The organism is Nocardia brasiliensis ATCC 700358, from assembly GCF_000250675.2.
Taxonomy (GTDB): domain Bacteria; phylum Actinomycetota; class Actinomycetes; order Mycobacteriales; family Mycobacteriaceae; genus Nocardia; species Nocardia brasiliensis_B.
Genome location: NC_018681.1, coordinates 3,671,931 through 3,787,273, shown reverse-complemented (window position 1 = coordinate 3,787,273; position 115,343 = coordinate 3,671,931). Strand labels below are relative to the sequence as shown.

Genomic DNA, 115,343 nt, shown 5'->3' with positions numbered 1-115,343 from the left:
CGACGTAGAACAGGCCGATACGGAACGGCAGCGTGTTGATCGCCTTGCGCAGCGTTTTGCGGGGGTCGCGGGCCTCGCCGGCCGTCACGCCGACCAGCTCGACACCGACGTAGGCGAACAGCACGATCTGCAGCACCAGCAGCGACTGCCCGAACCCGTTCGGGAACACCCCGCCGTCGGCCCAGAGGTTGGTCACGGTCGGGTTCGCGGCGTGACCGAAGCCGATGGTCAGCACGCCGATGCCGAGCAGGATCATGCCGATGATCGCGGTGACCTTGATGGCGGAGAACCAGAATTCGCCCTCACCGAACAGCCGCACCGAGATCAAGTTCGCCGCGAACATCACGGCGAGCACCACCAGCGCGGTGATCCACGGCTCGATATCGAACCAGTACTGCACGTACTTGCCCGCGACCGTGATCTCGGCCATGCAGGTGGCCACCCACACCGCCCAGTAGGACCAGCCGGTCACGAAACCCGCGAAGCGGCCAAGGAATTCGTGCGCGTACTCGGCGAAGCTGCCGGACACCGGCCGGTAGGTGAGCAACTCCCCCAGCGCGCGCATGATGACGAAGATCGCCACACCCGCCGCCAGGTAGGCCAGGATCAGCGCGGGGCCCGCCTGCTCGATCGCGCCGCCGGCCCCGTAGAACAGGCCGGTGCCGATCGCGCCGCCGATGGCGATCATCTGAATCGTGCGCGGGCTCAGGCCGCGCGCATAGCCCTCCGATTCGCCGGCGCCGGTCTGGTCGAGGGGTCCGGCGTCCGATACTTCACGGTCGGCGGCTGTCATAGTGCGGTCCTTCTCTCTTGCGGCAACGACGCGACGGCCGGGGTCGTCGGTCGGTGACCCCGGACACATGACATGGGATCATCGCATGTTCTCGCATCGGCCGACACGTCGCGCTACCGGTAGCAGCCGTCCGCCGGGCACCGAGCGGCACCCGGCGAACCCGACTTCGCAGGTGAACGGCCCCCAACAGGTCGAGTCGGTAAATCGGTCCGGTCCGCTGAGCGGATTGCTTCAGCAAGAACCATGATTCGTCAACGAGATTCGCAGCCGACGACGGCGTTCAGGCTCCGCGCCGCGTCCAACGGGCGGGCTCGCGCGGAACCGAACGCCGCGCCGCGCCGTTCACGATCAACGGGGAGTAGTGTCAGTAAGGTAACCCTAATTCTAATCGTGGGAGGATTACCTATGGCTCGACCTCGCACCACCCTCACCGTGCAGCGCACCGAGTGGCTCAGCCCGCATCTGATCCGAGTCCACCTCGGCGGACCGGGCTTCGCCGCGTTCAAGGACAACGAATTCACCGATTCGTACGTCAAATTCATCTTCGAACGCGACGGCATCGAGGTGCTACGCACCTACACGGTTCGCTCGATCGATCAGGAAGCGGGCGAACTCGCCGCGGATTTCGTGTATCACGGCGCCGAGGGCATCGCGGGACCGTGGGCGGCCGAGACCAAGCCCGGCGACACCATCGACCTGTACGGTCCCGGCGGCGCGTACGCACCCCGGTCCGATGCGGACTGGCATCTGCTGGCCGGTGACGAGGCGGCGCTGCCCGCCATCGCCGCGGCACTGGAGGCGATGGACGCGGACGCGGTCGGTTACGCGTTCGTCGAGGTGGCCGGACCGGACGACGAACTGCCGGTGCGCAAGCCCGACGGCATCGAGTTCACCTGGTTGCACCGCGGCGGCCGCGGACCGGGCGAGGTGCTCGCCGAAAGCGTGCGCAGCGCACCGTGGAAAGACGGGCAGGTCCAGGTCTTCATCCACGGCGAAGCCCAGACCGTCATGCACGACCTGCGGCGCTACGTGCGCCGCGAGCACAATGTGCCCGCCGAATGGGCCGCCTCGATCTCGGGCTACTGGCGGCGCGGTCGCACCGAAGAGGGCTTCCGGGAATGGAAGGCCGAGCTGAAGGCCAAAGACGCGGCCGAGCCCGCTGCTTCCCAGGGCTGAGCAGAGTTCTACCGGAGCCGACGGCCCGAGGCCGCGTGCCGATCGGTCATGACGGCGTCGAAGTCCCGGAGTCCTTCAGCACCCGTTCGATCGCCGTAAGAGTCGCCGCCACATACTTTTCCGGCTCGGCCAGGAAGACGTCATGGGCGGCGTCCAGCTCGATCACCTCGGCGCCGAGCAGTGCGGCCAGTTCTCGTTGGTCGGTGGGTGGCACCGCCCCGTCGCGGGCGGTGACCACCACCGCCGTGGGCAGCCCCGCGAGTTCGGCCGCGTGCGGCCGGAAGTCGAAGGCGTACTCGGCCAAGATCACATCGACGATCACCCGCGGATGACATTGTCCCAGTTCGGCACTCAGCCACGGCCATAGTCGGGCCACCTCCGGCACGCGCGCTCGCGCCCTGCGGAAGTAGGCCAGCGGCAGCGTCCGGCCGATCCCCGCGCTGACCTGCGCGAGCGGGCGCAGCCCGCGGAAGAGCACCCGGCCGATCCGGTCGGTGCGGCTGTCGAATGCCATCGCGGTCGCCTCGAACACCAGCCCGCGCACCCGATCCCGGTGGCGCCGAGCGAATTCCAGGCCGACCGGGCCGCCCAGCGAATACCCGCACACCACCACCTGAGCGATGCCCAGCGCGTCCAGCACCGAGGCGGCGTCGTCGGCGCACTGAGCGATATCGAATCGTTCGTCGGCGACCAGCGGCAGGCCGCGGCCGTGCCCGCGCAGGTCCAGTGCGACGAGGCCGTGCTCGGCCGCCACCGACGGCATCAGGTGACAGAAATTGACGTCCGCCGTCAGCGCCCAACCATGCAGCAGCAGAACCGGATCGGGACCGGGCACGAATCGGACCGCGATCGTCGACCCGTCGGGTAGCACGATCGTCCGGCGTGGCGGCAGCCCGGCCGGACCCTCGACCACGTCCCCACCACCGTGCTCAGCACCCCCCGAAAGGCTCGCCATCACCCGAACGACGGTAGCCGATGATCGCGTTCAGGAAAGGGGTAACGCCTGCGCCGCCCGCCGGATCTCGGGCAGCCGCGCAGGGTCGGCGAGCAATCCGGTCAGGGCGAATTCGACGATCTCCGCCGGGCTCACCGCGATCTCCGGCAGTGCGAGGGCATCGAAGAGGGCCTGGACGAGGCGCGCCCCGGAAACCGGATCCATCGCCCGCACGTCACCTTCCCGCTGACCAGCCGTCACCAGGTCAATGACGAGGCGATCCAACCGGGTGACCAGCCCCAGCTCCGCGGTGAAGCGTTCCCGGGTCAGCTCCTGGGTGGTGAGGATGGACGCGAGTACATACGGCGACGCTTGCAGATGGTCCAGCGCTTCTGCCAGCCACCGATGCAGCTTCACCACCGCGGGCGCGTCGAGCGCGTCGAGTTCGTCTGCCAGCGCCAGCGGGCGCTCCAGACCGAGGTGGACCAGCGCGGCGAGGATGTCGTCTTTCGCGGCGAAATGTTTGTAGATGGCGGGTTGGCGCACCCCGACGGCGGCGGCGATGTCGCGCGTCGAGGTGGCCGCGAATCCACGCACGGCGATGAGCTCGGCGGCGGTCCGCAGGATACGTTCGGCCGCCGGGCTCGATCGGGTCGTTTCCGCCGTCATGCGATCCAGGCTAACGGCCGTACGGTTCGTCCCCGAGCAAGGCGGTGGCCAGATTCCGATAGAAGGCCAGGATGCCGGGCTGTTCCTTGGGGCTGAGGTGACCGCGCGCGGTGAACTGCGCGGCGACGCCGCGCTGCACGGCTTCCAGACCGTCACGGTCCTCGTCGTTGATCATCATGGTGACCGCCTGCTGAGTGCGGCGCAGCGCTTCGGAATCGGTGGCCAGTTCCGGCAGGGTGAGCACGCCACCGATCACCTGGACCCGGTCGATCGCGGTCGGGGTGAAACTGAACCAGACCACCTGGTCGCCGATCGCGATGAACGCGCTCACCGGGAAACCCAGCAGCAGCATGCCGTTGTTGCGCTGGATCTCGTTCAGCCGCACCGCTTCCGGCTCCACCGGCAGGGCGAGCGGGATTCTGGCGTGCAGTACCCACGGCGAATAGTGCTCGACGTGGATATCGCTGCCGCCCGGCATGAACGGTTCGAGCGTCTCCCGGTGCAGACCGATGACGTGATAGTTCTCGTGCCCGTTCTCCATCACCAGTTTCCAGTTCACCTGCCATTCCAGCGACCACGAGTCCACCTGCACCATCTCGCCGAGGCGGTATCCGTCGAACTGGGCCGCGGCCCGATCGAGATGCTCGCCGATCGGTTCGGCGGCCGCGTCGAGGTTGATCCAGACCAGGCCGTTCCACTCGGCCAACGCGAATTGCGGCAGCCGGCACAGCTTGGGCGCGAAGTCCTGGTTGCCGCCCATGTACGGCGCGCCGCGCAGCTTGCCGTCGAGACCGTACTTCCACAGGTGGTAGCGGCAGGTGAACGAATCGGTATGGCCGGCACCGGGTTCGACGAGCGGCATCAGCCGGTGCCGGCAGATCGAGGACATCGCGCGCAGTTCGCCGTCCTGCGCCCGGCTGACGACCACCGGCTCCCCCGCGATCGACAGCGCCACATAGTCGCCGGGGCGCGCGAGCTGATCGACGTGCGCGGCCAGGATCCAGCTGCGCCGGAAGATCAACTCGCGCTCCAGTTCCCACAGCTCGGGCGAGGAGTAGGCGCTGGGCGGCAGGGTGAGCGCCGGGGGTTCCGGCTCGAGGTAGCGGTGCAGTTCCGCGAGGATCTCGCGGATGCCCGAGGTGGTGATCGCGGTCATGGGGGCCTCCCGAACGTGAGGTTATCGTTCGATAACTTCGTCCAGGCTATCAAGCGATAACCACTCGTCAAGGCATTATTTCCGGTGCCGGCACGACGGCGGGCCACCCCGGAAGTCCCGGGATGGCCCGCCGTACATCGAGCGCGCTACTGCTTCGGCGCGCGCAACGCCTCCTCCACGAACCGGGTGGTGTAGGTCTTCGACAGATCGATGCGATCCCGGACCGGGCGCACGTTCTTCGAATACTGGCCCAGGATGTTCAGAACATTCTGGGCGCCTTCGGGTTTCATCACACCGTCGCCGTTGAACATGCCGATCGAGTCGCGGATGGACTGGACGTAGAGGTCCTTGCCCGCGCTCGCGTACTGCGAGGGCATCTGCGCGGCGATCTCCTCCGGGGTGTGCGCCTTGATCCACTGCAGGGTCTGCACGAACGCCGCCGCGAGCTTGCGCACGATCTCCGGGTGCGCGTCGATGGTCGCGCAGCTCATGTACAGCGAGGTGGCCGGATACAAGCCGCCCAGGGCGGCCCGGGTGCCCGCCTCGGTGCGCATGTCGACCAGAATCCGCGCCTCCCCGGAATTGACCATCTGCGCGACTGTCGGGTCGGTGGTCATGCCCGCGTCGATGCCGTTGTGGTTCATCCCGGCGATGAACGTCTGTCCCGCACCGACTTTCACCCTGGTGTAGTCCGCGGTGGACATCCCCTGCTGCCCGGTGAGCGCCTGGGTGAGGAAATCGGTCGACGAGCCGAGCGAGGTGACGCCCAAATTCTTGCCGCGCAGGTCGGCCGTCGACTTGATCTCGTCCGCGTCCGCCGTGGACACCAGCTCCACTTCGCCCGGCACGTCCGAGAACTGCACCACCGAACTGATGCACTGATCCTTGGCCTGCAGATCGATGGTGTGGTCGTAGAAGCCGACCACCGCCTGGACATCGCCGGTGAGCAGCGCGGTCTCGGCGTTCGCGCCGGACTGTTCGCCGAGCAGCTTCACATCGATGTCGTTGCTCTCGAAGTAGCCGAGTTGCTTGGTGAGCATCGCGGGCAGGTAGATCACCTTCTCCAGCCCGCCGACCATGATGGTGATCTCCGGGCGCCCGTTCACCATCGGAATATGGCGCGAATCCCGGCAGCCCGTGGCCAGCAGCAGCGCCGCCACGGCCAGCACGACGATCGTCACATGCTTGCGATATCTCATGCTCAGATCCCGTGACTCGTGTTCGCCTGCGACGGACGCCATTTCAGCAGGCGGCTCTCCGCGTAGCCGATCGCCCATTCGGCGAGCAGCGCGATGACGGTGATGATGATCATGCCCGCGTAGATGCCCGCCGAATCGAAGGTGCCCTGCGCGTTGCTGATCAGCAGGCCCAAACCTTTACTGGCCCCGGCGTATTCACCGACCACCGCACCGATGAGCGCGAAGCCGAAGGCGGTGTGCAAACTGGACAGGATCCAGGTGGTCGCGCTGGGCAGCACGATCGCGGTGAGCACCTGCCGCTTGCCCGCGCCGAGGATGCGCGCGTTGTTGATCACGTTGCCGTCCACCTCCCGGGCGCCGGTGAACGCGTTGAAGAACACCGCGAAGAACACCAGCACGACCACCGTCGCGACCTTCGAGCTCAAGCCGAGGCCGAACCAGATGATGAACAGCGAGGCGAGCACGATACGCGGAACTGCGTTGAGCCCCTTGATGAACGGCGCGAGCACATCGGCCCAGTAGCGGCTGCGTCCGAGCAGCACGCCGAGCACGACACCGGCCACGGTGCCGATCACGAAGCCGAGCACCGCCTCCTGCACGGTGGTGTAGATCTGCAACCAGATCGAGCCGAATTGGGTTCCGTCGGTGAACCATTCGACCAGCCGACCCCAGATCAGCGACGGCTTCGAGTAGAAGAACGGGTCGATCCAGAGCGAGGCGGTCAGCTCCCAGGACCCCAGCCACAGGGCCACCAGCGCCGCGCGCAGTCCCCAGGTGCGGATGCCCGCGCGCCGGGCGTTGGTGCGCACCCGTGCGAGGATCTGCGCCTCGGACTCGTTCTCCGGGACCGGCGCTGCGGCAGAACTCTTTTCGAGAATGTCATGCGACACGGGTCGCCCCTTCCTCGACCGCTCCGCGGGCCGCGGGCCCTCCGGCGCCCCGCGCCGCCTCGACCTGATCGCGCAGCGTTTCCCAGATTTCTTTGTAGATATCGCGGAATTCGGTGGTGAGCCGCACCTCTTCGACGTTGCGCGGGCGCTCCAGCGCGACGGTGAAGTTGCCGCACACCGTCGCCGGACTCGCCGTCATCACGATCACCCGGTCGGCGAGCACGATGGCCTCTTCCAGGTCGTGGGTGACGAAGATGACCGCTGCCCCGGTGCCCGCCCACACGCGCAGCAGTTCGTCCTGCATGAGCTGGCGGGTCTGCACGTCGAGCGCGCTGAACGGCTCGTCCATCAGCAGGATTTCCGGATCGTTGACCAGCGTCTGCGCCAGCGCGACCCGCTTGCGCATACCGCCCGAGAGCTGATGCGGATAGTAGGTTTCGAATCCGGCCAGACCCACCTTGCGTACCCAGCCCGAAGCCTGCTCCCGCGCTTCGGCTTTCGACTTGCCACGCAGCCGCGGGCCCAGGGCGACGTTGTCCAGCACGCTCTTCCACGGCAGCACCGCGTCCTGCTGGAACATGTAGCCGATGCCGTCGGGGATGCCCCGGACGTCCTTGCCGCGCACCAGGGTCCGGCCCGCCGAGGCCGGTTCCAGACCGGACACCAGGGACAGGGTGGTGGACTTGCCGCAGCCGGTCGGGCCGACCACGGCGACGAATTCGCCGGGCCCGACCTCGAGGTCGAGGTCCTTGACGGCGGTGTGGATGCCGCCACCGGTGCCGGGGAAACGCTTGGTCGCGCTCCGCAGCTCGATGAGTGGGTTGGTCATGATTGCTAGCTCCTGCGAGTCGAGATAGAGCGAACGTACGTGGCCCCGGTCACAGGCCGGAGCTTGTGCGCACAAGCCGTGCAAAGTGCCGATTCGGAGGTTCTGCGCATTCTGCTCACCCCGGGCGGGTGGTCTATGCTGCGGCAATGGCCACTGAGGGCGCGCCGGCCGTGCGATTGAGGACGCAGGTTCTGCTGCTGCAGATCATGGTGGTCACCCTTACCCTCGGCGTCGCCTTCGCGGTTTTCGGCTATCTCAGCGATCAGCGGCTGCGCGACGGTTACGGCCAGCGCGCCCTCGCGATCGCACGCACGGTCGCCGCCGATCCCGCGGTGCGCCGCGAGGTGGCCCGGTACGCACCGGGCGCCATCGACGCCGATCCGGCGCTGCGCCGCGAACTCGCCGACGGGCCGCTGGAGCACATCGCGGTCGACACCACCCAGCGCACCGGCGCGCTGTTCGTGGTGATCACCGACGACGCCGGCATCCGGCTCGCCCATCCCGACGCCACCCGGCTCACCGAGCACGTCAGCACCGATCCGTCCGGCGCACTGGCCGGGCGCGAGGTGATCGCCGAGGAACGCGGCACGCTCGGCGCTTCGGTGCGCGCGAAAGTTCCCGTGCTCCAACCTGATTCGGAGCAGATCGTGGGCGCGGTGAGCGTCGGCATCGCCACCGACGCGGTACGCGATCAACTGCTCGACGACCTGCGCACCGCGGGACTGCTCGTCGGCGCCGCACTGCTGGTGGGGATCGCCGGATCCATGCTGCTGGCCCGGCGCTGGCGCGGGCTGACGCTCGGGCTCGAACCCGCCGAACTCGCCGAACTCGTGCGCGGGCAGGCCGCGGTGCTGCACGGCATCGGCCGGGGCGTGCTCGCCGTCGACGCGCGGTGGCGGACCACGTTCGTCAACGACGAGGCGCGCCGGCTGCTCGGCATCGGCGCGCAGGCCGGCCGCCCGGTGGACGAGATCGGGTTGACGCCACGGGTGCTCGAGGTGTTCCGCGGGCTCGACGAACAACCCGCGTCGGCCACGGTCGGCTCGCACATCGTGGTGGTCGCGGCCCGGCCGGTGCAGCGCGACGGCCGCGACCTCGGTGCGGTGCTCACCGTGCGCGACCGCACCGACGTCGAAGCGCTGACCCGGCAACTCGACGCCGTCCAGTCCATGAGCACCGTGCTGCGCGCCCAACGCCACGAGTTCTCCAACAAGATGCACCTGATCAGCGGCCTGCTGCACAGCGGGCACACCGAGGAGGCGTCGCGCTCGCTGGACGAGATGATCGGCGCCGGGCCGCTCGGCGCCGCCGCGCCCGGCATCGACGCCATCCACGACGCCTACCTGCAGGCCTTCCTCGCCGCGAAGGCCGCACACGCCCGCGAAGGCGGCGTCGACCTGGTGCTCGGGCCCAACACCTGGGTGGACGGCACCCTCGCCGACCCGGTCGATGTCACCACCGTGCTCGGCAACCTGCTCGACAACGCGATCGAGGCCGTGCACGCCTCGGACAACACCGTGCGGCAGGTGGAAGTAGAACTGGTTCAGGAGGATTCGACGTTGCACATCGTCGTGGCGGACAGCGGTGACGGTGTCGCACCGGAGCTGATCGACGTGCTGTTCACCGAGGGCGCCTCGACCCGCGACGGCCGCGACGTACCCGGCGGACGCGGGGTCGGGCTCGCGCTGATCCGGCAGATCGCCCGCACCCACGGCGGTGACGTACATCTGGCCAGTCCGCGCGGCGGCGCGCCACCGCTGACCGGCGCCGAATTCATCGCTCGCGTTCCCGGCGTGCTCGTAGACAGCAAGGTGTCATGGCCCCAACAGATTTGACCGTTCTCGTCGTCGACGACGACTTCCGCGTCGCCAACCTGCATGCCGCGATCGTGGACTCCATCGCCGGATTCGCCGTCGCGGGCACCGCGAACACGCTGGCCGCGGCCCGGGTGATCCTGGACGCGGGGCAGGTCGATCTCGCACTCGTCGACGTGTACCTCCCGGACGGCTCCGGCGTCGACTTCGTCCGCGAATTACGCTGTGACGCCATGGTTCTGACCGCGTCCACGGACAGCGACACCGTCCGCGCGGCGCTCGCCGCGGGCGCGCTCGCCTACCTCGTCAAGCCGTTCCAGCACACCGAACTCGCGGCCCGGTTGGCCGCGTACGCGCGTTACCGGCGGATCCTCTCGGCGCCACAAGTGGACAACGCCCGGGTCGACGCGGCCTTGCAGGCCTTGCGCCCGGCCCCCGCGGCCGCCGCCTCGGCCACCGTCGCCTCCCCCACCAAAGACCTGGTCCTCCAGTCGATTCTGGCCGCAGGCGCTCCCCTGTCCGCGGGCGAAGTGGCCACCGCGATCGGCATCTCCCGCGCCACCGCCCAGCGCTACCTGGCCACCCTCGTCGGCACCGGCACCCTGCGCATGAGCCTGCGCTACGGCAGCACCGGCCGCCCCGAACAGGAATACTCCGCGACGAGCCGCACCTGAGTTTCAGTTCGGAAAGCGGCGTGCCCAGGATTCGTGCGGAACCTGTGCAGCGTTGATCACCGCGCTCAACAGTCGATACCAGCCGGCGATGGTGACGAGTTCGAGCACCTGGTCGTCTCGGTAGCGCGCGTGCAGTTCGGTCCACAGGTCATCGGAAAGGCTTGCGGTCTCGTGCATTTCGTCGGCCAGGCGCACCAATGCACGGTCGTCGCCGGACCACGCCGGATCGGTGGGCGCGCCCACCGCCGTCGCGTCGATCTGCGCCGGGGTGAGGCCGACTTCCGGAGCCTGGAGCACCGCATGCACGCCCCATTCGTACTCGGCGCCCGCCCGTGCGCAGGTCCGCAGGATGACGATCTCGCGGGCACGCGGCGGCACGCGGCCATGGCCGAGGATGCCCGCGCCGAGCGGGCGCATCCGGCTGAAGAGTTCGTCGTGCACCGCGAGTGTGCGGAACAGTGCGAGCGGCTCGATCGCCGTCCCCGGCGGCATCCACTTGGTGAGTTGCGCTGCGATATCAGGAGCGTAGGGCGGTTGCAGCGGCGCGATGCGCGGCCGGGATTCGATGGTACTCATGGCTGATCCTCACGAATGCCAGACGGACGGAGTATTCTTGCTTCGGAAAACAGAGCAAGGACGGTGACGATGGTAGCTTCGGATTCCGAAGCAGACAAGGGTCCGGCGGTCGGACGTCCGGTACGCGGTTCGCGGTCCGGGCGCCCGATCATGGTGCTGCTGGATCTGCTCGGCCGGCGCTGGGCGCTGCGGGTGCTGTGGGAACTACGCGACGGCCGAGCTGTGACGTTTCGCGAAGTGCAGGCCCGCTGCGGCGGCATCTCCGCCAGCGTGCTCAACGATCGGTTGCGGGAACTACGCGAGGCCCGGGTCGTCACCGCCGAGCCGGACGGTTATCAGCTGAGTCCGGACGGGACGGACCTGCTGGCCGCCCTCGCGCCGTTGCAGGTGTGGGTGCAGCGTTGGGCGGACTAGATGGTTGCTACTTCGGCGGTGCGCCGATCATGGTGACTTTGCCGCCGTCCCAGCGGAATTGGACGTGGGTCACGGTGCCGTCGTCGCACGCGTTGCAGCTGCCGGGTGTGCGGTAGAGCAGGCCGACCGTGTCATCGGTGGTCCGATCGACGTCGAGCGAGGTGAAACCGTACGCGCGCGGCGTCGCGGTGCCGAGGTACGCGCCCTTGTGGAACAGCAGCGCGTGATTGGGCGAACTGCCGGTGGCGCCCTCGACCGTGACGATCACCGTCGACAGGGTGGCACACGGGTCGAAGTTCCCTTGGAAACCGCGCGCGTCCGCGGACCACGGCGCCTGCGTGACCGGCTCGACCGGCAGCGTGGCCAACGCGGACTGGATCACCTGCGCCGACAGGTCGATGCCGCAGCGGACCGGCGTGGTCGAGGTGGTGGGCACGGCCGAATGTTCGTGCGGCCCGGCGGCCTCCGGCTGCCGATCCCCCGCACACCCGGCGCAGCCGAGCAGGAGCACAGCACAGGCGACGAGCACAGGTCGAGCAATCCGCACCACGGAAATCCTTCTCGGGTCCACCGACGGGTTCGAACGAGCAGTGCACAGTCTCACCCATCCGGCCGGCGATGTCGATCACCGCGGACGGGCCGCCCCCGACGGCCGGCCCGTTACGCGGCGCGAACCCGCGCTAGGCGGTCTTGGCGGTGGTCGCGGCGTTCACCGCCGCGATGTACTCGATGACCCGATTCAGGTCCGGGTAGAGCCGGTGCGCGATGCGCCGCGACTCCTCCGTCGGCTGCACCAGGTCCGGGACCAGGATGCAACGCAGGCCGGCCGCGACGGCCGCGCGGATACCATTGGTCGAATCTTCCAGCGCCAGTGTGGTTTCCACGTCGCCGTCGAGTGCGGCCATGGCCTTCAGGTAGGGCTCGGGATCGGGCTTGCCCTTGGTCACGTCCTGCCGGGTCACCACCGCGTCGAAGCGGTCGGCGATGCCCGCGAGTTGCAGGTGATGGTCGGCCCGGTCCCGGGACGAGGAGGTGGCGATCGCCTTCGGAATACCCTGTGCCTCCAGCGCGTCGAGCAGCGCGAGGGCGCCGGGCTTGGTGGCCAGCCGTCCGCTGTCGACCAGCTGACGCAGGTGCACTTCGTGCAGATCGAAGTACTCCTCCAGCGGAAAGCCCCGCCCGTAGGCGGCCGCGGCGAGGGTGCGGCAGCGATCGGCGGGCACGCCGATCATGCTGCGGCAGAACTCGACCGGCATCTCGTAGCCGAGTTCCGCGCCCGCGCTCACCAGCGACTCCATCGCCAGGCTCTCCGAATCGATCAGCAGACCGTCCATATCGAAGACGACTGCGCGCACCGGATTCTCGGCGTTCACCTGTTGCTCCCTTCCCATTCCGGCGCGAGCCTGCGCCGTACCGCTGCGTCTACACCGTCGCGCGTCAGGTCGGCCAGGGCGTCGCCGACCTGACGCTGCACCCGCTGCGCTTCCGGCAGCGTGCCGAAAATATCGGTGCGCTGCAAGAACGCCTGCGCACAGCGATGCGGATCGGCGTCGACCAGTTCGGTGAGCGAGTCCTCCCGGGGATCGATCAGCTCCATCACGGCATCCGGGTGGTGACTCGCGGTGAACCACCGGATCCAGGCGGCGATCAGCAGGGTCGCGCCGGGAGTCGGCCGGCCCGCGGCGATGTTGTCCCGCAGGGCGTCGACGACCCGCGGGATCATCTTGTCCGAGCCGTTGCGGCCGATCCGGGTCATGTCCTGGGCGATGGCCGGATTGCGGAAGCGGCGCATCAGGTCGTCCACGGTCCGGCGCAGCTCGGGACCGGGCAGGGCCAGTGTCGGCCCCTGCTCGTCCAGCATGAACTGCCTGGCCAGCGCGGCGAGCGCGGGATCGGCCGTCGCCTCGGCGATGGTGCGGTGGCCCGCGACGCCGCCCAGGTAGGCGAGCAGCATGTGCGTGCCGTTGAGCAGGCGCAGCTTGGCCAGCTCGTAATCCTTGACGTTGGCGACGAATTGGGCGCCGCCGAGTTCCCATTGCGGGCGTTCGCCCTCGAAATCCTCGATCGTCCAGGTCATGAACGGCTCGGCGGACACGGGGGCGTGATCGTCGATGCCGCCGAGCCAGTTGCGCGCGATCGCGGCATCGGTGGGCGCGGTCGGTTGCACGATGCGATCCACCACGCTGTTCGGGAACTGGACGTGCCGGGCGATCCACTCGGCCAGGTGATCGTCGCGCAGCAGCGCGAAGTCGATCACGGCGCGGCGCAGCGTGCTGCCGTTCGCGCACAGGTTGTCGCAGCTGATCACCACCGGCGGCGTGCTGCCGCGGCGACGCACCAGTTCCAGGCCCTGGGTGAGCATGCCGATCGGGGTGATCGGCCGGGTCGGGTGCCGGACGTCGTGGCGCACACCTGGACAGTCGGCCTCCAACCGGCCGGTGACCGGCGATACGCAGTAGCCGCTGGCGGTGACGGTCAGGGTGACGATCTTGACCCGCGGGTCGGCGATCCGGTTGGGCACGCCGATCAGGTCGGAGGGCGCGTGCACGGTCTCGGTGAGCGCGCCGACCACCTCCACCTTGGCCTGCCCGTCCTCGTGCAGCAGGGTCGTGTACAGGTTGTCCTGAGCGCGCAGGGCGTCGACGATCGTCGGCCGGTTGATCGCGACGGCGGCGATGCCCCAGCGCGAGTCGCCGGTCTCGTTCATCGCGTGCTGGGTTGCCAGCGCCTGGTGTGCCCGGTGGAACGAGCCGCAGCCCAGATGCAGGATGCCGGTGGTCAGGCTGCGCGGCGCGAAGCCGGGACGGGCCACCGTATCGGGCAACCGATTGAGCAGGTCCGCCGACAGCCGGGGTACCACATGACCGGGTACCCGGGTGTTCATTTCGGTTCGAGTTTTCTTCGCCGTAATCAGCGGCACACGCATGTGCGGCCTCCGTTGGGTTATACGAGGGGCAAGCGGCATAACGCCTAATCACCATTGACTCAGCGATATTTCAAACGCTAGTTCAGGGTTGCCAGTATTTCGACAGCTAATCCGTGATTCAGCTAACTGAAGGCATGGCGCAGCAGGTCACCGTCCATATTGCAAAAATTCCGTAAAGTGCCACTTCAGCACGGGCGAATCCGCGCACGAATTCGGACATACCCGATTCGCCGACGGTAGCAAGTGAAATACGTCACCGACCGGCAATGGCGATTTGCCGGATACGACAGCCTTTAAGTATGCTCTCAGATTTGCCAAATAATTGCCGATTTTTTGGCGGAGAATACAACGCCACGGTCGAATGCACACCGCCCCACGCCGGCGAAAGGCGATCCGACAGAGTTACTTCCAGATGGAAGCGACTACCTGACCGGACGGCACACGAGATGCCTGCCACACCGTGGTGGTGAGCGAAAACAAGTTTGCTTCGGCGTTGCCACTGACACCACGAGGTGCCGCCGGTCAGACCACCGACGACCCCGCAGGCTGCACCGCTCGTCGCGCGCGCACCGTGGCCCACACCACGAGCAGACAGCCGAGGACGGCGCGAACACGAGCACCGCACCCAGTGCGAAGAGCAGTCCGATGACGCCGAGCCCGCAACGCCCTACCCACACGACGTTTCGCCGGGCCCCGGCGAGCGCCTCCACCAGCGCGATCGGCACACAGATACTCCAGATCGTGTGCAGCGACAGCACCTGCTGGACCAGTGCGACGCTCATGCCGATCGAGGGCAGATAGGTCGGCCCGTGCAGCAGGTCCTGCCCCGCGTACGAGTCGTTCCACAGCAGCTGATCGACCGGCCCCTCCTCGAACAGCGCGTAGGCCGCGGCGAGCAACACCATCGTCGGCCAGCCGCCGGTACGCCTGCCCACCTCGCGGACCAGCAACGCGCCGAACCCGTACATCGGCGCGAGCAACACGCCGATCGGCAGCTCCGCGACGGTCAGGTTGCCCAGCAGGAATTCCCCGACGAAGGGCGCCACCAGCAGCAGACCGAAGATCGGTCCCCACTGCGTCTGCCGTGCCCGCATAGCAGGCACCGTAGTCCGCTGTGCGCCGCCGGGCATGACCCGAGTTCTGCGGCCGATCCACTAGCGTTCGGACTATGAGCGAGAGCATGCTGCGGGTCGCGGTGATCGGTTACGGACTGGCCGGGTCGGTCTTCCACGCGCCGTTGATCGCCGCCGAACCACGGATGCGCGTCGCCGCGGTGGTCACCTCGTCCGCGGAGCGCGCCGCGCAGGCCGAGCGGGAACATCCGGGTGTCCGGGTGATCGCGACCGCCGACGAACTGTTCGCCGACCCGGGCGAGTTCGATCTGGTGGTCGTCGCCACGCCCAATCGAACGCATGCGTCCCTGGCGACCCAGGCCGTCGACGCGGGACTGCCGGTGGTGGTCGACAAACCCTTCGCGGTCTCGGCCGCCGAAGCCGAGGCACTGGTCGAGCACGCGGCGCGGGCGGGGGTGCCGCTCACGGTGTTCCAGAACCGGCGCTGGGACGGTGATTTCCTGACCGTGCGCGCGCTCGTCGAGGCGGGCACGCTCGGCGCGGTGCGCCGGTTCGAGTCGCGGTTCGAGCGCTGGCGGCCGACCCCGAAGGGCGGCTGGCGCGAGATGGGCGGCCCCGCGGACGGCGCGGGACTGCTGTTCGACCTCGGCAGCCATCTCGTCGATCAAGCGCTCACCTTGTTCGGGCCCGCGAAATCGGTGTACTGCGAACTGGATCGGCGCCGTGCGGACATCCAGACCGACGACGACGCCTTTCTCGCACTGACCCATGCCGGCGGTGTTCGCTCGCACCTGTGGATGAGTGCCGTTGCGCCGCAACTGGGCCCGCGATTCCGGGTACTCGGCGCGCGCGCCGGGTACGTCACCTACGGGCTCGATCCGCAAGAGGCCGCGCTCCGCGATGGTCGCCGCCCAGACGACGGCACCCGGTGGGGCACAGTCGAACCCGATCAATGGGGTCTGCTCGGCGCCGAGCCCGATACCGCACCCACGCCCACCCACGCGGGCGACTATCCCGCCTTCTATACCGCGCTCGCCCGGGCACTGCTCGACGGCGGCGATCTGCCCGTCGACCCGCGTGACGCGGTCGCGGTGCTGCGCGTGCTGGAACATGCCCGCCGCTCGGCCGACACGGGCGAGGTCGTCGCGGGCTGAGAATCCGGTTGGCCTGACGCCTAGTCGATCGTTAACGTCGACACCCGTGCCGGTCGCGTTCGGACCGGTCGTTCGGTGGAGAGGAGATCCGTATGGGGTCAACGATTTTCGCGGTGTTCCTGCCGCTCGCCCTGGCCCTGGTGATGTTCGGGCTCGGATTGACCTTGACCGTGGACGATTTCGCCAGGGTGCTGCGCTACCCGAAGGCGGCGGTGATCGCGCTGGTCTGCCAGATGGTGCTGCTGCCCGCGGTGTGTTTCGGGCTGATCTATCTGTTCCGGCTCGAAGGGGCGCTCGCGGTCGGCATGCTGCTGCTCGCGGCCTCGCCCGGCGGGCCGTCGGCCAATCTGTTCAGCCATATCGCCGGCGGCAACGTGGCGTTGAACATCACGCTCACCGCGATCAACTCGGTGCTGGCGGTGTTCACCATGCCGCTGCTCGTCGCGCTGGCGTTCCATCAGTTCATGGACGGTGACGGGTCGTTCGGGCTGCGACCGGACAAGTTCGCGCAGGTGTTCGGGATCGTGCTGATCCCCGTCGCGATCGGCATGCTGGTGCACCATCGGTTCACCGCGTGGTCGGAGCGGATGCGCGGCAACGTCAAGGTCCTCTCGATCGTGGTGCTCGCGCTGGTGGTGCTCGCCGCGGTGGCGAAGAATTTCGAGACGCTCACCGAGAACATCGGCAAGCTCGCCTCGCTGAGCCTGCTGTTCGCGGTGCTCAGCCTCGCCGTCGGCTATTTCGTGCCGCGACTGTTCCAGGTGGACGCGGATCAGGCGATCGCCTCCGCGATGGAGATCGGCATCCACAACGGGGCGATCGCCATCGCCGTGGCAGGGTCGGTGCTGCACAACGACGCGATGGCCGTCCCCGGCGCGGTGTACGGCGTGCTGATGAACATTCCCGCCGCGATCGCCGCGTACTTGCTCGCCAAATACGTGCGCAAGGCCGAACCGGCTCCGGTGCCGAGCACCACTGGATAACGAACCGCGCGACTGAACCGGACACCCGGCCCGCGGGTGGGTAGCCTTTCGCTGTTCGACTCTCGAAGGGAACAGCATCGCGATGCGACCGCTCGACGCGGACGATCCTGCGCGGATCGGTGAGTACCGGCTGCTCGGCGTGCTCGGTGCGGGCGGGATGGGCCGGGTGTATCTGGGCCGCAACGCCGGCGGTCGTACCGTCGCGGTCAAGGTGATCCGGCCGGACCTGGTCGGCGACAACGAGTTCCGGGTGCGGTTCGGTCGCGAGGTCGCCGCGGCGCGGCGGGTCGGCGGCAAGTTCACCGCGCCGGTGCTCGACGCCGACGTGCACGCGAACCCGCCGTGGCTGGCCACAGGCTACGTGGCCGGATTCTCGCTGACCGAGGCGGTCGAGACGTACGGTCCGTTCACCGAGAACTCGCTGCTGGTGCTCGCGCACGGGCTGGCCGAGGCGTTGCTCGCGGTGCACGGGGCCGGTCTGGTGCACCGCGACCTCAAACCGTCCAACGTGCTGCTCGCGCTCGACGGACCCAAGGTGATCGATTTCGGTATCGCGCGCGCGATCGAGGACAGCAGGCTCACCACCACGGGCAAGGTCATCGGCTCCCCCGGCTTCATGTGCCCCGAGCAGGTGACGGGCGCGACGTTCGGCCCCGCGGGCGACGTGTTCGCGCTCGGCGGCGTGCTGGTGTTCGCGGCGACCGGCCAAGGGCCGTTCGGGGTCGGCGAAATGGTGCAGCTGCTGTGGCGCGTGGTGTACGAAGAGCCGCACCTCGAGGGGGTACCGGAGCGGCTGCGCCCGCTCGTCGCGGCCTGCCTCACCAAGGATCCCGCCGCCCGCCCGACGCCCGAGCGACTGCTCGCGGAACTGACCGACATCGGCTTGCCCGCGCGCGGCGGCTGGCTGCCCGGCCCCGCGCTGGAGGAGGTGAGCCGACGAGCCGTCGAACTGCTCGATCTCGATTCGGGCCCCTTTGACGTGCCCCACTCGCTCGCCGCGCCGGCGACGGAGACCGCGCGGACCGCCGACACGCTCGTGCGTCCGGGCACGGGACCGAACGCGCGGACCGTCACCAGTGCTCCGGGCACCGAGCCCCGGAACGTCACGCCACGCTCCTGGTGGCAGGGCGCGCCGGACCCCGGCCCGCAGGCTGGTTTCCCGCCCGCGTACGGCCATGGGCCGCAGGATGACTCAGGCCGCCCGCACGACGCTCACCAGCCGGCCGTCGCCGCACCGGCACCGTCGCGTCGGCCCACCCGTCGCCGCACGGCGCTCATCGCCGCCGCCGTCGTGGTCTGCCTCGCGGTGGCACTCGGCGCGTTCGCGATCACGACCTACGTCAACCGAACCCCGGCCGAGCCGAACGCCACCGCCACCGACGCGCCGAGCGAGCCGGGCGCCGAACTGCCGGGCGCCTACGTCGGCGAATGGCAGGGCGTCGCGAAAGACACCCTCGGCACCTACGACATCGTCCTGACATTGCAGGCGGGCGTGATCGGCGATCAGGTCGGCAGTTCGTCCAACACCGGCCGGGTCGCCGGACTCACCTGTGGCCGCACCGAAACCCTCACCGCGGTGGAATCGGACAAGATCACCCTCACCGCGCAGCTCGCCGCGGACAGCGGTCTCTGCAACGACGAGGGCGCCACCTCGGAATTGACGGTGCAGCCGGACGGGTCGCTGTCCTATCGCACCCGCGGCGTTCTCGGCGATATGGTGGGCAGCCTCACCAGAACGCCCTGACCGCGTTCGCGACTGTGAACCGCTGCGCCCGAGCCGGTCTCGACCAGCAGATATCGGCCGGATCCCGAGGGTATGAGACGTCATGTACTTCCCGGGTGGCAGACTGCGGTGCATGGAGGATGCTTCTGGCAGCACTATGTCGACACCCACCATCACGTGTGCGGGACGCGTGCGAACACAGCCTGACGCGCACCAGCGCGCGGGGCGGCTCGCGGCAGCGCTCGTCGACGCGGGGGTGACGCCGGGGAGCCGAGTGGCGTTGATGCTGCGCAACGACATCGAGTTCCTCGAGGTGTCGCAGGCGGTCTCGGCGTGCGGGGCGAACGCGGTACCGATCAACACCCGATGGCAGGTGCCCGAGGTCGCCCATGTGCTCGGCGACAGCGGCGCACGGCTGGTCCTCGCGCACACCGAGTTCCTCGATATCGTGGAGCAGGCTGCGCCGCACGAGGATACGACCTTCGTCGAGGTCGCCATGCCCGTCGAGTTGCTCGCCGCGCTCGGCCGCGACGCCGCCCTGGCGACGCCGACGGGCCGGCATCCCACCCTCGAGCAGTGGATCGACGCGCAGGCCGAGCCGCTGGGCCGGATCGAAGGCGCCCGCGACGACGCCACCGGCCTGATCTACACCTCCGGCACCACCGGACGCCCCAAAGGCGTACTGCGCGAACGGATGACACCGCACCAGTGGCTGTCCATCGCGGGCAGCGCGGCGAAGCGGATGGGCCTCACGCCGCGCGGGCAGGCCGTGATCCCCGGCCCGCTCTATCACGCCAGCCCGAACGGGATCGCGATGCTCGCGATGCGCATGGGCACCAACATCACGATCATGCCGCGCTGGGACGCCGAAAGTTTCCTGCGCCACGTGCACGAGCACCGCATCACGCAGGCAAAAGTGGTGCCCACCATGCTGTCTCGACTGCTGTCGCTGCCCGAAGAGGTGCGCAAGCGCTACGACGTCTCCAGCCTGACCCACCTCATCCACTCCTCCGCGCCGTGCCCGCCCGCCGTGAAGCGCGCCGCGATCGAGTGGTTCGGCGACGCGGTGCTCGAGTTCTACGGGTGCGCGGAAGCAGGCACGATCACCTGGATTTCGGCGCAGGAATGGCTGGCCCATCCGGGTAGCGTCGGGCGGCCGGGCGACGGCGCCGCCGCCGTGGTGGTGAACGACGCGGGCGCGCCGCTGCCGGTGGGCGAGGTCGGCCGGGTCTTCGTGCGCGGTGCCGACTACTGGCCGAAGTTCCGCTACCTCAACACCGACGACGACCAGGCCCCCGTGGTGCCCGGCTTCTTCGAAGTCGGCGACCGCGGTTACCTCGACGAGGACGGATTCCTCTATCTCACCGGGCGTTCCAGCGAGATCATCATCTCCGGCGGGGTGAACATCTATCCCGCCGAGGTGGAGAACGCGATCATGGCCATCCCCGAGGTCGAGGACGTCGCGGTATTCGGCGTGCCGCACCCCGGCGATCTCGGCGAAGCGGTGGCCGCGCAGGTCCTCCCGCGGCCGGGCACGCAGCTCACCGCGGACGATGTGCGTGCGGCACTCGCCGGACAACTGGCCGCCTACAAGGTGCCGAGCCTGCTGCGCATCGTGACCGAACTCCCGCGCGACGATTCCGGCAAGATCTACAAACGCCGGCTCCGAGCGGAGATGTCGCCGGGCGGTTAAGGTGCCCCGGTGGACAGAGCCGAATGGGTCGAGCGTGGCAGCTCCATCGCCGACCGCCTGACGACAACCCAAGCCCAGCCGCCGTGGTGGCTGGTCGCCGGCGCCGCCGCGGTGGCACTGGTCCTGGTCGGCTACACGCCCCTATGGCGGTTCACCCGGAATATCGTCACCATCGCGCACGAGGGCGGGCACGCGCTCGTCGCGCTGCTCACCGGCCGCAAGCTGAACAGCATCCGATTGCATTCGGACACTTCGGGTCTCACCGTATCCAGCGGAAAACCGTACGGGCTCGGCATGATTCTGACGACGATGGCGGGTTATCCCGCGCCGCCGCTGCTCGGCCTCGGCTTCGCCGCGCTGCTCGGCGCGAGCCGGATCACCCTGATGCTGTGGACCGCGATCGTGCTGCTGGCCGGCGTGCTGATCATGACCCGCAACATCTACGGCATGCTCACCGTTTTCGCGGTGGGCGCCACCGTTTTCGCGGTGTCCTGGTTCGGAACCGACACGCTGCAAGCAGGTTTCGCGTATCTCGGCGCGTGGTTCCTGCTGTTCGCCGGGGCCCGGCCGGTACTCGAGTTGCAGCGGGGGCGTTCGCGGCAGTTGCGCAGCCGGCATCAGCAGGATGTCGCCTCCGACGCCGACCAGCTCGCCCGGCTGACCCACCTGCCGGGGCTGCTGTGGGTGGGCTTGTTCGGGGTGATCGCGGTGGGCTCGCTGGTGCTCGGCGCGGGCCTGCTGATCTCCGATACCTCCGGCGTCTGCGTGCCGGTGCTGTCCGGCGGGACGTGTCCGGCGCCGCAGTAATCGCCGTCCGATGTTTAGCTTTTCCGTTTCGCGGCACGCCTAGACGGGGGCCCGACGACGGAAGGAGTGTCAGATGCCGGACGACCTGAATGGGACGCGCGTACTGGTCATCACCTCGAACACCGGTGTGGAGCGGGACGAACTGCTCGTTCCGCTGGAGCAGCTCAAAGGCAAAGGCGCGAGCGTGGTGCACGCGGCGCCGGAGACCGACGAGGTGCAGACCTTCCAGCACGACACGGAAAAGGACGAAGCCGTGCGACCGGACACCGCGCTGTCCGAGGTGTCGGCCGACGATTTCGACGTGCTGGTGGTGCCCGGCGGCACGGTCAACGCGGACAAACTGCGCGCCGAAAGCCGTGCGGTCGAGCTGGCCAAGGAGTTCGCCGCGGCCGGGAAACCGATCGCCGCGATCTGTCACGGACCGTGGCTGCTCGTCGAGGCGGAACTCACCCCGGACAAGACCCTGACGTCGTATTCGTCCCTGCGCACCGACGTGACCAACGCTGGCGGCCGCTGGGTGGACGAGCCGGTGGTGCGCTCGCCGGAGAACGGCTGGCTGCTGATCACCTCGCGCAATCCGGGCGACCTCGATGACTTCTGCCGGGCGATCGCCGAGGAGCTCGTCGCGGTTTCCTGAGCGCAGCCCGTTCCGCTCCGTCGAACTGAAACATGTTCTACTTTGGTGAGCATGGTCGGTTCGACGGAAGGGACGGGTAGCGCCGTGGGGAAGGTACTGGAGCGCATCGAGCAGTACGCGGACGAGATCCGGGCGGCAGGCGCCGAGGGCGACAAGCTCATGCGTTTGACCGATTCGTCGGCCAAGCGGCTGCGCGAGACCGGGGCGATCCGCATGCTGCAGCCGAAGCAGTACGGCGGGCTGGAGGTGCACCCGCGCGAATTCGCCGAGACCACCATGGCGATCGGCGCGATGGACGGCGCGACCGGCTGGGTCACCGGCATTGTCGGCGTACACCCGTGGGAACTCGCCTTCTTCGACCCCAAGGCACAGGACGAGGTCTGGGCCAAGGATCCCGATACCTGGATGGCGTCGCCGTACGCGCCGATGGGGGTCGCGACGCCGACCGAGGGCGGATACCGGCTCAGCGGCCGCTGGTCGTTCTCTTCCGGCACCGATCACTGCCAGTGGGTGATGATCGGTGCCGCGGTCGGCGATCCGGACGGTAAGCGGGTGCTGCCGCCACAGATACTGCACGTGCTACTTCCCCGCGCCGACTACGAAATCGACCAGGACAGTTGGGATGTCGTCGGTCTGCGCGGCACCGGGAGCAAAGACCTGATCGTGGCGAACGCGTTCGTCCCCGCCTATCGGACCATCGACGCCGCCAAGGTGTTCGACGGCACCGCGCCCAAGGAAGCGGGGCGCGGCGAAACGCTCTACAACTTCCCGTTCTCGTGCATCTTCCCGCTGGGCATCACCTCCTCGCTCATCGGCATCGCCGAGGGCGCGCTGGCCTGCCATATCGCCGCGCAGAAATCCCGGGTGGCGATCACCGGCGTCCCGATCAAGGACGACCCGTACGTGCTGTACGCGATCGGCGACGCGGCCGCCGAGATCGCGGCGTCGCGGGCCGCGCTCCTCGACACCGTGGACCGGTTCTGGGACATGGTCGAGCAGGGACGCGAGGTGAGCTTCGAATTGCGGGCGATCGGCCGCCGCACCCAGACCGCCGCGGCCTGGCGCGCGGTCCGGGCCGTCGACGAGATCTTCGCCCGCTCGGGCGGCGGTGCGCTACAGATGAAAACACCCCTGCAACGCTTCTGGCGCGACGCGCACGCGGGCCTCTCCCACGCCATCCACGTCCCCGGCTCGATCTTCCACTCCTCAGCCCTCACCCAACTAGGCGGCGAACCCCAAGGCATCCATCGCGCCATGATCTGAGCCCCAGCTGATTTCCCACGCCCCGCTGTGATCAGTGCGGGAACACACTGGGCGGGCGCGGATTCGGCCGAGCCGCGAGGTGCGCCTCGATGATCCGCGCCACCTCGCCCGCGTCCTCGGTCGACTCGAGCAGCGGCAGATACTCGACGCCGCGGGCGAGCGCCGGCAGATCGACTGCCGAATACATTGCCATCAAAGGATTCACGAACAGTTCGGTGCCCGCGGTCCGGTCGGTCGCGTGCACGTCCCCGAACTCGCCGCACAGCGCGGCCGCGATCTGCGAGTGCACGATGCTCGGGCGCAGCGGGGTATCGGTCATCGAATGCCGCACCGCCGCAAGGTATGCCGCGCCCTCCGGGCTGTCCTGCGGGACCGAGAACGTGCCCTGCCACGGCCGCCAAGCTGGTCATGTCCTCGTGCGGGGTGCCGAGACCGGCCTCGTCACCGCGCAGCAGGATGTCGGTGCCCCCGTCGATCAACACCAGGGCATCCACGCCGAGGTGATCGATCAGCGCGCGATAGGCCGCACGCAGCGGACGCACCCCGGACATGGGGAAGGTGTACACGACCGGCGTGCGGCCGGTGCTCGACAACCAACGCGCCAGGCTGCGTTCGGGAAAGTAGTCGTCATAACCCTCGGATTCCGGGTGCACGGCCGCGACACCGGGGGCGAGCCAGTCGTCCAGCGAGATACGGTCGAGGTCACCGAACGACAGATTCGCCAGGTGGACCCGCTTGCCGAGTCCCTCCAGCGCCACGGCGAGCGGCAGACCGCCGTACACATCGAAACCGCCGCCCGCCCCGGCGATGAGCACCACGGAAGCGTCGCGCAGGCGCGTGAACAGGGGTGGTTCGATCAAGCGATACAAAGGCACACCACCATCATGCGCAACCCGCGCAGACCCTGCGTATTACTGTAGCCTTACCTAATATGAATGGGGTGTGTGCACTGCGGGATCCGGGTCACGCCGGCCGAACCACGGTCTGGCACAACGCCATCGATCGGTTGATGGCGTTCGAGGTGCGCATGCTCGAGTCGCGCGTGGGCTTCGAGAATGCGAGCGTGGTCGCGGTGGAGCGGGTCGTGCGCGCGCTCGGGCTCGGCGCCGAGCCTGCCGTCACGGGACCGGCCGACCACGGATCCTCCAGTGCGCTCGAATATTTCGTGTCCAGTCAGGTTCAGGTGATCCGGGATATCGCGATCGCCCAGCACGACTACGCCAAGCGCTTGATGATCGCCGCCCGCCCGCTGCTCACCGAGGAACTGTTCGCTGAGCTGTGGCTCGGGTTCCGCAATTCCGGGAGAACGCCACGGGTGCGGGTCAGACGGGACAATCCGACCCGGGTGGAGCTGAGCGAACCCACAGAGCGGCAGGTCGCGCACCAATACAGCTGATCGGCGGTCGCGGGGTGCCCACGCGGCATACCGGTCGGCTATGGTCGGACTCGATCTTGCCGACCACTCCCCTGCGACGGATCCCATGATTATCGAGCTCGTCCTCGCGGTTGTCGCCGCGCTCGAAGCTGCCGGTCTGGTCGTGCTGTTCGTGCTGCTGCGGCGCAGTCGGCGCGAACTCGACGAACTACAACGCAAGATCGAGGCCAGGCAGCTGCTGCGGATCAGCGGGCGCGAAGCCGTCAAGACGGTCTGGGACACGGCGAACCTGTTGCGCAAGAAGGGGTTCCGCGGCGCCGTCCTCACCTCGATCGAAGACCTGGCGGGGTGGGCGCAGGTCGAGCGACCGGATCTGGCGCGGCTGACCCCCGACGGGCACGTGGTGATCACCTTCTCCGATATCGAAGGCTCCACCGCCCTCAACGAACGTCTCGGTGACCAAGCGTGGGTGAAACTGCTCGACCGGCACGACCGGTTGATCCGCAAGTATGTGAGCAAACACGACGGGCACATCGTGAAGAGCCAGGGCGACGGCTTCATGATCGCGTTCGCCGAGCCCGAACAAGCGGTGCGGTGCGGCCTGGACGTGCAGCACGCGCTCGGCAACGGCAGCAAACTCAGTGGGCGCGAACATGTTCGAGTCCGAATCGGCATCCACATGGGCACCTCGGTGCGTCGCGGCGACGACCTCTTCGGCCGCAACGTCGCCATGGCGGCCCGCGTCGCCGGCCAAGCCGACGGCGGCGAAATCCTGATCAGCGAACCGGTCCGCGACGCCGTCACCGACGAACCCGACATCACCATCACAGCCCACCGCGAAGTCGAACTGAAAGGCCTGCACGGCAAACACACCCTCTACGCCGTCGAACGCACGACCCCGTAGCCACCGAGCCCAGTGTTGCACCCGCCCACCGCGGTTTGGCACCATGAAGCCGGTATGCCGTCGACTCTTGATGCCACGCGGGACAGCCTCGATGGACTGTCCGTAGGGGACGCGCTGGGCGCGCAGTTCTTCGTACCGGGCCGCTCCCTTTCCGAACTCCGCGCGGGCAAGCCGCCGAGCGGTCCGTGGCAATGGACCGACGACACCGAAATGGCGTGCTCGGTATACACCGAAATTCGCGAGCGCGGGCACATCGATCGGGATGCGCTGGCCGCGCTGTTCGCCGAACGGTGCGAACCATACCGCGGCTACAGCGGCGGCACAGTCGCTGTGCTGCACCGGATTCGGGACGGCGAGCCGTGGGCCGAGGTAGCAGGCGGGCTCTACGACGGGCGCGGATCCTGGGGCAACGGCGCCGCCATGCGGGTCGCACCCCTCGGCGCGTACTTCGCGGGACAGCCGGAACGCGCGGCGGAGCAGGCCGCACTGTCGGCGGAGGTGACCCACCGGCATCCGGAAGCGATCGTCGGCGCCATGGTGGTCGCCGTAGCGGCGAGCCACGCGGCGGCCACGCGCGGAAATCACTGCCCGCCAAGCGAATTACTGGAGGCGATCGAGCCCTACCTGGTCGCGGGCCGGACTGCGGCCGGTATCCACCGAGCACGAACGCTGCTGGGCCGATCGGTGGCCGAGGCAGCGTACGAACTCGGCAACGGCGCACAGGTGAGCGCCCAGGACACCGTGCCGTTCACCCTGTGGGCCGCCGCATCCCATCTCGACGACTACCCCGGCGCGATCACGGCCTGCATCGAAGCGGGCGGCGACGCCGACACCACCGCGGCCATCGTCGGCGGGATCGTCGCGGCACGCACCGGCACCGGCACCGGCACCCGAGGACTTACCCGTGGAATCCCTGAGCCCTGGCTCGCATCCCGCGAACCATTGCCTCCCTGGGTCTGAGCGTGTCGCCGCCTCGTCGAACCAGGCGCAATCTCGTACGCAGTAGATGCCGCGCAGCCTGCCGCGAGTGGCGCAGGAGGCTCGCGTATGGCGATCCCGCGCACATCTCGTCACCCCGCGCGCGTGTCAGTCGAGCGACACGCGCGCGGCGTGCGAAATATCGCGCGGCAGCCAGCACAGGACAGCGCTGACTCAGCGTGCCGCGTCACCGCGCAATGCCGCGGCCGCGGCACGGGCCAGTTCGGGGGCGGGGCGGGTTGCGTCGACCACGGTGCCGCGCTCGTCGGTGCCCAGCGGCTCGAGGGCGGCGAGTTGGGAGTCCAGGAGGCTGGCGGGCATGAAATGTCCGCTGCGCTCGGTCATTCGGTGGGCGAGTTCGGCGCGGGGTGCGGACAGGTGCAGGAAGAATGCGGAGGGGGCGGCGGCGCGGAGGCGGTCGCGGTAGGCGCGTTTCAGTGCCGAACAGGTGATGACGCCGCCGCGGTCGACGTGCTCGGCCAGCCACGCCGCGACGGCGTCCAGCCAGGGCGCCCGGTCCGCGTCGTCGAGCGGGACACCGGCCGCCATCTTGGCGACGTTCGCGGCGGGATGGAATTCGTCGCCTTCGGCGTAGGGCACGTCCAGGGTCGCGGCGAGTTCCCGCCCGACGGTCGATTTGCCGGAACCCGACACCCCCATCACCACCACGATCGGCAATTCGGGTCGTTGCGGCACATCGGCTCCTCAGCGTCGAGTCCGCCGCCGTCGGCGCCGGAAATCCAGGCTCCGACACTACCGCGACCGCGGCGGCGGACCGCGCTTCACGGGTTGGCGGATTTGATGATCAGCACATCGGAGTGCGCCCGGCGGGCGATCTCGGCGGGGAAGGCCCGCAGGAAACGCCCGAACGGCGAGGCGAAGTCGCCGCTGCCGACGACGATCAGGTCCGCGCTGACGTGGTTGGCGATCGAGAGCAGCGCCTCGGCCGGGCCGCCGCGCACCGCGTACTGGACCGCCGGTTCGCTGCCCTGGTCGTCGACGTGCGCCGCGGCGTCCTTCAGCAGCTCGTCGACGGCCGCGGCGGGCAGCACGCTGTAGCTGTCGGAGTCGAGCAGGTCGTTGATCATGGCCCGCTCGGTCGGCGGGAGTTCCGGGTAGGCGCAGGTCACCGTCAAGGTGGCGTGCGCGTCCCTGGCTAATCGGGCGGCGGTCTCCACGGTGCGTAAGGATCGTGGCGTGCCGTCGATGCCGACGATGATGGAACGGTAACTCGGGATCGAAGCGTATTCGGACACAACTGCTCCTCTGACGGGATCAATCGAGATCCCTGCGGACGAAACCGGCAGCGCCGAGCAGTGCGAGCAGCGCGCCGGCGGCTGTCAGCGCCAGCGACGATCGCGCATCGATCGACACTCCGGGAAGGTGCGAAACATGGTTGAACACAGAAACATTCATGGTTGACGCGGACAGCTTCATGGACGGACCGAGGATGGATACCACCGCCGATTCGGCCAGCACCACCCAGGCGAGCCAGGTGATACGCGGCAGGAGCCCGACGAGGAACACGCCGAGTCCGGCCAGGAAAATACAGGCGGGCAGCTGCGCGAGCGCGGCGCCGAGCAGCCGGGACACCTGTCCCGGATCGCCGGTCCGCAGCGCGTGCGCGGTCCCGAGACCCAGTCCGGTGACCGCCAGCAGCACGACCGCGGAGCCCAGCGCATAAGCCAGATGCATTGCGACGAAACGCCATTTCGGCAACGTGCCGGACAGCAGCAGGTCCGCGCGGCCCGCGAGCTCCTCGCTGCGGATCTGGAGCACGCCGACCACGGTCGACCCGGCGATCGCGAGGGTGAGCAGCAGCGTCGACATGGCGAGGAAGCCGTCGACGACGTCGACATTGAATCCGGCGAGCAGGTTCAGCATGCCCTGCGTGCCCTGCGCCACCTCGCCGGCATCGTGCGCGGCCGCCCCGAAGCCGAGACCGAGGCCGAACAGCGCCGCGACCCACATGGCGAGCCCGGCGCGCTGGGCCCGCACCACCATGCCGAGGGCGGTGCGAGTCAGCGGACCGGCCGCGGGCGCACCGGGCGGCGCGCGGAACAGTCCGGCGTCATAGTCGCGGATCTGCTCGATCCGGATCGCCAGCAGGAACAGCGCACCGGAGGCCAACGCGCACAACAGGATCGGCCACAGCTGCACCTGACCGAACGGGTGGATGAACTGCGCCCAGCCCAGCGGGGACAGCAACCGCAGCACATCGGAGTCGACGGTGTCGCCGAGTGCGCGCAGCACGTAGGCCAGCCCCAGCACACCGCAGGCGATACCGTAGGCACCTCGGGCGTGCTCGGTCAGCTGGGCCGCGACGAGCGCGATCGCCGCGAAAACGATGCCGATACAGGCGAAGGCGACGCCGAACGCGACCGCTCCCCCGCTGTCGGCCCCACCCACGATCAACGCGAGCGCGGAGCCGACGCCGACGATCACGTTGGTGAGGAAGGAAACGATCAGCACCGCAACGGAATTCGCGTGCGCGCCGAATCGCCCCGCGCGCAACAACTCCAGCCGCCCCCACGCCTCCTGCGCCCGGGTGTTGCGCACGACCACGATGATGTTGACCAGCGCGACGGCGATCGACACGTACCAGCCGACCTCGAAGGCCGCGATGCCGCCCAACGTGTTCAGCGCGGTCGGCGGGCCCTGCAACGCTTGCTGCGACGTGAGCGTGTTCGCGATCGAAGCGTAGGTCGCGCGCTCCTGGGCCGTGGGATACATCTTGTCGAGCCCGCGCACGCCCGCGTACATGCACCCGATCACGGCGATCATCGCGGCGATCAGGCCGCGATAGTTCAATCGTAGGTTCAGTCGCATCGCGACGGTCAGGTTCGTCATTTCGCCGACCCCGCCTGCGCGGCACCGTAGTGGCGCAGAAACAGGTCCGCCAATTCCACTGCCTGCGTACCGGATTCGGCGCGCAGCTCGGCCATGCCCACGGTCTGCACCGTCAATCCGCTGCGAATGATCGTCACCCGGGAGCAGAGCTTCTCGACCTCGCCGAGGATATGGCTGGACAGCAGCACCGTTTTCCCGCTGTCGCGCGCCTCCTCGATGCAGTGGCTGAACTGCTGTTCCATCAACGGATCCAGGCCGCTGGTCGGTTCGTCGAGAATGAACAGTTCGACGTCGGCGGCGAACGCCGCGATCAACGCCACCTTCTGCCGGTTGCCTTTCGAAAAGGTCGAACACCGCCGGCTCGGGTCGAGTTCGAACCGCTCGATCAGCGCGGCCCGGCGGGCGGGGTCGATGCCGCCGCGCAGCCTGCCGAGGATGTCGATCACTTCGCCACCGGTCAGGGACGGCCACAGATTGAGATCGCCGGGCACATACGCGAGCCGGGCGTGGATCGCCATCGCGTCCGCGCGCGGGTCCAACCCGAAGACCTTCGCCTCGCCCGCGTCGTGCCGGAGCAGGCCGAGCAGCGTGCGGATGGTCGTCGTCTTGCCGGCGCCGTTCGGGCCGAGAAAGCCGTGTACCTCGCCCTCGGCGACTTCCAGATCGAGCCCCCGCAGTGCGGCCACTTTCCCATACCGCTTCACCAGCGACCGGACGTCGATAACTGCCGACATCGCAACCTCCCTCACTCGATAGCCCGTGCTACGGGTCGAGTGTGCGCGGGTCAGGGGTGGTGGCGCTTGCACAGATCGGCAGATCCGAGAAGATCTTGCGGGGCCGGTGCCGGAGCCGCGGAGGTCATCGACGCGGCAGGTGGATCAGGCTAACCTAACTCCATGGAGACTACGTGGGCGGGCACGTGGAGCATTGCCCCGGACCGGCTCGTTCTCGCCGGTCGGTTCGGCACGACCAGCGAACACCACCACCCGGCCGTGCAGATCACCCTTGCGGTACACGGGGAGCTGATCGCCACGGGCGCGGGTGAAACGGTGCGCTGCCGCGGTGTCATCGTCCCCAGCGGCGTCTCCCATGCCCTGCAATCCGGCGGCGCCGATACCCGGGTGCTGTCGATCTATCTGCATCCGGCGAGCCGGGACGCCCGCGAGATCGCCGCCCGCGTACCCAACGGCACCGGGCCGAGCGATTGGGCCGCCGCCGCGGCACCGCTGACCACGGTGGATGTCGACGGGTGTGCGGACTTGGACGCCGCCGCGGAACGGCTGCTCACCACCGTTCGCGGCGAACCGGTCGCCACCGACGGCGTGCACCCGAAACTGCGTGACGCACTGGACCTGCTGACCGTGCTGATGCCGCGCAAACTGTATCTACGCGACCTGGCGGAGGCGGTATCGATCTCGCAGCGCAGCCTCGGCCAGCTCTTCGTGAACGAGACCGGGGTGAATTTCCCCGGCGTAGTGCGTTGGGCGCGACTGCAATACGCGCTGATCGAGACGCTGGCCGGACGCAACATCACCGATGCGGCGCACAGCGCCGGCTTCTCCGACAGCGCGCACGCGACCAGGGTGTGCCGCGAGATGACCGGTGTGCCGCCGAGCGTGCTGCTGCGTGCCGTACATTCCGGGCCCGAACCGCACTAGCGCGAAAACGGCCCGGCGGCTTGCGGATTCGTACAAGCGAGCACGGCATCGGCCGTGTCACGATCGCGGTATGGTAGCGCAACTGACGCCGGAGACCACCGAGGACGAGTTCAAAGAGTTCGTGCGCGACACCAGCGACGCCGAGCTCGCGGCGTTGATGAACGATCGCGAGCTGCGCCCGCAGATCGTGGCGCGCATCTTCGAAATCTGGTGTGCCGCAGTGCTCGAACCAAGAACCAAAAAGACCGACGCGACGATCCACTGGCAGCTCGGCGACGGACCCGACCGGTGGACCATGCACGTCTACCACGGCACCTGCACCGCAACCCCGGGCCCGTCCGGCAAACGCCCCGATGTCACCTTCACCCTCGGCGACGTCGCGTTCCTGCGCCTGGTCGCCCGCGAGGTCAGCGGCGTCCAACTCCTCGCCACCGGCAAACTCCGCCTCAAGGGCAACATGCTCACCGCCATGCGCATCGACAGTTGGTTCGACTAGGCCGTGACCGGTCCGACGACACCGTGAACGGTGGCGGCGCCGCGTCCGCGACGCCGCCACCGTTCACAATCTGTTGAGCACCCGGTCGACGAAGGCGGCGGCGGCACCGAGATAGGTTTCGGGGCGCAGCAATTCGGTGATCTCGTGCTCGGACAGGTGGATGCGCACCGCGGGGTCCTCCGCCAGCACATCGCTGAGCGAACGCCCGCTGTGCTGGGCTTCGAACGCCGCGGCTTGCAAGGCCTTCTTCGCGGCCGCCTTGCCGAGCAGTGGGGCGAGGCGGATAGCGAGGCGTTCGGAGAGCACTTGGCCCCGGGTGGCGGCGAGGTTCGATTGCATCCGCGCCGCGTCGGCCGTCAGTCCCTCGGCCAGTTCCACGGCGGTGTGCGCGGACCCGCCGACCAGCAGCAGGCATTCGCGCAGCGGCTGCCACTCCGCGTGCCACGCGCCGGCCGGTCGTTCGTCCTCGGCGAGCATCGCGCCGAGCAGGACCGACGCGAATGCGGGCACCTGCACTGCCGCGGAACGGATCAGTGTGGCCAGCACCGGATTTCGCTTCTGCGGCATGGCGGAGGATTCGCCGCGTCCGGCCGCTGCGGGCTCGAGCACCTCCGCGATCTCGGTGCGAGACTGGGTGATCACGTCGACCGCGAACTTGCCGAGCGCACCGGAGGTGACGGCCAGCGCCATCGCCAGATCCGCGATCGGCGTGCGCACCGTGTGCCACGGCACTGGGGCGGCGGTCAAGGCGAGTTCCGTGGCGAACTCGGTGGTCAATCGCTCATAGATCTCCCCCGGCGCAGCAACGGCCAGGTCCGAGTCGCTGATCCGGGCGCATTCGACGTACGAAGCGTATGTTCCGGCCGCTCCGCCGAGTTGCACCGGCAGGCCCGTCGCGACCTGGTTCAGCCGATCCCGCGCATCGAGCAGTCCCTGCATCCATGCCGCGACCTTCGCACCGAAGGTGGTCGGCACGGCATGCATGCCGAGGGTCCGGCCCGCGATCGGGGTGTCGCGATGCGCTCGGGCCAGTCGGGCCAGCGCGTCGATGGTTCCGTCCAGGTCATCGATGATGGCGGCGACGGCCCGCGCGGCGATCAGCATGGTCGCGGTGTCCAGGATGTCCTGGCTGGTCGAGCCACGATGTACGTAGTCCGCCGCCGCCGGGTCGACGGCGGCGACCACACGGTGTAGTTCGGCGACGAAGGCGACCACGGGATTCGCCGCGCCGCGCGCAGCCTGCGCGAGCGCGTCCGCGTCGAAGCGATACGTCCGCACGGCGCGCGCGATCCCCTGTGCCGCCGACGCCGGGACGATGCCGAGCCGCGCTTGCGCCCGGACCAGCGCCAGCTCGACATCGACCATGGCGGCTATCCAGGCGTCGTCGCTCACCAGTCGCCGCATCGGTACGCCGGCGCGCACCGGTGCCAGTAATCCATTGTCGTGCAAGGTGGTACACGTCCTCTCAACCGAGCGATAGTGTCGTGTGCGGCCGTCGAGGCCCAGCGCGGCGCGGGCGATCCGGTCGGCGTCGGACAGGGTCACCGAGTTCACTTGCGGTCGCGGTCCGGCGGCCGTCACCCACCGCACCGATTCGGTCGGCACGCCGAGGGCATAGCGCCGCGGATGCGCGTGCCCGGCCGCCGAGCGCACGGCGTGCGACGCGGCCGCCACCTCGAGTCCGCCGGTCCGATAGCGACCGCCGTCGGGGTCGCACAGGGCGTAGCTGCGTACCTCACCGCGGGCCAATAGGTTGCGCAGCAACGGGTCTGCGGTGCTGCGCAGATCCGGATCGGGCAGCCTGGCATCGATCAGCCGGCCCGCGGTGGTCCGCGAAGAAGCCACCCGCGGCGAATCCGCGACGAATCGACGCGACCGCTCATCGATGCGCACCCGCGTACCCGGTCCGACGATCCGGACGACGTCCGCCCGGATCAAGGCTGCCAGCTCGGCAATTCGACTGGCGGGCGGCCCGATCGACAGAAACGCGTTCAGCGGCGTGTACCAGCGGTCCAGGTCGTCGCGGTACGAACCGCCCGCGATACCGCCGTGATCGACCACCAGCCGCACCTCGTTGCGGATGTCGCGCAGCACATCCAGTGCGGCCGGGACCGGCCCCGAGACGTTGCCCTGCAACGCATCACGCACATCGCGGTCCAGGTGGTCGATCAGCCAGTGCCGGAACTCGCCGGGTGAACCGAAACGACGGCCGCGGGTCGGGTCGGCTACCGCGGCCCAATCCCACCGTTGTGCCAAGCCGATCTCGAGGCCGTCGAGGAGCGCGGCGGCCGCGGGTTCGGTGGCCGCGTGCAGGTAGCGCGCACGGAAGCGGCGGAGTTCGCGCGGGCTGACCCGCTCGGCGATCAGCGCCGCGTAATAGACCGATTCCACTTCGCGGGCCACCAGCGGCCAGACGTCGTGCCGGAACGACACGTCGCCGAATCGCTGTGCCCGCTTACGCAATTCGTCGATCCGCGACAGGTCGAGCAGCACCGGCTCGTGCCTGCCCTCGACCCCCTTCTGGTTGGCGCCCCTGGCGCGGTGTGGCACACCGCGCCTGCTGCCCGCGATGATCACCGGCTCGGCACCCGAGGGCAGGTATTCGAGCGTGCCGTCCACCTGCCCGAACGAGCCGCCGCGGCCGACGGTGAACAGGGCCAGGTAGTCGAAGAAGGTCAGGCCGAGACCACGGAGGAGTACCGGTTCGCCCGCCGGGATTTCCGCGGTGTCGACATCGGCGGCGTTGGCGGGCGCCACGTACGTCAAACCGAGGCGCCGCGCCTCGCGCGCCGGCGAGCGGGCATCGCTGTCCGCGCCGATCAGCGCGAGATGCCCTTGCGTCAACACGACCACGTCCAGGTCGGCGACGCGCGCGCCGGTACTGAGTTCGACCTCTTGCAAGCCCGAGGGTTGATCGTGGACATCGAGCACGGTGGCCGTGATCTCGTTGGCGCGCACGCTGTTCGCGTGCAGGTCCCGGATGTGCTCGTAGGCCCAGCGCAGATAGTGGCCGTAGAGCGCCCTGGTCGGATAGGTGTCCGGCCCCAAGGCACGCGCCTCGGCGTACATCGGGTCCGGCAGCTCCGCGAAATTGCCCAGCTTGGTGAGAAAGCTGGCCCATTCGTACAGGCTCGGCCCCTCCTCCACCGGTCCGTCCATCTCCACCGTGTCGTCGGTGAAGATGGTGACCTGGGCCGCCACCGTGTTCATCAGCAGGTGCGGCGACTGGTCGGTGCGCCAGACCGCCCCGGTGCCGACCCTGGTCGAGTCGATGAGATACACCTGCACGCCGGCCGGATGCGTGTCGTCGCCCGCGTTCGCGCAGATGCGTTCGAAAACGCTCAGCCCGCGCGGGCCGACACCGACGATCGCGATCCGGAGCGCGGCTGCGGCCGCAGTGTCCGGCACGGCGTCATACTCCCTGTGGCCCGGTGTAGCTGTAGTGGTTCACCGGGGAGTATCGGCCGCCCCAGATGGCGCGCAGGAAGGACCCCGGGCGGATGTAGGCGACCTCGCCCTGTGCGTTGACGTAGTAGGTGCGGGTGCCGCCGTTGATCTCCTTGTAGTAGAGCTCGATATTGCGGCCGTTGCGTTGCACCGCACGGTGATACCGGTCGTGCGCGGCCTGGGTCACTTCGGCGACGTCGGCGCCGCGGCGCAGCGTCTCCTTGATGATCCGGACCGTGTGGTCGGCGGCCAGTTCGGCGGCCGAATGCCAGCCCGTGCCCGTCCACGAGTACGGCCCGACGATCATCCAGCGGTTCGGGAACCCGGGCACGCTGAGCCCCTCGTAGGCCTGCATGCCGCGGGTGGCGAACAAGGTGCCGAGATCGGCGTCGTCGCGGCCGACGATGGTGCCGGGCGGGTAGGCGCGCGGATCGATGAACACGACGAATCCCGTTGCGAGCACGATCATGTCGTAGGTGCGGTCGACGCCGGCCGTGGTGCGGATGCCCGTGCGGGTCAGCCGCTCGATCGGTTCGGTGATCAGGTTGGTGTTCGCCCGGTTGAACGTCTGCAGGAACGAGTTCGACAGCACCGGGCGCTTCACCACCAACCCGAACCGCGGGCGCAGCAGCTGCCGCACCGCCGGGTCCTGCACCGCCTTCAGCAACACGAGCGAATAGGCCGCGCGCGCACTGAGATCGAACCCGACCAGCAAGAACTTCGCCACCGGTTTCGGCAGCACCGCGGCCAGCCGCAACATCAGGTCGAAGAACGCCAATCCGATGCCGTGCAGGACACCGACGAGCCGGCGGGAACGCAGCACCCTGGCGACGCCGGAGGTCAGGTCGAAGTCCGGTTTCGGCAGGCACCACACCGGCGTGCGCTGATAGACGTCGACCACCGCCGCGTCGGGGGCGAGCGCGGGCACGATCTGCACCGCGCTCGCCCCCGTGCCGATCACCGCGACGCGCTTGCCCTCGTGCCGGTGCGCGTGCTGCCAGGACGCGGTCCGCTGCACCACGCCCGCGAACTCGTCGAGGCCCGCGATATCCGGCTCGGTCACCGGGTCGACGAACACGCCGACCGCGGTGATCAGGAACCGGGCGGTGATCGTTGCGCCGTCGGCCAGTCGCAGATTCCAGAACCGTTGTGCCGCATCCCATTTCTGGGCCACGACGTGCTTGCCGAACTGGAGGTGCGGGTAGAGCCCGTACTGCTGGGCGGCCCGCACGTGGTAGTCGCGGACCTCGGCGCCCTTCGGGAAGAACCGAGTCCAGTTGCGGTTCTTCAGGAACGAGTACTGATAGGCGAGTCCGGGCGAGTCGGCACAGATCGCCGGATAGGTGTTGCTGTGCCAGCTGCCACCGACATCGTCGGCCCGCTCCAGGATGGTGAAATCCTGGATACCGGCCTGCTTCAGTTTGATTCCGGTGACGATCCCACTCGGACCCGCCCCGACCACCGCGACCGTGAAGTCGGGAGCTGTCATGTCCACCGGCCCTTTCCGATGGCCTCGGCGGCCCCGAACAGTTGTTTGCGCAGCGCGACCCGGCGCACCTTCCAGGTCGCGGTGCGCGGGAACTCCGACCACTTGACCTGGATCGGCTCCGCGAGCTCCGGCATGTCATGGGTCGCCGCGCGCCAGGCGTTCTTGTCCAGCTCGCGGTCACCGTCGATGCTGAGCACGGGCTGCGGCGGGCCGCCGGCGATGGCGAGCACGATGACCTCGGTGGTTTCGGGCAGCCGGTCGAGCAGCACGTCCTCGAGTTCGATGGTGCTCGATTCGGGCAGGCGATCGATCTCGCGGTCGATCATGCGCACGGTGCCCCAGCGGCTCACGATGCCGAGATCGCCGAGATCCCACCATTCGCCGTCCACCTTGTGGGTGTGCCGGTCCTGCTCATTGACGTAGGCGAGGCAGCGTCCCGGCGCGGAGAGCTGGATCAGGCCGACCTGACCGCGGGGCACCGGACGCCCGGTCTCCGGGTCGACGCAGCGGACCTTGCCCCAGCGCGGCACCGCCCAGCCGAGCACCTGGGTGGGCGGCGGCCGATGCCCGACGCGGCGCACCGAATGCCGGACATAGACGCGGACCGCCACCGGCCCCGCCTCCGACTGGCTCCACGACTGCAACCACAGCGGTTGCCGACGTTTGCTGGCGTTCAAGAACTTTCGCATCGTGCGGGTGTGGATGCCGTCGTAGGAGCTGACATAGACGCGGACGTCGGCGAACGGACGGCCGGGATCGTCGATGTACTTCTCCCAGTAGAGGAATCCGTTCGGGACGGTTTCCATGAAGGTCGGCCGGTAGGCGACGAGGGCGTCGCGCACCGCGGGATCCATCGGATCCGACAGGCACAGCATGGTGGGTTGCACCGTCGCCATCGCCAGCAGGCCGGTGATCACCCGCTGGTGGCAGTAGGGCTCGCAGATCGCGAACCGGTCGGTGGCTCGCAGGCCGACCCCGGGCCAGCGCTCGGCCTCGCCCAGCGCCAGCGAGTACAGCGAATTCGCGGAATGCATCACGAGTTTCGGCGCGCCGGTGGTGCCGGAGGTGTGCGTGATGACCATCGGCTCGAACGGCTGGCGCATCGCGTTCTCCGGCACGATGCCCTCATCCAGGGCGAACCAGTCGTCGAGGTCGGGGCGATCGTCCGAGCGCCCGACACAGGCCGTGCGCACGGTCTTGGCGACCAGCTCGGGATCGATCCCCATCCGATCCACCGCGCCGGCGTCGGTGACCAGGAACGGCGTCTCCAGCCGGCCGATCAGGATATCGAGTACCTCGCGGCTGTGGTTGTCCGAGATCAGCGCAGGGATGGCGCCCAGGCGGGCGATCGCACTGGCCAGGAACGCGGTGTCGAGATGGTTGCGCTTGACCACCGCGACACGGTCCCAGGGCCGGACGCCCCACGCGTTCAGTTTCGCGGCGAGGTGATCGACGATGGTCGCGCAGTTGCCGTAGTTCAAGATCGTGCCGAATTCCGGGGCCAGATCCGGGACGCGGTCCACGGTGATCGTGTTCAGCGAGCCGCGCTGCGCGGCCGCGTGCCACACCTCGCCGATCCGGCCGGTGGCCGGGATGCGCGAGACCGGGCTGATGCGCTTCTGGAAACGCGACGGGGCATACACCCGAAGGAAATCGGGGACCGGGCGCGCGCCGTGCGCGTCGGTGGCTGTGCTCATGTTCTCTCCGTAACGATAGGTGCTGCGTTGTCGGGCAGGGGCGGTCGAGCCGGGCGGTCAGGCCGCGAAGAAGCCGTGCGTGCTCATCTCGCGGATGCTGCTGTCGAAAGCCTCGGCGATGTCGCGGACGTCGTCCTCGGAGTGCGCGGCGTTCAACAGAATCGTGTGCAGCTCAGGCAGATACACGCCGCGACCGCGCATGTAGTACGCGAGCGCGAGGCTGGCCTTGATGTCCGCGCCGGACAGGCGATCCCGGATCAGCGGGCCCTTCGCGTAGTCGAACGCGATGGAGAAGATCGAGTGCTTCGCCTTGATACCGCAAGGCACACCGAGCTCTTCGACGCTGGCCCGCATCAGCTCGTACAGCTGCTGGGTACGGTCCTCCAACCGCTGGTAGATCTCCGGTGCGCCGGACAGCTCCCGCAGCACCGCGACACCGGCCGCGGCGGTGATCGAGTTACCGCTCATCGTGCCGCCGACGAAGGCCCGCGAATCCACGTCGAGGAACGGATCCTCGCTGGTGCGTGCGACATTCACGACCTCGGTCCGGCCCACGACCGCACCGCACGGCAGGCCGCCGCCGATGATCTTGCCGAGGCAGGTCAGGTCCGGGCGGACGTCGACCAGGTGCTGCACGCCGCCGTAGCAGGCCCGGAAGCCGGTGACCACCTCGTCGAAGATCAGCACGATGCCGTGCGCCGTGCAGACCTCGCGCAGCTCGCGCAGGAACTCCGCGTCGTAGGTCACCGTGGCCGAGGGCATCGGCTCGATGATCACCGCGGCCACGTCGGCGGACTGCTCGGCCAGCACGCGCAGCGAACTGCGGTCCCCGTATTGCAGCACCATGGTGTCCTCGACCACGACCTGGTGCACGCCCGCGGAATTCGCGATGGCCGTCGGCGCGGTGCGGTCGCCGCTGTAGCGGAACCACGAGCTGACCATGCCCTGATCGGAGAAGCCGTGGTAGTGGCCCTCGAACTTCGCCACCCGCTGGCGGCCGGTATACGCCCGCCCGAGGCGCAGCGCCACCTGGACGGCTTCGGTGCCCGAATTGGCAAGCACCACTTTGGCATCCGGGCCGAACGCCTCGGCGATCAGCTCCGCCAGCTCGAGTTCCGGCCGGTTGCCGAGCGAATTCACGGCACCGCTCGCGGCGGCCTCGCTGATCGCCGCGACCGCGCACTTGGGCGCATAGCCGAGAATATGCGGACCGTAGCCGGAGGACAGGTCGATGTAGCTGTTGCCGTCGATGTCGACGATCCGTGAGCCTTCCGCCTCCGCCACGATGAGCGGGAACGCGCTCGGCAGCGCGAACCGATCGAGATGCGACGGCGCGATCAGCGGCCGCTGCTCGTCGTTCTTCACCTGCATCGACAGCGGAATCCGGCGACCGAGCCGGTTCTCGAAGTCCTCCTTCAGCTCGTCGCTCATGTAGGGCGAGAACCGGTCGGTGAACTTGCGGCCGTTGCGCCAGATATCGATCTCAGGGTCGATCCGGCAGATATAGCCCTCGCCGGTCAGGAACGCGAGCGCGAGCAGGGAGAACGACGTGGTAACGCGCGCACCGTAACTGCGCAGCAGCCGGGTGCCCTCGTCGAAGAAGCCGACGGTGGACCACTTGTAGGACTCCGTCTCGAAATGCTTGCGCAGGATGACGGCAAGCTTGGCTTCGTATTCTTCGCGGGCCGGACCGAGCCGGCCGGGCTGCGCCACGAACGCGCGGGTGAACCGGTCCGAGGCCACCGACCATTCCTTACGGACGCAGGCGTAGAAGAACGACGCCAGGTTCCATTTGTCGTCTTCGCTCAGGTAGCCGACCAACCCGAAGTCGAGCGCGATGATGCCGCCCTCGTGGGTGAACATCATGTTGCCCGGATGCGGATCGACGTGGAAGCAACCGTGGAAGAACGCCATGGTGTAGAACACGTCCTGCAGCCGGCGCGCCAGGTCCGGATGCGGGGCCTGCACCCGCTCGACCTCTTCGCCGGACACGGCGTCGACGAACTCCATGACCAGGATCTCGGCGCGGCAGTGCTCCTCGTACACGGTCGGAATCGTCAGGTACGGGTGCGTCCGGAAGTTGTGCGCGACGGCTTGCTGGCGTTGCGCCTCGCCCAGCATGTCGCACTGGCCGATCAGCGCGGGGCGCAGTTCACCGAAGTGCGCCGGACCGTCCAGTGAGCGCACCTGCGGGATGATCCGGTGACCGATCGCGAGCAGGATCCCGATCACCGTGGAGCTGGCGCGGATACGCTCGGCCACACCGGCTTTCACGATCTTCACCGCGACGGCACGGCCGTCGCGCAGGGTCGCCCGGTGCACCTGTGCGACCGATCCCACCGCGAGGGGTTCCCAGTCGAAATCCGCGAAGATCTCCTCCACGGCGACGCCGAAACCTTCGCGCACCTTCTTGCGCAGTTTCCGGCGGCTCATCGGCGGCAGACCGGAGAAGAACTCACGGAAATTGTCGGCCGCGTCCGGGGAGAACCATCCGGTCTGCGTGCCGAGGATCTGCCCCGCCTTGATGTAGAGCGGTCCCATGCGCAGCAGGTAGCGGCGCAGCATCGCGGTCTTGCGGACGTCGTCGGTGCGATTGCGCGGCACGAGCAGGTACTCGGCCGCGAGAATGCTTGTCCACCAGGCGAGTCGGACGGTTTCGGCTATCCCGACCACGAGGCCGGTGCCTGGCCGCCGTCCGGCGGCCGGCGTGTGTGTTGTCATCGGTGGTCCCCCTGTTCTGCGAAGCGTGTCGCGGGCCTGCGGTAGACCGACGCCGCGGCAACCGGGCCCGCGCCCGCGGCGAGCAGCAACAAGTCCGCGGCCGGACCGTCGGCGGTGGCCGCCGCGTACGCGACCAACGAGGCGGCGGTATGCGGATCGCGGCCGTACCCGGCCGGCGCGGCCACGACGAGCCCGAAACCCAGCTCCGCGGCGACCCGTGCGCCGAAGTCGGCCACCGGCTGCGTAGTGACCAAAGTCGTTGTGGCAGGTTCGATGTGCTCGGCATCCAGGCAGTCCTGTGCGGCCCGGACCGCGGTCTTGAAGACCTCGTCCTCGTCGAACACCGTGCCGAAGCTGAGGGTTTCCCGCCCGGTAGCGCCCATCTCCGCGAGGTCGACGTACCCGTGCGGTTCGAACTTGCCGGTGGTCGCGGCTCCGTACACCTTGCCGAAACCTACTTGCTGTGCAACATGTTTCAGCACGGCGGCGGCACCGGTCGAGGCATAGGGGAACGACCGTGCGGGGTCGGTGGACGGATGGCCGTCACCCGCGACGACCAGACAGCGGCCGCTGCCGCGCGTCCGCAAGATCGCATCACACACCTCCACCGCACCGAGAAATCCGCACGGGCCGTTCATCAAATCGAAAGACAACACCGGCTCGATATCCGACGCGTACCGCAGGCCTATTTCGGCGCGTTTCTGGATCAATGCGGCCACGGCCGGTTCCACGATATTCCGGTCGCGGTAGATACCGGTATTGATGAAGGTATGGATACCGGCATCGCCCACCTCGGCCACACAGGCACGCGCGGCCCGCACCGCGTGTTCGATGGCGCTTCCGGTATCCGCATCATTGCTCACCTGGACGGTTTCGACCACGATACCCATGGCTCACACACCTACTTCACGCAGAGATACGGAGATGGTCCCGTAGACCATTCCGGACGCGGACGGAACGATCAGCACCTTCGACCCGGGCGGTATCTCGCCTCGTTTCAGATGGTCGTGCAAGACCACGAAATGGGATGTGGACGCGGTATTGCCGTATTTTTCCAGCGACGTGAGATGTTCCGGTTGCGGACTCTCGTATTCGCGCACCATCAGACTGTTGACATATTCGAGCGCTGGCTTGCTGAACTGGTGATGGATGACGAAATCGAAGCCTTCTTGCTCGAACGACGACCCTCGGGTCGCCAGATAGTCACGCAATCGACGAATGCCTTGCAGATACCGTTCCTCGTTCTGCATGGCGCGATTGTCGGTGTACATCGCGATACCCTGGTTCCGATCGCTGGGCATGCCGATGCAAAGGTCGGCGTATTCGGCCGAGGTCATCATATCGATGAATTCGATCGAATCACCCGGGCTGCCTTCCGCGTCCAGGAGCACCGCGGCGCCCGCGTCGCCGACGGTGAGCGCGGCGAAGTGCGGGTCGTACTTCTTGGAGATCTCCCGTACCGCGGTCTCCGCGATGGGGGTGATCTGCTCTCCACTGACCACCAGGCCGCGCCGGACCAGGCCGGCCCTGATCATGCTGTCCAGGATCAGCACGCCGGTGGACATGCCCGCGCACGCATTCGTGATATCGAAGTATTTCGCGTCGTGCGCACCGATCGTGTTCCGGACGAGCAGCGCGAACGACGGTTCATAGTAGAACTTGGTCCCGGCGACAGTTCGTGTTATCGACGTCGAGATCACGATGTCCAGGTCTTCGGCCGTATATCGGGAATTGTCCAGACACTGTCGTGCGGCGGTCGAGGCCAGGACGCAGGAATCCTCGATGACTCCGTCCGCGTTCCGGTGCACTCGCCGCTCCCGAATTCCGGTGATCCGCTCCAGATCGAAGCGGAATTCCGGATCCAACCGTCCCACCAATTCCTCGGTGGTGACCACCCGTTCCGGCACGTATGTGCCGATGGATTCGATACGAGATAGGACCATTAATCATCCTCCAAGGAAAATCGACACAGCCCAGCACTACCGCACCGCACAGGGCGGCGGGCAGTGTTGATTCTCGTGTGTCAGCCGAACAACGAAGTCGGCAACAATACCCAGTGACGGCACAGCACAACGGCCATCACTCGCTGGTCAATGCTCGGAATTCCACGTCATTGGGAGAATCGTGCGATCCACATCGTTGGGCCTCACACGGACGAGCAATCGACAGAACCATCGGATAATCGCAGCAGGAACCCGATCCCGCTGGTAATCAGATCAGCAAGAATGACATCTCATTGGTTCGCATCACCACAACTAGACCCCCATTGCGTCGATACCGGCACGGACGATCCGATTATTTCGACTCGGTCTCATCTAGATCGTCTGGCAACTGAGGTTACCCGACCGAGCTAGGTCAGGCAATACTAAGAAACCGACTGCCCATGATCCCACGACCCCGGCCTCATCGAGATGCGTTACGCCGCAGGATGTTAGACACCACGCTCGATGATCTTGTGAATTGTATTGCGCACCAACACCTTTCGTAGTGCCGAAAACAGCTCCGGCACTTCCCCTCTCGATACGCCGCGCGCGGTGGGCCGCTCTGTGGCAGGAACTTGCCATTGACCCCGCCCGCGCCGGGCCGCCGGGCCCGCAGAGGCGGACATCACGACACCACACCCCGGCCCGCGCCGGTGCCGCGGAGCTCGGGCACGATGGTGCTCATGGAATTGCGCATCTTCACCGAACCGCAGCAGGGTGCGAGCTACGACACCGTGCTCACCGTTGCCAAGGCCACCGAGGATCTGGGATTCGACGCGTTCTTCCGGTCCGACCACTACCTCCCGATGGGCGCCGCCGACGGCCTGCCCGGCCCCACCGACGCGTGGATCACCCTCGCGGGACTGGCCAGGGAGACCAAGCGGATCCGGCTGGGCACCCTGGTCACCGCCGCCACCTTCCGGCTGCCCGGCCCGCTGGCCATCCAGGTCGCGCAGGTGGACCAGATGTCCGGCGGCCGGGTGGAGCTGGGTATCGGCAGCGGCTGGTTCGCCGAGGAGCACGCCGCCTACGGCATCCCCTTCCCCGCGGACAAGTTCGCCCGGTTCGAGGAGCAGCTCGCGATCATCACCGGGCTGTGGTCCACCAAGCCCGGCGACACCTTCTCCTACAGCGGCGAGCACTACCAGCTCACCGACTCCCCGGCCTTGCCGAAGCCGGTGCAGAGTCCGGTGCCGTTGCTGATCGGCGGCCTCGGCGCCAAACGCACGCCGCGCCTGGCCGCCGAGTACGCGACCGAGTTCAACATCCCGTTCGCCTCGATCGAGGACAGCGCCGCCCAGTTCGACCGGGTGCGGGCCGCCGCCGAGGCCCGCGGCCGCCGGAGCGAGGAGCTCGTCTACTCGAACGGTCTGGTCGCCTGCGTCGGCGCGAACGACGCCGAGGTGGCCCGGCGCGCCGCCGCGATCGGCCGCGAGGTGGCCGAACTGAAGACGAACGGCCTGGCCGGCTCACCCGCCGAAGTGGTCGACAAGATCGGCCGCTACGCCGAGATCGGCACCCAGCGGATCTACTTGCAGATCCTCGATCTCGACGACCTCGATCACCTCGTGCTGATCGCGGACCAGGTACAGGCCAAGCTCTGACCCGCGGACCGGCGGCACCGCTCGGCTCAGTCGAGCGGCCTGCTGGTCGGCAGGTTGACGAAGCTCGGCGCGGCCGGATCCAGCAGCAGCGACTGCGGTTTCAGTTCGGTGTTGTTCAGCAGCGGCCGGAAGGCCAGCGCCTTCGGCGAGTTTCCGGCGAAGACGTCGACGCGAAGTCGATGACCCGGTTGCAGCACCGCCTGCACCGGGATGACGGCGATGTCCAGCACGGTCGGCGCACCGGGTTCGACCGGCAGCAGCCGATCCAAGGTGATCGGGTTGTACGGGGCGGTGAAATCACCGTTGGCCGAACGGGTGCTCTTCGCCTCGTCGACCGCGCGCATCGACGCGGTCAGCTGGCCGGTGCTCAGCACGGTGGAGGTACCGTCCGGCGCAACGTCGTTCACGGTCACCGACCAGTAGCCGTCGGTCGCGTCGTGCACCGTGTTGAGATGGGCGTTGATCGGGCCGGAGATCACCGTCGGCGCCGCGACCGGCGCGCTGGTGAAGGTCAGCGCGTTCTGCTCGGCGATCCGGGAATCCTTGGCGCACATGTCCAATGCCGCGGTGAGACCCGCCGACCCCTGGGCGGCGTCGCGCGAACACACGGTGCTCAAGCCGGGCGCCACCGTCAGCGTCTTGGTCTCGTCCGGGCGCTCGGTGGCCAGCGACCCGTCGTAGACGCTCGTCGCGGTGCCGCTCGGCGCCGCGGTCAGATATACGCGGCGGTGGGTGACGCCGGTCTGCGGGAACTCCCCCAGCGTGATCCAGCCGCCGCCCTGCTCCCAGACGGTCACCGGGCCGAAGTCGCCGATCCCGTGGTCGATGTCCTTGAGCCACTTGTCGAACCACACCCGCTGCAACACCGGCAGCCGCGGCGGCGCGCCCGGGAAACCGGTCCCCGCACCCGGATTCGCGTGATAGGTGTCGCCGACGATCAACTGTTTCCGATCCGGGGACAACGGGATCGCGTTGTAGAGCTTCGTAGCGCTGTTGGCGAAGATATCGTGCCAGCCGCTGTAGACGAAGGTGGGCACGGTGATCCGCTCCGGATGACCCAGAATGCCTTGGCGCAGTTCGCTGTTCTCGTCCAGCAACTCGGCCAGGGCGGGCGGCACGGCGTCCAGCGACGGCGTGACCAGCGCCTGGACCAGCAGGTCGTAATTGGTGGACGGGTCGGCCATCCGGTCGTGGAACCACTGCCAGTCGAAGGTGCCGTCGAGCATCGAGCGCACGTCGGGCAGCACCTTCATCTGGTTCACGTTGCTCAGCCAGAGCGGCATGAAGGTGGTGCCGATGCCACCGCCCGGCGCGACGACGTCGCGCATCAGGTCACTGCCCGGCGTGACCGGGAAGATGGCTTTCAATGCGGCCGGTGCGTTTTCGGCCGCGCGGAGCTGATTGATGCCCGCGTAGGAGCCGCCGTTCATGCCGACCTTGCCGGTGGACCACGGCTGGGCGGCGGCCCACTCGATCACCTCCCGGGTGTCCAGTTGCTCGCGCGCGCCGAGCGTGTCCCACATCCCCTGGGAGAAGCCGGTGCCGCGGACATCGGCGATCACCTGCGTGTAGCCGCTGCGGATGAGGTCGCGATCGATGCCGAGCACCGTGTGCACGGTGCCGCCGTCGAGTGCGTGCAGCAGATCCTCGAAACCGCTGACCGGGGTGCCGGACAGGTCCATCCGCCGGATCAGGTCCACCGCCATCGGTTGCAGGTTCGGGATGGCCAGCGCCGAATCGACCAGATTGGACGCCAATTTGCTGTACGGCGTGAGATTCACGATCGTCGGCAAGGGCCGCTGCTCGATCTGTCCCGCGGCATCCATCGGGCGGTACACGTTGGCCTTCAACACGACGCCGTCGCTCATCCGGATGGGAACGTCCCAGTCGATGTGCACATCGGCGTAGGGCTGCGGTCCGTCATGTAGTGCGGTCCAGCGCTCGCTGCGCTGACTGTCGGAATCGCTGCTCGGGTCCGCGGCTGCGGCGCCGGATAGGGAGTCGACCGCAAATAGACCGCCAACCACGAGCACGGCTACCGCCGTTATCGCTCGAGCCACGCTGACAAACCGTTGTGCCACTTGACGCCCCGAACGCATCCGTCTCCTCGACTGAGTTCTCGCACGCTGATTGAGTTACGGTGTAGCGAGGGGACAACATAGCAATCGGTGTGCAAATTTCCGGGGAGGTACGGCCCGGTCGGTTTGTCTGGGTCTGATTTGTCCGGATGCCGGTGCGGCGTAGGCCATTACCGGCTCGCAGCCACCGAAAGCGGCACGGCACCGCGCGTAGCGGCCTATTTTGGTGGCATGACGCCGCTGCAGCGCTATATCGCAGAGGAGATCGCAGCCGATCACGCGGACGGTCTGCTGAACCGTCGTGAGGCACTGCGCCGGCTCGGGCTGCTCGGGTTCGGGGTACCGGCCGCGGCCGCACTGCTCGCCGCATGCGCCAAGCCGGACGACGAGGCCCCTCCGCAAACATCCACTGCGCCAACTACATCCACGCCCCCGGGGGCGAGTTCCGCACTGCCGACGACACCGATCACCTTCGCCGGTCCCGAGGATCGCGAACTACAGGGCGCGTGGGCCGCGGCGGCACAGCCGCGCGGTGGCGTGCTGGTCGTCCACGAGAACAAGGGCCTCACCGACCACATCCGTTCGGTCGCGGGCCGATTCGCGGGTGCCGGATATTCGGCGCTGGCCATCGACCTGCTCTCCGGCAAGGGCGGTACCGCGGCGTTCACCGATCCCGCGGCGGCGACCGCGGAACTCAGCAAGACTCCGCAGACCCAGTTCATCGCGGACCTGCGGGCGGGCCTGGCCGAACTCGGACGGCGGGTGCCGGGAAAGAAGCTGGGCAGCACCGGATTCTGCTTCGGTGGCGGGCTCGTCTGGCTGCTCTTGGCCGCGGGCCCCGCCGAACTCGCGGCCGCGACCCCGTTCTACGGGCCGTTCCCGGACAACGGTGACCTGACGGGTTCGAAAGCGGCTGTGCTGGGCGTCTACGCGGCGAAAGACGCGCGCGTCGACGCGTCCCGGCCCGCCGCCGCCGCGGCGTTGGCGCGGGCAGGCGCTCCGCACGAGATCTGGGTAGCGCCGGAGGCCGATCACGCGTTCTTCAACGACACCGGACAGCGATATGCGCCAAGCGCGGCGAACGAAGCCTGGCGACGCGTATTGGATTGGTACGGCACATATCTGGGCTGAGTCACGAAGCCGGTCTCGGCCCCCGCCGAGCAGGCCGGTTCCTGATCAAGAAGCGTCCAGCACGGCATCACCCAGCGCGACGTCCTTGCACGCCTCCAGTAACGGCTGCAGTCGGTCCATCGCGCTGCTGCGCACGGCGAGCACCGTCGGCAAGGCAAGCACACCCGGGGTGCACAGCGGCAGGAACGCCACTCTGCTGCTGCGCAACAGCCGGGCGTGCGGTGCGTACAGCACGGTCCAACCGGGTTCGCCCGCGCCGAGTACCGCCAGGGTGTCCTGGATGGAGATCTGCTCGGGACCGAGCACCGGCTCGAAACCCGCGTCGTGGCAGGCGGTGAGCACCAGGTCGTCGAGTAACGCGTTGTTGAGCCGGTTGGTCAGATACAGCGGCAGCTCGGCCAGTTCGGCCAGATCCACGCAGCGGTCGAGCGCCGAGGGATGATCGGCGGGCAGCGCGACCACCAGTTCGTCGTGCCAGACCGGGATCTGGCGCACGCCCTCCGGGGCCGCCACCTCACCGCGCAGAAACGCCGCGTCCCACTCGTATTCCGAGACCTTGCGCAGCCGCTGCCCCAGGGCGGCGGACGTCAACTCGACCTTCAGGCCCGGGGCACGCTGTTTCAGCGCGACGAGCAATCGCTCCAACCGCTCGCCCATGCCGCGGCTGGTCCCGATCCGCAATACCGAAGGCGGGGTGAGGAAATCGGCGACGCTGGACCGCGCGCGCCGCTCCGCCGCCAGCACCCGGCGGGCGGCAGGCAGGAACGCCGCCCCGGCCTCGGTGAGCCGGACACTGCGGGGGGAGCGTTCCAGCAGGACCACGCCGAGCTCCCGCTCCAGCCTGCTGAGCTGCTGGCTCACCGACGACTGCACGATCATCAGCCGCTCGGCCGCTCTGCCGAAATGTAGTTCTTCGGCCACCGCGACGAAGTATCTCAGTTGACGAAGTTCCACATGACCTCTGCGGGGTTCGGGGACAGGGCTTGGGTCAGGCTACCGCCCGGGCCGCGCGGGTCACCGATGCGGCTTGTTCCAGCGCGCCGCGCGGCACGCTGGACGACAATGGACAACTCGATGTCCACACGCGATGACAGCGGAGGTGCGCTCGTGCGCAAGGCGGCGATGAGATCGAGCAGCGGTCGCTGGATGCGCGCCGGGACGGCGGCAATACTGCTGGTCGGCGCGTTGTCTGCGTGTACGGCGTCGGACGACCCGCCGACCACGCCGACCGGCACCGCACCGGTCACCACCGCGCCCGTCACCGCCGCGAGCAACCCGGCGGGCGCCCCCGCGCTGGACGCGGCCGAGGAGATCGCCCAGGGCATCGATGTGCCGTGGGGGCTCGCGCTCATCCCCGGCGGCGGCGCCTTGGTGGCCGAGCGCGACAGCGGGCGGATTCTGCGGATCATGCCGGGACAGGCGCCCGAACAGGTGCATCAGGTGCCAGGCGTCGTCGCGCGGGGCGAGGGTGGGCTCCTGGGGGTGGCGCTGTCCCCGCAGTACCTCGAAAACCGCCATGTGTATGCCTATTTCACGGCGGAGAACGATAATCGGATCGTCCGGTTGCGGCCGGACGGGCCACCGGAGCTGATCTTCGCCGGAATTGCCAAGGCGGGCAACCACAACGGTGGACGGATCGCCTTCGGGCCGGACGGCATGCTGTATGTGGGGACCGGCGACGCGGGGCAGAGCGCGCTCTCGCAAGATCCCGCGAGTCCTAACGGGAAGATCCTCCGGCTCACCCCCGAAGGCCAACCGGCGCAGGGCAACCCGACTCCGGGCTCGCCCGTCTACAGCCTGGGCCATCGCAACGTCCAGGGACTGGCATGGGACGGTTCGGGGCGCTTGTTCGCGGCGGAATTCGGGCAGAACCGGTTCGACGAGATCAACCTGATCGAACCAGGCCGCAACTACGGTTGGCCGACCGTCGAGGGAAAGGGCGGCGCCGATCGCGGGTTCACCGAGCCCCTGCTCACCTGGTCAACCGCCGAGGCGTCGCCCTCCGGCATCGCGATCGGCGGAGACACACTGTATGTCGCGGCCCTGCGCGGCGAGCGACTGTGGGTGGTGCCGCTGCGCGACGGAGTACCCGGCGAGCCACGCGCCGAGCTGCGCAACACCTACGGCCGCCTGCGCACCGTCATCGCGGCACTGGACGGCGCACTGTGGCTCACCACCTCCAACACCGACGGACGCGGCGACGAGCGACCGAACGACGATCGCGTCGTGCGGTTCCCGGCGCGCTGAACCGCTCAGTCGCGCACCGGCGCCACCACCGCCCGGCCCAACCGCCACACCGCGAACGTCAACGGCACACCCGGTCGATAGGCCAGGTGCGTGACCGACGGCGCGTCCAGCACCTGGAGATCCGCGCGCGCACCGGCGCGCACCACGCCGACGTCGTCGCGGCGCAGCGCACGCGCGCCACCAGCGGTCGCGGCGTACACCGCTTCGGCCACCGAGAGACCCATCTGCAAGACCGCGGTCGCCACGCAGAACGCCATCGAGGTGGTGTAGGAGCTGCCGGGGTTCGCGTTGGTGGCCAGCGCGACCGTCGCGCCCGCGTCCAGCAGCGCGCGGGCGGGGGCGAGCCGCTGCCTGGTGGACAGATCGCAGGCGGGCAACACGGTGGCGACGGTGTCGGAGGCGGCGAGCGCTTCGATATCGGCGTCGGTCAGATAGGTGCAGTGATCCACGCTCGCCGCACCGTGTTTCACCGCCAATTGCACGCCGGGCCCAGGGCCGAGCTGATTGCCGTGCACGCGCAACCCGAGGCCGCGGGCACTGGCCGCCCGGAGCACCCGATCGGTCTGCGCCTCGTCGAACGCGCCGGTCTCACAGAACACGTCGGCCCACCGGACGTACGGCGCGACCGCGTCGAGCATCGCACCGCACACCAGATCGACGTAGTGGTCGGCGGTCATCCCGGACGGCACGAGGTGCGCGCCGAGGAAGGTCACTTCGTCGGCGGCCGCGGCGGCGAGCCGGGCGGAGCGCAGTTCGTCGGCGACGCTGAGCCCATAGCCCGTCTTGGTCTCGATACAGGTGGTGCCCTGCCGCCGTGCCTCGGCGATGTGCCGGGCCAGATTGGCCGAAAGTTGTTCGTCCGACGCGGCTCTCGTGGCGGCAACGGTGGTCGCGATGCCGCCCGCGCGGTAGGGGCGCCCCGCCATCCGCGCCTCGAACTCGGCGGTGCGGTCCCCGGCGAAGACGAGGTGGGTGTGGCTGTCGACCCAGCCGGGCAGCACGGCGCGACCGCCCACGTCGACCCGTTCGTCGGCAGCGGGCGCCGCGGCGGCCGAGCCGACCCAGGCGACGCGCTGGCCGTCGAGCAGCACCGCCGCGTCGCGCAGCTGGCCCTCCTCGGTATTGGTGGTGAGTTCGCCGATACCGGTGATCAGGGTCGACACAGGGCCTCGATCTCCTCTCGCAACACGGTTGCTGGGTGGTCCACGTGCAGGTGGCGGTGGTCGGCCACGACGGGCCGCCCGGCGATCAGCACCGCGCGGACATCACTCGCGGCGGCCGCGAACAGCGCGGCGGCCGGCGCGGTACCGGCGGTGCGGATCGAATCCAGGTCGACGGTGACCAGGTCGGCGGCCGCGCCGGCGGCGATCCGCCCGGCTTCGGGCCAGCCGATGGACGCGTGATCGGTGGCGGCACGGTACAACTCGGCCGGTGTGAAGCGGCCGCGGGCCCGGCTGGCCAGACGTTCGTCGAGTTCGAGCGCCCGCCACTCCTCGAACGCGTCGATGACCGCGTGACTGTCGGTGCCGAGACACAGTCCGACGCCGGCGTCGGACAGCGCGCGCGCCGGGCCGATACCGTCGCCGAGATCCCGTTCGGTGGTGGGACAGAAGCACGCCCGGCCGGCGGAGTCGGCGAGCAGGCCGATGTCCAACGCGGTGAGGTGGGTCGCGTGCACCGCGACCGTCTGCGGCCCGAGCACCCCGGTCTTCGCCAGCAGGGCCGTCGGCGTGAGGCCGTGCACGGCAAGGCAATCGCTGTTCTCGGCGGGTTGCTCGGACAGGTGGACATGCAACGGCCGGCCGGCCGCCGCCGCCGCGACGACCGGGAGCGCGGCCGACGGCACCGCCCGCACCGAATGCGCGGCGACGCCGGTGCGCACCAGCTCCGAGGGCGGCCTGAACGCGGCGGCGCGGGTGGCCCACGCGTCCACGGTGCCGTCGCTGAAGCGCAGCTGATGCTCCCCCAGCTCGACACCGAAACCGCCTGCGAGATAGCAGGTGTCGAGCAGGGTCAACCGGATGCCCGCGTCCGCGGCGGCGGCCGCGAGCGCGGCGCTCATGGCGGTGGGATCGGCGTAGGGCACGCCGCCCGGCGCGTGGTGCAGGTAGTGGAACTCGCCGACGCTGGTGTAGCCGGCCAGCACCATCTCCGCGTACACGGCGCGGGCCAGCCGGTAGTACGAGTCCGGATCCAGCCGCGCCGCAACGGCGTACATGCGCTCCCGCCAGGTCCAGAACGTGCCCTGATCGTGCTGGGTGCGGCCGCGCAGCGCACGATGGAAGGCATGCGAGTGCGCGTTGGCGAACCCCGGCACGGTCAGCCCGCGCAGCAGCTCACCGGCGGGCTCGGTACCCGGGACCACCGAATGGATCGCCGTGCCGCGCACATCGATCGTCACGCCGGCCGCCAAACCGTCCGGCAGCCAGGCATATTCGGCCCAATACACGGTCACGGCCGTACCTCCGGCGTGGTGCTTCCGAGCTGGTCGCGGCTCATCCGGCCAGTTCCTCCAGCACACGCGCCAAACCCGCTGCGCCGCCGGCCACATCGGCGGCCTCGGCATGTTCCTCGGGGGCGTGGCTGATACCGGTGGGGTTGCGGACGTACAGCATGCCGGAGGGCACGTGGGCCGCGAGAATGCCCGCATCGTGGCCGGCGCCGGTCGGCAGCGCGGGGACGCCGCCGAGCACCCGGTCCATCCGCTGCCGCAGCGGCTCGTCGAAAACCACGTCGTCCGAATAGGACTCCTCGGTGACGGTCAGCTCGCAGCCCTCGGCCGCGGCGGCCGCGAACGCCGCCTCGGTGATGTCCTCGACGAGTGCCGCGGTGCGGCCGTCGCCCGCTGCGCGCGCGTCCAGCCACAGGTCCACGGTGGAGGCGATCACGTTCGTGCCGCCCGGCGTGGGCACCAGCCTGCCCACCGTGGCGCGGGCGTCGGTCATCGCGGCCGCGGCGCGGCGGGCGGCGGCCACCACGGCGGCGGCGGGCAGCATCGGGTCGTGCCGGTCGACGAGCCTGGTCGCACCCGCGTGATTGCCCTGCCCGGAGAAGGAGAATCGGTAGCGGCCGTGCGCGATGATGGTGCTGCCGGTGGCGATCGGGCTGTCCAGTTCGATCAGGCCGCGGCCCTGCTCGACATGCAATTCCACGAAACACCCGATCTTCGACAGCAACTCGGGATCGGGCCCGAACCGTTTCGGATCGTGCCCGGCCTTCACCGCGGCCTCGGCCAGGGTAATGCCTTCCGCGTCACGGAGATTGCGGGCGCGATCGGGATCCAGGGCACCGGTGAGCAGCCGGGAACCGAGGCAGGGCACCCCGAATCGGCCGCCTTCTTCCTCGGCGAAGACCAGCACCGCGAGTGGCCGTGCGGGCGTGAAACCCTTGTCCTGCAAGATCTCCACTGCCGCGAGGGCACTGGCCACGCCGAGCGGACCGTCGAAGGCGCCGCCGCCGGGGACCGAATCGAGATGGCTGCCGGTGACCACCGCGCCGGCCTCCGGACTTCCCCACCAAGCCCAGATGTTCCCGTTGCGGTCGGTGTTCACGTCCAGTCCGATGTGCAGCGCCTGGTCGATATACCAGTCACGCAGCTCGAAATCGGCGTAGTCGTAGACATGGCGCGAATAGCCGCCGCGCCGCGCATCCCTTCCGACACCGGCGATTTCGGCCATCAGCTCGTTCACGCCCACGGCGTCGCTCCTGTCCTGCTCGGTCCCGGCCGGTGGTTCACGGCGCCTCGTGCATGGGGATGCGGACGCCGCGCTCGGCGGCGATCGTGTTCGCGCGGTCGTAGCCCGCGTCGACGTGCCGGATCACGCCCATGCCGGGGTCGTTGGTGAGCACCCGCTCGATCTTCTGCGCGGCCAGCGCGGTGCCGTCGGCGACGCACACCTGCCCGGCGTGGATCGAGCGGCCGATGCCGACGCCGCCCCCGTGATGGAGGGAGACCCAGCTCGCGCCGGACGCGGTGTTGAGCATGGCGTTCAGCAGCGGCCAGTCCGCGATCGCATCCGAGCCGTCGGCCATCGCCTCGGTCTCCCGGTACGGCGAGGCCACGCTGCCGGAGTCGAGGTGATCGCGGCCGATCACCACCGGCGCCTGCAATTCGCCGCTGGCCACCATCTCGTTGAAGCGCAGTCCCGCGAGGTGGCGCTCACCGTAGCCGAGCCAGCAGATGCGAGCCGGAAGGCCTTGGAACGCAACACGTTCGCTCGCCATCGTGATCCACCGGCGCAGGGACTCGTTCTCCGGGAACAGTTCCAGCATGGCGCGGTCGGTGGCCGCGATATCGGCCGGGTCGCCGGACAGTGCGGCCCAGCGGAACGGGCCCTTGCCCTCACAGAACAGCGGCCGGATGTAGGCGGGGACGAAGCCGGGGAAATCGAACGCCCGGTCGCAGCCGCCGAGCTGTGCCTCGCCGCGTAGCGAATTGCCGTAGTCGAACACTTCGGCGCCGCGGTCGAGGAAGCCGAGCATCGCGCCGACATGCTCGGCCATCGATTCGCGGGCCCGCTCGGTGAACTCGTCCGGCTTCTTGGCCGCGTAGTCCGCCCAGTCCTCGACCGCGATGCCGCGCGGCAGGTAGGCCAGCGGGTCGTGCGCGGAGGTCTGGTCGGTGACGATCTCGGGATCCAGACCCAGCGCCAGCAGGCGCGGCAGCACCTCGGCCGCATTGCCGATCAGGCCCACCGACAAGGCTTTTCGCTGCTTGCGGGCCTCGGTCACGCGGCGCACCGCGTCGTCCAGGTCGGTGGCGACCTCGTCGAGGTAGCGCTCCTGCACCCGCCGGTGCGCACGGGCCGGATCGCATTCGATCACCAGCGCCACACCGTCGTTCATGGTCACCGCGAGGGGTTGCGCGCCGCCCATGCCGCCCAGACCCGCGGTCACGGTGAGCGTGCCGGCGAGGCTGCCGCCGAACCGCTTGCCGGCCACCGCCGCGAAGGTTTCGTAGGTGCCCTGCAGGATGCCCTGCGTGCCGATGTAGATCCACGAGCCCGCGGTCATCTGGCCGTACATGGTCAGGCCGAGCGATTCGAGCCTGCGGAACTCGGGCCAATTCGCCCAATCGCCGACCAGATTGGAGTTCGCGATCAGCACCCGGGGCGCCCACTCGTGGGTGCGGAACACGCCGACCGGCTTGCCCGACTGCACCAGCAGCGTCTCGTCGGTCTCCAGGGTGGTCAGGCAGCGGGTGATCGCGTCGAAACTGGCCCAGTCGCGCGCCGCCTTGCCGGTGCCGCCGTACACCACCAGATCCTGCGGTCGCTCGGCCACCGCCGGGTCGAGATTGTTGTGCAGCATCCGCATGGCGGCCTCGGCCTGCCAGTTCTTGGCGGTGAGCTGCGTCCCCCGCGCGGCCGTGATTACTCGCGTCATGAAATCTGCCCCTGCCTGTGCTCGTTCAGTAAAAGAGAAGTGGCTGCCGCATCCGCGCCGAGGACCCGCCCGTTCATACGCTCAGCTGCGATTCGACCGCACGGGCGAGTGCGCCCGACCGCACCAGCCGCTCAGCGGCGGCGATCTCGGGCGCCAGGTGCCGGTCCGGGCCGGGGCCGTCGACCTCGGCGCGCAGCAGCGCCACCGCGGCGGCGGTCGCCGGACCCGGGCGCAGCGGTGCACGCAGATCGAGCGCCCTTGCGGCCGTGAGGTATTCGACGGCCAGGACGGTGGCCAGGCCGTCGACGGCGGTGCGCAGTTTGCGGGCGGCGGACCAGCCCATCGAGACGTGGTCCTCTTGCATCGCGCTGCTGGGAATCGAATCCACCGAGGCGGGGACGGCCAGCCGCTTCAGTTCGCTGACCACCGCCGCCTGGGTGTACTGGGCGATCATATGGCCGGAGTCGACGCCGGGGTCGGCGGCCAGGAACGCCGGAAGACCATGGGACCGTGCGACATCCAGCATCCGGTCGGTGCGGCGTTCGGCCATGCTCGCCACGTCGGCCACCGGGATCGCCAGGAAGTCGAGCACGTAGGCGACCGGGGCGCCGTGGAAATTGCCGTTGGATTCCAGGCGTCCGTCGGCCAGCACCACCGGGTTGTCGACGGCGGCGGCCAGCTCCCGGCCCGCGACCAGTTCGGCGTGCGTCACGGTGTCCCGGGCCGCGCCGTGCACCTGCGGCGCGCAGCGCAGGGAGTAGGCGTCCTGCACCCGATTGCAGTCCGGCCCACGGTGACTGGCCACGATGTCCGAGCCGGCCAGGGCGGCCGCGATCCGGGCGGCCGAACGGCCCTGGCCCGGATGCGGGCGCAAGGCCTGCAGGTCGGCGGCGAAGACCCGGTCGGTGCCGAGCAACGCCTCCACACTCATCGCCGCGGTGATGTCGGCGACGTCGAGCAGCATGGTCAGGTCGGCGAGCGCGAGCACCAGCATGCCGAGCATGCCGTCGGTGCCGTTGGTCAGCGCCAAGCCCTCCTTCTCGGCGAGCACGACCGGCTGGATGTTGTTGATCCGCAGCGCTTTTCCGGCATCCATCACGGTGCCCGCGGCATCGGTGACCTCGCCCTCGCCCATGAGTGCCAGCGCGACGGCGGCCAGCGGAGCCAGGTCGCCGGAACAGCCGAGTGAGCCGTACTCGTGCACGACCGGGGTGATGTCGGCGTTGATCAACGCGGCGAGCGTAGCGGCCGTCTCGGGACGCACGCCGGTGTGGCCGGTGGCCAGGGTGCGCAGCCGCAGTACCATCAGCGCGCGGACCACCTCACGCTCCACCGGGCGACCGGCGCCCGCGGCGTGCGAGCGGATCAGCGAGCGCTGCAACGCGACCCGGCTCTGCGCCGGGATGTGGCGGGTCGCCAGCGCACCGAACCCGGTGGAGACACCGTAGGTCGGCACCGCGCCCGCGGCCAGCGCGTCGACGTGCGCCCGCGCCGCGGCCAGCCGATCCTCGGTGGCCTGGCTCAGGTGGACCTTGGCGCCGTGCCGGGCGACGGCGACGACCTGCTCCCCGGTGAGGGGTGCGTCGAGGGCCACGGTGGGTAGCTGTGCGGTGTCGGGCATGGCCACTATTCCACCGTCGCGACGGGCGGCGGAGAACGCGGGCCGGTGCGATAGTGTCTGATATCCAAGACACGCCGAGGAGATGGCATGGGAACCAGCAGTGACGTCCCGGCGTTGCGGCGCGGGCTGGCGGTGTTGCGACTACTGGCCGGACGAGCCGGCCCCATCTCGGCCTCGACGATCGCGCGCGAGCTCGACCTGCCCAGGTCCACCACCTATCACCTGCTCGGCGAGCTGGAAGCGGCCCGTTTCGTGACGCGGCTGCCCAGCGAGCGGCGCTACGGACTGGGCATCGCCGCGTTCGAACTCGGCTCGGCCTATCTGCGCCACGATCCGCTGGAACGGCTGGCCGGACCGCTGCTGCGCGAGCTGGTCGAGCTGGTGGGACACAACGCGCATCTCGGCGTGCTGCACGGCAACGAGCTGCTGTATCTCATCAAGGAGCGCCCGGTACGGCCGGAAACCCTGGTCACCGGCGTCGGCGTCCGGCTGCCGGCCCATCTCACCGCGTGCGGCCGGGCCATCCTGGCGCACTTGCCGCCGGCGCAGATCCGCGCGCTGTTCCCGTCTGCGGCGACGTTCGTGCGCCGCACCGAACGGGGACCGAACTCGTTGCAGGCGTTGCGCACCGTGCTGGCGACCGAACGCCGTCGCGGCTGGGCCTGCGAGGACGGGCACGTCACACCCGGTTTCGCGTCGGTGGCGTATCCGGTCTTCGACCACAATCACAGCCCGATCGCGGCGATCAGCGTCACGCTGCGGCACCATTGCGAGGTATCGCCGTGCCCGGCGGACTGGGCGCCGTTGGCGGCCCGGGTGCGCGCCACCGCGGATCAGCTGACCCAGCGCATCGGCGGCCGGTGACCGCTCAGCGCTTGCGCCCGACGCCGCCCCATGCGGCCGAGGGCTTTTCGACCGGTTCGGCCAAGTCGGGATGCCACTGGTTCACCGGCACCACGCCGGGCTCCACCAGTTCGAGATTTCGGAAGACCTCACGGATCTGGTCCACGCTGCGGACGTAGTACGGAACCGCGCCCGTTTTCGCGTAGTAGTCCGATAGGCGGACCAGTCGCTGATCCTCCGTAGTGCCCTCGTACATAGCGAAATAACTACCGGATGGAATGGCGTCCTGTAACGCTGCGGTGATGCGGATAACGTCGTCCCAAGTGCGTGCGTGACCGAGTACACCCATGAACATGACGGCAATTGGCTTGTTGAAGTTCAGAATATTGCGTGCTTCTTGCACAATCTGTTCAGGGTTGTGGAAATCGGATTCCACGAGGGCGGTGACACCCTCGTCGGTGGTGTTGATCAGCAAGGCCCGCGCGTGCGCCAGCACGAGCGGATCGTTGTCCACGTAGACGATCTTGGACTCGGGTGCGACACCCTGTGCGACCTCGTGCGTGTTCTGCATCGTCGGCAGTCCGGTGCCGACGTCGAGGAACTGGCGGATGCCCGCCTCGGCGGCGAGGTGGCGCACCACGCGGATCAGGAATCGGCGCGATTGCCGGGCCATCGTGCCGATATCCGGGAAAACCGATTCGCCGGACTCGCCCGCAATGCGGTCGACTTCGTAAAAGTCCTGTCCCCCGAGCCAATAATTCCAGATCCGTGCGGAATGCGGTACATCGGTGCGGATCAGCCGATCGTTTTCGCGGACCATGATGCGGCTCCTAGCGGGGTAAGACGACGTGCGGCTGACTGTACAAGCGCCCACGAACGCGTGTCGGCAGATTCGGAGATAAACATCGAAGAGTCAGAATGGACACGAGTCGCCGGCGTCGCCGAACGAACGGGAATCGTTTGTGCACCGGTGCCATCGGCCCGACACTCTACTGCCACCCGATCCGGAGCCAGGACTGTGGCCCGGAACACCACACCAGATAGGTTGTGCACAACTTAGTTGTGGGCTACGTTGTTGACATGGCCGATCCACTACACCTCGACGAGCAGCTGTGCTTCTCGCTCTACGCGGCGTCGAGGGCGATGACGGCGGTCTACCGAACAAAGCTGGAAAAGCTCGGGGTCACCTACCCGCAATACCTCGTGCTGCTGGCTCTCTGGGAGCGCGACGGACGCAGTGTCGGCGAACTCTGCCAGGTGCTGGCACTGGATTCCGGAACACTCTCACCACTGTTGAAGCGACTGGCGGCCGCGGGACATATCGAGCGCAGGCGCTCGACCGAGGACGAACGTCGCGTCGATATCCACCTCACCGAACACGGACGGGCGCTGCGTGCCGAGGCCTGCGGCATCCCCGCGCAGATGTCGGCCGCCAGTGGGCTGTCCATGGACGAATACCTGATGCTGCAGGCCGGCCTGCGGCGACTGACCGAAGCACTGACATCGACCCTCGAACAAGGAGAATGACATGCAGATCCTGTACACCGCAGAGGCTTTGGCGACCGGCGACGGACGCAACGGGCACGCCAGGACCACCGACGGCAAGGTGGACGTCGCCCTCGCCGCACCCAAGGAGATGGGCGGCAGCGGCGAGGGCACCAACCCCGAACAGCTGTTCGCGGCGGGCTACGCGGCCTGCTTCCACGGGGCGCTGCGCTTGGTCGGCAAGCAGGCGAAGGCGAATATCGACGACTCCGCCGTGGGCGCGAAGGTCGGCATCGGCCCGAACGACGCCGGCGGGTTCGGGTTGACCGTCACCCTAGAGGTCTCGCTGCCGCACCTGTCCCGGGACGAGGCACAGGCGCTCGCCGACAAGGCCCACCAGGTGTGCCCCTACTCCAACGCCACCCGCGGCAACATCGACGTCGACGTAGTCGTCGCCGAAGACTGAGCGGAGGGCCGACATGCGTGCTGTAGTCATCGAGAGCTTCGGAGATCCCAAAGACGTACTGACCACAGCGGAACGGCCGGTACCCGAGCCAGGCGAGGGCGAGATCAGGGTCGCGTTGATCCTGTCCCCCATCCACAATCACGACCTGGCCATCGTGCGTGGCGTGTACGGCTACCGGCCGCCGCTGCCCGCGATCCCCGGCACCGAAGGCGTCGGTATCGTCGACGCGCTCGGCCCCGGAGTCACCGGTTTGTCTGTCGGCCAACGGGTCACCGTGTCCGGCGCACAGAACGTCTGGGCCGAGTTCTTCCTCGCGAAGGCCGCCCTGGCGGTGCCGGTGCCGGACCAGGTGTCCGACGAGACCGCCGCGCAATTGCTCGCGATGCCGCTCAGCGCGTTGATGCTGCTCGAAGACCTCGAGCTGGCCGAGGGCGACTGGATCGCCGTCAACGCGGCCAACGGTGCGGTGGGCAGGCTCGTCAACGTGCTTGCGGGGCAGCGCGGTATCCGAGTACTCAATCTGGTGCGCGGACCGAAATCGGTGGCGGCGCTACAAGCCGACGGCTTCGAGCCGGTGTTCGACACCGAGGCCGACGGCTGGCGCGACGCGGCCGCGGCCGCAACCGCGGGAGCACCGATCGTGCGGGCGGTCGATCAGGTGGGCGGCCGTGCGGCCGACGACCTGCTGGCCTTGCTCGGCCCCAAGGGCTGGCTGATCTCGTTCGGGGCGCTGTCCGGGCAGCCGTTGAGCTTGAACCCGGGCACGCTCATCTTCAAACAAGCCGTGGTGAAGGGCTTTTGGGGTTCGAAGCGGATCGAGGAAACCTCGGCCGAAGACCGGCGGCGTCTGATCGGCGAGCTGCTGTCCGCGGCCGCCGAAGGGGTGCTGCGCTTGGCCGTCGAAGCCACCTTCGCGCTGGACTCGGCGGCCGAAGCGGCGATCGCCACCGAAAGCCCCGGACGACGCGCGAAAGTCGCCCTTTCGCCGAAGGTTTGACGCTGCTCACGGGCGCGGTTCGAGGACGGCCATCGCGGCATTGTGACCGGCAATGCCACTGACACCGCCGCCGCGAACCGCGCCCGCGCCGCACAGCAGGACGTTGGCGTGCGCGGTGGCGACACCCCAGCGCGTGGCCGCGTCCACCGGAGAGTCGTCCGCACGGTAGGGGAAAGCCAAGTCGCGGTGGAAGATATGACCGCCGGGCAGCCCCACCTCGCGTTCCAGGTCCAGCGGCGTCTTCGCCTCCAGGCAGGCCTCGCCGTGCTCGTCGACCGCGAGACAGTCCGCGATCGGCTCGGCCAGCACCGAATCCAGTTGGGCCAAAGTCGCTTCGACCAGCTCGGCTTTGGCCCGTACCGGGTCTTTCGCGAAAAGCTTTGCCGGGGTGTGCAGACCGAACAGTGTGAGAGTATGCGCGCCCTGCGCCGCCAACTCCGCCGACAGGATCGACGGGTCCGTCAAGGTGTGGCAGTAGATCTCCGAGGGCGGCGCGGACGGGATCCGGCCGATCGCCGCCTCACCGTAGGCCTGATCGAGTTGCGCGTACGACTCGGCGATATGAAAGGTGCCCGCGAACGCCTCGCGCGGGTCGACCGTGCTGTCCCGCAACTTCGGCAGGCGGCGCAGCAGCATGTTGATCTTCAACTGTGCGCCTTCGGGTTTCGGGTCGGCCGGTGTCCCGAGCAGCCCGGCCAGTTCCTGGGGTGCGGCATTCACCAGTACGTGACCCGCGCCGACGACACCGCCGGCGAAACTCACCTCGGCCTCGTGCCCGTCGGTGGCGATGGCGGTGACCGCACAGTCGGTGACGATCTCCGCGCCGGCCCTGCGTGCCGCGGTGGCCAGCGCGTCGGTCAGCGCGCCCATACCGCCGATCGGCACATCCCAGTCGCCGGTGCCACCGCCGATCACGTGATAGAGGAAGCAGCGGTTCTGCCGCAGGGTCGGATCGTGGGCGTGGGTGAACGTGCCGATCAACGCGTCGGTGAACACGACGCCGCGCACGGTGTCGTCGTCGAAGCTCGATTCGACGAGTTCGCCGAGGGGACGCTCGAACAGCGAATCCCACACGGCGGCATCGCCGATGAGCTGCCGCAGCTCGGTGCGAGTCGGCAGCGGCTGGGTCATGGTCGGGAACACGCGCTCGGCCAGCCGGGCCGTCATACCGTAGAACTGTTGCCACGCAACGAAATCCCGGTCGGAGCCGGTCAGGCGCACGAAGCTGTCCCGGGTGCGGGCCGCGGAGCCGGTGTCCACCAGCAATCCACCCGCGCCGACCGGCGTGTAGGACGAGATCCGCCGACGGCGCGTCGCGAACGACAAGCCGAGTTCCTCGACGATCTGCCGCGGCAGCAGACTCACCAGATACGAGTACCGGGACAATCGAGCGTCCACCCCCGCGAACACGCGCGCCGACACGGCCGCGCCGCCGGTGTGCGATTGCCGCTCCAGCAGCAACACCGACCGCCCGGCGCGCGCCAGATACGCGGCGGCCACCAACCCGTTGTGGCCGCCGCCGACGATCACCACGTCATATCTCGATCGTGTCGGCTGCATCTGTACTGGATAGCACGGGAACGCCCGGCCCGGTCGCCGGAACCGGCCAGGGCGCGGCGGTTACTCGGTGAAAGCCACGGCGCCGGAGGGACAGATGTCGACGGCCTCGCGGACGGCGGCCGCGTGCTCCGCGCCGGGATCGGCGGTGAGGACTTCGACAAGGCCGTCGTCGTCACCCTGGTCGAAGACGGCGGGCGCGGTCAGGGCGCAGAGGCCCGCGCCTACGCAGACGGAGCGGTCGGCGGTGACGTGCATGGGAACTCCTTTCGCGGGTGATTCGGGTTCGGTCACCAGGTGACCGGAAGCTCGTTCACGCCTTGAATCGTGGTGCCGGGACGCAAGGTCAGCTGCTCGGTGGGCACCGCCAGCCGCAGGGTCGGAATGCGCTCGAAAAGACTGCCGAGGATGATCTCGAGCTCCAGGCGGGCCAGGTTCTGGCCGAGGCACTGGTGTACGCCGTAGCCGAACGCGATGTGATGGCGGGCCGAGCGGTGCACATCGAAGGTATCGGGCTCGGCGAAGACCGAACCATCGCGATTGGCAATGGAATTCGAGATGAGCACACCTTCGCCCTGCTTGATCACGTGGCCGTCGATTTCGATGTCGTCCTTCGCGAAACGGCCGCCGGCGATATCGGCGATGGCCAGGTAGCGCAACAGTTCTTCGACCGCGCCCGGAATCAGCGACGGGTCGGCGCGCAGGGCCGCATGCTGGTCCGGATGCTCGAGCAGCGTGATCACCGACAGCGACGTCATCGATGCGGTGGTCTCGTGGCCCGCGACGAGCAGCAGGATCGAGGAGGAGACGAGGTCCTCGCGGTCGATCTCGCCGTGCGCCAACTGATCCGCGACGAGGCTCGACAGCAGCCCGGGGCCGGGCTCGGCTTGCAACCTGGTGATCAATCCGTCCAGGTAGACGGCGAGATCGCGCCGCGCGGCGATCGCGCCCTCCGCGGTCGTCGATTGCACCAATCGTCTGCTGGCGTCCTGGAAGAATTCGTGGTCCTCGTAAGGCACGCCGAGCAGCCGGCAGATCACCATGGACGGCACCGGCAGCGCGAACTGGCCGACCAGGTCGGCGGGCGGCCCCGCGGCGAGCAGGTCGTCGATGAAGCCGTGCACGATCTTCTCGATATCGGCGCGCATGCCCTTGACCCGTTTCAAGGTGAACTCGCTGATCATCATCCGCCGCTGGGTGCTGTGTTCCGGCGGGTCCAGGCTGATGAATGCTGGTTTGCCCGACAGGAAGACCCGGAAGCGCGGCGAAACGGCGGGGAAGTTCGCATGCGTGCGGTCGGCCGATAAGCGCGGATCGGCGAGCAACGCGCGGGCGGTTTCGTGTTTGGTGACCACCCAGGCTTGCGCGCCGTCGAAGAGAGTCACCTTGTGCAGCGAATCCTGCTCGTCGCGCAGCCTCGTGTACTGCTCGGGCAGGTGATACGGGCAGGTGCGGTTACTCGGGAAGGCGGGCGGGTCGTCGGTTCGGGGTGTCACAACTGTGTCGTTCATCGGTCCCCTCGAGATCGTAAGATACTCTTAGTACTCTATTTTTAGATTAGAGTGTCTTCCCAAGCAACGCAACGCTTTTCAGGAGCCCAGCCGCCAGTGAAAGTCCAGCAATCCGTCGACGCGGCGGCCGACTACCGGAAGAACACGCGCAGGCGCGGCGCCGAATTGGAGCGAGCCATCCGCACCGCGACCCTCGACGAGCTCGCGGAGGTGGGCTATTCCGCGCTCACCATGGACCGGGTCGCGGCCCGTGCCCGCACCAGCAAAACCGTCATCTATCGGCGCTGGGCGAGCCGTGCCGAACTGGTCGTCGACGCCTGCAAATCCGGAGGCATCTCCGACGTCGATCTCCCCGACACCGGTGCGCTCCGCACCGACGTGATCGCCCTGCTGCGGCAGATGTCAGCGAAGATGGCCACGCCGTTCGGCGGCATCATGCGCGGGCTGCTCGCCGAAATGACCCGCGATGCCGAACTCGGCCGCCTCATCCGGGAACGGGTGCAACGGGTCGGTTCGTCGGCCATTCATATCATCCTGGAACGGGCCGTCGACCGCGGCGAAGTGGACCGCGCGATCCTGACCTCGCGCCGCGCCACCGTCGCCCCCGACCTGCTCCGCCACCACTTCCTCCTCTTCGACACCCCGGTCCCCGACGACGTCATCCTCGACATCGTCGACGACGTCTACCTCCCCCTGGTCCTCCGCCCCCGCCCCTGAACTCGATTTCCCAGCCCGCTCTTGCCATTGGGAGCGGCTGCTGTCACGGGTGCGGGGTGAGGTCGATACGGATACTGTCGTGGTGAGGGACGACGAATATCCGGGTGCGCTCGGCCCTCTTCCACTGGTGGGGGACCAGGAAGTACCGGTCGGGAGTACGCGCCAGCAACAGCAGACCACTGTATGCATAACGGTATTTCTCTCCCGGTACTGTGATCGGAACGACCATAGAGCCACCGCCCTCGATCGCGAGCCGATCCACACTCAGTAGCAGAACAACTGGGCGCGTAGGGAATCCGCTCTCTGCAGCAATTCGCGCATCACGCACTGCCCGTTGTTGCGCGTAGGAGCCGACGGCCCAGAAGAACCCCAGGAACGCCAACGTCAGCATCGCGAGGATCGGCAGCGTCGGAGTGGACGGCGATTGCCGCTGCCTGCTACGACGCGCACGGAAGACCAGAGGGTAGGTTTCACGTAGCGCAAGGGTGTAGGCGATCAGTGACACCGCGGCTACCAACATGAGGGGCATGTAGAAACCCCAAGAAGCCGAGAGCCGGTCGCGGACGATCACCATGATCGTGAAGCTCGCTGCGAGAAAGAACCCGAGGACGCCTGTGGCAGTTGCCCAACGACGCAGAACCGCCGAAGGCCTTCGAGTCCGCCTTGCAGCGGACAGGGGTACGCCGCGTAAACCATAGAGTGCGAGCACGATCAGAAGGATCAACGTCACCGGCCAGAAGCTGCTGGTAATACTTCCCACGAGATAGTCGGGCAACGACAGTCCGAGCATTCCGACGTCGATGCCGAAGTAGCCGTACCACGCGCGGGTGTGCACCATCCCGAAGTAGTAGAGAACCGCGACGATCACCGCACCCTCGGAGACGAAGGTGCCGGTCGCAGTCATAGCCCGGCGAAATCCCCGCAGCTCGTGAGGATCAGCTCGATCACCGTTCATCGAGGCGTCCCGCTACTCGTCGTGGTACTCAGAGGCGTCGTTGTAGGCGGCGGAACTGGGGGCGGAGGCGGGTATTTGCTCGAGGTCGAAACCTCGACCCCGACATCACGGTCCTTCTCCGGAATTATCGGCACAGTGGTGATTTGCACAGACACAGTGGGCGGCCCCGTAACCCCGGTCACGGCAACCCCTCCCGATACCTGGACAGTCGATGGCACAACGAGTTCGATGCTGGTCGCGGACGTCGCCGACCGTGGCACCAGCGACGCAGTGCCCACATCCGCGGGAGCCATCTGCGTGGTCGTCGTACCCGTTCCTACGACGGTCGAAGGTAGCGTGGTCGCCGATGTCGAGGGAGTTTGCCGCTGGGCTCCATCGTGCCCGCACGCTACAAGCCCACCCGCGAGCAGGATCGCGCACATCAGCACCAAACGCATGGCCACACCTATACTTTGGGGATCAACGCAATGCTTCCATAAACGAGTTGCGTCAGGCATACCTTTCTGAGAAACCGCGAGAACAACCAAACCGCCCCGTAGCATTTTCGGAGTTTCGTCTCAATCCATTACTAGCCGAAATAATCCGCTCCCCAAATGGACTGGACGGACGAGCCACATTCCGAACCAGATGCCAGACAGACACAAAGTAGGTGGTCCACAGCGAAACCACATGGGCGCGTAGAAAATTCTGTCCACATCACGATCGGGCAGGCAGATTCGCGTAGCATTTGATTCCCAAGCGACGCGAGCTACCCCGCCCGGCAGGCAGCCGGACGGGGTAGCTCGGTATTCGGTTGTGCGCGTGCGGTTTCGCCTACTTGGCGGGCGCGGGCACCGGCGGCTGGTTGATCGTGGCGAAGTACTGAATCGCCGCACCGATGGCGACCGGGGCGGTCACGAAGATCTGGCCCGCGACGGTGCCCAGGGCGCCGACGGCGATGATGCCGCCGAGGCAGCCGACGGCCGCGGCCGGGATGAACGGGCCGAACAGGCCGATGATGGTGGCCGAGGCCACCGTGGCGCCGGCGATGCCGCCGAGCACGCAGCCGACGGCCGCGCCGCCGAGACCACCGACCAGGGTGCCGATGGTGGCGCCCATGCTGATGGTGCTGGTCATCCGGCTCCAGGCCGCCTGCTCACGGTCGTACTCGTTCTTCCACGGCGCCTTGTCCTCGAACGGCAGCGCGACCGGCTTGTAGGTGGCCTTCGCCATGTCGAGCTGCGGGGTCAGCGTCGCGGTGCGATCGGAAATGTCGGCGGCGATGGGGAATTCGAACTCGTCGACGCGAAACGTCAGCGGAGTGCCCGCGAGCACGGCGCCGTTCGCGGCCTTGAGCTTGAAGACGCCGTCCTCGACGACCATCGAGCCGCCGTCGGTCTCGATGACGGTCTGGGTATCGGTGGCGCGGGCCGTGAAATCGACGGCGCCGGTATCGCCGGGGTGCGCACCGGCGGTACCGGCGGCGATGCCGACTGCGGCGGCGAGTCCTGCGGCCACCGCGACAATTTGCCTCATCTGTGCATTCTTTCTTGTTGTGTTGCTGGGTGTTTCAGGGGTTTCGGCACACCGAGCGTGCCGCCTGCCGACCGTGGAACCCGCCGGCAAGTCGAGAGGCCGCGTCAGAGGTCCAGCACGAGCACATCGGAGCGGGCGCGCGAGACGCAGAGCATCATGGTGTCGCCGCGTGCCTGCTCCGCGGCAGTGAGCAGGGAATCGCGGTGATCGATCGCCCCGGCGAGGACGGCGGTCTCACAGGTGCCGCAGGTGCCTTCGCGGCAGGAGGTGATGATGCCGATGCCCGCCCGCTCCAGCACGTCGGCCACGGACTGCTGCGCACCGATCGCGAAAGTCTTACCGCTGCTCGCGATTCGGACCTCGAACGGGCGATTCGGGGTCGCCGTGATCAGCTTGGGCACGAAGCGTTCGAGATGGACAGGAAGACCGCGGGCGGCGGCCTCGGCCTCCACCGCGGCGAGCAGCGGTTCGGGGCCACAGCAATACACGGCGGCGGCGGGACTCTCGGCCAGGATCGTCGCGAGCGGCAGCAGGCCGTGCTCGTCCTGCGGGAGCAAGACCGCGTGCGGATACCGCTCGGCGAGCTGGTCGGCGAACGCCATGTGCGCCCGGGTGCGCCCGCCGTAGTACAGCGACCACCGGGCGCCGGCCGCCGCGGCGGCGGCCACCATGGGCAGGATCGGCGTGATACCGATGCCACCGGCGACGAACACATAGCTCTCGCGCGCGACCAGCTCGAAATTGTTGCGGGGCAGCGAAACCTGGAGCTGCGTGCCCGGCAGCGCAGTGCGGTACAGCTGCGCCGAACCCCCGCGCCCGTCCGGCTCGTGCAGTACGGCGATCCGCCACCTGCGCCGGTCGGCCGGATCGCCGCACAGCGAATACTGCCGCACGCCCGCCGCATCCACCGCGACATCGATGTGCGCGCCCGGCGTCCAGCCCGGCAGATCACCGCCCGAGGCAGCGGACAGCTCGAGCGAAAATACCCGTTCGGCCTCGTCGCGACGAGCCGACACCAGCACCGGAATCTCGGTCATGCCTTGGGCCCTTTCCCTGATGGTCGAGCCGGTCTGCACCGTGCGCCGCACTCGACCGTTGGTAGGCGCTGATCGGGTGGGCCGCCGGCCCGGCGGCCGCGGCGGATCAGCCGGTCAGCCAGGACCACCGTCGCGGACAACGCACCCGCACGCAGCAGGCGAACGCGCAGACGATTCGGGCGATCGACGTTGACTATCGCCCCGACTCGCACGGCCCGGTGGACCCGAAACTTGCGCCATGACCACTGTGGGCCAATTGGTGGACAAGACCACCCAGTTCATTCGTGACCAGGTCGTTCCGGTGGAACGCGAGGTCGTCGTCGACGGTCGGGTGATGGACGACGCGCTGCGTCTGGACCTGCAGAAGAAGGCGAAAGAGGCGGGCGTGTTCGGCCCGCTGTCGGACCAGAAATACGGTGGGCTCGGCCTGGACACGCGAGCCCAGGCACAGGTGCTGGAGGCCGCGGGCGCCAGCCTGCTCGGGCCGCTCGCGGTCAACGCCTGGGCACCCGACGACGGCAATATTCATCTGCTCGCGCACGTCGCCGACGCCGAACAGCAGCAGCGCTACCTCGCACCGCTGGCCGCCGGTGACGTGCGCTCGGCCATCGCGATGACCGAACCCGCCCCGGGTGCGGGCTCGGATCCCGGCATGCTGCAAACCGTGGCCGAGGAGACCGACAGCGGCTGGGTCATCAACGGCGCCAAGCACTTCACCACCGGCGCACAGGGCGCCGCCTTCACCATCTGCGTGGCCCGCACCACCGAAGGCCCGACGATGTTCCTGGTCGACCAGGACAACCCCGGCCTGCGAGTCGGACGCCGGATGCCGACGCTGGACCACACCAGCGCGCCCGGCGGACACTGCGAAGTCACCTTCGTCGACTGCGAGGTGCCGGATGCCGCGGTACTCGGCGCGGTGGGTCAGGGGCTGGCACTGGCGCAGGTGCGGCTCGCTCCGTCCCGGCTGGTGTTCTGCATGAACTGGCTGGGGCTGGCGGTGCGCGCGCACCATCTCGCCATCGAACACATCAGCACCAGAACCTCTTTCGGTGTGCCGATCGCGGATCACGGCCTGGCCCAGGGCATGGTCGCCGACAACGAGATCGATATCGCCGCGGCACGCGGGATCATCCGCACCGCGGCGGAGACCATCGACGCGCAGGGCCCCACCTCCTCGCAGGCGCGCCACGATGCCTCGATCGCGAAAACGTTCGTCTCCGAAGCCGTCTGGCGGGTCCTCGACCGGGCGGTGCAGCTGCACGGTGGTCTCGGCGTCTGCGAGGACTACCTGGTCGCGCGATTCCTGGTGGAGGCCAGGGCGTTCCGGATCTACGAGGGCCCGTCCGAGGTGCTGCGCTGGTCGATCGCCCGCCGCGCACTGCGCAACCGCTGAGCACACCCCATTCAACCCAGCAGGGAGTACCCATGACCACGCGCGAGATCGCCGGTTTCGCCGCCGCCTACCCCGAACTGGACGGCGCCGCCGTCGATTACGACTACCTGCGGGCCGTATCGCAGGACATGGTGCCGTTCGGCCGCCACGTCGGCACGGTCATCACCGAGATCGGCCCGGAGCGGGCCGTCGTCGAGATCCCGGCCGTGGACACCGTGCGCAACCACATGGGCACCGTGCACGCCGGTGCGCTGTTCACCGCCGCGGACATCGGCGGCGCGGCCGCCTTCGTCGGTGCGGCGGCCGCTCGCCTGTCCACCGTCGAGCGCTTGGTGCTGCGCGCCGGCACCGCCTCCTATCGCAAGCCCGCGCTGGGCCGGATCCGTGCGATCGCCACCGTCGACCAGCGTGAACTCGCCGAGGTGCTGAACGCCGCGGTGTCGAACCGGTTCGAGCTGTCCGGCAAGGCGGTGCTGGTCGATGACAGCGACGTCGTGGTCGCCAAATTCACCTTCGACTACGTCTGCGACGTCACGATCACCGAGGGCGACCGGTGACCACCGCGGACGCCGAGAAGCGGGCGGGGTTCGCCACGCTCGAGGCGGCGACGGTATCGACCGCCGACGACGTCACCTTCACCGTGCGGTTCCTGCCGGGCAAGAAGCCGGGCGCGCCGGTCGTGCTGATCCTGCCGGCCATGGCGATGAAGGCCAAGAACTATCTTTCCCTCGCCAAAGAGCTGAATGCCCAGGGCCTTTCGGTGGCCACCTGCGATCTGCGGGCACACGGCGAGGCCCGGCCCGGACTCGGGTTGCATCGCGACTTCGGTTACCGGGAAATGCTCGAGGTCGACCTGCCCGCGATCGTCGCCGCTGTGCGGCAACGCTTTCCGGACGCGCCGGTCCACCTCTTCGGGCACAGCCTCGGTGGGCAGCTCGCGTTGCTGTACGCGGCGGCCGAACCCGGCGAGATCGCCGGGGTCACGGTCATCGGCACCGGGACGGTGTTCTGGTGGGCGTTCGGGCCGCGCCGCTGGTTCGAGGCACTGAGCCAGATCCAGTGGATCGGGCTGGTCTCGCGGTGGAAGGGGCACTGGCCCGGTGGCGTGCTGATTCCGGCGCCGATGCCCGGCGGCGTGATGCGCGACTGGGCGATGCACTCGCTCACCAGCTACTACCGGCCGAAAGGCACCGAGCGGCAGTACAACACGCTGCTGCGCGCCATGACGACGCCGGTGCTGGCGATCTCGCTGTCCGACGACGTGCTCGGGCCCAAGTCGAATGTCGACTTCCTGGTGTCCCGGATGCCGAAAGCCGCGGTCACCCAGTGGCATATCGATGAGCACGCGCCGGTCGAGCATCGAGATCACTTCACCTGGGTCAAGGATTCTCCGGTGATCGCGGCCCGTGTCGCGACCTGGATCGTCGCCGGCGCACTGCCCGGCTGAGGGGGAAAACCGGTGGCAAGACTGCGCATCGACAAGGTGTCGAAGCAATTCGGCGCGACCTACGCGGTCCGTGAGGTGAGCCTCGACATCGCCGACGGCGAATTCCTGGTGCTGCTCGGGCCGAGCGGCTGCGGCAAATCCACGCTGCTGCGAATGATCGCGGGACTCGAGGACCCGACCGGCGGCCGGATCATGCTGGACGACACCGACATCACGCATCGGGCGCCGCAGCAACGGGACCTCGCGATGGTGTTCCAGAGCTACGCGCTGTACCCGCATCTGACCGTGGCGAAGAACATCGGGTTCCCGTTGCGGGCGCGGCGCACGCCGCGGGCGAAGATCGCCGAGCGGGTGGCCGAGGTGGCCGCGGTACTCGGGCTCGATGAACTGCTGCGCCGCAGGCCCGCGGCGCTCTCGGGCGGGCAGCGACAGCGAGTCGCCCTGGCCCGCGCGATGGTTCGCGATCCCGGCGCGTTCCTGATGGACGAGCCGCTGTCCAACCTGGACGCCAAACTGCGCAGCGCGACCCGCGCCGAGCTGATCGCGCTGCATCGCAGACTCGGGGCGACGTTTCTCTACGTCACCCACGATCAGGTCGAGGCGATGACCATGGCCGACCGGATCGCGCTGCTCAACGCCGGGCAGGTGGAACAGGTCGGCACGCCGACCGAGCTGTACGACCGGCCCCGATCCACTTTCGTCGCAGGGTTTCTCGGTGCGCCGCCGATGAACCTGTTCCCCGGCGTGATCACCGAGCGCCGCGGCAGGCTCTACCTGGTGGCCGAGGGTATCGACGCCGAATTGCCCTTCGATGCCACGTCTTTCGGGGCGGACATCGAGGTCACCGCGGGTATCCGGCCCGAGCAGCTACGGCTCGATCCGGCCGCGATGGACATCCGCGGCCGCGTGCACATGGTCGAGAACCTGGGCAGTGAAGAACTCGTCCACTTCGGCACCGGCGAGCACACGCTGTGCGCGCGAGCGCCGCGGCCGGTCGGCGTACAGGCCGGCGACAGCATCGGACTGCGCGTCGACCCCGCCCATATCCATCTGTTCGAGCCGGCCTCCGGACTGCGGATGAGCTGGCAGGAGCCACAACTGGACACCGAACGCGACACCGCCGAAACACCGGTCGCCGTCGCCTGACTCGGGACAACGCCGTCCGAAACACCGATGAATGAGGAGAACACCGTGAAACGCACCGCGCCCATCTTGGGCCTGGTGTTCGCAACCACCGTCGCGCTCAGCGCATGCGGCGGACTCGGGAGCACCACCACCGATTCGAACGCCGACACCGCACAGATTCCGGAACTGCAGCCGGATCAGCAGGTGTCCATCGTGTTCGAGTCCTACAACTACGGACTCGCCGGAGCGTGGACCGATACCTTCAACACGCTCATCGCCGACTTCCGGACCAAGTTCCCGAATATCACGGTGACCGCGCAGAAGCCGCAGGGCAACAGCCCGAACCCGGCCACCGACACGATCTCCAGTATCCAGAACCAGACGGTCGCGGGTACCCCGCCCGATGTCGCGCAACTCGGCTTCAGCGACCTGGACTTCACCATTCATCAGCTCGGCGCCAAACCGCTGGACAAGCTGGTCTCCAAGGACGCGGTACAGCGCAACTTCGACGGCGCGAAACATCCCTACGCGCCGAAGGCCCGCACGCTCGCGGACTGGGACGGCCACACCTACGGCGTGCCCTTCGTCTTCTCCACGCCCGTGCTCTATTACAACGCCTCGCTCTTCGGCGCCGCCGGGCTCGATCCGGCCAAGCCGCCGACGACCTGGCAGCAGGTCGCGGAGGCGTCGGCCGCGATCACCGGCAAGACCGGCAAGGGCGGCATCTACGTCGACTGCCTCACCAAGACCGCCAAGGACTGGTGCTTCCAGTCACTGGTGCGGTCCAATGGCGGCCGAGTCATCACCGAGGATCGCAAGAACCTCACCTTCGCCGACGAGCCCGTCGTCGAGGTCGCGCGGATGAACCAGCAACTCGTCGCGGCGGGCAGCATGCCGAAGCTCAACCAGAAGCAGGGCTATGAGGCCTTCGCCCGCGGTGAGATCGGCATGATCCTGGAGACCAGCGCGATCCAGGGCACCTTCACCACCGGTGCCAAGGACAAGTGGGACCTGCGCGCGGCGCCGATGCCCGGCTTCGGCAGCAAGCCGACTGTGCCGACGAATTCCGGTGCGTCCCTGCACATCCTGTCCAACGACCCGGTCAAGCAGCGCGCCTCCTGGGAGCTGATCAAGTTCCTCACCAGCGAGCAGGCCTACACCAAGATCTCGTCCGGCATCGGGTATCTCCCGCTGCGCACCGGGCTGATGGACGACCCGGCCGGACTGAAGCAGTGGTCGGCCGAGAACCCGCTGCTCGCGCCGAACGTCGCGCAGCTGGCGAATATGGAGCCCTGGGTGTCGATGCCGGGCACGAACTATCTGCAGATCCGCGACGGCATGATGGACGCCGTCGAGGCGATCGTGTTCCAGGGCAAGGATCCGCAGTCCACGCTCACCGCCGCCCGCGAGCAGGGCGCCAAACTGCTGCCTGCCTCATGAGCACGGTCACGATCGTCCAGCTCACCGACACCCATATCCGGCCCCCCGGTGAGCTGGTGCACGGGATGGTGGACACCTACGCCAACCTCACCCATGTGCTGCAACAGATTCGCGCCTCGCAGCAGCCGATCGACGCCATCGTGCTGTCCGGTGATCTCACCGACACCGGCACGCCCGAAGCGTATCGGCGCCTGCGCGACGCGGTCGAGCCGGTGGCCGCCGAACTCGGTGCGCAGACCGTCTACGCGATGGGCAACCACGACGACCGGGCGGCCTTCGGCACCGAACTGCTCGACAGCGACTGCGCCGCAGTGGATCCCGACGTGACCTTCGACCAGGTCTTCGACGTCGCGGGGTTGCGCGTCATCGCGCTGGACAGCACGACGCCGCGCCGCCACGACGGCAAACTCGAAGCGCAGCAACTCGATTGGCTGGAAGAGGAGCTGCGCACACCCGCGCGGCACGGCACGCTGCTCGTCCTGCACCACCCACCGATCCCGTCGCCGAACGCCACCACCGAGCTGCTGCGGCTCGAACAGCCCGAGCTGCTCGCCGAGGTGATCGCGGGAACCGATGTGCGGCTGATCATCTGCGGGCACAACCACCTCACCGCCGCGGCCGCGCTCGGCGGCATCCCGGTCTGGATCGGACCACCGCTGTCCTACCGGATCGACACGATCGCACCGGTCGGACGGCACCGCGGACTCGTCGGCTTCGGCTACAGCCGGATCGACCTGCTCGGCACCACCATGGTGGCCACCGCGATCGAGGCCACCCCCGCCGAAACCGTCTACGACAGAGCCGAACAAGACGTGCTCGACCAGCTCGCCGCACTGGCGGCGGAGGCGCGGTAGGTCGTGTTCGTCGTCGACCTGCCGCGCACCGCCGACGCGGCGGCCGAGCCGGCCGCTGCCCTCACCCCGGTGCCGTCCGCGCCCCGCCTCGCCCGATTCCGCCGGGCGGGGCGGTTCGTGGTGCCGTACCTGTACTTGGCACCCGCCCTGTTCCTGCTCGTGATCTGGACCTACCGGCCGCTCGTCCAGGCGGCTGAATTGTCCACGTACTCCTGGAATCTGCTGCCGACCACGCCGATGAAACCGGTCGGCACCGCCAACTACGCCCGGCTGATGGACCTGCCCGCGTTCTGGCAATCGATCGGCCGCACCGGCGCGCTGATCCTCGGCATGCTGCCCTTCACCGTGGTACTGCCGGTGTTGATCGCGCTGGCGAGCAAGCGGGTGCGGGGGCGGGCCAGAACGGTCTATCAGGCGCTGATCTTCGTCCCGTTTCTCGTCGCTCCCGTTGCGGCAGCGGCTGTTTGGCGGTGGCTGCTGCACCCGGGCGGCGGGTTCGTCGACCAGTTGCTCGGCTCGGACCGCAACTGGGTGTACGACGCGAGCACGGCCCACGCGGTGATCATCGGGATCACCGGCTGGCAGCTGCTCGGCTTCTCGGTCCTGGTGGTGTGGGCCGGATTGGCAAGTATCAGCGGAGATTACGACGAGGCCGCGCGGGTGGACGGTGCGAGCGCCGGTCAGATCCGGCGGTGGATCACGTTGCCACTGCTGTCCCCCAGTGTGCTGTTCCTGGTGCTCACCACCGTGCTGCTCAGCCCGGTGCTGACCTTCCCGTTGATCGATTCGATGACCCAGGGCGGGCCCGCGCAGGCCACGACCAATATCTACTACCTGCTGTGGGACTACGCCTTCCACTCCTTCGACGCGGGGCTGAGTGCCGCGGCCGGAGTGCTGCTGTTCGCCGGATTCGGTGTGCTCGCCGGGATCCTGGTCTGGATCTCGGAAAAGGTTGCTTTCCATGATGATTGAACGACTGCGCACCGCGGGCAGCCACGTGCTGCTCGCGGTCACCGCCGTGGTGTGCGTGTTCCCGATCTATTGGCTGTTCGCCACCTCGCTGCGGCGCCCCGAAGACGTCACCTCGCTGTCGCCGATTCCGTGGCCGATCTCGTTCGCCAACTACACCGACGCCGCCGACAAGGTGGACGTGGTGGGGCTGATCGGCAACACCTTCTTCATCGCCGCGCTGTCGGCGGCGGGACAGCTACTGGTGGCCCTGCTGGCCTCGTACGCGTTCGCGATGTACACCTTTCCGTTGCAGAAGCTGCTGTACCTCGCGTTCGTCGGCACCTGGCTGGTGCCGTTCCAGGTGACGATGCTGCCGAATTACGTGCTGCTCACCCAGCTCGGGTTGATCAACTCGCTGATCGGCGTCGTGCTGCCGACCCTGTGCTCGGCGCTCGCGGTGCTGATGCTGCGCCAGCACATGGCGAGTTTTCCCAAGGAGCTGGTGGCGGCGGCCAAGATCGACGGGCGCTCGTCGTGGTCGATCCTCTGGACGGTCGTGGTGCCGAATCTGCGGCCCGCCCTGGCGGCCCTGGGCATTCTGCTCTTCATCAACGCCTGGAACGAGTACTTCTGGCCCGCGGTGGTGCTGCGCCAGTCCAACAGCGTGCTGCAGCTCGGGCTGCGCAGCTTCATGGGCACCGAGGGCGATCAGTGGGGGCCGATGATGGCGCTGGCCAGCCTCGCCTGCCTGCCGGTGTTGCTGATGTACCTGCTGCTGCAACGGCATATCGTCAACGCCTTCGTGCGGTCCGGCTTGAAGTGACGCGCAGGGTTCTTCGATAAGCACAGCCGTAACTCACTGAAGTCCGGCTGCACGCACCAGCCGCTGCGGGTTACGAATTGGTGCCGAGGTTGAGATTCCGCTCACTGACGCGTGCGGAGACGGCGATCACAGGACATCCTGATCTTGCTGGATACGGGTTCGACCGACGGTGCGCAGCAGAATCGAAGGAGCAACAGGAACGTGCGACCGAAAAGGGCACTGACGTGGGTTTCCCTGACCGCGACCGCGGTGCTGCTGGCCGCGAGCTGCGGCTCGGCCTCGAACGACGCGGAGCCGGACCCCCCGCCGCGGCCGGGCACGTTGCTCGCCCAGCGGCCGCTCACCAACGGCGGTCCCACGATCGCCGCGGCGGCCGCCTCGGCCACCTATTTCCGCTACATATCCACCGCACCGGACAAATCGCCCATCGAGGTGTCGGGCGCGGTGTATTTGCCGAAAGGCACCGCGCCGGAGGGCGGTTGGCCGTTGGTCGCGTACGCGCACGGCACCGCGGGCGTGGTCAGTGACTGCGCGCCCACGAACTCGCCGGCGCTGTTCGGCAACGACGTCACCGTCGCCAACCTGCTCGACGCCCGCAAGGCGGTGGTGATGACCAACTATCAGGGGCTCGACGGGCCGGGTGCGGCACCGTACCTGCATGCCGAGTCGTCCGGGTACGACGTGCTCGACTCCGTCCGGGCGGTCCGGCAACTCGACCTGCCGTTGACGAAAAAGGTGGTCCTGGTGGGGCTTTCGCAGGGCGGGCGGGCCACCGAGTCCGCGGCGGAGACGGCCGCGACCTACGCACCGGAGCTCGAGATCATCGGGGATGTGCTGTTGTCGCCGGCGTTGCGCAGCGAACTGGCACAGGCCGCGGAGACGAGGACGCTGACGGTCGGGCAGTACATGATGCTGCCCTATCTGGTGTCGGCGGTCCGCTACAGCGACCCGGACTATTCGTTCGACAAGGTGCTGCACGGTCCGCTGCTCACCGCCGCACCGCGGCTGGAAGGGCTCTGCACCGGGCAGACCACGCTGAAGGACCTGGCCATCGGTCAGGCCGCCACGCCCGCTGCCGCGCAGTTCGTCGACGACGCGGCGCGGCGCGCACTGGCCGATTACGAAGCCGGCGGCAACCTGCCCAAGGCGGCCACCGACATTCCGACCTTCATCTCCCGCGGCGACAACGACGATCTGGTCAGCACCGCGTGGACCAACCAGGCGGTCGCCGACATGTGCTCGCTCGGCACGAATCTGGTGGACAACGTGCTACCCGGCGGACACGAGGCGTGGCGGGCCCGCGGCGAGTCCGTGACCGCGTGGATCAACGACCGCTTCGCGGCACAGCCCGCCCCGGCCACGACGTGTCGCCGATGAGGCGGCTGAAAGCCGGTGCGGCGCTGCTGATCCTGACGGTGTCCTACTACCTCGTGCAGGCGGTGGTGGCGGCGCGCTGGGCCGAGCCCGGGTACGGCTGGGCCGGCAACATGATCAGCGACCTCGGGGTGCCCGAATGTCTCGGCGACATGGGGCAGTACGGGTTGGTGCCGTCGCGGTACATCTGCTCGCCGTGGCACGCGGTGATGTCGGCCGAGTTCGTGCTGCTCGGTGTGCTCGTCCTCGGGGCGGCGTGGTGCCTGACGCCGCTGTTACCGAAAACCCTTCTCGGACGGGCTGTTCCCCTCCTGGCCCTGGTCAATTGCGTCGCCATCGTGCTCGTCGGCCTCTTTCCGGGGAGCGCGGACGAGGTTCCCGGTGGCAGCCGGGCGCGCGCCGTCCTGCACCCCACCGGGGCGATCGTGGAGCTGGCGACCGGTCTCGCGATCATGATCGTCATCGCCTGGCTCTATCGGCGGCATCGGGCGTTCGCGTTCGCCACCGTCGCGCTGATCGTCGTCACCGTGTTCGGCATGATCGCCAGCCTCGCCACCGATCATCTCGGCCTGGGCGCCGGTGCGGCCGAACGCCTGGCGATCGATCCGTTCGTGCTCTGGCGGATCCTGACCGGTGTCGTCGTCCTCGCCGCGCTCCCCCGGCTCGCCCAGCGGGCCGACCGAGACTGATCCGTCGGCCGCACTCAGCCCGTACCCGGCGTCCGCACCGGGTACGGGTGTCGTGACCCGCTCAGACCACGGTGGTGGTCAATGGTGCGGAGTCCCGTTTGGCGGCCTGGCGCGCGGCGATCCGGTCGCGGCGTTCCTCGAACTTCAGCATGTCGCTCTCGTACTTCGCGAGGAAAGCCGCGAGCTGCTCGCGCGTCTGCTCGCCGCGAGCGGTGAAGTCGTTGCGCTCGAACACTTTCCAGATCCGCAGCACCGGCATGATCACGTCTTCGAGGTGCTGGCGCATGTCGTAGATGCCGTGTTTGGCCATCAGCGCGCCGTAGCGGCGGAAGTTCGGGTTCTCCGCGCCCGGCATCTGGAAGTTCATCAGCGTGAGCGTGATCGCTTCGAGCGCCTGATCCGGCACCAGGTCCAGCGCCGCGCCGCACATGTTCCGGTAGAAGATCATGTGCAGGTTCTCGTCGGCGGCGATGCGCTGCAGCATCTTGTCCGCGATGGGGTCGTTGCACACCCGTCCGGTGTTGCGGTGGCTGAGCCGGGTCGCGAGTTCCTGGAACGTCACGTAGGCGACACCGAGCAGGAAGCCGGCGTTCGGCACCACATCCGGGTCGACCTCGCGGCGCTCGGCGACGGCCAGCGGGTCGAACCCGGTCGTCATCGCCGCCATCCTGGCGTGTTCCAGTTCGACCGGGTCCACGCCGCGGCTGACCACCAGGTAGTCCCGCATCACGATGCCGTGCCGGTTCTCCTCGGCGGTCCAGCGGCCCACCCAGGTGCCCCAGGCGCCGTCCTGGGAGAAGTTCTCGGCGATCACCCGGTGATAGGACGGCAGGTTGTCCTCGGTGAGCAGGTTGGTGATCATGGCCGCCTTGGCCACGTCCGATAGCCGCGACTGCTCCGGATCCCAGTCGACGCCGCCCAGCGCGGCGAAGTTGCGTCCTTCGTCCCACGGCACGTAGTCGTGCGGGTGCCAGTCCTTCGTCATCGACAGGTGCCGGTCGACATTCGCCGCGGCCACCGGCTCGAGCTCGATGAGCAGCTCCAGCTGGGTCAGATGACGCCCCATATGTGTTTCCCCTCAGACGTTTCGGCTCACCCGGGACGCGGACGGATCGCACCGTCCGCGCGACAACCTCAGCGAGCCTACGGATCCGTAGGTGCCAAATCAACCGCCGTCCCCACCTTGCCGGGTACCGCGGCGTACCCGCTGATCAGCGGGTTACGCCGGCGGCCGGGGCACGAACCGGGTGCACGCGGCGGGCAACCGCACACCCGCGGTCCGCAGCTGCGCGACCCGGGTCAGAAAGGCCGCGCCGAGCATCATCTGATCGGCGATGTCGGCGACATGCCGGTTGTTCAGCGCCGCCAGATACGTCCCCGCGACCCAGTTGTTGAACCCGCCCATGGCGGGCCCGCACCACACCTGATAGTCGGCGACGCGGTCGGCTTCGCCACGGATACTCCACCCGGAAGACAGGCCCAGATACCACCGGAACACCAGCGCCATCTTCCGCTTGGGGTCTTCGGCGGCACCGCCGAGCTGTGCCGGATCGCGCTCGGTGAAGTAGGCGACGCAGTCCTGCCAGACCGCGTCCAGCGGCCGCCGGAACAGCGTCGTCTCGAGGTCGCGCCGCAATGCCGCAGGAATATCGTCGATCCCGGGGTAGGAACGATAGGTGTCGTACAACCGCTGCGCCCTGGCCGCGAACATGGTGCCGCGACGTAACACTTGCACCTGCACACCGAGTTCGAACATGTCCGACGAGGGCGCCATCGTGCAGTCTGCGAAATCCGCCTGGGCGAGTAGCTGTTTCGTGGTCGCGCACTGGGCGGCTTCCCGGGTCGCCTGATTGATCGAGCCGGTCACCACATAGGCCGCGCCCAGCGCGAACGCGGCCGCCGCGGCCGCCGGTGTGCCGATGCCGCCCGCCGCGCCGATCCGTACGGCGGCCGCCGCGGGCAGTGTGCTCCGATCCCGCGCCGCGATGATTTCCGGCAACAGCACCAGCAGCGGCCTGCGGTCGGTGTGCCCGCCCGAATCGGCCTCGGCCGTGATGTCGTCGGCCATCGGCACCTGTTCGGCCAACCGCGCCTGCTCGGCCGTCACGTCGCCCGCTTCGACCAAGCCGCGCAGCAGATGCGCCGGTGCGGGCCGCAGGAACGGCTCGGCGACCTCGACCCGGGATACCTTCGCGATCAACCGGTTCCGGACCTCGACCCGCCCTTGCCGGTCCACCCCGAGCCCGGCCACCCGGTAGCGCACCACTTCCGCGGTCAGCCCCATGAACGCCGAGGCCTCCACGCAACGCACCCGATGCCGCAGACAAGAGTCGACGATCGCCCGCTCCAGCGCCGGCTCCGACGGACTGTGGATCAGGTTGCAGGCGAACGGTTTACCGTCCAGTGTGCGAGTCAGCTCGCCGAGAGCCGAGTCCACGGCGGCGGGGGTGACGCCCGCGGCACCGTACGAGGCCAGATAGCCTGCTCGCGCCATCGCCGAAACCAATGCGGGCGAGGCGATACCGTTGGCCATGGCCCCCGCCGCATAGGCGGCACGGACGCCGTGGGCGGCGGCGAAACGCCTGTCGCCCAGTAGTTCCGGCGGCAGCGGCGCGACGGCGGCGAGCACCTGCGCACCGGCCGCTACGCTCTCGTCCGACGTCGCCCCCACCCTGCCGTCGTGGCGCACGATCCAGCACGGTCGTCGCACGTCGAGCAGCAGCGCCGCGATCTCCGCGGCGCTCGCCGCGACTACACCGGTCCGCGATGCGGTCACTGTTCGTCCTCCCGCTCGACGAGTTCGACCGCGAGGTCGAGCAATTCGTAGATCCGCAAGCCCGGCTTCCACAGCGACCCGTCCGCGATAACGGTGACCCCGCGCGGGCCGCGCCGGATCTCCTTGATGTGCGCCTCCAACTCGACCGTGCCGTCGGTCGGCAGGAACTGCCCGCGGTAGCGCCAGCTGAAGGCGATATCGGCGGGGATACGAAACACCGGGTCGCGCATGCCCTCCGCGTAGCCCGCGTCGAGCAGCCACTCCTGGAGCGCGTGCACGACCGACTCGACCCCCAGCGACCCGGGGATCACCGGATCGAGATGGAAGTGCCGCTCGAAGTACCAGTCCGACCCGTCGATCGCGCGCAGTGAATGCAGATATCCCGCATCGTATTTCCCGCCGCCGTCGACCACATCGATCTCGTCGATGAGTGCCAGGGTCCGCCGCGCACACAGCGACGCCCGCGGGTCGGCCCGGCGAGCGGCCACGTCGATCCGCCGGACGGCCGCGTCCGCGTGTTCGTCCAGCCAGGTCGGCGCGGTCCGTCCCGCGTCGAGTCCGGTCTGGTTCGCTAGCGCCTCGTCGCTGAAGTAGCCGAACATGGTCTCACCGATGTAGAACGGCGCACCGTCCACACTCAGCGTGTAATCGAAGGTCTGCAACGACGATCCGGGCAGGATGGTGGTCGACAGCAGCCGGGAGGACTGCTCGATCGTCTTGTCCCGCAGGTCGACCTGCCGCAGTACCGTCGCCGCGCCGCCCAGGTTGCGCAGGCTCAACGTGACACCCGGCTGAGTGAGCGTCGGCCCCGCGTAATACCCCATCAGCAGCGCCGCCTGCAACGAGGTCTCCATATAGACGAAATGCGGCATCGAATCGTTGGCGGTGTCGCCGTAGTACCAGGAGTCCGCCGGCGAATCGTATTCGCTGGTGTAGGCGGCATTGTCCAAACGTCCACGAGCACCGTCGAATTCGAGCACGCGGTCGACCAACAGCAGACCGCCGGTGGGCAGCCGGGTGGCGCGCACGCCGGTGTACTCCGCGAATTCCGGTCCCATGGCGATGCTTTGATCGCCGCGGGACAGATGCGTCATGTGGAATTCGTTCAGCAGTGTGCCCGGGGCGGCCGCGCCGGGACCGACGGCGGCGCCGACGGGCTCGACGACGGAGACGGTGACCAGCGAGTCCGCTTGCGCGCCCGCGAAAGCCACCGTAGCGGTGACGTACGGACGCGGGATCAGATCGATGTCGGTGACAAGGAGTTCGAGTGTGCCCGCCGCACGCTCGGCGCGGCCGCGCACCGGTGCGGCCGCGAGCGTGCTGCCCGACAGGCACAGGTGCATCCCGGTGAACAGCGCGAACAACTCGGCCGCCTGCACTGCCGCCGCGTGCGGGTCGCCGTCGAAAGTGGCGGCGAGACGGCCTTTCCCGGTACCGCCGCGCAATTCGATGGCGGTCACTCCGGTCAGCGCCAGCGGCTGTCCGGCGGCGAGCCGGGCTGCGGAGTCGACCCCGTGGCGGTGGTAAGCCGTGCCGAACACCCCGACCAGGTCGCCGTCGGTGAGTCGCTGCAACGCGTCTCGGTCCAGGGCGGTGCGCCGGGTCCGCGCCAACGGCTTGAAGGCCGGCTCCGGTGCTGCGGGAGTTACTTGATCGGCGGACGGTTGCACACCGGCACCTGCCGGTGCCGCCGCCGAATCATGTTTCCGGGCAAGCCCGGACCCGCTGCGGCCATGAGCCTCGGATGAAACGGCCCGCTGCCACGCTGCACGCTGCAAAGCCACCTGGGCGGCGAGTGCCGCGCGATGAGCAGTCACTACCCCCGCGCGGATTTCGCTCAGCGGCTGCATGAGTCGTGGTGGGCGGGAATCGCCGTCCCCGTCGCGCAACGGATTCCCCGCCGTGGTGTGCGATGCACTGTCACCGGCCACCGCCGCGCTGTCGTGCGGGGCGGCTTGCGCGGCGATACCCGTACCCGTTCGATCGAACGGTATGCCGTCGAATTCCAGCACTGTCATGCCATCCACCTCCTCACCGAGGTCTGGAACTTCTCTGTCAAATCCGGCGTGGTAACCACGGTGACATCCGAGAAACGTTGCAGCACCGTGCCGTCCGCCGTGACCGCGGTGGCATCGATGCGTGCGTCGAATCGTCCGGCCCGCGGGTTGTCCACGATGAGCACGAAACTTTCGTCGCCGGGCAGCGGCTCGTAGTAGTCCACGCGGCCGGCACCGAGCGGCAGGCACGCCGCGCCGAGCAGCCGGTACCCGAGCACCGGCGGCCCCTGCAGGATCAGATCGGCGAGCACCGGGTCGTGCAACCGGCTCGCGTAGGCGCCGTTCGCTACGCGCGCCGCGGGCAGCGCGCAATCGAACACGATGGCGTCGTCCGAGGCGGCCCGCACCATGCGCAGACCTTGCAGCGCCGGACCGTGGAACTGGATGCCGTCCCGGTAGATGTTCGCGTCACTGGCCGACCCGCTCGGAATCGCCTTGTGCGGTGCGGTTTCCGCCGCCGCGGCCAGCAGCAAGGTCGCCCGGAAGTGCAGGACACCGTCCCCGCGGATGCTTGCGTCGACCAGTGTCCGGCCGTCCGTGGTGGCGCCCGGCAGCACCTCGAGCTCGAGTTCGTCCACCGGGCGGTCGAACACGAGGCCCTTGAGCACCTGGAAGTCACGCGCGCCCACCACTGTCCGGCCGGCCAGCGCGCGTTCCGCCAGCCCGGCCATCGCGCCCAAGCCGAACGTGGCGGGCAGCACGATGTGCTCGCCGATGCGGTGCGCCTGGATGATCGGATCGTCGGTGAGTCCGGTGACGATGCGCCGCGCTCGGACGACGCCCGGTGCGACCGTGCTGTCGCCGGACAGTCCGTTCCCGGGCCCGATGAGCACGACCGCATCATCTGCTCGTGCCACGGTGAACTGTTCCGTGAAAGCCGCCGCCCCGGCCTCGGGCGCGAGCAACGCGATGCCACGGTCCTGAAAGTGCTGCCGCAGTTCAGGAGTCACCATCCCGCCGTCCCATGCGCCCCAATCGATCGCGGTCACATGGCAATCCGGATGCGCACCCCGCCAACTGGCCGGGAACCGGGACAGCGCCTCGTTCGCGGCGGCGTAGTCCGCCTGCCCCGTGTTACCGAACAACCCGGCCACGGAGGTGAACAGGATCAGGTGCCGTAGTCCACCGGCAGCGTGCACGGCCGAAGCGGCACCTGCGGTTTCGGCCTCGCCCACCAGCCCGACCGCAGACACCGGTTCAGCTGTCGAGGCCCGGCAGCCCAGGGCCGCGAGGATCGTGGCCAGGCCGGTGAGCTTGGGGTTCAGGACTCGGGTGATCGTTTCGGAGGTCTTGTCCGTGATCATGGAATCGGCGAGCACGCCTGCGCCGTGCACGACGCCGGTGATCGTGTCGCGCCATGGTTCGAGGGCCGTCCGGACCGCGGTCTCGTCGGTCGCGTCGACGGCGAGATACTCCGCCCGCGAACCCAACTCGTGCAGCGTCGCCCGGATCTCCCGCGCGGCACGCACGCCGGCGCAGGCGCGTTCGATATCCCGCGGTTTGGCTCCGGAGCCGGCGAGCGCCCGCAGCGCGGCAGCCTTCAGATCCGCCTCGGCAACGCCCGCCGCCCATTCGGGTTCCGGCGTCGACTCCGAGCGCCCGAGCAGCAGGAACCGAGCCTCGCTCCGGGCGGCGAGCGCGAGCACGCACGTCGCCGTCACCCCGCGGGCGCCGCCGGTCACCACCAGCAGATCGTCCGCCGTGAGCACACTCGGCGCTTGCTCGTCCAGCGGCGTGACAGCCGACACCGACCGGGCGGGCGCGTACCCGCTCGGCACCAGGGTCCACCGCTGCCCCGCCGCGTCGATACCGACCTCGAGCGTGTCCCGCGCCGGATCGAACAGCTCGGCCGTCACCAGCTCGGCCAGCTTGGCGGGCGCCACATCCGGATCGACGTCCAGCGCCCGGCAGAACAGCGACGGATGTTCCGCGGCAAGCGTTTTCACCACACCGCCGACACCGCCCAGCAGCGCGTGCACCGGTGCCGCGCGCCCGCGTAACCCGAGCCCGCCGTCGAGCCGGGTCACCGTGACGAACGCGGCCCGGTCACCGGACTGCCGTAACCGCGGCACCGCCTGCCCGGCGAGGAGAATCGCATCGGTCAACACCCGCTGTGCCGCATCCCATTCCGTGACACCGCCGCTGAGGACGCCGACGCATACGTCGACTGCCTCGGCGCGCACGACGTCGGTCGCCTCGGCGGCGTTCAGCCGCCGCACCGACCAGCCCAGCGCGGTCAACGCCGTGTCCAGCGCGGCACAGTCCGCGTCGGCGCCCCCGGCGAGGTCGACAAGTGCCACGCGAGCCTCGCCGGAGTACACCCCCTCCGCATGGTCCAGCGCGGGCAGCGCACTCAGTTCGACGGTGTGCCGCGGCGTTTCGGCCGCGGCTTCAGCTTTTGGGTGGACATCACCGCCCACCGCCGGCGCGAGCTCGTCGACGATCTGGTCGAGCGTGCGCAACGTGCCCAGTTGTTCCGGGCCGAGGCTCGGCAAGTCCGGGAACCGTTCCTGCAATGCCCCGATCACCTGTACGCGCTTGATCGAGTCCACGCCCAGATCGGCCTCGAGATCCATGGCCGGATCGACCATCTCGACCGGGTAACCGGTCTTCTCGGCGACGACTTCCTGCAGCGCGCGCCGCAGAACCTCGCCGTTGACCTCGCCGGTGTCGGCCTGTGCGGCAACGGGACTGGTGTCCGCCGCGGGTACGCCGTTCGACCCGGCGTCCGCTGTGCTCGGTCGCTCCGCCTGGCCCGCCGGTTCAGCCGCGCCCAGCAAGTCCGCGATCTGGTCCAATGTGCGTAGCGTGCCGAGCTGTTCCGGACCGAGATTCGGCAGGTCCGGGAACCGTTCCTGCAATGCCCCGATCACCTGTACCCGCTTGATCGAGTCCACGCCCAGATCGGCCTCGAGATCCATGGCCGGATCGACCATCTCCACCGGATAACCGGTCTTCTCGGCGACGACCTCTTGGAGAGCCTGCCGCAGCGCGTCGGTCGAAACCCGGCCCTCGGTCCCCGGCGCCGGCGTGGATGTCTCGACCACCGGCGTCGCTGCTTCGGCCGCCGCAGCAGCAGACACAGCGCCGGGCGCGTCGGCCACCGGCGCTTTTACTGCCGTGGACGCGGCATGCCCGTTGCGCTGCGGCTCCGAAACAGCGTGCACGGTCGCGCTTTCCACCGCACCGAGTCCCCTCCGCTCGGGCGCGGACTCGATCGCGGACTGCCGCGTGGATTCGACCCGCCGTGGCGGCGCGGCCGGACGCGCCACCGGGGCGAACCCACTCTCGAGCTCGGCCAGCTGCGCGAGCACTTCGCTGGCCCGGGAGTGACTTTCACTGATCGCCACGCCGTGCTCCTTGACGGCTTCGACCGCCCGCAGCGTCGACTCGTCGAGCGCGCCGTTGCCGAGCACGCCGGCGAGTCCGCGGGCCAGATCGAGTTGCCCGTCCAGGAACTGCCGGTGCGTCTGCAGGTGCTGATGGAGCGCGCTGTCCAGCGCGTCGGCACCTGGATCGTAGGGTTGTGCGGCTTGATACACGGTGGTCTCCGTCGCCTCGAGGAAAGTAGGTGCCACGACTGTGTTTTCGGGTTGCCGATCGACCACGGTGTCGACCGGCGCCGAGATGGGGACGGCAGCCGGCACATCCGGCTGCGCCGCTACCGCCTGCACGCGATATCCGTCGTCGAGCGCCGCCGCGTAAGCCGCGCGCCGCGTCTGCGGGACATACTCCGGGGCCGAGATCGTCACCGTCATCGGACGACTCGGCCGGTGTCGCACCGCGGCCGGTGCCGTGTGCCGGTTGATGCCGTGCAGCCCGAACCCGAGCACCGCGAGCCGCACCGCGGCCCGTGCCAGCGCGAGATCGCTGTTGCCGATGGGCCCGGAATCGGTGGCGATGGCGATCACGTCGTCACCGAGCGTGCGCCGCACCAGTGCGGTGAGCACCTGCTTCGGGCCGAACTCCACGAACACCGTGCAGCCGGATTCCCGCATCGCGGTCAGTGCCGCGGCGAATTCGACCGGCTTGCTGAGCTGTTCGGTGAGCAACTGCCGATTGGCCGCGACATCGCCGCCGTACCGCGCACCCGGTGTGTTCGCGTACACCGGTGCGTCGGGCACTCCGATGGACACCGTCGCGGTGGCCCGTGCGAACGCGTCGACCGCGTGCGCGACGTACGGCGTGTGGAACGCACCGGACACCGGCAGCGCCCTGGTGACCAGGCCCCGCTCGGTAGCCCGCGCCACGACGGCGGCTACCCCGTCGGTCCCGCCGCCGATCACCACCTGATCCGGCGCGTTGTGGTTGCAGATCCAGACGTCGTCGACGCCGTCGAGCAGTTCCCCGGCCGTCTCCCGGGACGCGCCGAGCGCGGCCATCGTGCCCGCGGCCACGCCCTGCGCCGGCGTCATCGCCGCACCGCGCGCCCTGGCCAGCCCGAAGAAGTCATCGGTGCCCAGCGCGCCGGCGGCCCACAGCGCCGTCAGCTCACCGAAGCTGTGCCCGAGGTATCCGTCGGCTCGGAACCCGTACCCGGTCAGCGCCCCGAACTGCCCGGCGGACAGCGCGCCGATCGCCGGCTGCGCGAATTCGGTTCGGCGCAAAGCGGTTTCCTGCTCGTGCGCCGTCTCTTCGTCGAAGGCGGGCGGCGGGAACACCACACTGGAGAGCCGGACCGGCGCCCCGGCGAACGCGGCGTTGGCCGTATCGAACGCCGCACCGACGGCCGGATGGTTCAGCGCCGCATCCGATCCCATGTCGACGTACTGACTGCCCTGCCCGGCGAACAGCGCACCGACCTTGCGGTCGGGCAGCGCGGCAGCCCGGAAGTACACACCCTCGGGGTGATCCCACGCGGCAGCGTCGGGCCTGCGGACCAGTTCGTCCACGGCGAGCGCGCGCAGGTGCTCGGCGTTCTCGTCGTCCACCGACACGAAGCCGATGCGCGGGTGGTCGTCCGGGATGTCGCCGCCGTCCACCGGTTCGACGCTGCGCACCGCGTCGATCAGTCCGGCGACGTCCGCCGCGTGCCACAGGTGCGCCCGCGCGGTCCGGTGCAGTACCGGCTGATCACGCACCGAGTCGGCTTCCTCCAGGACCACGTGAAAGTTCGTGCCGCCGAAGCCGAAAGCCGAGGCGGCGGCGCGCCGGATCGGGCGCTGCGGGTCCCGGATCCACGGCCGGGTGCGGGTGTTCACGTAATAGGGCGCGTCGACCGGCGCGATCTCGGCGTTGGGCGCCGCCACGTTGATGGTGCCCGGCAACACCTTCTGGTGCAGCGCGAACGCCAGTTTCATCAGGCTGGCGGTGCCCGCCGCGCCCTTGGTGTGCCCGATCTGAGATTTCACACTGCCGAGCGCGGCGAACCGGGCTTCCGAAGTCGCCTCGGACAGTAGCCCTTTGAGCGCCGACAGCTCGGTCTTGTCCCCGACCGGGGTGCCGGTGGCGTGCGCCTCGATCAACGCGACATCGGCGGGCGAGCACTCCGCGTCGGCGTAGGCGCGGTCGAGCGCGACCCGCTGACCGCCCGCGCGCGGCGCGTAGATGCTTTTCGCGCGTCCGTCGCTGGACGAGCCGAGCCCCCGGATCACCGCATAGATCCGGTTGCCGTCGCGGCGCGCGTCGTCGAGCCGCCGCAGCGCGAGCATGGTGATGCCCTCACCGAGCAGCGTGCCGTTCGCGTCCGCCGAGAACGGGCTGATCTGCCCGCTCGACGACAGCGCGCCGACCTTGCTGAAGCACAGGTAGATGAAGATCGTGTTCTCGGTGTCCACGCCACCGGTGATCATCATGTCCGCACGGCCGTCCTGCAATTCGGCGATCGCCGTGCGCAGCGCGGCCAGCGAGGCCGCGCAGGCCGCGTCGACGGTGCAGTTGATGCCGCCGAGCCCGAGCCGGTTCGCGACCCGGCCCGCGGTGATGTTGGCCAGCAGGCCCGGGAACGAATTCGCCTCCCACGGCGCGAAAGCCGCGACGAACTTGTCCGCGACCGCGTCCGCGTCGTCGTCGGACAGCCCGACCGAACGCGCCGCCTCCTTCAGCACCGGCGTCGACAGTCGCGCGGCGAGCGGATGCATCAGCGGCACCGGGCCGGTGGTGCCGAGCACCACCCCGGTGCGGCCCGGGTCGTACCAGGCGGAGTCCACCGCTCCCGCGTCGGTGAGCAGATCTCGCGCGACGCCTAGGCTCAATGTCTGCATGGTGCTGGTGACTTCGAGCTGGTTGGGCGGCAGCCCGAATTCCAGCGGGTCGAATTCGATATCGGGCAGGAAGGCGCCGCGGCGCGAGTAGGTCTTGTCCGGCGCGTCCGGGTCGGCGTCGAAATAGTCGTCGAGGCGCCAGCGGGACGCGGGCACCTCGGTGGTGCAGTCCACGCCGTCGACGATGTTCTGCCAATACTCTCGATGGTTGTGCGCGTTGGGCAGCAGCCCGGACATCCCGACGATGGCGATCGGGTTGCGCGCCAGGCGTCTGTCGTCTGTCACGAAAGTTCCTCTCGAACCGGATGGAAAGATCAGGCGGCGACGGTCGTCGCGGTGCGCGACGCGATGAGTTCGGCGGCGCCGCAGGCGAACAGGTGGTGGCCGAGCGAACTCGGGTGCAGTCCGTCGGCGGTCCACACCTGCGGCTGCTCCCATTCGGGCGTGGCCGCGATATCGAGCAACAGGGTGCCGGTCGCCGCGGTCACGTCGGCGAGCACCGTGTTGGCGAACACGAACCGCTCGCGCAGCAGCGCACGAAACTTGTCCGGTACCGGCAGCCGTGCCGGGATATCCGGATAGCTGGCCGTGAAAACCGTGGCACCGGCGGCACGTAACGTGCCGAACAGCGTCTCCAGGTTGCGTTCGAACCGGGTCGCGTCGAAGTCGCTGACCAGATCGTTCACGCCGACCACCACACCGTAGAGGCTGGCTCGCGTCGAAACGGCAAGGCGCAGCTGCTGTTCCAGCACCGCTGTAGTGGTGGCACCGTGTGTACCGAAGTTGCGTACGACGGCAGGACGCAGGCCGAGCTGCCCGCCGAGGCGGGGCACCCATCCGCGATAGCCGCCCCCGGCCGCGGCATCACCGCGGCCCTCCACGAAACTGTCGCCCAGGGCGACGAGGCCGGGGGCGCTCACGCGGTCACTCCGTCTTTGGTGACATGCCGGGCCGCGGCCGGGAAGTCGACCTTCTCGTACAGCGCCGCGAGCTCCGCCTCGCCGAAGTACTTCTCCGGCGGGTAGATGCCGGCGATCAAGCCGAAGAAGCCCTTGATGTAGTCCTCGTCGTAGCTGGTGGCGCGGAACACCGAGTCGTAGTACGGGGTCAGCGACAGCTCCGAGATGCTCAGCGTCAGTTCGAAAGTGCTGGCGCTCTGCGCGTCACGCTCGCGCTCGTACTCGGCCAGCGCGTCATCCATCGGGCGGGCGCCCGAAAGTCCCTCGTGCGCCAGATCGGCCAGCAGCTGCGCGTACTTGAAGGCGTCGGTGATACCCCAGCCGGTGAACGGATCCTTGTGGTACCCGGCGTCACCCACGAGCGCCCAGCCCGGACCGAAGGACCGGCGGCGGTAGTTGTCCGGGTAGAGCATGGGCCGGAACTGCTCGACCCGCTTGCCGGTATCGCGCAGGCGCGCACCGAGTTCCGGGTCGATCTGGGAGACGATCGCCTGCACACCCGCGTCGGGATCGGTGCGGAAGTCGCGGAACCGGTCCCGCTTGCGCATCACCGCGACCAGGGACAGATCGTCGTTGGTCGGCCACGCCGCGAACTGCTGTTCGCCGAAACCGGTGCGGTGCTGCATCCCCCAGTCGACACCCTCGTAGTACGAGTAGTAGATGAAGCACGCGGCCGGAGACCCCTCGTACTCGGCGGCGCCCACCGCCTTGGCGACCGTCGAGTTCGAACCGTCGGCACCGATCACCAGTTTGGCCCGGAACTCCCGCTCGGCGCCGTCGCCTACCTGACCGCGGATCCCGGCCACCTGGTCGCCGTCGAAAACCAGTCCGTTGACCGTGAATCCGTGGATCACCTCGACGCCCGCGTCACCCGCGGCGTCCACCAGGATCTTGTCGAGCACCGTGCGGCGCGGGCAGTACACGGCGTCGATACCGTCGGCCGAGGTGTTCGCGAAGCCCTTGATCACGATGTCGGTGTAGGAAAAGTTCAGGTGCCGGATCGCAGGGGTGCCCGCGGCGACCACCTTGTCCAGCAGCCCCCACGACTTCAGGAAGCCGAGGCCGGCCTGATGGATGTAATGGGTGGACGGCGTGTCACTGGGGAAGGTGGCACGGTCCACGGCGAGGACCTTGTAGCCCCGCTGGGCGAGCAGCATGGCCAGCGGCGCGCCCGCGACCCGAGTTCCGACAACGATGACGTCGTACATGTTCGCATCACTTTCCAGTAGGCTGAATTCTTTTTCGAGTCTGTGGTCGATCTGCGGCGTAATCCACCGCGCCCAGCCGTAATTCATGGGGCGATCGGCGGTGCCTATTCAATGCGGCACGGAAATCGGTTGCCGCCGCGCGCTCAACGGCGCGCGTACAGCTCCGCGATGTCCGCGGCGAACGCCTCGGCTATCGCTGCCCGGCGCAGCTTTCGCGATGCGGTGAGCAATCCGTCTTCCACGGTGAAATCACCCTCGACGATCCGGAATGCCCTGATGGATTCGGCCCGCGAAACGAGCGAATTCGCGTCGTCGACCGCGGCTTGGACAAGGGCGGTCAGATCACCGTCGGGCTCGTTTTCGCGCCATCGCTGTACCTGCGCCGCGTCCAAGGTGATCAGGGCGGTCACGTAGTCGCGGCCCTCCCCGACCACCATGCAGTTGCTCACCACCTGCTGTAGCCGCACCCGGTCCTCGAGCGGTGCGGGCGCGACGTTCTTGCCCCCGGAGGTCACCAGGATCTCCTTCTTCCGCCCGGTGATCCGCAGGAAGCCGTCGGCGTCCAGTTCCCCGAGATCTCCTGTGTGCAGCCAACCTTCGGCGTCCACGACGGACTGATCCGCGGCCGCGCCCCAGTAGCCGGGCGATACGTGCGGCCCACCGACCAGCACCTCACCGTCGGCCGCCGCGATCGCCACCGACGTGCCGGGAATCGGCCGGCCGACGGTGCCGAGCCGGTTGGTCGCCGGCGCGCTGACCGTCACCGCGGTCGCCGCCTCGGTGAGTCCGTAGCAGTTCAGCAGCACCACACCGAAACCCGCGTAGAAGCCGGAGGTGGAGTCGTCGAGCGAGGCGCCGCCGGAGATCACGTAGCGCAACCGGCCGCCGAGAGCCGCGGCGACCGGGTGCACTGTCGCACCGGAAACAGCCTGTGTGCCAACGTGTTCGGTATCTCGCGATCGATCTGCGGGATCCAGGTACCCCCGCGTGCCCAGCAGCCCCAACCCCCGCTCGACCGCCGTCGCCTCTTCGGCCTCGGACACCAGCGTGCGGCAGTACTTCCGGATCTTCTCCAACCCGAACGGGATGAGCGCCAAGAACGTCGGCCGCAGCCGCGGCAGCGCGGGCACCAGATCCGGAATACCGGGCAGCAGATGCGTGCGACTGCCACCGAACAGGCACGCGAACAGGATCGTCTGCCCGAACACGTGCGAGAGCGGCAGCGCGAGCACCGTGGTGCCGTCGAACATATCGCCGGTCTGGCGCACCGTGTTGGCCGAGGAGACGAACATGTTGCGATGAGTGATCAAGCAGCCCTTGGAAACTCCGGTGGTCCCGCTGGTGTAGACGATCATCGCCAGATCGTCGGGACGCACCGCCGCGATCCGATCGGCCAGCTCGGCGTCGACCTCGCCGCCGGCCCAGTCGGCCAGCTGCGCGAAGGTCCACACCACTGCCGCGCCCTCGGCCCGCAGCCGCGCGGCGTCCGTCTCGTCCTCGGCCGCGAAATACGCACTGCCGCTGTCGGTCAGGATGTGTGCGATCTGCGCGGCCGACGACGTCGGATAGACCGGAACCACCACCGCGCCCAGGGCCAGCAGCGCGCAATCCAGCAGTGCCCATTCCAGGCTGGTCCGGCCGAGGATCGCGACCCGGTCCCCCGCCGCGACCCCGCGCGCGGCCAGGGCCGAGGCCAGTGCGCGGGCCCGCCGATCCACCTCGGCGGTCGTGAGTTGCGTTCCGTCCGCGCCACACAGCGAAAGCCGTTGCGGGTCCGCGGCCGCCGCGCCGGAAATCACCGAGTACAAACTCGCGTTGTCCGGCAGGTCGACGCCGTTCTCGGTGCTGGACACCGCGGTGACGGAGACTCGGGGACGGAATTCGGCGGGGTGCGTAAACTCTGTGGTCACAATGTCGAATTCTGCGCGCCGCCACCGAATTACGGTCCGGTCGATATCGCGGTTCCTACCGCGCGAATGTCATGGCCTATCGAAGCGTTCAGGCCGACACCGCACGGGCAATATCGATACGGGCCGGTCCGGGGGAATCGACACAGTCCAAGAACAATGCGACCGCCGGATTCGTCTCGTCCGCACGCCACACCGCGTACAAATCGAGCGTCGGTACCGGATCGAACAATTTCACCGCCACCGAACTACTGCCCGGCGCACCCATACCCATCGAAATCGCCCGCGGCAGTGACGCGAACCCGACCAGCGGGCGCACCGACACCATGTGCGCGGTCGCGCCGGGATCGTCGGCGGTCTGCGCCACCGACAGCGTGATCCTGGTGTCCGCGGCCGCCCGGAAGATCGAGTCGTACATGGCCGGACACTGTTCCCGGGCGAACAGCACGCACTCCTGCCCTTCCAGTTCGGCGAACGGCACCCCGGGCCGGTCGGCCCACCGGTGCCGTCGCCCGACCACCGCCACCAGCGGAACCCGGTGCAGCAGCCGCCGATACCGGAAATCCGTGGTACTCGGGTGCCCGTACACCATCGCCAGATCGAGTGATCCGTCCATGAGCGCCGCGAGCTGCGGCCCGGTCCGTTTCTCCCACAGCGACACCACGATGTCGGGGTGCAGCTCGGTCATCTTCGTGAGCGCCTCCGGCAGCACATGTCTGCTGGCAGGCAGGTTGTAACCGATGTTGAGCGTCCCTGCTCGTCCGGCCGCGGTCGCCTTCGCGACCTGGGCCGCCCGGTCCATCTGAGCGACGATGATCCGGGCCTGACTCTCGAACTCCCGTCCCGCCGGGGTCAGTTTGACCTCGTGCGAGTTGCGTGCGACCAGTTGCACGCCCAACGACTTCTCCAGCTTCTGCAACTGGGCACTGAGACTGGGCTGCGTGAGATGTAAGCGCTGCGCTGCGCGGCCGAAATGCAGCTCTTCGGCAATCGTGATGAATGAAACCAGATGTCGGAACTCCATGCCGCCGGCTCCTTTTCCGCGTACCCGAAAGGTAAGCGCCGCCGGGTAACCCTGGATGAACCGAGATCGCACGGATGTTGCCGGAACCGTTGCGAGCGCGTGAACTCGCCCCGGTTGCTCGGCGGGTTGTGCTACAGCCGATGCCGTGACTAACCAGGATCGCGCACTCCGCGCGCTACGGCAAGCGCACGACGCGCCGTAGACCCCGAAAACGATGCGGGCCAGGCGTAACACCGGTCGTCACAGTTCCGCGACACCGCAGGTACCCGCCCCGATGGACCGCCGGGCCCGAGGTTCGCTGGGTATTCTCACAGACGACGCGCGGACGATGGCGCGTCGTGAGGAGTCCACCATGGCTGTGTCCGACCGGCCGCACGACTTTCCCGGTTCGCGATGACGGCGCTTCGAGTGCAGTTCAGCATGCTCGGCGCGGTGGAACTCTCGATCGACGGCGTACGCCAGCCGCTGGGCGGCCCGAAGCAGCGGGCGGTCCTCGCGTACCTGCTGATCAACGCGAATCGCCCGGTCGCGGTGGCGGCGCTCGCGCAAGCGGTCTGGGAGGACAACCCGCCGCCCGATATCCGGGTCAGCCTGCACACCATTGTGTCCAATCTGCGCAAACCGTTGCGGGACAACGGCATCGAAGCGCGCTCGGTGCTGGCGCAGGTCGGTGCGGGTTACCGGGTCGCGGTGGCCGAGGACGCGAGCGACGTGCAGCGCTTCCGCGTGCGCAAAGCGGCCGGGTTGCGCGCGCTGACCGCGGGCCGCTTCCGCACCGCGAGCGAGCTGCTGTCCAGCGCGCTCGGCCAGTGGCGCGGTCCGGTGCTCGCGGACCTGCGCGGGCTCGCGTTCGCCGACGCCTATGCCGCCGTGCTCGACGACGACCGGCTGTGCGCGATCGAAGCCCGCGCCGAAGCCGATATCGCCCAGGGGCGGGCCGAAGCCGTCGTCTCCGAGCTCGCTTTGCTCGTCGCCGACCATCCCCTGCGGGAACCGTTGTGGGAGCAGCTGATCACCGCGCTGTACGCGGACGGCCGCCAATCCGACGCGCTCGACGCCGCGCGCAGGCTGCGCGCGACCCTCGCCGACGAACTCGGCATCGATCCCGGCCTGCCGATCCGCGAACTCGAGGCGCGCATCCTGCGACAGGAGCCGCTCGAGCTCCGCGCCAAGGCGGCGGCGACCTCGTTCCGCGCCACCACCATCGTCGACCAGAGCGCCGGCGGCCCCACCGCTTTGCTGCGCGATCGCTCGGGCACCACCTACGCCGTCACCGGCACCATCACCCGGATCGGCCGGCTGCCCGACAACGACATCGTGCTCGAGCACGGCAAGGTCAGCCGCCATCACGCGGCGATCCTGCACAACGGACTCACCTACCTGATCAAGGACCTGCTCTCTGCCAACGGCGTCTGGGTAGACGGGATGCGCATCGTCGACAGCGAGGCGCTCACCGACGGCGCCGAGATCCGGATCGGCGACTACGAGCTGATCTTCACGCTGGTGCCGCCGGAACAAGAAGGGTGAGTGGCGAAACCCCAGAGTGAGCCGGCGGCTCAGCCGATGTGCTTGCGGAACCAGGCGAGCAGCTCGGCTTCGGTTTTCGGGCCGGTGTCCGGGTCGTCGGCGCGCAGCGTGCAGAAGTGCGCGGCCACCAGGAACTCGTCGTGCAGCGCGAAAATACAGGTGCCCGCGCCGAATCCGGTGTCGGTGTCGGCGTAACAGAAGAACCGGCCGACCGGTGCGGAGTCCTTGCGCCACAGGTCGTCCTGGCCCGCGGCACCGCAGGCATGGCCACGGAACTGGCCCAGGTTCGCCTGATACAGCAGGTTGGCGGCGCGCCGGTCGGGGAATCCGAAGAATCCCGCCGACGGGAATCCCAACCGCGTGCCGCAGCTGAGCATGGCGTTCACCGGGCCCGCGGGCGGATCCAGGTGCCGGCAGTTGCGCGGCCCGAAATCTCCGTCCAAATGGTCGAGTACCGCTCGGTCGGCGGCGGTGAAGTAGTCCGGATCGGTGGCCGCCTCCGCCGCTTTGAACTGAAACCCGTTGCGCAGACCCACATAATCCCGCAGCGGCTGCTCCCCCGGCCCCGTCCAGATGTAGACGGCGAGCGCCAGCGCCGCCTCGTTGGTGAGCACCAGCCCCGGCTTCGGCACCGCGGGATCGTCCACGAGACTGGTGAAGCACGCCTTGCGCCCCACCTCCTTGCCGTCCACCACCGACGGACCATCCGGGCCGGGTGGATCGCCCGGACAGTTCGTCGAATGGAACACATCGAAGAACAGCCCGCGATAGTAGGCCCGCAGCTGCTCGACCGTCTGAAACCGCAGGAACCGGCCCGCCGGATCGCTGGCCGCCGGATTCGCCGCGCAGTACACGATCGCGACGGTCGTAGCGTCCGGATCCTGATGAACACAGTTGGCCCGCTTATAGCCCGACGGCCCGACCACCGCGAGCAGATCGATATCGGGCCCACGCACCGCGGACGAGTCGGCGACGGGCACGCCGGCGACACGGTTGCCCATCCACGACCAGCTTGTCAAAGCAACTGTCGCACATAGTATTGCGACCAGCAGGGCGACGACACCACGCAACACGCGCCGATCAACGCGCACTCGCGGGCCGGCGGAAACAGACGCCGGGTCAGCGACATCCCCTGCCCTGCCCTCGGCCGCAACACCGGCCGCCTCCTGGGGCGCATCCTCCCGCTCCGAGACCTCCTGCCCGGCAAGAGCTTGCGCGCCAGCCGTCGGGTCGGCAGTCACTGAATCCGTAATTGCCGGTGGCGCAGCCACTTCCGTCGCGACCCATGCGCCGGTGTCCTGCTCCGACGCTACCTGGTCGGCGGCTGTTGCCGCCCGGACTCGCTGGGTCGGCGGTGCAGCTGCCACCTCGGCACCAGCGGCCGGCTCGGTCTGCGCTGCTGCGACCGTCACGGTGCCGGTGAGCGCGCGGTGGGCTGCGGCGGCGAGAGCGCCGGCCGAGGTGTAGCGCGCATTGGGGTTCTTCGCCAGGCCGCGGGCGATCACCTCGTCGAAACCGGCGGGCACTTCGCGGCGGATCATGCTGGGGCGCGGCGGGGGTTCGAAGAGGTGGGCGCGCATGATCTCGCCGTCTGTCTCGGCGGGGAACGGCCTTGCGCCCGTGAGGCATTCGTACAGCACACAGGCGAGCGCGTAGCTGTCGACGGCCGGTGTCACCAGCCGCGAGGTGAACCGCTCCGGCGCCATGTAGTGGAACGAGCCGATCGCCGACCCGTCCGCGGTCAGGCTCTCGCTCGTGCTGGACTGGGCGATGCCGAAGTCGACCAGGTAGGCGAAACCGTCCGTGGTGAGCAGGATGTTGTCGGGTTTGATATCCCGGTGCACCAGGTCGTCGGCGTGCGCGGCATCCAGCGCCGCGGCGATCTGCCGGATCACCGCGACCGCGCGCTCGGGCGCCAGCGGCGCGTCGCGCCGCAGCACCGCGCGCAGGTTTTCCCCGTCGACCAGGCGCATATCGATGTAGAGCTGCCCGTCGATCTCACCGTAGTCGTGGATCGGGATGACGTGCGGTTCGGTCAACCGGGCCGCCGCATGCGATTCCCGGCGGAACCGTTCCCGGAACACCGGGTCCTGGTTGAGCTGCTCGGCGAGCACCTTCACCGCGACGGTCCGGTCCTTGACGGTGTCGTAGGCCTCGAACACCTCGCCCATCCCGCCGCGCCCGATCAGCCGATCCAGCCGGTACGGCCCGAACCGAGTGCCCACTGTGCGCGGCGGCCGTTCGGTCGTCATCTCGTCCTCCGTGCGACGGACCCGGCCGGTGCGCGGCCCGAGGTCGTGTCAACTGTAGAGCGCACACCAGGCTTTTCGCAGTCGTACCGGTGCGGCAGAGCCGAGTCGTTGGTCGGCCGTTAGTGCCTCGTTGGTCCCTGCGGCGACAGTGGTCCACAGCCGAAACCGGCTGGTCGACACCTGAAAGGACCGCAGACATGTTCCGCACCTCCGTACCTCGCCCCCGGCGCGTACTGCCCATCGCGCTGGGAATCGCGGCGGTGGCCGGTTTCGGCGCCCTGCTTCCGGCGCCCGCGCAGGCGCTGCCCTACGGCCCGTACACCTGTCAGCAAGGCTTCGTCTGGCGCGACGCCTACAACGGCGACACGGTCTGCGTGACGCCCGGCGACCGCGACACCGCGCACGCCGAGAACGCGCAGGCGGCCGCGCGCCGCTCCCCGAACGGCGGACCCTACGGTCCCGACACCTGCAAGCAGGGATTCGTCTGGCGTGAGACCCGTCCCGCCGACCACGTCTGCGTGACGCCCGATCGCCGCGACCGCTCCCGCGCCCAGAACAGCGAGGGCGCAAGGCATTTCGCCGACGCGACACAGCTGCCCACCGGCAACGTGCACGTCCGCACGCAGAAGCATCAGCTCGGCGGCTGGCTGTTCGTCGACAGCGCGTCGGGCCTGTCGCCCAACGCGCGCCTCGAGTTCTACGCCGCGGGCGTGCACGCCAACGGTCTGCGCGCCCTGGGCAACCGGCAGACCGACGGCAACGGCAGACTGCCGCGGGAGACCGCGGCGCTCGCCGACGTCCGCTGCCAGATCCCGCGGGATCGCGCGGCGACCGTCGTCGTCGTGGACACCCGCACCGGCATCGCGACCTCGGCAGGCACCACGTACGCGTTCAGCTGCTGACCGCTGCGCCGGAACAGCCTGCGATCGAGCGCCGCAGGCTGTTCCGGCGTTCGCGCGCCCCGGCGGCCACGCCTCGCGCTCAGGTCAACGACACCAGCTCCCGATAGTCCTCGGTCCACAGGTCCTCGTACGCCTCGGGAAGTACCAGGACGCGGTCGGGTCGCAGAGCATCGATCGCGCCTTCGTCGTGGGTGACCATGACGATCGCGCCCGGATAAGTGTCGACCGCGGCGAGCACCTCGGTCCGGGAGGCCGGGTCGAGGTTGTTGGTCGGTTCGTCGAGCAGCAGCACATTCGCACCGGAGTGCACCAGACCGGCCAGTGCCAGCCGGGTCTTCTCCCCACCGGAGAGCACACCCGCGGGTTTGCCGGCGTCGTCCGCACCGGTGAACCCGAAGGCGCCCAGCACATGTCGCACCTGCCCGTCGGCCAGCTGCGGTGTCGCCGCGGCCAGGTTGTCCCGCACGCTGAGCGCCGGGTCCAGGGTGTCGTGCTCCTGCGCGAAGTAGCCGAGCCGCAGCCCGGCGCCGGGCACGACCCGACCGCTGTCGGGCACTTCCCGCCCGGCCAGCAGCCGCAGCAGCGTGGTCTTGCCCGCCCCGTTGTGGCCGAGGATGACCAGCCGGCTCCCGCGATCCACCGCCAGGTCGACCGAATTCAGCACCCGTTGCCCACCATAGGATTTCACCAGACTGATCGCGCCGAGCGGCATACGCCCGCACGGGTGTGGTTCGGGCAGCCGGATCCGGGCGACCTTCGCCGCGCGCCGCCGCGGTTCCAGTTCGGCGAGCATCCGGTCGGCCCGCCGGACCATATTGCGCGCCGCGACCGCCGTCGCCACATGGGATTTCATCTTCTCCGCCTGGGCGTGCAGAGCCGCCGCCTTGCGTTCGGCGTTGGCGCGCTGCCGGTTCCGGCGGCGTTCCGCGGAATCACGCTGGGCGAGATAGCGATTCCAGTCGACGTTGTAGATGTCCAGTGCGCCGCGCTGCGGGTCCAGGTGGAACACCCGGTTGACGAACCCGGCCAGGAACTGGGCGTCGTGGCTGATCACCACCAGCCCACCGGCGTACCCGTGCAGGAACCCGCGCAACCAGCCGATCGCGTCCGCGTCCAGGTGGTTGGTCGGCTCGTCGAGCAGCAGCGCACCGTCGGAGCCGCCGAACAGGATGCGGGCCAGTTCGACCCGGCGCCGCTGCCCGCCCGACAGCTCCGAAACCGGCTGTCCGAAGGCATGATCCGGCATGCCGAGCCCGGCCGCGATGCGCGCGGCCTCGGCTTCGGCGGCGTAGCCGCCACCGGCCTGGAACTCGGTCTCGGCCCGCGCGTACGCCCGCAACGCACGGTCGAGATCGCGCTCCTCGACCGCGTCGGTCATCGCGGTTTCTGCCGCGCGCAGCTCACGCACGGCCGCGTCGAGCCCACGCGCGGACAGTATCCGGTCGGCGACCGTGACCCGCGCGTCCACCGCGCCGGGATCCTGTGCCAGCACGTCGACCGAGCCGGTGACGGTGACGGTCCCGGCGACCGGCGCCTGCTGACCGGTCAGGCAGCGCAGCAGACTGGTTTTGCCCGCGCCGTTGCGCCCGATCAAACCGATCCGGTCGCCGGGGGAAATAGTGAAGGAGGTGTCCGAGAGCAGCACGCGGGCACCCACGCGCAGCTCGACACCGCGAACGGTGATCATGAGAATTACTCCGAGTTGTCGAAGGACAGACTTCTAGCCGGGAAACCAGGTCCTCAGCTAAGAAACTCGGGGTGTAGACACGCTGATCACTCTACCCGATGGCCCTGACCAGGAGATATGAACCAGGTCACGAGCCTTCGGGCACCGGGCCGCCTCGGCTCACGGGGTGACGATGGCGAAGTTCGGGTCGGGTTGGTCGAAGAGGTCTTTGAGTTGTTTCAGCGCTAGGACGTTGCCTTCGAGGGCGATATCGCCTTTGAGTACGGCGGCTTGGAAGTCTTGGCCGGCGAGCAGCGTGCGGGCCAGGGCGGCGCGGGTCAGGGTGACCGTGGCGTCGGCGGCGGGTAGGCCGTCATCTGGGCGGCGGTCGTAGTGGATGAGGACGCCGTTGCGGAGTTCGGCGCGGTGCACGCGGTTGTTGTCGTCGGGGAAGCGCCAATCCGAGATGATGGTGGCGTCCCAGGCTTTCGGGCCGTCGATCCGCAACGACATCGCGTCGAACGCCTGGTCGACGGTGAGTGCGGCGAGCAGACCCGCCGACGACCCCTGGGTGGGCGTGCCGAAGGGACCGTTGCGCAGTTCGGCGGCACCGCTCAGGTAGAAGTTGCGCCAGGTGGCGTTCTCGGCGCCGTAGGCGAGTTGCTCGAAGATACCGGCCTGCAAGCGTTTCGCGGTGTCGTTGCGCGGTTCGGCGAAGACGACGTAGTTCGCCAGCTGCGTCGCCCAGCGGTAATCGCCTGCGTCGTAGGCTTTTTGCGCCTTCTGCAGTACCGCCTGCGCGCCGCCCATCGCTTCGACATGCCGTTCGGCGGATTCGACCGGCGGATGTTCCCACAGATGGGCGGGATTCCCGTCGAACCAGCCCATGTACCGCTGATAGATGGCCTTCACGTTGTGACTCACCGAGCCGTAATAGCCATGCGTAGACCATGATCTCGTGATGGCGGGCGGCAACCGCAGCATCTCGGCGATCTCGCTGCCGACATAACCCTGGTTCAGCAGCCGCAACGTCTGATCGTTCAGGTACGCGTACAGATCACGCTGCACGGACAGGTATTCGACGGCTCGGCCGGTCCCCCAGACCGGCCAATGATGGGAGGAGAACACGAGATCCGCGTTGCGCGCGTACAGGTTGATCGATTCCGTGAGGTACCGGGACCACACGTGCGGGTCACGTACCAGCGCACCGCGCAGGGTCAGCAGGTTGTGCATGGTGTGCGTGGCGTTCTCGGCCATGCACAGGATCCGGCGATCCGGGAAGTAGAGGTTCATCTCCGACGGCGCTTCGGTGCCCGGCGTCAGCTGGAACACCATCCGCACGCCGTCGACCGTCTCCTCCTGGCCGGTGCGGGTGATGTCGAGCGTCGGCGGGAGCAGGGTGATCGTGCCGACCGAGGTGGTCTGCCCGAGGCCCGCGCCCACCTGCCCCTTCGGCCCGCGCGGCAGGGCCGCGCCGTACATGTAGGCCGCCCGGCGTGCCATCGCCGTGCCGGCGTAGATGTTCTCCGACACAGCGTGTTCGAGGAATCCGGCGGGGGCGAGCACCGGGCAACGCCCGGCCGCCACCTCCGCCGCGGTGACGACGCCGAGCGTGCCGCCGAAATGGTCGACGTGCGCGTGGCTGTATATCAATCCGGTCACCGGTCGCTCGCCGCGGTGCCTGCGGTACAGCGCGAGCCCGGCCGCGGCGGTCTCGGTCGAGATCAGCGGATCGATCACGAGGACACCCGTATCGCCTTCGACGAGTGTCATATTCGACAGATCCAACCCCCGCACCTGATAGACGCCCGGCGCGATCTCGTACAGCCCCTGTTTGACCGTGAGCTGCGACTGCCGCCATAGGCTCGGATGCACCGACAGCGGACAGGGTTCCCGCAGGAACGAATAGGAGTCGTTGTCCCACACCACTTTTCCGGTGGCGTCCCGGACGACGCCGGGTTCGAGTGCCGCGACGAACCCGCGATCGGCGTCGGCGAAATCGGCGGTGTCGGCGAACGGCATGGTGTCGGCGCTCTGCCTGTTCGCCTCGATGACGTGTTCGCTCGGCTCGACCGGCGTCGCCGCGGGGTCGAGCGGATCGGCCTCACCGCAGGCGGTGAGCCCCGCCCCGGCCGCCGCGAGCGCGACCGCACCGGCCCCGAGTATCCCGCGCCGGGACACCCGCTGCCCGCGTGCCGCCGGGTCTTGCTGCTGGTCACCCATCCGTCGCTCTCCTGTCTCGCCGCGCCCCGCCGACCGGCCGAATCCCGCCACCCGGAGCACGGCCCACCGTACGCACTATTGCAGTAAGACTGCAATAGTGCGACCATGTGTTGAGATGGAACCCATGAGCAAGGAGCCCGAACCCGAGGCGACAGCACGACCCCGACGCCGCCGCGACCCGGAACTCACCCGCCGCGCCATCGTCGACGCCCTGCTCTGCGCCTTGAAAGCGGGCGAGATCGACCCCACCACCAAGAACATCGCCGCCCGCGCCGGCGTGTCCGAACGCAGCATCTTCGTGCACTTTCCCGGCCGCGACGACCTGCGCATCGCCGCCGTCGACCAGCAGTCCGCCGACGTCGAAGCCCTCATCGAACGGCTCGACCCGAGCCTGCCCCTGCCGCAGCGCATCGACGCCGCCATCCGCCAGAGCGAGGCGATCTTCGCCCTGCAACGCAACCCCCGCGTCCTCGGCTTCCTGGAGTCTCAGCGCATTCCCGCCATCGATGCCCGAATGCGCCTGACCGACAAGCGCATTCGCACCGCCCTCGCCCAAACCTTCGCCCCCGAACTGGCCGCCGCCGAAGACCACCTGCTCGACGTCCTCGACGCCACCCTCGGCTGGCCCCTGCGCCACCACCTCACCGACCGCCGCGGCCTCACCACCCGCGCCGCCTCCACCACGATCCGCCGCACGGTCCAAGCCCTCCTGCACCGCCCCTGACTCGCGTGGACGGGGGTCGTGGGGGCGGGTAGGGTCTCTCCAATTCTGATGAGGAGAGCGTGAATGAAAAGCATTGTGTTGCTGACGATCGGGGCTGCTCTGGTGCTGACGGGTTGTGGCTCGTCGGACAGCACCGAGGCGGCCGGGTCGCCGAGTACCGCAACGAACGCCGCGGTGCGCAGCAAGTCGTGCCAGGACTATCTGCCGCTGTTGAGCAAGTTGAAGGACGTGAGCGTGGAGTCCGCGAACAAGACCGCGGAAGACACCATCGCGATGCTCCCCCAGTCCCCGCAGTGGCCCGCGCTCAACGAGACCGACCGGCAGTCCATGATCGCCGGCATCCGGGACGCCGCGACCGGAAAGTGCTGACGGCACAAGCGGACTCACCGCGCCCGCGCCCCTGCTGCCGGTCAGGGGCACCGGCCGCGCCGCTCGATCAGGGCACGGTCAGCGTGATCGGGACCCGCGTTCGCGTCCGTGCGCCCGCCGGTGCAACGCCAGCTGCAATTCCAGCAGCAGCCGGTCGCCGGGATCGGTGAGATCGATGCCCAGGATCTCCTCGACGCGACGAATGCGGTAGCGCAACGTATTCGGATGCACCTGCAGCACCGCCGCCGCGGCGCGCACGTCACCGTGCTCACGCAGATAGATGTCGACGCTGTCGCGCAGGCTCGCGGAATGTTTGAGGTCGTAGTCCGAGAGCGCGCGCAGCCGTGGATCGTGCAGTTCGGGACGGCTGCCGACGAGGTCGAGGATCTCGCCGAGCAGCACCGCCGTGCGCGATTCCGCGAGCGTGGTGACCCGCCCCTTCGGATAGGTCGCGACGGTGCTGTCGAGCACGCGGTCGACCTCGCGCCGAGCGGTGGCGACCCCGCTCAAATCGTCGATCGGACAGGCGATGGCCGCCCGAAGCGCCAGCGCGCGTTTGGCTTCGAGCTGCTCGACCAGCTGCCGGGTCCACGCCGTCACCGCGTGCGCGGCCCGATAACTCGGCAGCAGCACGTAGACGCGGTCGCCGAGCGTGGCCGTCACCGAGTCGTTCCGGAATGAGCTGGCGCGCAGGCGAAGCATGTTGCCCAGCGCCGAAGGTTCGGTGGCGGGCGCGGTTTCGGTGGCGGTCAGCGCGAAGCCGACCACCGCGGCCGGACCGGTGATCGGCAGGTTGAGCGCGGTCGCCACGCTCGCCACGTCGACCGGACCGCCCTCGCCGAACAATCCCTGCACGAGCAGCGCCTCGGTGGACGGCGCGTCGAGGCTGCGCGAGATGAGCCGCGCCGCAATGGCCGAGGCGCCGCGCAGGATCTCCGCCGCGTCCGGCTTGAACGGCCGATCGCCCTGCTGCAACCAGATCGCGCCGAGCACGCGGGGCGCGCGCGCCGCGCCGTCCGCGGGATGCCGGATGCTCACCACCAGCCTGCGTTTGATGTTCAGTTCTTCGTGCGCGGGCACGTCGATCACCTCGTCGGTGCGGCGCAACCGATCGAACACCCCCCACTTGCGCAGCACCGCCAGATACTCCCGCGGCCCCTCCCGGCCGAGGATCGACATCACCCGCATCTGATCGGCGGCCTCCGCGGCGGAGGCGGAGTACGCCAGCACATGCGACTGCGGGTCCTCGATCGACACCATGCCGCCCGCGTTCTGCGCGACGATCTGCGCCAGACCGAACAGGTCGATGTCCGCGGCGACAAGCCCACTATCAATAGCCACGTCTACGCCTTTCGGCCAACTCGACAACACACTCATCCCATCTTTGTCCTTTTAGCTCATCTCCCGCGCACTTTTCCGGTGTTGACTTCGGCTCACCGCAGTTTCAGAGCGTGTGTGCGCCGCCGATCCGCGACGCCACATCGCCACGTCCAGCAGGAGGAATCATGGACGCCATCGTGTCCACACCGCGGCCGGCGAACGAGCCGGTCGGCACGTTCGCCCCCGGTAGTGCGGAACGTACACGGTTGCAGGCGAAACTGGCCGAGCTGGGTGCCACGCCGACCGACGTGCACCATGTGATCGGCGGCGAGCACCGGCGCAGCTCCGGCAAGACGATCGAGGTCGTGCAGCCGCACCGGCACGCCGCCGTGCTCGGCACCCTCACGCCCGCCGCCCCCGGCGATGTCGACGACGCGATCGCGGCCGCCACCGCCGCCGCACCCGCCTGGCGTGCGCTCTCGTTCGAGGATCGGGCCGCCGTCTTCCTGCGCGCCGCCGATCTGCTGGCCGGCCCGTGGCGGGAAACCATCGCCGCCGCAACGATGCTCGGTCAATCCAAGACCGCCTATCAGGCCGAGATCGACACCCCGTGTGAGCTGGTCGATTTCTGGCGATTCAACGTGCACTTCGCCCGGCAGATCCTCGCCGACCAGCCGATCTCCACGCCCGGCGTGTGGAACAAGGTCGAATACCGCCCGCTGGACGGCTTCGTCTACGCGATCACGCCGTTCAATTTCTCCGCGATCGCGGGCAACCTGCCGACCGCGCCCGCGCTGATGGGCAACACCGTGGTCTGGAAGCCCGCGATGACCCAGTCGGTTGCCGCGTACTGGACGATGAAGCTGCTCGAGGCCGCGGGCCTGCCCCCCGGTGTGATCAACATGGTGCACGGCGCCGGACCCAAGGTGTCGGACGTGGTGTTGCAGGACCGTCGCCTCGCCGGCATCCATTTCACCGGTTCCACCGCCACCTTCCAGCACCTGTGGCGCTCGGTCGCGACGAACATCTCCGACTACAACTCCTACCCGCGCCTGGTCGGCGAGACCGGCGGCAAGGACTTCGTGCTCGCGCACAGCTCCGCCGATCCGGACGTGCTCACCACCGCGCTGATCCGCGGCGCGTTCGACTACCAGGGCCAGAAGTGCTCGGCGGCCTCGCGCGCGTTCGTCCCGAAGTCGGTGTGGGCCAAGATGGGTCGCGATTTCCTCGACAAGGTGGCCACGCTGTCCTACGGCGACGTCACCGACTTCAGCCACTTCGGCGGCGCGCTGATCGACAAGCGCGCCTTCGACAAGAACGCCGAGGCGATCGCCCGGGCGAAGGCGACGCCGAGCCTGTCGATCGCGGCGGGCGGGCACGCCGACGATTCGGTCGGCTACTTCGTCGACCCGACCGTGCTGCTCGGTGAGGATCCCGGCGACGAGGCGTTCAGCACCGAGTACTTCGGCCCGATCCTGTCGGTGCACGTCTACGACGACGCGGCGAGCGGCTCGTTCGAGCGCATCCTCGACCTGGTCGATCGGGGTTCCCCGTACGCGCTGACCGGCGCGATCATCGCCGACGACCGCCTCGCGGTGGCCGAGGCGACCGAGGGTCTGCGCTTCGCCGCGGGCAACTTCTACATCAACGACAAGCCCACCGGCGCGGTGGTCGGCCAGCAGCCCTTCGGCGGGTCGCGCGCCTCGGGCACCAACGACAAGGCAGGCTCGCCCCAGAACCTGCTGCGTTGGACCTCTGCCCGCACGATCAAGGAAACGTTCGTCCCGGCGACCGATCACCGCTACCCGCACCAGGACGCGTGATGAACCACTCGCACGTCGTCCGGCTCCGTGCAGCCGACCGGTCCCGCAGAACACAGGAGGCGTGATGGCCTTTTCGACCCTGTTGCGTCCGGCCATGCTGGCCGCGTCGCGCTCGCCGCGCATGGAGCGCACGATCACCCGGATGTCGACGACGAAGAAGCTGGTCGACCGGTTCGTCGCGGGTGACTCCGCCGATCAGGCGATGGTGGCGGTGCGGACGCTGCTGGCGTCCGGCCGCTATGTCACCATCGACTATCTCGGCGAGGACACCACCGAGATCGAGCAGGCCCGCACCACCGTCACCCACTATCTGCACATGCTCTCGGAACTGGCCCGGCTCGACGTCGCGTCGGAGTCGGCAACGGTTCGGCCGCTGGAGGTTTCGCTCAAGCTGTCGGCGCTCGGCCAGTCGCTGGCACAGGACGGTCACGCGATCGCGCTCGAGCACGCCCGCCAGATCTGCACGGCCGCGGAATCGGCCGGCGTCTGGGTGAACGTCGACGCCGAGGACCACACCACCACCGACTCCACCCTGAGCATCGTGCGGGAACTGCGCGCCGACTTCCCCACCGTCGGCACGGTGCTGCAGGCGTATCTGCGCCGCACCGAGGGCGACTGCCGGGAACTGTCGGGCGAAGGCTCGCGCATCCGGCTGTGCAAGGGCGCGTACAAGGAACCGGCGTCGGTGGCGTTCCAGGAGCGCGCCGCGGTCGACGATTCGTACCTGCGCTGTCTGCGGGTGCTGATGCTCGGCGACGGCTACCCGATGGTGGCCACCCACGATCCGGCGCTCATCACTTCCGCGCTGGAGTGTGTCGAGACGACGCATCGCAAGGCCGACGAGTTCGAGTTCCAGATGCTCTACGGCATCCGCGACGCCGAACAGCGCAGGCTCGTCGACGAACGCAATCACCTGCGGGTCTACGTGCCCTACGGCGACCAGTGGTACGGCTACTTCATGCGCAGGCTCGCCGAACGCCCCGCCAACGTCGCGTTCTTCCTGCGTTCGCTGAAGCCGGGCAGCGCACGCTGAGGTACTGACACATTTCGGTGCGGCTCGCCCGGCTCGGCGGGCCGCACCGATCCGGTTCCGGGTGCGATTTCGCCTCGCAGCTTGGCCCGCCGAATAAACCCGCTGAACAATATTTGGCCAACTCGCCGATCACACCGGCGCTGTGGTCGTATTTAGTAACCACAGCTCGAAGTGTGATCTGCGTTACGCACAGTCGCGTGACGCGGAGGACGAAAGGAACGACATGTCCATCGCGGAGTTGCGTAGCCAAATGCTGCGCCGCAAACCCATGGGGCAGATAGCCGACGAGGGGGCGCCGGCCGACGAACAGCTGGCTCGATCGCTCGGTCTATGGCAGCTCACCGCCATCGGTGTCGGCGGCATCATCGGCGCGGGCATCTTCACGCTCGCGGGCGCGGTCGCGCATTCGGTCACCGGCCCCTCGGTGCTCATCTCGTTCCTGATCGCCGGTGTGGCCAGTGCCGCCGCCGCGCTCTGCTATGCCGAGTTCGCGGGCATGGTGCCGAAGGCGGGGTCGGCCTACACCTACGGCTATGTGTCGCTGGGCGAGATCGCGGGCTGGTTCATCGGCTGGGATCTGCTGCTGGAGTACATCGCGGTCGCGGCGGTCGTCGCGATCGGCGTGTCCGGCTACTTCCGCTTCCTGCTCGAGCAGGTGGACGTCACGCTGCCCGATTGGATGATGGGCGCGCACGGCACCGGTGACGGACACGTCGTCGACGTGTTCGCGATGCTGTTCTGCCTGGGCACCGCCTGGCTGCTGTCGCGCGGCATCCGCAGCGTCGGCCGGTTCGAGACCGTCGCCGTCGGCATCAAGGTCGCGCTCGTGCTGCTGATCATCGTGCTCGGCGTGTTCCATATCGACAGCTCCAACTACACCCCGTACTTCCCGTTCGGTTCCGGTGCGGTGTGGACCGGCGCGGCGACGGTGTTCTTCGCGGTGTTCGGCTATGACGCGATGAGCACGGCCGCCGAGGAATCCACCGACGGCAAGAAGCACCTGCCCAAGGCGATCCTCTACTCGCTCGCCATCGCGATGGTGCTCTACGTGCTGGCCACCCTGGTGCTCACCGGCATGCAGAAATACACCGAGATCAGCCCGACCAGCGGTTTCTCCACCGCGTTCGAGGCGGTCGGCCAGCCGGGTATCGCGAACATCATCGCGATCGGCGCCATCGTCGGCATCGTCACCGTCGTGCTCACCTTCATGCTCGGCGTGACCCGGGTCTGGTACGCGATGAGCCGCGACGGTCTGTTGCCCGAATGGTTCGCCAAGACCCACCCGGTGCGGAAGGTGCCCACCCGGGTCACCTGGATCGTCGGCATCGGCGCGGCCCTGATGGCCGGCCTGCTCGACATCACCGTCGTCGCCGAACTCACCAACATCGGCATCCTGATGGCCTTCATCGTCGTCTCGGTCGCCGTGATCGTGTTGCGCCGCACCCGCCCCGACGAGCCGCGGCAGTTCCGGCTGCCGTTGATGCCGGTGGTGCCGCTGATCGGCATCGGCTTCTCGCTCTACCTGATCTGGTCGCTGCCGTGGCAGACCTGGGTGCGGTTCGCGGCCTGGCTGGTCGCGGGTCTGGCCGTGTACTTCTTCTACTCGCGCACGCACTCCAAGTTGGAGCGCACCGGACCGGTCGACGCGGTGCAGTTGGAGAAATAGTTTCGAGGGGCACTGACGCCGGCTCCTCGGACCGATCGGGTGGGTGTGCCTCGCGGCCGCCCACCCGATCTCGTTTCCCCCGCGTGCACAAAACACGTTTGCGCCGGCCGCGACGGTACGTTCGTCAGAACTGCCGTTGTTGAAGTCGATCGACGAGAAAGCGGAGGTGCGGATGCACTGGGACCAGATGACCGCCTCACCTGACGAACTGCACGAGCGCGCGAACCGGGTGCGCCGGGCGGCCGGACAGCTCGGCGTCCTCGAATCGATCATCACTGCCGCGCAGGGCCCGTGGTTGGGCGCCCTCGACGCCGACGGCAAGGGCGCGGCCGAGCTGAAAATGCATCTCGCGGGGCGTTATCGCCTCACCGCCGTGGTGACCAGCGCTGGGAAACTCAACCTCGTGCAGATGCACTCCCCCGCCGCGGGCCAGGCCGGCGACCGGGTGCTGTCGCCGAAGGTTTCGGTGCGGCGCGGTTGGGACGGCGACGAGGAGATGCCCAAACAACCCGAATGGCTCGACTATGTCGTCAGCTGGGTGCGCACCGCCAGCGACGACGTGGACCGTCGCGCGGTCATCGAATGGCGGCTCGGCGGCGCCGATCAAAAACTCGCCGCCATGAACGACACCATCGACAGCCTGCTCGCGAGTCTGCAGGAACGCCAAGCACTGCGCGACGAACTCGCCGACGAAATCGGTTCGCTCCGCGAAGAATTGCGTGCCCTGGACGCCGCGGAGGCACAACCGGTACAGCACCGCGAAGAACGTTCCGCCGAAAACGAAACGAGCACAACCCCCTGATCGGGGGGAAATTCCGCAAGAATTGTTGTCTCAGTGCGGCAGTCCCGGCTCCCCTCCCGAAAAAGACTGCCCGGCCAGGCGATTTCGTTACACTGACGTGCGGTGAAAGTGGCGCCGAAGTCACTTGTGCTCGACTGAGCGACGCGCCTGGAATTCCTTCGCCGAACATTGCTGTGCCACTTGATTCCGAGTGAGGGGAACGATATGAGTATCAGCGAGAAAATCACCGCCGGTGAACTGGATGATCTGAAGTTTCACGGCAAGCTCGAGGACGGGCACCTGGTGCCCGGTGGCCTGCTCGGCGACCAGGCCGCGATGGACGACATCGAAGTCGGCATGTACGTGCTCGAGAAGGACGGCACGCTGATCTCGTGCAACAAGACCGCCATCGGCGCCTGGGGGCGCAGTCCCGAGCTGGGCACGAGCGAAAAGTACTGCGGCGCATTCCGTCTGCGCTACCCGTCCGGCGAGGTCATGCCGCACGAGGCGGCCCCGCCGTCGGTGGTCATCAACAACGGCGGCACCGTCCGCGACGCCGACGTCATCTGCGAACAGCCCGATGGTTTCCGGCTGCTCGCGCTGGTCAACGTCTTCCCCATCCGCGACGAATCCGACGAGGTCATCGGCGCGGTCAACATCTTCCGGCACAACACCACGAAGACCGTGCCCGGCCTTCAGGTGGCGGCAGAGGCCGGCTGAGCTTCACTCGCGCAGCGCCTCTTCCACTGGAAGAGGCGCTGCGTTCATGTCAGCGCGATGAGTCCCGCGTCGATGGGCCGGAAGCCGCAGGCGCCGAATCAGCAGCGGCGCGATGTCACACGGCGCGCGCGGCCGGTGTCTTCATGTCGTAGGAATCGACAAGGAGGCGCGACATGGCCGGCACACCCCGAATCCCCAAGGCGGCACTGACCGGATTCCGCGGCAGGCTCGCGAAGGCGATCACCCGCAAGATGTTCGGCGAGGTACCCGAACCGCTCGAGGTGATGTGGCATCACCCCGCCGTGGTCATGGACACCAGCGCGCTCGGCCGCAAGGTGGCCAAGTGGGATCGCGCGGACGCGAATCTGAAATCGTTCGCGCACATGGCGGTGGCCTCGCTCGTCGGCTGCACCTGGTGCCTGGACTTCGGCTACTTCCACGCGCACAACGACGGCCTCGACGAGGTGAAGGCGCGCGAAGTCCCGCGCTGGCGGGAGTCCGACGTGTTCACGCCGCTCGAGCGGCAAGTGATGGCATACGCGGAGGCGATGAGCCAGACGCCGCCCACCGTCACCGACGAGTTGTCGGCGGCGCTGCTCGCGGAACTGGGCGCCGCCGCACTGGTCGAGCTGACGAACTGGATCGCGTTCGCCAACATGGCCACCCGCACCAACACCGCGCTCGGCATCGAGGCCCAGGGCTTCGCCGCCGCCTGCGAACTGCGTCCGCTGGCTCAGCCGAGCCGGGTAGCGTCCGGAGCATGAGCGCGCCGACCGCGGAGCCGGCCGGGCACCGTGCCGCATCGAAGGGAGACCGCATGCGCGACGACCCGTTCGTCACCCATCGCAGTCTGCTGTTCACGGTGGCGTACCAGCTGCTCGGTTCCGCCGCCGACGCCGACGACGTGGTGCAGGAGACGTGGCTGCGCTGGGCGACGGTGGACCGCAGCGAGGTGCGTGACCCGCGCGCCTATCTGGTGCGCACCACCACCAGGCAGGCGCTCAACCGGCTGCGCACCGTGGCGCGGCGGCGCGAGGAGTACGTCGGCGAATGGCTCCCCGAACCGTTGCTCACCAGTCCCGACGTGGCCGAGGATGTGGAACTGGCCGAGCACGTGTCGATGGCGATGCTGACGGTGCTGGAAACGCTCGGGCCGACCGAGCGCGCGGTGTTCGTGCTGCGCGAGGTCTTCGACGCCCCGTACGAGGAGATCGCCGGTGCGCTGGAGAAGTCCGCGGCGGCGGTCCGGCAGATCGCCCGCCGGGCGCGCGAGCACGTGGCCGCCCGGCGGCCGCGCGTGCCGGTCACCCGCGTCGAGCAGCAGACCGCGGTGGCGCAGTTCCGCCGCGCGATCCAAACCGGCGACATCCAGGCCCTGCTCGACGTGCTCGCCCCCGATGTGCTGCTGGTCGCCGACGGCGGCGGGATCGTGCAGGCGTTCCCGCACCCGTTGCGCGGCGCGCGCCGGACAGCGCGCATGTTCGCTCAGTTCCCCGATTTCGTGCCGGGCGCGCACCTCTGGTCGGTGTCGGTCAACGGCGCCGCGGCGCTGCGAGTCGACACCGACGGTGATCTCAGCGCCACGATCAGCCTGTCCGTCGCGAACGGCCGGATCACCCATATCTACATAGTCCGCAACCCGGACAAACTCACCCGCCTGCGTGAGATCAGGCCGCTGAGCCGGGTCTGGCAAGTCTGAGAGCGAGGACAATGACATGTGAAAGGCTCTGCCCCGCAGCGTCTTCTGGTTTTCGCACGAACGGAGACGATGCCGGATGAGCCATGACCGGATCCTGATCACCGGCGCGGGCGGCGGCATCGGCACCCTGATGCGACCGCGCATGGCCCGGCCCGGCCGCACCCTGCGGCTACTGGATCTCGCCGAACTGCCCGCGCCGCAACCCACCGAACAGGTCGAGCTGCTCACCGGCTCGCTCACCGACCCAGGCACCATGGCGGCCGCCTGCCGCGAGGTGGACGCGGTCATCCATCTGGGCGGCATCAGCCGCGAGGACAGCTGGGAGCGAGTGCTCGCGGTGAATGTCGATGGCACCCATACCGTGCTGGAAGCGGCACGGCAGGCGGGTGTCACCCGCGTCGTGCTGGCGTCGAGCAATCACGCCGTCGGCTACCGGCGGGTCGGCGAGGCGGGACCGCACGGCATCGCGGGCGCGGCGCCCCCGCGGCCGGACACCTACTACGGATTCAGCAAAGCCGCGATCGAAGCGCTCGGCAGCCTGTATCACTCCCGATTCGGGATGGATGTGATCTGCGTGCGCATCGGCTCGTGTTTCGAACGGCCGCACGACGTCCGTGGCTTGTCGACCTGGCTGTCACCGGACGACGGCGCCCGCCTCTTCGAGGCCTGTCTCACGGCGGAAAGCCCTGGCTACCAAGTGATCTGGGGCGTCTCGAAGAACACCCGTGCCATCGGCTCCCTGGCCGAGGCCGAGCAGCTCGGCTACCGGAGCCTCGACGATGCCGAGAAGTTCGCCACCGAGGTCACCGCGGGCGCCGCTCCGGTCTTCCTCGGCGGCCCGTTCCTGGAAACCCCACTGGGCGAACCCAACCCGCTCTGACACCCATTTCCCGACAACGCGGTCCCGGATATCACCCGCCTGGTTCGCCGGAATACTGAACTCCTTGTGATCCGGGACCGTATTCATTGCGGAATGGTCATTCGACTATCTACTGTCGTGTCTTCGGCACGACGGCTGGATCGCACCGGTCACGCCGCGGTGTGATGCGAGAGGAGCGGAAAGCAGATGGATCTCCAGGACGTCGTCGCCGCGGGTCTGGTCGAGCAGCGAGAACTGCTCGAGCAGGGGGCGCTGTCCAGCCGGGAACTCGTCGGCGCCACCCTCGACGGCATCGACGCCGCCGCGGATCTCAACGCGTTCACCAGGGTCTTCCACGAGCAGGCCCGCGCCGAAGCGGTCGAGCGGGATCGGGAACGGGCCGCCGGTCCGGTCGGCCCGCTGCACGGCATTCCGATCGCGGTCAAGGACGAGATCGACATCGCCGGTTTCGTGACCAGCTTCGGCACCCGGGCCAATACCTCCCCCGCACAGGCGGACGCGGAAGTGATCCGCCGGTTGCGCGGGGCCGGCGCGATCATCGTCGGCAAGACCACGATGCCGGAATTCGGGCAGTGGCCGTTCACCGAGTCGAGCACTTTCGGGGTGACCCGTAATCCCTGGGACCGGACCCGCACCACGGGCGGTTCGAGCGGCGGTTCGGCGGCCGCGGTCGCGGCCGGCCTGGTCCCGATCGCGATGGGCAGTGACGGCGGCGGTTCGATCCGGATCCCGTCGGCCTGCTGTGGCTTGTTCGGGCTCAAGCCGCAGCGCGGCCGGGTGCCGGTGGCCCCGAGCGAGCATCTCTGGCTGACCCTCGGCGTGCTCGGCCCGCTGGCCCGGGGCGTGCTCGATGCCGCGATCGTGTTCGACGTGATCCGCGGCAACGTGCCCGGCGCCCGGTTCACCGCGCCCGAGCCCGCCCTCTCGTTCGAGCAGGCGGCCAGGCAGCCCGGCGCGCCCCTGCGCATCGGCTACAGCACGAAATCGGTGACACCGCTGGCCAAACCGGACCCCGAGCACGTGCGCGCGGTCCGGGACACCGCGAAACTGCTTGCCGAACTGGGACATTCGGTGTTCGAGGTGGATCCCGGCTACCGCGAATCCACGCACGCGTTCTATCCGCAGTTCTTCGGTGGCGTCCGCGCCGAAGCCGCGGAGGTCGAGCACCCGCAGTTCCTGGAACGCCGCACCCGTCAGACGGTCCGGATGGGCGCCTGGGCGCGCGGCCCGGTCCTCGACTGGGCGATTCGCCAGGGAGAAGCCTTGGCGCGCAATGCCGATCGCGTCTTCACCGACTGCGATCTGCTGCTCACCCCGACGCTCGCGGGCCGCCCGCCGCGCATCGGCGTGCTCGACGGCGCGAACACGATCGGCGCGCAGCTCGCCTCCATTCCGA

95 protein-coding genes and 2 pseudogenes (2 of these 97 cut by a window edge) are annotated in these 115,343 nt (G+C 68.6%); 47 read left to right on the top strand and 50 right to left on the bottom strand.

Annotated elements, in window-relative coordinates; translation table 11 throughout:
* Window positions 1–793: the 5' portion of an amino acid permease gene (locus tag O3I_RS17130; RefSeq protein WP_014984206.1), read on the bottom strand. It extends 632 nt beyond the left edge of the window; 793 of the gene's 1,425 nt are visible here — the first part of the coding sequence; it begins with the start codon at window positions 791–793; its stop codon lies beyond the left edge, outside the window.
* A gap of 405 nt (window positions 794–1,198) precedes the next feature.
* Between O3I_RS17130 and O3I_RS17125 the strand changes: the two genes are divergently transcribed.
* Window positions 1,199–1,969, top strand: coding sequence for a siderophore-interacting protein (locus tag O3I_RS17125; protein WP_014984205.1), 771 nt, complete (start codon window positions 1,199–1,201; stop codon window positions 1,967–1,969).
* A 46-nt stretch (window positions 1,970–2,015) separates the two neighbouring features.
* On the opposite strand, the gene O3I_RS17120 is transcribed toward O3I_RS17125, so the two are convergent.
* From O3I_RS17120 to O3I_RS17095, 6 genes are all read right to left on the bottom strand, one after another.
* Entirely contained in the window at window positions 2,016–2,924 is a 909-nt protein-coding gene (locus tag O3I_RS17120) for an alpha/beta fold hydrolase (RefSeq protein ID WP_081594017.1), read from the bottom strand.
* Window positions 2,925–2,954: 30 nt separating this feature from the next.
* Window positions 2,955–3,572: a TetR/AcrR family transcriptional regulator gene (locus O3I_RS17115; RefSeq protein ID WP_014984203.1), complete on the bottom strand. Its 618-nt coding sequence runs from the start codon at window positions 3,570–3,572 to the stop codon at window positions 2,955–2,957.
* A 10-nt stretch (window positions 3,573–3,582) separates the two neighbouring features.
* Entirely contained in the window at window positions 3,583–4,728 is a 1,146-nt protein-coding gene (locus tag O3I_RS17110) for an aromatic ring-hydroxylating oxygenase subunit alpha (protein ID WP_014984202.1), read from the bottom strand.
* Between the two features lie 146 nt (window positions 4,729–4,874).
* The gene (locus tag O3I_RS17105; protein ID WP_041562667.1) at window positions 4,875–5,927 is read right to left on the bottom strand and encodes an ABC transporter substrate-binding protein; all 1,053 of its coding nucleotides are present in this window, start codon (window positions 5,925–5,927) and stop codon (window positions 4,875–4,877) included.
* Window positions 5,928–5,929: 2 nt separating this feature from the next.
* Window positions 5,930–6,817, bottom strand: coding sequence for an ABC transporter permease (locus O3I_RS17100; RefSeq protein WP_014984200.1), 888 nt, complete (start codon window positions 6,815–6,817; stop codon window positions 5,930–5,932).
* Window positions 6,807–7,646: an ABC transporter ATP-binding protein gene (locus tag O3I_RS17095; protein ID WP_014984199.1), complete on the bottom strand. Its 840-nt coding sequence runs from the start codon at window positions 7,644–7,646 to the stop codon at window positions 6,807–6,809. The genes O3I_RS17100 and O3I_RS17095 overlap by 11 nt, the downstream gene beginning before the upstream one ends.
* Window positions 7,647–7,792: 146 nt before the next feature.
* On the opposite strand from O3I_RS17095, the gene O3I_RS17090 reads away from it, so the two are divergent.
* Both O3I_RS17090 and O3I_RS17085 read left to right on the top strand, forming a co-directional pair.
* Window positions 7,793–9,481, top strand: coding sequence for an ATP-binding protein (locus O3I_RS17090; RefSeq protein ID WP_014984198.1), 1,689 nt, complete (start codon window positions 7,793–7,795; stop codon window positions 9,479–9,481).
* Window positions 9,463–10,134, top strand: coding sequence for a response regulator (locus O3I_RS17085; RefSeq protein ID WP_041562666.1), 672 nt, complete (start codon window positions 9,463–9,465; stop codon window positions 10,132–10,134). Before O3I_RS17090 ends, O3I_RS17085 begins: the two co-directional genes overlap by 19 nt.
* 3 nt (window positions 10,135–10,137) lie before the next feature.
* Here O3I_RS17085 and O3I_RS17080 read toward each other — a convergent pair whose 3' ends face one another.
* A complete protein-coding gene (locus O3I_RS17080; RefSeq protein WP_014984196.1) occupies window positions 10,138–10,710 on the bottom strand; it encodes a carboxymuconolactone decarboxylase family protein in 573 nt (190 codons plus the stop codon).
* A gap of 69 nt (window positions 10,711–10,779) precedes the next feature.
* Here O3I_RS17080 and O3I_RS17075 point away from each other — a divergent pair, with 69 nt between their 5' ends.
* Entirely contained in the window at window positions 10,780–11,124 is a 345-nt protein-coding gene (locus tag O3I_RS17075) for a winged helix-turn-helix transcriptional regulator (protein ID WP_014984195.1), read from the top strand.
* A gap of 7 nt (window positions 11,125–11,131) precedes the next feature.
* Here the strand turns inward: O3I_RS17075 and O3I_RS44830 are convergent, their stop codons facing one another.
* From O3I_RS44830 to O3I_RS17055, 4 genes are all read right to left on the bottom strand, one after another.
* Window positions 11,132–11,671 carry an LppP/LprE family lipoprotein gene (locus O3I_RS44830; RefSeq protein ID WP_167829147.1) on the bottom strand — a complete coding sequence of 180 codons (540 nt, stop codon included), beginning with the start codon at window positions 11,669–11,671 and terminating at the stop codon, window positions 11,132–11,134.
* A 133-nt stretch (window positions 11,672–11,804) separates the two neighbouring features.
* Window positions 11,805–12,497: an HAD family hydrolase gene (locus tag O3I_RS17065; protein WP_014984193.1), complete on the bottom strand. Its 693-nt coding sequence runs from the start codon at window positions 12,495–12,497 to the stop codon at window positions 11,805–11,807.
* Entirely contained in the window at window positions 12,494–14,050 is a 1,557-nt protein-coding gene (locus O3I_RS17060) for a mannitol dehydrogenase family protein (RefSeq protein ID WP_167829146.1), read from the bottom strand. Before O3I_RS17060 ends, O3I_RS17065 begins: the two co-directional genes overlap by 4 nt.
* A 422-nt stretch (window positions 14,051–14,472) precedes the next feature.
* Window positions 14,473–15,144 carry a hypothetical protein gene (locus O3I_RS17055; RefSeq protein ID WP_014984191.1) on the bottom strand — a complete coding sequence of 224 codons (672 nt, stop codon included), beginning with the start codon at window positions 15,142–15,144 and terminating at the stop codon, window positions 14,473–14,475.
* A 74-nt stretch (window positions 15,145–15,218) separates the two neighbouring features.
* Here O3I_RS17055 and O3I_RS17050 point away from each other — a divergent pair, with 74 nt between their 5' ends.
* From O3I_RS17050 to O3I_RS17020, 7 genes are all read left to right on the top strand, one after another.
* Window positions 15,219–16,277, top strand: coding sequence for a Gfo/Idh/MocA family protein (locus tag O3I_RS17050; protein WP_041562664.1), 1,059 nt, complete (start codon window positions 15,219–15,221; stop codon window positions 16,275–16,277).
* Between the two features lie 92 nt (window positions 16,278–16,369).
* Window positions 16,370–17,260: a bile acid:sodium symporter family protein gene (locus O3I_RS17045; protein ID WP_014984189.1), complete on the top strand. Its 891-nt coding sequence runs from the start codon at window positions 16,370–16,372 to the stop codon at window positions 17,258–17,260.
* An 82-nt stretch (window positions 17,261–17,342) separates the two neighbouring features.
* Entirely contained in the window at window positions 17,343–19,004 is a 1,662-nt protein-coding gene (locus tag O3I_RS17040; RefSeq protein ID WP_014984188.1) for a serine/threonine-protein kinase, read from the top strand.
* A gap of 112 nt (window positions 19,005–19,116) precedes the next feature.
* Window positions 19,117–20,676: an AMP-binding protein gene (locus O3I_RS17035; RefSeq protein ID WP_041563920.1), complete on the top strand. Its 1,560-nt coding sequence runs from the start codon at window positions 19,117–19,119 to the stop codon at window positions 20,674–20,676.
* Window positions 20,677–20,685: 9 nt separating this feature from the next.
* On the top strand, window positions 20,686–21,483 hold the full coding sequence (locus O3I_RS17030; RefSeq protein ID WP_014984186.1) for a M50 family metallopeptidase: 798 nt from the start codon (window positions 20,686–20,688) through the stop codon (window positions 21,481–21,483).
* Between the two features lie 73 nt (window positions 21,484–21,556).
* Window positions 21,557–22,120 carry a type 1 glutamine amidotransferase domain-containing protein gene (locus O3I_RS17025; protein WP_014984185.1) on the top strand — a complete coding sequence of 188 codons (564 nt, stop codon included), beginning with the start codon at window positions 21,557–21,559 and terminating at the stop codon, window positions 22,118–22,120.
* A gap of 84 nt (window positions 22,121–22,204) precedes the next feature.
* Window positions 22,205–23,383: a hydroxylase gene (locus O3I_RS17020; protein ID WP_014984184.1), complete on the top strand. Its 1,179-nt coding sequence runs from the start codon at window positions 22,205–22,207 to the stop codon at window positions 23,381–23,383.
* A 31-nt stretch (window positions 23,384–23,414) separates the two neighbouring features.
* Here the strand turns inward: O3I_RS17020 and O3I_RS46070 are convergent, their stop codons facing one another.
* Both O3I_RS46070 and O3I_RS47060 read right to left on the bottom strand, forming a co-directional pair.
* Window positions 23,415–23,702, bottom strand: coding sequence for a hypothetical protein (locus O3I_RS46070; RefSeq protein ID WP_014984183.1), 288 nt, complete (start codon window positions 23,700–23,702; stop codon window positions 23,415–23,417).
* Between the two features lie 127 nt (window positions 23,703–23,829).
* Window positions 23,830–23,934: pseudogene (locus O3I_RS47060) on the bottom strand (hypothetical protein); the annotation flags it as partial.
* A 389-nt stretch (window positions 23,935–24,323) separates the two neighbouring features.
* Here O3I_RS47060 and O3I_RS17010 point away from each other — a divergent pair.
* The 3 genes from O3I_RS17010 (at window position 24,324) to O3I_RS17000 (ending at window position 26,622) form a co-directional block, all read left to right on the top strand.
* Window positions 24,324–24,779 (top strand): hypothetical protein, encoded by a 456-nt coding sequence (locus O3I_RS17010; protein WP_014984181.1) that lies wholly within the window; start codon window positions 24,324–24,326, stop codon window positions 24,777–24,779.
* 85 nt (window positions 24,780–24,864) lie between these two features.
* Window positions 24,865–25,662, top strand: a complete 798-nt coding sequence (locus tag O3I_RS17005) for an adenylate/guanylate cyclase domain-containing protein (RefSeq protein ID WP_014984180.1) — start codon at window positions 24,865–24,867, stop codon at window positions 25,660–25,662.
* A gap of 54 nt (window positions 25,663–25,716) precedes the next feature.
* Window positions 25,717–26,622, top strand: coding sequence for an ADP-ribosylglycohydrolase family protein (locus O3I_RS17000; protein WP_014984179.1), 906 nt, complete (start codon window positions 25,717–25,719; stop codon window positions 26,620–26,622).
* 192 nt (window positions 26,623–26,814) lie between these two features.
* On the opposite strand, the gene O3I_RS16995 is transcribed toward O3I_RS17000, so the two are convergent.
* The 4 genes and pseudogenes from O3I_RS16995 to O3I_RS44505 form a co-directional block, all read right to left on the bottom strand.
* On the bottom strand, window positions 26,815–27,300 hold the full coding sequence (locus O3I_RS16995; protein WP_041563919.1) for a gluconokinase: 486 nt from the start codon (window positions 27,298–27,300) through the stop codon (window positions 26,815–26,817).
* 122 nt (window positions 27,301–27,422) lie between these two features.
* Complete coding sequence (locus O3I_RS16990; protein ID WP_014984177.1) at window positions 27,423–27,896, bottom strand: universal stress protein; 474 nt, start codon at window positions 27,894–27,896, stop codon at window positions 27,423–27,425.
* A 19-nt stretch (window positions 27,897–27,915) separates the two neighbouring features.
* Window positions 27,916–29,490: an ABC transporter permease gene (locus O3I_RS44510; RefSeq protein ID WP_014984176.1), complete on the bottom strand. Its 1,575-nt coding sequence runs from the start codon at window positions 29,488–29,490 to the stop codon at window positions 27,916–27,918.
* Between the two features lie 80 nt (window positions 29,491–29,570).
* Window positions 29,571–30,224 (bottom strand): annotated as a pseudogene (locus O3I_RS44505) (ABC transporter ATP-binding protein); the annotation flags it as partial.
* Window positions 30,225–30,386: 162 nt separating this feature from the next.
* Here O3I_RS44505 and O3I_RS16975 point away from each other — a divergent pair.
* Together O3I_RS16975 and O3I_RS16970 are read left to right on the top strand one after the other, a co-directional pair.
* A complete protein-coding gene (locus tag O3I_RS16975; protein ID WP_014984174.1) occupies window positions 30,387–31,148 on the top strand; it encodes a helix-turn-helix transcriptional regulator in 762 nt (253 codons plus the stop codon).
* 70 nt (window positions 31,149–31,218) lie between these two features.
* The gene (locus O3I_RS16970; RefSeq protein WP_014984173.1) at window positions 31,219–31,644 is read left to right on the top strand and encodes an SCP2 sterol-binding domain-containing protein; all 426 of its coding nucleotides are present in this window, start codon (window positions 31,219–31,221) and stop codon (window positions 31,642–31,644) included.
* 63 nt (window positions 31,645–31,707) lie between these two features.
* Here the strand turns inward: O3I_RS16970 and O3I_RS46320 are convergent, their stop codons facing one another.
* From O3I_RS46320 to O3I_RS16935, 6 genes are read right to left on the bottom strand one after another with little or no spacing between them, the layout of a single operon-like run.
* On the bottom strand, window positions 31,708–35,052 hold the full coding sequence (locus O3I_RS46320) for a 3-carboxy-cis,cis-muconate cycloisomerase family FAD/NAD(P)-binding protein (protein WP_014984172.1): 3,345 nt from the start codon (window positions 35,050–35,052) through the stop codon (window positions 31,708–31,710).
* 4 nt (window positions 35,053–35,056) lie between these two features.
* Entirely contained in the window at window positions 35,057–36,580 is a 1,524-nt protein-coding gene (locus O3I_RS16955; RefSeq protein WP_041562662.1) for a flavin-containing monooxygenase, read from the bottom strand.
* The gene (locus O3I_RS16950) at window positions 36,577–38,277 is read right to left on the bottom strand and encodes an AMP-binding protein (protein WP_014984170.1); all 1,701 of its coding nucleotides are present in this window, start codon (window positions 38,275–38,277) and stop codon (window positions 36,577–36,579) included. The genes O3I_RS16955 and O3I_RS16950 overlap by 4 nt, the downstream gene beginning before the upstream one ends.
* 57 nt (window positions 38,278–38,334) lie before the next feature.
* A complete protein-coding gene (locus O3I_RS16945; protein ID WP_014984169.1) occupies window positions 38,335–40,998 on the bottom strand; it encodes an aminotransferase class III-fold pyridoxal phosphate-dependent enzyme in 2,664 nt (887 codons plus the stop codon).
* Complete coding sequence (locus O3I_RS16940; RefSeq protein WP_014984168.1) at window positions 40,995–41,888, bottom strand: hypothetical protein; 894 nt, start codon at window positions 41,886–41,888, stop codon at window positions 40,995–40,997. Before O3I_RS16940 ends, O3I_RS16945 begins: the two co-directional genes overlap by 4 nt.
* A 3-nt stretch (window positions 41,889–41,891) precedes the next feature.
* On the bottom strand, window positions 41,892–42,941 hold the full coding sequence (locus O3I_RS16935; protein ID WP_014984167.1) for a 3-oxoacyl-ACP synthase III family protein: 1,050 nt from the start codon (window positions 42,939–42,941) through the stop codon (window positions 41,892–41,894).
* A gap of 722 nt (window positions 42,942–43,663) precedes the next feature.
* On the opposite strand from O3I_RS16935, the gene O3I_RS16930 reads away from it, so the two are divergent.
* The gene (locus O3I_RS16930; protein WP_014984166.1) at window positions 43,664–44,584 is read left to right on the top strand and encodes an LLM class F420-dependent oxidoreductase; all 921 of its coding nucleotides are present in this window, start codon (window positions 43,664–43,666) and stop codon (window positions 44,582–44,584) included.
* A 26-nt stretch (window positions 44,585–44,610) separates the two neighbouring features.
* Here O3I_RS16930 and O3I_RS16925 read toward each other — a convergent pair whose 3' ends face one another.
* Window positions 44,611–46,683, bottom strand: a complete 2,073-nt coding sequence (locus tag O3I_RS16925) for a CocE/NonD family hydrolase (protein WP_051066640.1) — start codon at window positions 46,681–46,683, stop codon at window positions 44,611–44,613.
* Window positions 46,684–46,893: 210 nt separating this feature from the next.
* Between O3I_RS16925 and O3I_RS16920 the strand changes: the two genes are divergently transcribed.
* Window positions 46,894–47,793, top strand: a complete 900-nt coding sequence (locus O3I_RS16920; protein WP_014984164.1) for a dienelactone hydrolase family protein — start codon at window positions 46,894–46,896, stop codon at window positions 47,791–47,793.
* Between the two features lie 45 nt (window positions 47,794–47,838).
* On the opposite strand, the gene O3I_RS16915 is transcribed toward O3I_RS16920, so the two are convergent.
* Window positions 47,839–48,747, bottom strand: coding sequence for a LysR family transcriptional regulator (locus O3I_RS16915; protein WP_014984163.1), 909 nt, complete (start codon window positions 48,745–48,747; stop codon window positions 47,839–47,841).
* A gap of 168 nt (window positions 48,748–48,915) precedes the next feature.
* On the opposite strand from O3I_RS16915, the gene O3I_RS16910 reads away from it, so the two are divergent.
* A complete protein-coding gene (locus tag O3I_RS16910; RefSeq protein WP_041563913.1) occupies window positions 48,916–50,040 on the top strand; it encodes a PQQ-dependent sugar dehydrogenase in 1,125 nt (374 codons plus the stop codon).
* Window positions 50,041–50,045: 5 nt separating this feature from the next.
* Here O3I_RS16910 and hutI read toward each other — a convergent pair whose 3' ends face one another.
* The 5 genes from hutI to hutH form a co-directional block, all read right to left on the bottom strand.
* Window positions 50,046–51,203, bottom strand: coding sequence for an imidazolonepropionase (hutI, locus tag O3I_RS16905; protein ID WP_014984161.1), 1,158 nt, complete (start codon window positions 51,201–51,203; stop codon window positions 50,046–50,048).
* Window positions 51,191–52,495: a formimidoylglutamate deiminase gene (locus O3I_RS16900; protein WP_014984160.1), complete on the bottom strand. Its 1,305-nt coding sequence runs from the start codon at window positions 52,493–52,495 to the stop codon at window positions 51,191–51,193. Before O3I_RS16900 ends, hutI begins: the two co-directional genes overlap by 13 nt.
* Window positions 52,496–52,535: 40 nt before the next feature.
* Window positions 52,536–53,735 carry an allantoate amidohydrolase gene (locus O3I_RS16895; RefSeq protein ID WP_014984159.1) on the bottom strand — a complete coding sequence of 400 codons (1,200 nt, stop codon included), beginning with the start codon at window positions 53,733–53,735 and terminating at the stop codon, window positions 52,536–52,538.
* Window positions 53,736–53,772: 37 nt separating this feature from the next.
* The gene (gene hutU / locus O3I_RS16890; RefSeq protein WP_014984158.1) at window positions 53,773–55,425 is read right to left on the bottom strand and encodes a urocanate hydratase; all 1,653 of its coding nucleotides are present in this window, start codon (window positions 55,423–55,425) and stop codon (window positions 53,773–53,775) included.
* A gap of 73 nt (window positions 55,426–55,498) precedes the next feature.
* A complete protein-coding gene (hutH, locus tag O3I_RS16885; protein WP_014984157.1) occupies window positions 55,499–57,046 on the bottom strand; it encodes a histidine ammonia-lyase in 1,548 nt (515 codons plus the stop codon).
* Window positions 57,047–57,133: 87 nt separating this feature from the next.
* Here hutH and O3I_RS16880 point away from each other — a divergent pair, with 87 nt between their 5' ends.
* Window positions 57,134–57,910 carry an IclR family transcriptional regulator gene (locus O3I_RS16880; protein WP_014984156.1) on the top strand — a complete coding sequence of 259 codons (777 nt, stop codon included), beginning with the start codon at window positions 57,134–57,136 and terminating at the stop codon, window positions 57,908–57,910.
* Between the two features lie 4 nt (window positions 57,911–57,914).
* Here O3I_RS16880 and O3I_RS16875 read toward each other — a convergent pair whose 3' ends face one another.
* On the bottom strand, window positions 57,915–58,709 hold the full coding sequence (locus tag O3I_RS16875; protein ID WP_014984155.1) for an SAM-dependent methyltransferase: 795 nt from the start codon (window positions 58,707–58,709) through the stop codon (window positions 57,915–57,917).
* Window positions 58,710–58,969: 260 nt separating this feature from the next.
* On the opposite strand from O3I_RS16875, the gene O3I_RS16870 reads away from it, so the two are divergent.
* Genes O3I_RS16870 through O3I_RS16860 form a run of 3 tightly spaced genes read left to right on the top strand, consistent with a single transcriptional unit; the run spans window position 58,970 to window position 60,837 of the window.
* Window positions 58,970–59,416 carry a MarR family winged helix-turn-helix transcriptional regulator gene (locus O3I_RS16870; protein WP_014984154.1) on the top strand — a complete coding sequence of 149 codons (447 nt, stop codon included), beginning with the start codon at window positions 58,970–58,972 and terminating at the stop codon, window positions 59,414–59,416.
* A 1-nt stretch (window position 59,417) separates the two neighbouring features.
* Window positions 59,418–59,840, top strand: a complete 423-nt coding sequence (locus O3I_RS16865) for an organic hydroperoxide resistance protein (RefSeq protein ID WP_014984153.1) — start codon at window positions 59,418–59,420, stop codon at window positions 59,838–59,840.
* A 13-nt stretch (window positions 59,841–59,853) separates the two neighbouring features.
* The gene (locus O3I_RS16860) at window positions 59,854–60,837 is read left to right on the top strand and encodes a zinc-binding dehydrogenase (protein WP_014984152.1); all 984 of its coding nucleotides are present in this window, start codon (window positions 59,854–59,856) and stop codon (window positions 60,835–60,837) included.
* Between the two features lie 6 nt (window positions 60,838–60,843).
* Here O3I_RS16860 and O3I_RS16855 read toward each other — a convergent pair whose 3' ends face one another.
* Genes O3I_RS16855 through O3I_RS16845 form a run of 3 tightly spaced genes read right to left on the bottom strand, consistent with a single transcriptional unit; the run spans window position 60,844 to window position 63,905 of the window.
* The gene (locus tag O3I_RS16855) at window positions 60,844–62,397 is read right to left on the bottom strand and encodes a phytoene desaturase family protein (RefSeq protein WP_041562661.1); all 1,554 of its coding nucleotides are present in this window, start codon (window positions 62,395–62,397) and stop codon (window positions 60,844–60,846) included.
* A 60-nt stretch (window positions 62,398–62,457) separates the two neighbouring features.
* Window positions 62,458–62,652: a ferredoxin gene (locus O3I_RS16850; RefSeq protein ID WP_014984150.1), complete on the bottom strand. Its 195-nt coding sequence runs from the start codon at window positions 62,650–62,652 to the stop codon at window positions 62,458–62,460.
* A gap of 32 nt (window positions 62,653–62,684) precedes the next feature.
* A complete protein-coding gene (locus O3I_RS16845; RefSeq protein ID WP_014984149.1) occupies window positions 62,685–63,905 on the bottom strand; it encodes a cytochrome P450 in 1,221 nt (406 codons plus the stop codon).
* A 96-nt stretch (window positions 63,906–64,001) separates the two neighbouring features.
* Between O3I_RS16845 and O3I_RS16840 the strand changes: the two genes are divergently transcribed.
* On the top strand, window positions 64,002–64,622 hold the full coding sequence (locus O3I_RS16840; RefSeq protein WP_014984148.1) for a TetR/AcrR family transcriptional regulator: 621 nt from the start codon (window positions 64,002–64,004) through the stop codon (window positions 64,620–64,622).
* A 43-nt stretch (window positions 64,623–64,665) separates the two neighbouring features.
* On the opposite strand, the gene O3I_RS16835 is transcribed toward O3I_RS16840, so the two are convergent.
* The 3 genes from O3I_RS16835 to O3I_RS16825 form a co-directional block, all read right to left on the bottom strand.
* Window positions 64,666–65,526, bottom strand: coding sequence for a hypothetical protein (locus O3I_RS16835; protein WP_014984147.1), 861 nt, complete (start codon window positions 65,524–65,526; stop codon window positions 64,666–64,668).
* A gap of 864 nt (window positions 65,527–66,390) precedes the next feature.
* The gene (locus O3I_RS16830; RefSeq protein ID WP_014984146.1) at window positions 66,391–67,092 is read right to left on the bottom strand and encodes a hypothetical protein; all 702 of its coding nucleotides are present in this window, start codon (window positions 67,090–67,092) and stop codon (window positions 66,391–66,393) included.
* A 104-nt stretch (window positions 67,093–67,196) separates the two neighbouring features.
* Window positions 67,197–68,129: a PDR/VanB family oxidoreductase gene (locus tag O3I_RS16825; RefSeq protein WP_014984145.1), complete on the bottom strand. Its 933-nt coding sequence runs from the start codon at window positions 68,127–68,129 to the stop codon at window positions 67,197–67,199.
* A gap of 238 nt (window positions 68,130–68,367) precedes the next feature.
* Here O3I_RS16825 and O3I_RS16820 point away from each other — a divergent pair, with 238 nt between their 5' ends.
* The 10 genes from O3I_RS16820 to O3I_RS16775 all read left to right on the top strand — a co-directional run bounded on the left by O3I_RS16820 (window position 68,368) and on the right by O3I_RS16775 (window position 78,228).
* On the top strand, window positions 68,368–69,525 hold the full coding sequence (locus O3I_RS16820; protein ID WP_014984144.1) for an acyl-CoA dehydrogenase family protein: 1,158 nt from the start codon (window positions 68,368–68,370) through the stop codon (window positions 69,523–69,525).
* A 32-nt stretch (window positions 69,526–69,557) separates the two neighbouring features.
* The gene (locus O3I_RS16815) at window positions 69,558–70,082 is read left to right on the top strand and encodes a YiiD C-terminal domain-containing protein (RefSeq protein ID WP_014984143.1); all 525 of its coding nucleotides are present in this window, start codon (window positions 69,558–69,560) and stop codon (window positions 70,080–70,082) included.
* Window positions 70,079–70,972, top strand: coding sequence for an alpha/beta fold hydrolase (locus tag O3I_RS16810; RefSeq protein WP_014984142.1), 894 nt, complete (start codon window positions 70,079–70,081; stop codon window positions 70,970–70,972). Before O3I_RS16815 ends, O3I_RS16810 begins: the two co-directional genes overlap by 4 nt.
* Window positions 70,973–70,984: 12 nt before the next feature.
* Window positions 70,985–72,118, top strand: coding sequence for an ABC transporter ATP-binding protein (locus O3I_RS16805; protein ID WP_014984141.1), 1,134 nt, complete (start codon window positions 70,985–70,987; stop codon window positions 72,116–72,118).
* Window positions 72,119–72,163: 45 nt separating this feature from the next.
* Window positions 72,164–73,537 carry an ABC transporter substrate-binding protein gene (locus tag O3I_RS16800; RefSeq protein WP_237748313.1) on the top strand — a complete coding sequence of 458 codons (1,374 nt, stop codon included), beginning with the start codon at window positions 72,164–72,166 and terminating at the stop codon, window positions 73,535–73,537.
* Window positions 73,534–74,391 (top strand): metallophosphoesterase, encoded by an 858-nt coding sequence (locus O3I_RS16795; protein WP_014984139.1) that lies wholly within the window; start codon window positions 73,534–73,536, stop codon window positions 74,389–74,391. The genes O3I_RS16800 and O3I_RS16795 overlap by 4 nt, the downstream gene beginning before the upstream one ends.
* Before the next feature lie 3 nt (window positions 74,392–74,394).
* Window positions 74,395–75,363 carry a carbohydrate ABC transporter permease gene (locus O3I_RS16790; RefSeq protein ID WP_014984138.1) on the top strand — a complete coding sequence of 323 codons (969 nt, stop codon included), beginning with the start codon at window positions 74,395–74,397 and terminating at the stop codon, window positions 75,361–75,363.
* Window positions 75,353–76,165: a carbohydrate ABC transporter permease gene (locus tag O3I_RS16785; RefSeq protein ID WP_014984137.1), complete on the top strand. Its 813-nt coding sequence runs from the start codon at window positions 75,353–75,355 to the stop codon at window positions 76,163–76,165. The genes O3I_RS16790 and O3I_RS16785 overlap by 11 nt, the downstream gene beginning before the upstream one ends.
* 201 nt (window positions 76,166–76,366) lie before the next feature.
* Entirely contained in the window at window positions 76,367–77,542 is a 1,176-nt protein-coding gene (locus tag O3I_RS16780) for a lipase family protein (protein WP_237748312.1), read from the top strand.
* Window positions 77,539–78,228: a DUF998 domain-containing protein gene (locus tag O3I_RS16775; RefSeq protein WP_014984135.1), complete on the top strand. Its 690-nt coding sequence runs from the start codon at window positions 77,539–77,541 to the stop codon at window positions 78,226–78,228. The genes O3I_RS16780 and O3I_RS16775 overlap by 4 nt, the downstream gene beginning before the upstream one ends.
* 61 nt (window positions 78,229–78,289) lie before the next feature.
* Here the strand turns inward: O3I_RS16775 and O3I_RS16770 are convergent, their stop codons facing one another.
* The 8 genes from O3I_RS16770 to O3I_RS16735 all read right to left on the bottom strand — a co-directional run bounded on the left by O3I_RS16770 (window position 78,290) and on the right by O3I_RS16735 (window position 94,362).
* Window positions 78,290–79,294, bottom strand: a complete 1,005-nt coding sequence (locus O3I_RS16770; protein ID WP_014984134.1) for an acyl-ACP desaturase — start codon at window positions 79,292–79,294, stop codon at window positions 78,290–78,292.
* A 153-nt stretch (window positions 79,295–79,447) separates the two neighbouring features.
* Window positions 79,448–81,004 (bottom strand): PfaD family polyunsaturated fatty acid/polyketide biosynthesis protein, encoded by a 1,557-nt coding sequence (locus O3I_RS16765; RefSeq protein WP_014984133.1) that lies wholly within the window; start codon window positions 81,002–81,004, stop codon window positions 79,448–79,450.
* Window positions 81,001–83,022 (bottom strand): beta-ketoacyl synthase, encoded by a 2,022-nt coding sequence (locus O3I_RS16760; protein WP_014984132.1) that lies wholly within the window; start codon window positions 83,020–83,022, stop codon window positions 81,001–81,003. Before O3I_RS16760 ends, O3I_RS16765 begins: the two co-directional genes overlap by 4 nt.
* Complete coding sequence (locus O3I_RS16755; RefSeq protein ID WP_014984131.1) at window positions 83,019–89,549, bottom strand: type I polyketide synthase; 6,531 nt, start codon at window positions 89,547–89,549, stop codon at window positions 83,019–83,021. The genes O3I_RS16760 and O3I_RS16755 overlap by 4 nt, the downstream gene beginning before the upstream one ends.
* Window positions 89,550–89,578: 29 nt before the next feature.
* Window positions 89,579–90,184: an SGNH/GDSL hydrolase family protein gene (locus O3I_RS46310; protein WP_014984130.1), complete on the bottom strand. Its 606-nt coding sequence runs from the start codon at window positions 90,182–90,184 to the stop codon at window positions 89,579–89,581.
* Complete coding sequence (locus O3I_RS16745) at window positions 90,181–91,431, bottom strand: NAD(P)/FAD-dependent oxidoreductase (protein WP_041563909.1); 1,251 nt, start codon at window positions 91,429–91,431, stop codon at window positions 90,181–90,183. Before O3I_RS16745 ends, O3I_RS46310 begins: the two co-directional genes overlap by 4 nt.
* 143 nt (window positions 91,432–91,574) lie before the next feature.
* Window positions 91,575–93,341: an AMP-dependent synthetase/ligase gene (locus O3I_RS16740; protein WP_014984128.1), complete on the bottom strand. Its 1,767-nt coding sequence runs from the start codon at window positions 93,339–93,341 to the stop codon at window positions 91,575–91,577.
* Between the two features lie 88 nt (window positions 93,342–93,429).
* On the bottom strand, window positions 93,430–94,362 hold the full coding sequence (locus O3I_RS16735) for a LysR family transcriptional regulator (RefSeq protein ID WP_014984127.1): 933 nt from the start codon (window positions 94,360–94,362) through the stop codon (window positions 93,430–93,432).
* Window positions 94,363–94,755: 393 nt separating this feature from the next.
* Between O3I_RS16735 and O3I_RS16730 the strand changes: the two genes are divergently transcribed.
* On the top strand, window positions 94,756–95,889 hold the full coding sequence (locus O3I_RS16730) for a BTAD domain-containing putative transcriptional regulator (RefSeq protein ID WP_041562659.1): 1,134 nt from the start codon (window positions 94,756–94,758) through the stop codon (window positions 95,887–95,889).
* A 29-nt stretch (window positions 95,890–95,918) separates the two neighbouring features.
* Here O3I_RS16730 and O3I_RS46945 read toward each other — a convergent pair whose 3' ends face one another.
* Window positions 95,919–98,141 (bottom strand): serine/threonine-protein kinase, encoded by a 2,223-nt coding sequence (locus O3I_RS46945; RefSeq protein ID WP_014984125.1) that lies wholly within the window; start codon window positions 98,139–98,141, stop codon window positions 95,919–95,921.
* 197 nt (window positions 98,142–98,338) lie between these two features.
* Here O3I_RS46945 and O3I_RS42690 point away from each other — a divergent pair, with 197 nt between their 5' ends.
* Window positions 98,339–99,043 carry a hypothetical protein gene (locus O3I_RS42690; protein WP_014984124.1) on the top strand — a complete coding sequence of 235 codons (705 nt, stop codon included), beginning with the start codon at window positions 98,339–98,341 and terminating at the stop codon, window positions 99,041–99,043.
* Window positions 99,044–99,122: 79 nt separating this feature from the next.
* Here the strand turns inward: O3I_RS42690 and O3I_RS16715 are convergent, their stop codons facing one another.
* The gene (locus O3I_RS16715; protein WP_014984123.1) at window positions 99,123–100,730 is read right to left on the bottom strand and encodes an ABC-F family ATP-binding cassette domain-containing protein; all 1,608 of its coding nucleotides are present in this window, start codon (window positions 100,728–100,730) and stop codon (window positions 99,123–99,125) included.
* 159 nt (window positions 100,731–100,889) lie between these two features.
* Window positions 100,890–102,731: an alkyl/aryl-sulfatase gene (locus O3I_RS16710; protein ID WP_237748375.1), complete on the bottom strand. Its 1,842-nt coding sequence runs from the start codon at window positions 102,729–102,731 to the stop codon at window positions 100,890–100,892.
* 325 nt (window positions 102,732–103,056) lie between these two features.
* Here O3I_RS16710 and O3I_RS16705 point away from each other — a divergent pair, with 325 nt between their 5' ends.
* Together O3I_RS16705 and O3I_RS16700 are read left to right on the top strand one after the other, a co-directional pair.
* Window positions 103,057–103,656, top strand: a complete 600-nt coding sequence (locus tag O3I_RS16705) for a TetR/AcrR family transcriptional regulator (RefSeq protein ID WP_014984121.1) — start codon at window positions 103,057–103,059, stop codon at window positions 103,654–103,656.
* Between the two features lie 63 nt (window positions 103,657–103,719).
* Window positions 103,720–104,025 (top strand): hypothetical protein, encoded by a 306-nt coding sequence (locus O3I_RS16700; RefSeq protein WP_014984120.1) that lies wholly within the window; start codon window positions 103,720–103,722, stop codon window positions 104,023–104,025.
* A gap of 78 nt (window positions 104,026–104,103) precedes the next feature.
* Here O3I_RS16700 and O3I_RS16695 read toward each other — a convergent pair whose 3' ends face one another.
* Window positions 104,104–105,366, bottom strand: a complete 1,263-nt coding sequence (locus O3I_RS16695; protein ID WP_014984119.1) for a PucR family transcriptional regulator — start codon at window positions 105,364–105,366, stop codon at window positions 104,104–104,106.
* A 164-nt stretch (window positions 105,367–105,530) separates the two neighbouring features.
* On the opposite strand from O3I_RS16695, the gene pruA reads away from it, so the two are divergent.
* The 9 genes from pruA to O3I_RS16650 all read left to right on the top strand — a co-directional run.
* Complete coding sequence (pruA, locus tag O3I_RS16690) at window positions 105,531–107,168, top strand: L-glutamate gamma-semialdehyde dehydrogenase (RefSeq protein ID WP_014984118.1); 1,638 nt, start codon at window positions 105,531–105,533, stop codon at window positions 107,166–107,168.
* Window positions 107,169–107,232: 64 nt separating this feature from the next.
* Window positions 107,233–108,201: a proline dehydrogenase family protein gene (locus O3I_RS16685; protein ID WP_014984117.1), complete on the top strand. Its 969-nt coding sequence runs from the start codon at window positions 107,233–107,235 to the stop codon at window positions 108,199–108,201.
* A gap of 223 nt (window positions 108,202–108,424) precedes the next feature.
* A complete protein-coding gene (locus tag O3I_RS16680) occupies window positions 108,425–109,867 on the top strand; it encodes an amino acid permease (RefSeq protein ID WP_014984116.1) in 1,443 nt (480 codons plus the stop codon).
* A 187-nt stretch (window positions 109,868–110,054) separates the two neighbouring features.
* Entirely contained in the window at window positions 110,055–110,669 is a 615-nt protein-coding gene (locus tag O3I_RS16675) for a hypothetical protein (protein ID WP_141692026.1), read from the top strand.
* 204 nt (window positions 110,670–110,873) lie between these two features.
* Window positions 110,874–111,368, top strand: a complete 495-nt coding sequence (locus tag O3I_RS16670; protein ID WP_014984114.1) for a PAS domain-containing protein — start codon at window positions 110,874–110,876, stop codon at window positions 111,366–111,368.
* 173 nt (window positions 111,369–111,541) lie between these two features.
* Window positions 111,542–112,132, top strand: a complete 591-nt coding sequence (locus O3I_RS16665; RefSeq protein ID WP_014984113.1) for a carboxymuconolactone decarboxylase family protein — start codon at window positions 111,542–111,544, stop codon at window positions 112,130–112,132.
* Between the two features lie 53 nt (window positions 112,133–112,185).
* Window positions 112,186–113,067, top strand: coding sequence for an RNA polymerase sigma-70 factor (locus O3I_RS16660; RefSeq protein ID WP_014984112.1), 882 nt, complete (start codon window positions 112,186–112,188; stop codon window positions 113,065–113,067).
* Window positions 113,068–113,143: 76 nt separating this feature from the next.
* Complete coding sequence (locus O3I_RS16655) at window positions 113,144–113,947, top strand: NAD-dependent epimerase/dehydratase family protein (RefSeq protein WP_014984111.1); 804 nt, start codon at window positions 113,144–113,146, stop codon at window positions 113,945–113,947.
* 186 nt (window positions 113,948–114,133) lie between these two features.
* Window positions 114,134–115,343: the 5' portion of an amidase gene (locus O3I_RS16650; protein WP_014984110.1), read on the top strand. 185 nt of this gene lie beyond the right edge of the window; only the first 1,210 of its 1,395 coding nucleotides appear in the window; the start codon lies at window positions 114,134–114,136; the stop codon falls past the right edge of the window.

What these genes read in the sequence shown, in the direction of transcription:
- O3I_RS16870 (WP_014984154.1), top strand. Translation starts at nt 58,970, where the DNA reads ATGGCCGATCCACTACACCTCGACGAGCAGCTGTGCTTCTCGCTCTAC.
- O3I_RS17000 (WP_014984179.1), top strand. Translation starts at nt 25,717, where the DNA reads ATGCCGTCGACTCTTGATGCCACGCGGGACAGCCTCGATGGACTGTCC.
- O3I_RS16745 (WP_041563909.1), bottom strand. Translation starts at nt 91,431, where the DNA reads ATGTACGACGTCATCGTTGTCGGAACTCGGGTCGCGGGCGCGCCGCTG.
- O3I_RS17075 (WP_014984195.1), top strand. Translation starts at nt 10,780, where the DNA reads ATGGTAGCTTCGGATTCCGAAGCAGACAAGGGTCCGGCGGTCGGACGT.
- O3I_RS16920 (WP_014984164.1), top strand. Translation starts at nt 46,894, where the DNA reads ATGACGCCGCTGCAGCGCTATATCGCAGAGGAGATCGCAGCCGATCAC.
- O3I_RS42690 (WP_014984124.1), top strand. Translation starts at nt 98,339, where the DNA reads ATGTTCCGCACCTCCGTACCTCGCCCCCGGCGCGTACTGCCCATCGCG.
- O3I_RS16995 (WP_041563919.1), bottom strand. Translation starts at nt 27,300, where the DNA reads ATGGGGGTGTCGGGTTCCGGCAAATCGACCGTCGGGCGGGAACTCGCC.
- O3I_RS17055 (WP_014984191.1), bottom strand. Translation starts at nt 15,144, where the DNA reads ATGCGGGCACGGCAGACGCAGTGGGGACCGATCTTCGGTCTGCTGCTG.
- O3I_RS16935 (WP_014984167.1), bottom strand. Translation starts at nt 42,941, where the DNA reads ATGGTCCTATCTCGTATCGAATCCATCGGCACATACGTGCCGGAACGG.
- O3I_RS16785 (WP_014984137.1), top strand. Translation starts at nt 75,353, where the DNA reads ATGATGATTGAACGACTGCGCACCGCGGGCAGCCACGTGCTGCTCGCG.
- O3I_RS17080 (WP_014984196.1), bottom strand. Translation starts at nt 10,710, where the DNA reads ATGAGTACCATCGAATCCCGGCCGCGCATCGCGCCGCTGCAACCGCCC.
- O3I_RS16820 (WP_014984144.1), top strand. Translation starts at nt 68,368, where the DNA reads ATGACCACTGTGGGCCAATTGGTGGACAAGACCACCCAGTTCATTCGT.
- O3I_RS16910 (WP_041563913.1), top strand. Translation starts at nt 48,916, where the DNA reads ATGAGATCGAGCAGCGGTCGCTGGATGCGCGCCGGGACGGCGGCAATA.
- O3I_RS16675 (WP_141692026.1), top strand. Translation starts at nt 110,055, where the DNA reads ATGACCGCCTCACCTGACGAACTGCACGAGCGCGCGAACCGGGTGCGC.
- hutH (WP_014984157.1), bottom strand. Translation starts at nt 57,046, where the DNA reads ATGCCCGACACCGCACAGCTACCCACCGTGGCCCTCGACGCACCCCTC.
- O3I_RS16700 (WP_014984120.1), top strand. Translation starts at nt 103,720, where the DNA reads ATGAAAAGCATTGTGTTGCTGACGATCGGGGCTGCTCTGGTGCTGACG.
- O3I_RS16685 (WP_014984117.1), top strand. Translation starts at nt 107,233, where the DNA reads ATGGCCTTTTCGACCCTGTTGCGTCCGGCCATGCTGGCCGCGTCGCGC.
- pruA (WP_014984118.1), top strand. Translation starts at nt 105,531, where the DNA reads ATGGACGCCATCGTGTCCACACCGCGGCCGGCGAACGAGCCGGTCGGC.
- O3I_RS16665 (WP_014984113.1), top strand. Translation starts at nt 111,542, where the DNA reads ATGGCCGGCACACCCCGAATCCCCAAGGCGGCACTGACCGGATTCCGC.
- O3I_RS16850 (WP_014984150.1), bottom strand. Translation starts at nt 62,652, where the DNA reads ATGCACGTCACCGCCGACCGCTCCGTCTGCGTAGGCGCGGGCCTCTGC.
- O3I_RS16955 (WP_041562662.1), bottom strand. Translation starts at nt 36,580, where the DNA reads ATGACAGCTCCCGACTTCACGGTCGCGGTGGTCGGGGCGGGTCCGAGT.
- O3I_RS16735 (WP_014984127.1), bottom strand. Translation starts at nt 94,362, where the DNA reads ATGGAGTTCCGACATCTGGTTTCATTCATCACGATTGCCGAAGAGCTG.
- O3I_RS16835 (WP_014984147.1), bottom strand. Translation starts at nt 65,526, where the DNA reads ATGACTGCGACCGGCACCTTCGTCTCCGAGGGTGCGGTGATCGTCGCG.
- O3I_RS17090 (WP_014984198.1), top strand. Translation starts at nt 7,793, where the DNA reads ATGGCCACTGAGGGCGCGCCGGCCGTGCGATTGAGGACGCAGGTTCTG.
- O3I_RS16950 (WP_014984170.1), bottom strand. Translation starts at nt 38,277, where the DNA reads ATGAGCACAGCCACCGACGCGCACGGCGCGCGCCCGGTCCCCGATTTC.
- O3I_RS16945 (WP_014984169.1), bottom strand. Translation starts at nt 40,998, where the DNA reads ATGACAACACACACGCCGGCCGCCGGACGGCGGCCAGGCACCGGCCTC.
- O3I_RS17115 (WP_014984203.1), bottom strand. Translation starts at nt 3,572, where the DNA reads ATGACGGCGGAAACGACCCGATCGAGCCCGGCGGCCGAACGTATCCTG.
- O3I_RS16860 (WP_014984152.1), top strand. Translation starts at nt 59,854, where the DNA reads ATGCGTGCTGTAGTCATCGAGAGCTTCGGAGATCCCAAAGACGTACTG.
- O3I_RS46070 (WP_014984183.1), bottom strand. Translation starts at nt 23,702, where the DNA reads ATGACCGATACCCCGCTGCGCCCGAGCATCGTGCACTCGCAGATCGCG.
- O3I_RS16680 (WP_014984116.1), top strand. Translation starts at nt 108,425, where the DNA reads ATGTCCATCGCGGAGTTGCGTAGCCAAATGCTGCGCCGCAAACCCATG.
- O3I_RS17060 (WP_167829146.1), bottom strand. Translation starts at nt 14,050, where the DNA reads ATGCGTGTGCCGCTGATTACGGCGAAGAAAACTCGAACCGAAATGAAC.
- O3I_RS16940 (WP_014984168.1), bottom strand. Translation starts at nt 41,888, where the DNA reads ATGGGTATCGTGGTCGAAACCGTCCAGGTGAGCAATGATGCGGATACC.
- O3I_RS17105 (WP_041562667.1), bottom strand. Translation starts at nt 5,927, where the DNA reads ATGAGATATCGCAAGCATGTGACGATCGTCGTGCTGGCCGTGGCGGCG.
- O3I_RS16880 (WP_014984156.1), top strand. Translation starts at nt 57,134, where the DNA reads ATGGGAACCAGCAGTGACGTCCCGGCGTTGCGGCGCGGGCTGGCGGTG.
- O3I_RS17005 (WP_014984180.1), top strand. Translation starts at nt 24,865, where the DNA reads ATGATTATCGAGCTCGTCCTCGCGGTTGTCGCCGCGCTCGAAGCTGCC.
- O3I_RS17085 (WP_041562666.1), top strand. Translation starts at nt 9,463, where the DNA reads ATGGCCCCAACAGATTTGACCGTTCTCGTCGTCGACGACGACTTCCGC.
- O3I_RS16845 (WP_014984149.1), bottom strand. Translation starts at nt 63,905, where the DNA reads ATGAACGACACAGTTGTGACACCCCGAACCGACGACCCGCCCGCCTTC.
- O3I_RS16715 (WP_014984123.1), bottom strand. Translation starts at nt 100,730, where the DNA reads ATGATCACCGTTCGCGGTGTCGAGCTGCGCGTGGGTGCCCGCGTGCTG.
- O3I_RS16760 (WP_014984132.1), bottom strand. Translation starts at nt 83,022, where the DNA reads ATGACAGTGCTGGAATTCGACGGCATACCGTTCGATCGAACGGGTACG.
- O3I_RS17045 (WP_014984189.1), top strand. Translation starts at nt 16,370, where the DNA reads ATGGGGTCAACGATTTTCGCGGTGTTCCTGCCGCTCGCCCTGGCCCTG.
- O3I_RS16875 (WP_014984155.1), bottom strand. Translation starts at nt 58,709, where the DNA reads ATGGTCCGCGAAAACGATCGGCTGATCCGCACCGATGTACCGCATTCC.
- O3I_RS46945 (WP_014984125.1), bottom strand. Translation starts at nt 98,141, where the DNA reads ATGACGACCGAACGGCCGCCGCGCACAGTGGGCACTCGGTTCGGGCCG.
- O3I_RS16730 (WP_041562659.1), top strand. Translation starts at nt 94,756, where the DNA reads ATGACGGCGCTTCGAGTGCAGTTCAGCATGCTCGGCGCGGTGGAACTC.
- O3I_RS16710 (WP_237748375.1), bottom strand. Translation starts at nt 102,731, where the DNA reads ATGCCGTTCGCCGACACCGCCGATTTCGCCGACGCCGATCGCGGGTTC.
- O3I_RS16970 (WP_014984173.1), top strand. Translation starts at nt 31,219, where the DNA reads ATGGTAGCGCAACTGACGCCGGAGACCACCGAGGACGAGTTCAAAGAG.
- O3I_RS16705 (WP_014984121.1), top strand. Translation starts at nt 103,057, where the DNA reads ATGAGCAAGGAGCCCGAACCCGAGGCGACAGCACGACCCCGACGCCGC.
- O3I_RS17025 (WP_014984185.1), top strand. Translation starts at nt 21,557, where the DNA reads ATGCCGGACGACCTGAATGGGACGCGCGTACTGGTCATCACCTCGAAC.
- O3I_RS16815 (WP_014984143.1), top strand. Translation starts at nt 69,558, where the DNA reads ATGACCACGCGCGAGATCGCCGGTTTCGCCGCCGCCTACCCCGAACTG.
- O3I_RS17050 (WP_041562664.1), top strand. Translation starts at nt 15,219, where the DNA reads ATGAGCGAGAGCATGCTGCGGGTCGCGGTGATCGGTTACGGACTGGCC.
- O3I_RS16930 (WP_014984166.1), top strand. Translation starts at nt 43,664, where the DNA reads ATGGAATTGCGCATCTTCACCGAACCGCAGCAGGGTGCGAGCTACGAC.
- O3I_RS17125 (WP_014984205.1), top strand. Translation starts at nt 1,199, where the DNA reads ATGGCTCGACCTCGCACCACCCTCACCGTGCAGCGCACCGAGTGGCTC.
- O3I_RS17110 (WP_014984202.1), bottom strand. Translation starts at nt 4,728, where the DNA reads ATGACCGCGATCACCACCTCGGGCATCCGCGAGATCCTCGCGGAACTG.
- O3I_RS16660 (WP_014984112.1), top strand. Translation starts at nt 112,186, where the DNA reads ATGCGCGACGACCCGTTCGTCACCCATCGCAGTCTGCTGTTCACGGTG.
- hutU (WP_014984158.1), bottom strand. Translation starts at nt 55,425, where the DNA reads ATGACGCGAGTAATCACGGCCGCGCGGGGGACGCAGCTCACCGCCAAG.
- O3I_RS16670 (WP_014984114.1), top strand. Translation starts at nt 110,874, where the DNA reads ATGAGTATCAGCGAGAAAATCACCGCCGGTGAACTGGATGATCTGAAG.
- O3I_RS16925 (WP_051066640.1), bottom strand. Translation starts at nt 46,683, where the DNA reads ATGCGTTCGGGGCGTCAAGTGGCACAACGGTTTGTCAGCGTGGCTCGA.
- O3I_RS16655 (WP_014984111.1), top strand. Translation starts at nt 113,144, where the DNA reads ATGAGCCATGACCGGATCCTGATCACCGGCGCGGGCGGCGGCATCGGC.
- O3I_RS17035 (WP_041563920.1), top strand. Translation starts at nt 19,117, where the DNA reads ATGGAGGATGCTTCTGGCAGCACTATGTCGACACCCACCATCACGTGT.
- O3I_RS16975 (WP_014984174.1), top strand. Translation starts at nt 30,387, where the DNA reads ATGGAGACTACGTGGGCGGGCACGTGGAGCATTGCCCCGGACCGGCTC.
- O3I_RS44510 (WP_014984176.1), bottom strand. Translation starts at nt 29,490, where the DNA reads ATGACGAACCTGACCGTCGCGATGCGACTGAACCTACGATTGAACTAT.
- O3I_RS17120 (WP_081594017.1), bottom strand. Translation starts at nt 2,924, where the DNA reads ATGGCGAGCCTTTCGGGGGGTGCTGAGCACGGTGGTGGGGACGTGGTC.
- O3I_RS16855 (WP_041562661.1), bottom strand. Translation starts at nt 62,397, where the DNA reads ATGCAGCCGACACGATCGAGATATGACGTGGTGATCGTCGGCGGCGGC.
- O3I_RS16825 (WP_014984145.1), bottom strand. Translation starts at nt 68,129, where the DNA reads ATGACCGAGATTCCGGTGCTGGTGTCGGCTCGTCGCGACGAGGCCGAA.
- O3I_RS16865 (WP_014984153.1), top strand. Translation starts at nt 59,418, where the DNA reads ATGCAGATCCTGTACACCGCAGAGGCTTTGGCGACCGGCGACGGACGC.
- O3I_RS16770 (WP_014984134.1), bottom strand. Translation starts at nt 79,294, where the DNA reads ATGGGGCGTCATCTGACCCAGCTGGAGCTGCTCATCGAGCTCGAGCCG.
- O3I_RS16830 (WP_014984146.1), bottom strand. Translation starts at nt 67,092, where the DNA reads ATGAGGCAAATTGTCGCGGTGGCCGCAGGACTCGCCGCCGCAGTCGGC.
- O3I_RS16795 (WP_014984139.1), top strand. Translation starts at nt 73,534, where the DNA reads ATGAGCACGGTCACGATCGTCCAGCTCACCGACACCCATATCCGGCCC.
- O3I_RS17095 (WP_014984199.1), bottom strand. Translation starts at nt 7,646, where the DNA reads ATGACCAACCCACTCATCGAGCTGCGGAGCGCGACCAAGCGTTTCCCC.
- O3I_RS16775 (WP_014984135.1), top strand. Translation starts at nt 77,539, where the DNA reads ATGAGGCGGCTGAAAGCCGGTGCGGCGCTGCTGATCCTGACGGTGTCC.
- O3I_RS17040 (WP_014984188.1), top strand. Translation starts at nt 17,343, where the DNA reads ATGCGACCGCTCGACGCGGACGATCCTGCGCGGATCGGTGAGTACCGG.